Origin of the sequence: Alishewanella tabrizica (assembly GCF_014652375.1) — a bacterium.
Classification (GTDB): Bacteria; Pseudomonadota; Gammaproteobacteria; order Enterobacterales; family Alteromonadaceae; genus Alishewanella; species Alishewanella tabrizica.
This window is the reverse complement of sequence record NZ_BMYR01000004.1, coordinates 230686-316630: the sequence shown is the minus strand read 5'-3', so window position 1 is coordinate 316630 and position 85945 is coordinate 230686. Positions and strand designations below refer to the sequence as shown.

Here is an 85945-nt window from a genome sequence, read left to right as displayed (position 1 = left end):
GGCATGGATGTTATTAACTGATCGGCTTGAATGTTATAGAGTGATCGCCATGCGTGAAAATATGCACATATCTCGGCGCCCTTGCTTAAGTCTATTGCGCGAATAGCTGGTTTGAAATCTCTGGTAGTTACCGGACGAGTCGTTGGAGATAGTGAATTTCGAGAACTAGAATCCTTAGGGCCAGTAGTTAAGGTGATCGTTAACTAGGTATAAAAGGTTGCTCTTTAAAATTGAGGTTGAAACTGGAGAGGAACAATAGCGGTTTGACGAAAAATCAATCTTTCTGGATTGTATAAGTAAAATATTGGGGATGTTGATTGGAAATCTAAATATGAGCAAGGCAATAATAAAAAACCGTCAAAAAATAAATTTTTCTTGAAATTGACCTCTATAAGTGCTAATTAATTAACGTAATATATACATTTTTAGCTAGATGGATACATGTCATGACAATGAGGTCCTTTGCTGGCTTGTTATGCAAACAGTAACTCATCATTATCTAACCTGAAAAACCATGAAATTCTCAAAAGGATTACGCAGTTATATTTGTATTGGCGCTACTTATTGCTGCAATTTTAAATTATTTTAAAGTTCAATATGTGACCGTCACTATTCAGTTCCTTTTGAGTCACTTATCAGGTAAAGGAGGGGCTTTGAGGTATTTTGTATTATTTTTGGTAACATTTTTTAGCAAGGTGCTTTACCCTCAACCCTGTACCGTTGAAATGAAACAGGCTATGTCTGATTTGACATTCGCTCAAATAATTGAGTTGGTGGAGCAAGAGGGAGAAGCCTATGCTCAATTTGCTCAAATGTTACATGCTATCAACCCCCATCTTGATTTCAAGCAAGATCGTCAGTTTTATCTTCAACATAGCCAGTTTAAACGAAGAACGGTCCATTTTAATGGCGATGCCTTAAAGGGGGTATTTTTCGGTCTGTACTTTAGTGGCGGGAGTGGCGGGTTAAGTTCTGATACTGGGTTTGGACTATTTATTGGGTTAGACAGTAAAAATTGTCAGCTTAGATCGATATCTTATGATGTACCATTCTGAATTTATGCGAGAAGATTACCTTTCCACTAGATAAAAGCCCCATTATTATTAATGCTTACTATGCTAGTTCCGAAATGCTAGTTCGAAATGCTAGTTTGAAATGCTAGTTCTAAATGATAGTGCCGAATTACCACATAAATTAACGACACACATTACGTCGTGTTTGCTGGAGTCTCGATGCAAGAGCGTAATCTCAGAAATTTTTATATTCCTGAAGAGCAATCGATATATTTATTGAACACTAATGATGCCAAGAAGCTTAAAGATTGGGTAGCACTGTGTATCGACGAATTGCAAAAGTTGGGTTATCACGACATCAGTTTGATAGGCAAGGGTGCTTATGGTTTCGCTTTTGCGGGATATGGCATAGATGAGCAATGTTATGTCTTTAAGTTTTCTCGGATCAATTTACCACAGCATATTCAAGAACGATTAGCTGACGAAGCCTTTATGTTGTCGCAAGTACAGCATTCGGCCGTGCCGCCTTATGTAACGTATCAAGTGATCAAAAAACAAGGGATCTTGATGATGGGGCGGGCGCCCGGTATTGATCTTGAGCAATACAGTTTGCGCCATGGTCGGTTATCGGTAAAGTTATTGATTGATATCGCAGCGCAATTGGCAGAGTTGTTATGGCATTTACGCCATTATCGTAAAGACGGCGTCGCCATGCCTATTGTGCATGGTGATATCAAACCTTCAAATTTAGTGTTTGATGATGCGACTGGGAAAATTAGTCTTATTGATTGGGGTTCGTCGGTGTTTGCGCAGCTTGATCAGGATGGACATTATTTATCTAACAATGTGATGCAATTAATGTCGTCTGATCTGCAGCATTCTAATGCGCGCATGGGAGATATTTACTTTATTGGCCCCGAGCAGCGTGCTGGGCATTTATCGAGTCCACGCTTTGATGAGCAAGGTGTAGCCAGTACCCTGTATGCGCTCGCCTCAGGCCAGCCTTGTCGATTTGGCCGCAAGGCGATACCTGCCAGAAGTTTAGGTTTGCCTTTAGAGTTTGCCACTTTGCTTGATAGTATGCTGTCGGATGATTTGACATTGCGTCATCAGGCAGGGGATTACTTTTTACAGCATATGTCGCGTATAAAACGCTTAGTGTTACCTGAGCTCACGTTATTTAATGATTTGCCCCAGTTACCGGTGTGGGTGAGTCCTGAAAAGCGCGAGTTAGACACTGTGGTGTATTCGTCTCGAAAATCATTTCTACGTGAACATAACGAAGAGATGGATATTGCGTATGTCGATGATGTGCAGTTAGAACGTTACTACAAAAACTATCTTGAGGGGATGGGCGAAACAGAAAAAGCTTTTATTGCTGCGGTTAGCCGATTGGCACGTTATCCGGTTGTTGGGGGCTTAGCGATCCATTGGCAAGCTCAGGGCGTGTATATAGATTCAAGTTTAAATTTGTATGATACCGAGCTACAACGTGCCTTTGCGTTGGCGGTGAACAATGTGGTTACACTGGCGCGAGCGATCAGCAAAGTGGGGACATTTAAAGCGTGTTTGTTTAATGCGAGAAATACCTTGCACATCAGTCGCGACAGTGAAGATGTGCCGTTTGTGGTGCCGTTGGAAAGTCACATTCCCTATCAATTAGCCCCGGTAGTCAGTGAAGAAGATGCCAGTAAACAACACTCCTATTTTGAAGATGGTAAAGATCCTGATGAGCAATTAGTACTACCCGATGCCATTATGGATGATATTGCTAAACTTAATCTAATTCGGCACACCGGCTGTATTATTTTTGAAGTAACACCGCTTTATATGAAAATCCATAGCTATTACCGCTTGTTGGATCCCACTGCTGAGGAGCAATTTGCCTTTTTATTACGCAGTATTTTGACAAAGGTGCCCTTAATTTGCGGTGAAGGCGTGGGTGGCTTTATGAAACTACCGTACAAAGATACCCGAAAATTTAGCCAACAGGCGCAAGCGCCACAATTTCTTTATCCGGCTAATCCGATGCGTTTTAAGGTGTAAACAAGCTAACTTGCTTAATTTAACAGCAAACCCATTGTTTCTGGTGATGGCTGCGATAGGCAGGCATTGCTTTACGCTAAAAAAGGTTTAAATTGCCACGTAAAACAAGTAATGTAGGGTCTTTGTGATAACTTTTAATTTGATTGATACCATGTCTAGCGAGAAAAACGCCACTTACCGTTTGTTACTTGAACAAGGCCGCGCCTTGTTCGAGCATGAAACCGATATGATTGCCAATATGGCAAATTTTAGTGCCTTACTCTTTAATACTTTACCTGATCTTAATTGGGCTGGTTTTTATATCATGCGCGCTGGAGAATTGGTGCTGGGTCCATTCCAAGGCCAAGTAGCGTGTGTGCGCATTCCAGTGGGCAAGGGCGTTTGTGGCACCTGTGTTGCTACAGGGCTTATCCAACGGGTTGCCGATGTGCATGAATTCCCTGGCCATATTGCTTGCGATGCAGCCAGTAATTCAGAAATTGTTTTGCCAATCCGTTATAACGATGAGGTTATTGCGGTACTGGACATTGATAGCCCGATACTTGATCGGTTTGATGATGAAGATGAAGCGGGTTTAGCGCAATTAGTTGCATTGTTTGAGAAACACTTGGTTTTAAGCCAATGAAAGATTTGTTATCGGTACAAGATTATTTACTGCAGGTGTCTGATGTAGGCGACTGGGACGGTGAAGAAGAACTGGTTGCCGACAAATTAAATACCATTATCCATGTTGTTTGGGATGCCTTACCTGATAATTTAACCTCGAAAGAAATCAGTTTTTTAATGCCGCAAATCTGGGATCAACTGCGTGGAGATACGGTATTAGTAGATGTAGATGAAGACGAGTTAATCGGTTGGGCAATAACCTATATTCAACAACAAATTGATGAAGGCATGACAGACATGCCTGCTGAAGACGACGAAGAAGAGTGAACCCTGAATGACAATTTCGATTGCTGAAACGGCTGAAACCATTGATACACCAGTTTTACCTACTACGGAAACTGCAAAACCTGCTAATGTGAAGGAGGTTTTAGCCTTTTTAGTTAGCCAATATCCCCTGTGTTTTGCCCAAGATGAGCATATTAAGCCGCTAAAAGTGGGTATCTTTCAAGATATTGCCCAACGTTTAGGTGATGACAGTCAAATCAGCAAGACACAATTGCGCCAAGCGTTAAGGGTGTATACATCAAGTTGGCGCTATTTAGATGCAACCAAAGAAGGGGTTAGCCGCGTAGATATAGATGGGCAGCCTGCTGAAGTGATCGATGCGCAACAAGCTGAACATGCAGCCAAACTATTGGCTGAGAGTAAGCAAAAGGCAGCAGAGAAACGTAAAGCGCGTATGCAAGAGCAACGTGCAAAGCAGCCTGTTAAGGCACCCGTAGCACCCAGTGATAAAAAAAGACCGAACAAAACGTTGGTAAAGGGTTCTAAACCTGTAAAAGCTGCGCCTAAGGCGGTTGTTCCTGCCGCCAAAGAAACCATTGCAACGGTTGCGCCTGCCTTACTAACGTTAGAACCCGCAATGTTGGCGGTGGGTAACAAGGTGTTGGTGAAATTAGGTCAAACGCCGATGCCTGCCACGATTCAAGAAGTTAGCCTTCCTGATGTGACAGTGCAATTGGGGTCTGGTATGGTCATCAAAACACGTCAGGATAGCCTGTATCAGGCCTGACGAATATTGAGAGTGTTATGAAGAAATTTTCCCTGATAGCTGTTGGTATATTTTTAGCGTTAAGTGTTACTGCTGAAACCGTTTCGCAACCTGACATAGGCGCTTTGCCGGTGGTTAGCCAATCACCTCAGCATGCGACGGCCAGTAAACGGGTTGCGGCTACGTTTACGCGCTCACATTACTTGCCGGTACAGCTTAATGATGAGTTGTCAGGGCGAATTTTTGATTTGTATTTGAAAAATTTAGATTTTAGCCGCAATCACTTATTGGCGGCTGATATCGCAAAATTTGAAGAATACCGTTTTCGTTTTGATGATGGTATTAACCGCGGCAATTTAGATTTTGCGTTTGACATGTTTAACGTTGCGCAACAACGTCGTTTCGAGCGTTTTAATTTTGCCATTAGTTTACTTGAAAAAGAGTATGACTTTGAGGTGGCCGATCAGTATGTTTACGATCGTGAAGACGCTGCGTGGCCAGAAGATCAACAAGCGTTAGATGAGTTATGGCGTCAGCGCGTTAAGTTCGATATTTTGAATTTAAAATTAACGGGCAAAACGCAAGAAGAAGCGAAAGAAATCTTGTTAAAGCGTTATCGCAATACGCAAAAACGCTTGATTCAAACCGAAAGCGAAGATGTATTTCAGGTATTGATGAATTCTTTTGGTCGTGCGGTAGAGGCACATACTTCGTATTTGTCACCACGCAACGCTGAGCGTTTTCAGCAAGAGATGAATTTACAGCTTGAAGGCATTGGTGCAGTCTTACGTGCCGACGAAGATTACACGGTGATTCAAAGCTTAGTTCCAGGTGGCCCTGCTGATTTAACGCAAAAATTAAAACCGAAAGATCGGATTGTGGGTGTAGCGCAAGATGCCAAAGAATTTGTCGACGTGGTGGGATGGCGCTTAGATGATGTGGTTGATCTGATTAAAGGCCCCAAAGGCAGTACTGTTCGTTTGCAAGTGTTGGGCGGTAGCGATGTAAATAGCCAAACACAGGTTGTTGAAATTGTTCGTGATAAAATCAGATTAGAAGATCGCGCAGCCAAGTTTGAAATTGTTGAACCCAAACTAGGCGTGTTAGAAAACAAAGTTGGCGTGATTAATATTCCAGGGTTTTACAATAACCTGTCAGAAGACGTTAAAAAATTGCTGGCAGACGCTAATGAGCAAAAAATTGAGGCCTTAATCATTGATTTGCGTGGTAATGGTGGCGGCTCTTTACAAGAAGCCACGTTACTTACTGGCTTATTTATTGACAGCGGCCCAGTTGTACAGATCCGCTCAGGCGATGGTCGAATTGGGTTAAATGGCGATAACGATGGCGTCTCCTTTTATGATGGCCCGCTGACGGTATTAGTGGATCGTTATAGTGCATCGGCGTCAGAAATTTTTGCTGCGGCGTTACAGGATTATGGCAGAGCGCTGATTATTGGTGAACAAACCTTTGGTAAAGGTACGGTACAACAGCATCGTGGTATAGGCCGAATTTATGACATGTTTGAGCAGCAATTAGGCAGTGTGCAGTACACCATGGCCAAGTTTTATCGGATAAATGGTGGCAGTACGCAACACAAAGGCGTGATCCCCGATATTAGTTTTCCTTCAGCCATCGATCCAGCTGAATGGGGCGAGAGTAAAGAAGATTATGCGTTACCTTGGGATGCTATAGCGCCTGCGCAGTATCAAGCGTTACAAGACATTGCGCAGCAATTACCTGCTTTACAGGCGAAACATGCCCAACGTATTGCCAAGGAAACTGAGTTTCAGTATCTACTAACCGATATTGCCGAGTATCAACTGCAAAAAGACGAGAAAAGTATTTCGTTAAATAAAGCCGAGCGCATTGCGAAGCGTGAAGCGGATAAAGCGCTCGCGTTAACACGCACGAATGCCCGTTTAAAGCGCTTGGGATTACCTGAAGTCACATCTATCGATGATGCGCCTGAGTTGCTAACGAAACTGGATCCGTTTTTAGAAGAAGCAGCGCATATTACAGTTGATTGGTTGCAATTAAACCGCGTAGCGAAAAAGTAGCTAGGTAACCATAAAAAAGGCGGTATTTACCGCCTTTTTTAAATAATTTGCTGTCGTTGTCGTAGCAGGTCATCTTAATCATAGTTCGATCTCCGCTCGGCCACAGCTGAACCACAGTACAACATAATAATTATAAAGGTCTCTTATGTCGGGAACTCGTCAATCGGTCCATGGCTTTTGGTCAAGCCGTTTAGCCTTCATTCTTGCCGCTACTGGTGCCGCTGTTGGTCTTGGTAATATTTGGAAGTTTCCCTATATTATGGGCCAAAATGGCGGTGGCGCCTTTGTGTTAGTGTATTTGTTTTGTATTTTATTAATTGGTATCCCGGTGATGATGTCTGAGGTATTGATTGGTCGCCGGGGCCGTCAGAGTCCTGGGCATTCCGTTAAAACCTTGGCCTTAGAGGCAAATGCCAGCACGCGTTGGCAATTAGCGGGCTGGAGCGGTTTAGCGGCCAGTTATCTTATTCTGTCTTTTTATGCAGTTATTGCAGGCTGGGCGTTATATTACGTATTTAAAACGGCAAGCGGCACTTTTGTGGATATGCCTGCAGCGGAAGTCGGTGCCCAATTTTCGAGTTTTATTGCGAATCCTATCGCCTTAATGAGTTGGTCTGCGGTTATTTTGTTTTTTACGGTGTATGTAGTTGGCAAAGGGGTACACAAAGGCTTAGAAAAAACCGTTAATTATTTGATGCCATCTTTATTTGTTTTGCTGTTGGTTATGGCGATTTACTCTGGTTTAAACGGCGCTTTCTCTGAAGCATTTGATTTTATGTTCAAACCGGATTTTTCTAAGTTAACCATGAATGGGGTGCTGTTAGCGTTAGGGCATGCCTTTTTTAGTTTAAGTTTAGCCTCGGGTGCCATGATTATTTATGGGGCGTATTTGCCTTCCAATGTGTCTATTGCCAAAACCTCTATGTTAATTGCGCTGTGTGATACTGCTGTGGCGTTATTGGCCGGATTAGCTATTTTCCCATTAGTCTTTGGATATGGTTTGCAGCCGGGCGAGGGTCCGGGTTTGATTTTTGTTACCTTACCTATCGCTTTTGGCAGCATGCCGTTTGGTACGTTATTTGGCACGTTATTTTTTGTGATGTTGGTGTTTGCTGCGTTTACCTCTGCCATTGCGATGATTGAGTCTACTGTTGCGTGGTTGGTCGAAACACGTGGTGTTAAGCGCCGCAATGCCACTATTTATACTGGATTGTCACTGTGGCTATTGGGATTACTTACAGTCTATTCTTTTGCTGGCGCGTCGTGGGCTACCTTTGAATGGACATTCCTTGGTAAACCCATTGGCAGTTTCTTTGAATTAAAAGACTATTTGACTTCTGCCATTATGTTACCGATTGGTGGGTTATTTATTGCCATTTTTGTTGGCTGGGTGATGTCTGAAAAGGTTACCACGGAAGAGTTAGCCACCAGCAAGCGTGCTTACGCCATTTGGCGTTTAGCGATCCGTTGGATCACCCCCGTGGCGGTTATTGTGGTGTTTTTGAATTTGATCGGCGTGCTCGATCTGTTTAGTGCCATTGTTGGCGAATAGTAGGAGCACATCATGTCTCGTTCAGAAGTAAAAGCCCCCAGTTTAGTTGATGCACTGATACCGATGGTGGTGTTAATTGTCTTGCTTGCGGCCTCAGTGGTGCTGTTCAAAGATGATTCGTCTTATGGTCCGAATCAGATCGCGTTGTTTTTAGCCGCGGCTGTGGCGGTAGTCATTGGTCTTAAAAATGGCCATAGCTGGCAAAGTATTGAAAAGGCAATGGTTAAAGGGATCTCATTGTCATTAGCCGCAGTATTGATTTTATTAGCCGTTGGCGCCTTAATTGGCACGTGGTTGCTCTCTGGTACCGTTCCCACATTAATTTACTATGGTTTACAAATATTAAGCCCGAGCTGGTTTTACGCCGCGAGCTGTTTACTCTGTGCCATTGTTGCTATGAGTATTGGTAGCAGTTGGACCACGGCCGCAACCATAGGTGTGGCGTTAATTGGTGTGGCTACTGGCTTGGGTTTATCACCCGCTATTACAGCAGGGGCCATTGTTTCGGGCGCTTATTTTGGTGATAAAATTTCACCTTTAAGCGAGACGACCAATCTAGCACCCGCTGTAGCGGGTGCTGATTTATTTGAACACATTAGACATATGTTATGGACGACGGTGCCCAGTATCATTTTAGCCTTGTTGGCATTTTTGCTGATCGGGTTTAATAGCCAAGTCAGTGCTGATTTGCTGCATATTAATGAGATAAGTTCGGTTTTAAAGCAGCAATTTAATATTAGCGTAGTGACGTTGGTGCCATTGGTTGTACTTTTAGTAATGGCGATTAAAAAAGTCCCTGCTTTCCCCACCGTGTTTATTGGTGCTTTATTAGGGGGGTTATGGGCAGTGCTGTTTCAGGCCGATTTGATCAACCAGATCGCCGATAAAAATTTACCCGCCGCGGTAGCTGTTTTTAAATTGGTATGGAGTACCTTGTTTGCCGGTTTTAGTATCAGCACAGGTAATGAGGATATGGATAGTCTGCTAAGCGGTGGCGGTATGGCCAGTATGCTGAATACCATCTGGTTAATTTTTTCGGCAATGATGTTTGGTGCTGTGGTAGAACATATTGGTTTACTGCGCAAATTTGTAGAATCGATTCTGGCTTTTGCGCGCAGTACCGGTTCACTGATTACCAGTACCATGGCCACTTGTTTAGCCACCAACATTTTAACTGCCGATCAGTATATGTCTATTGTAATGCCTGGACGAATGTACAAAGAAGAATATAAACGTCGTAATCTAGCGCCTGTTAATTTATCTCGCGCGTTAGAAGATGGTGGTACTATAACCAGCCCATTGATCCCGTGGAATACCTGTGGCGCCTATATGCATGGGGTTCTGAATGTGAACCCACTTGATTATGCTGTGTACGCTTTCTTTAATTTAATAAATCCCATATTAGCCGTGATCTATGCTTATTTGGGGATTAAAATTTTGAAATTAACACCACCTGATTCGGTAGCCGCCTCGGTGCAGGCTAGCACAGGCCGATAATTTTTCGCGCCCAATTTTCTAATAAAGCCTGATGAACGTCAGGCTTTTGTTATTTAACCTGACACGCTGTTTATCTGACGTAAAGGAATCTGTTATGACCACTGCTCAAGTGCGCCAACCAAAACGTTTAGCCGATTATCAAGCACCGATTTTTTCTATTACTCATACGGATTTAGTGTTTGAACTGGATGCAACCGCCACTCGGGTAACGGCAACGTTAACTTTTAAACGCCAGCAACCTGGGCGTTTGCTGTTAGAGGGGCAGCAGCTAAAATTAGAACGCGTGCGTTTAAATGATCGCGTGTTAACGGCTGCAGAGTTTGCGCAGACAGCAGAATCGTTAGAGATTTTTGCCCCCGGCGATACTGGCGTGTTAGAAATTGTTACCTTGCTTAATCCAGAGCAAAACACCGCGTTAGAAGGGCTTTACTTGGCCGAGGGGGTCTATTGTACACAGTGCGAGGCCGAAGGTTTTCGGCGTATTACCTATTATCCCGATCGGCCCGATGTGTTGGCGGTATTTACCACAACAATAATCGCTAACCGTAACGAGTTACCGTTTTTACTCTCTAATGGTAATAAAGTACGTGAAAGCCGTTTACCTGATGGCCGTACTGAGGTGGTTTGGCACGATCCTTATCCGAAACCCTCGTATCTATTTGCTCTGGTAGCGGGCGATTTTGATCATTTACACGATACGTATGTAACGTCGACTGGGCGTGAGGTGTTACTCGAGTTTTTCGTGCAAAAGGGCGCTTTGGCACGAAGCCATTTTGCGATGGCTGCATTGAAACGTGCTATGCGTTGGGATGAACAGCGCTTTGGTCTGGCGTACGATTTAGATCGTTATATGGTTGTAGCGGTAGATTTCTTCAATATGGGCGCGATGGAGAATAAGGGCCTTAATGTATTTAACAGTAAATTTGTACTGGCCGATGATACCTCTGCCACTGATACGGATTATTTTAATATTGAATCGATTATAGGCCATGAATATTTCCATAATTGGACAGGCAATCGAGTAACGTGCCGTGATTGGTTTCAATTAAGCCTTAAAGAAGGGTTAACGGTATTTCGTGATCAAGAGTTTAGTGCCGATATGGGCTCGCCGACATTAAATCGTATTGATGCGGTTAAAGTAATACGTACTGCGCAATTTGCTGAAGATGCAAGTCCGATGGCGCATCCTATTCGGCCCGAGCAAGTGTTAGAAATGAATAATTTCTATACAGTGACAGTATATGATAAAGGCGCTGAAGTGATCCGCATGTTGCAAACCCTGTTGGGCAAAGCAGGATTTAATGCTGGTTTAGCGTGTTATTTACAACGACATGATGGGCAAGCGGTTACGTGTGACGATTTTGTGCAGGCAATGCAAGATGCCACAGGCTATGATTTACAAGCGTTTCGTCGTTGGTATAGTCAATCAGGCACACCAGAGCTGAGCGTAAAAGAGCAATTCGATGCCGCAACGGGCAAATTGACGTTAACTTTAGCGCAGCAAACGCCAGCTACGGCAGATCAACAAGAGAAACTGCCATTAGTTATTCCGGTAAAAATTGAGTTGTTATTTCATGATGGCAGTGCTGCACAACAACATCTGTTAATCCTTGACTCTTCTGTGCAGCAATTTCAGTTTGACAATCTGCCTCAGGCGCCACTGGTTGTATGGTTAGAAGACTTCTCGGCGCCCGTGAAACTGAGTACGGATTACGATGTTGAGCAGTTACTGGCCATCGCAAGTCGCGCCAGTAATGGTTTTGCCCGTTGGGATGCGATGCAACAGTTTTGGCATAAAATTATTAAAGATGCGGTGCAGCAATCTGCTTTACCAGTATTACCAGAGGCATTGCTAACGGCTTTTCGACAGTGGTTAATTACACCATTGGCTGATCTGGCATTAACGGCCGAGCTACTCACATTACCTGATTTTGATACTTTAGCGGCGCATTATGCGCCTATTCCTGTTGATGCGTTACTTAATATCTTACAAGAAACCACCCAGCTACTGAGCAAAGCATTACTGCCTGAGCTGCTTGGATGTTATCAACAGTTAACCACACCGGCTTACCACTATTCTGAAGCGGATGTTGGCCTTCGTGCGCTAAAAAATCGTTGTTTACACTATTTGGCGTTTACTGCTGAGGGCGCAAAGAGGGTAACCGCGCACTATCAAGCCGCTAACAATATGACGGATATACTGGCTGCGCTTCACGCCGCTCAACACGCTAATATCGCACAAGCTGGTGAATTAATGGCCGATTTTGCCAAGCGTAATGAGGCAAATGTGCATGTCATGGACAAGTATTTTAATGTAGTGGCCGCTAATCCGCGCGACAGTGTGTTTGACGCGTTGGAAAAATTAACGGCTCATCCTGTGTTTAGTTGGAAAAACCCTAATCGGGTCAGGGCTGTTTATGGTGCATTTTCACAGCGCAATGCACCACAATTTCATCGTAAAGATGGTAAGGGCTATGCCTTGCTCGCTGAGGTGGTAACGAAAGTGGATGCGATAAACCCACAGCTCGCTGCACGTTTAATCACCCCCTTGTTGTCTTGGCAACGTTATGACGATGGCCGGCAGCAGCAATTAATCATGTTATTACGTGAATTAGCGAGTTTGCCTATGTTGTCTGACGATCTTTATGAAAAGGTTCATAAAAGTTTGCCATGAGTCGCAGCTATATTTTTAATGGCTTTTTATCACCTGAAAAATGCCAGCAATTTTATCGTGGTGAAGTGAAGTATGTCATTGTCACCGCCGACAGTGGTGAGCGAGTGCAATTGGCGCTGCGGCATTTTCAGCCGTTTATTAGTCATTTAGGCATTCGAGGGCGATTTCGCTTAACGCTTACCGATAATGGAGATTTTTTGCGGTTAGAGAAAATTAGTTAGAGTATATACTTTAAACGCAAGATTAAAATTTTAACTTGCGTTATTAGCTGGTTTGACCTTTAATTTCATTAAGTTAGCTTGGCGTGCTGCTGGTCTGTCCTGACAGGTTAAACTGTTAGCAGCTTAGTGAGTAGTAACAAAGCATTAAAATGGCAAAAAATGAATAAAAATCAACAGATTTACGCTAAAGCAAGCCTTGCTAACACTGACAAATGATGTAATTATTTTAATGCAAGAATCTGGTACGTCGTTGGTTGGCGGCCGGATCGATAACTAAAAGAACAGACAACTACCTGTTGGACAGGGGGGGAGACAACAACATGAATAAAAGGCCAAACCGCTTTGCGATAAGCCCGTTAGCTGCCGGTGTAACTGCCGCATTGCTGGCGCTGGCTTATGCACCTGCTCACGCTGCAACATTTAATTTTGGCGATGTAGAAGTCGTGTTCGACTCTACGTTTTCTTATGGCGCCAGTTGGCGAACTGAAGAACGCAATTGGGATACTATTGCTAAAGTAAACCATCCGCGTTTCAACTGGGCAGGCTATAACGCTGCGACTAATTTAATTTACCCCTCTGCTGATATTTGGGCACAACCTGGTGCTTACTCCAGTAACGGTGATGCCGGTAACCTGAACTTCGATCGTGGTGATATGTTCAGTAGCTTGTTTAAAGGGCTACATGAAGTGTCTATTAAAAAAGACAATATCGGTTTCTTTGGTCGGTTTGTGTATTTTTATGATAGCGCGTTAAGTGATGGCAAATTCCCGTACAGTAACCCACTGAGTGGAAATGCCGTTGATCCTTGCGAAGATAAGCGCTCTAGCGAACTTGCGTGTAAAGATTTACGCTTATTAGACGCTTACATCTACGGTAATTTTGCGTTTAATGATGGTAACAACCCGGTCACTGTGCGCTTAGGTAATCAGGTATTAAGTTGGGGTGAAAGTACCTTTATTCCGCATGGTATTAATATTACGCCAGTAGATGTCGGTATTTTACGTGCACCAGGTGCAGATCTTAAAGAAGCCTTTATTCCTACGGGTATGCTTACGTTGTCGGTTGGGTTAACTGAAAACTTGTCTACGGAATTGTTTTATCAATATTCATGGCAAGAAAGTTACTTACCCCCACCAGGCACCTATTTCTCTACCAATGACTTTGCCGGCCGTGGTGGTTATGCTCAAAACATCCAGCTTGGTTTTTCGGGTAACCCCGATATCGATTTAGCGTTTTTACTGCAAAATTTGAATAATTTAGGTGCAGCGGTAGGCGCGGGTCAAGTGACGCCAGCACAAGCGGCGCAAATTTATCTGGCGTATCCAACTAAAGTGGCGCTTCGTCCCTTTGGTGACGCGGGTGAACTAAAGCCTGATGATGGTGGTCAGTATGGTATTAAGTTTGAATACTTTGCGCCAAGCCTTGGTGATACTGAATTTGCTGTGTACTACATGAATTATCATAGTCGTGTACCGGTGATCTCGGGTGTTGCGTCGGATTTTCGCTCGCCAGCAGTTCAAGCTGATATTGGTTATTTAGTTCAAAACGCCGGTAATTTAACCAAAGAAAACGTGCAAAACTTACGGGCGTTTTCTAAGGGGTTATTAGAATACCCTGAAGACATTAAATTGTACGGCGCTAGCTTTAATACCAATTTAGGCACTACCTCAGTTGCCGGTGAGTTCTCTTTCCGCCAAGACGAGCCGCTACAAATTGATGACGTTGAAATTTTATACGCCGGTATGCCTGAGCAGTTAGCCATAGCAGGTATCCGCCCTGACTTAGCCGGTATTTCGCAATTGGGTCGGTTTATTGGAACCAAAGCAACACCTGGTAATTATGCCCAAGGCTATATTTTACGGAATACGGCACAAGCGCAAATGACCGTAACCCATTTATTTGGCCCTGTGTTAGGTGCTGATAACTTCACCATGTTAGGTGAAGTGGGTGGGGTAAGAATCAATAACATGCCTGCGCAAGACGTTTTACGTTTAAATGGTCCAAATACCGATCGTAGTGGTGCGCCTTTAGTTGGATCAAACGGTCCGTCACAAGGCTTACACACCGGTTTGTCTAATGGTGCAGAAACAAACCCGTTCCCAACGGCGTCTGCTTGGGGCTACCGGATTTTAGCCAAAGCTGATTACAATAACGTGTTTGCCGGTGTTAACTTATCGCAACGTATTGTTTTCTCACATGACGTGAATGGTATTACGCCTGATCCGCTGTTTATGTTTGTTAAAGATCGTAAATCTGCGGCGTATGCGGTGTCATTCGATTACCTAAACAAGTGGTCTGGTGAACTTAGTTACAACTGGTTCTGGGGTGGTGAAGGCACTACTAACAATACCGAAGATCGCGACTTTATTTCATTCAACATTAAATACTCTATTTAAGGGACGAGCACGAATTATGAAAAAACTCACCCTGTTAGCATCAGCTGTAGCGCTGGTGTTCAGTTGTCAAACGTTAGCTAAGTTACCAGCCGATCAGGTTGCGCGTTTAGGTCAAGACTTAACGCCAATTGGCGCTGAGCGGGCAGGTAATGCCGCTGGCACCATTCCTGAGTGGACCGGTGGTATCAAAGCCGCTCCTGCCGGTTACAAGCCTGGTGATCACCATCCAAACCCGTTTGCGGATGATAAGGTACTGTTCACGATTACCAAGGCTAACGTAGATCAATATCGGCAGTTTTTAAGTCCAGGCCAAATTGCTTTATTTGATTTGTATCCTGAAACGTTCAAAATGAACATCTATCCCACACGTCGCAGTGCATCGTTTCCACAATATTTTTACGATGCGACTAAGCAAATTGCTTCGCAAGCAGAACTAGTTGAAGGCGGCAATGGTTTACGTAATGCGGCCATTGGTATTCCATTCCCTATTCCTGCTAATGGCTTAGAGGCTATTTGGAACCATACGGTGCGTTACCGTGGTGTCGCGGCCAGCCGTAATGGTGGTCAAGCAGCGCCAACTGCGCAAGGGGCTTACACCATTATTGGTTTTGAAGAACAAATCATGTTTAAGTACTCGCATCCCGATGCGACAGCCACTGCGCTGGAAGCTGAAAACATTTTATTCCGCTTTAAACAAAGTGTAACGTCACCGGCACGTTTGGCCGGTACGGCATTGCTGGTACATGAAACCATGGATCAAGTCGCTACGCCGCGTCAAGCATGGACCTATAATACGGGTCAGCGCCGAGTTCGTCGTGCACCTAATGTGGCGTATGATGCACCCGGTACCGCATCTGATGGTTTGCGTACCACCGATGATTTCGATATGTTTAACGGCTCGCCAGATCGTTACAATTGGGAGCTTAAAGGTAAGCAAGAGATGTATATTGCTTACAACGATTATAAGTTACACAGCAATAGCTTAAAGTATGCTGATATTTTGATGCCGGGTCACATTAATCCTGAACATGTGCGTTATGAAAAGCACCGGGTTTGGGTAGTTGAAGCTACATTGAAAGATGGCACACGCCATGTATACGGTAAACGCGTATTCTTTATCGATGAAGACAGCTGGCAGATCCATGTTGCTGACTTATACGATAACCGCGGCGATTTATACCGTGTGGCGGTTGCGCATGGTCTGAACTACTACGAAGTTCCCACGCATTGGAGTACGTTAGAAGTGTATCATGACTTAAATTCGCGTCGGTATATTGCAATTGGTTTAGATAACGAAGATAAGATGTATGATTTCTCCGTTACGTTATCGGATAACGATTTCACGCCAGCGTCTTTACGCCGTGAAGGGACTCGGTAATTTCTAGCCTGAATAAAGGCTGGCGCTTGGCCAGCCTTTTTTTTAGACTTTTTTATGCTGCTAGTTATTGACCTTAATTTTTAACAGAGTGTTGCTTGCACATGTATAACAAACTTTATCTCTCCTGTTTTTCTGCGCTTTTTTTGCTGCAAAGTTCGGCTTTGTTAGCAGAAGATTTTGATGTTGACATGGCAAATGTTGAGCCCAAAGCTGCTGTGATGGCGCCGTTGGCAACCAAAGCCCTTTTTACTGATGTGGTTACTGTAGGGGAAAGAGGCTATGCTGCCGTTGGGGATCGTGGCCTTATTATGCTAAGTGCAGATGGACAACGGTGGCAACAGTCTGTGGTGCCGGTGCAAGCTTTGCTTACGTCGGTGTATTTTATTGATGCTGACTATGGTTGGGCGGTAGGTCATGATGCCACCATTTTGCATACGCAGGATGGGGGCGTAACGTGGCAGCTACAGCAGTTTTTACCTGAAACCGATAAGCCTTTGATGGATATTTATTTCTTCAACCGTCAACAAGGTATGGCAGTAGGTGCTTATGGGATGTTTTATACCACTGAAGATGGTGGTAAAAACTGGCAGGCCACCTTTCACTTATCGTTGGTGTCGGCAGATGATCAAGACTTTCTAGCCGAATTAGCCGAAACCGATCCAGAGGGCTACTTACTAGAACGTGAATCGGTTTTACCGCACTTTAACCGGGTTACGGTTCAAGGCGAGCAAATTCTTATGGTAGGAGAGGCAGGTTTTGTGGCGGTCAGTGATGATGCCGGGCAAAACTGGCGTCGCTTAGAGGAATTTTATAACGGCTCTTTGTTCGATATTCATCGCACAGCAACGGGTTCGTTACTGGTTGCTGGTTTACGCGGTAATGTCTTTAGAAGCTCTGATGATGGCGACAGCTGGCAAGAGATTGAACTGCCCGTGTCAGCCACCTTGCATAGTATTTTTGAAGACGATGCCGGGCATATTTATTTAACCGGTAATGCCGGCGCGTTATTACAAAGCCAAGATAATGGGCAGCGCTTTACTGATTTGTCGCAACCTGATGGTCGCGCTATTCTCAATGGTTTGCCTTTAGCCAAAAACCTTATTTTGGTAACGGAAACAGGCATTAAATTAACACCGATAGGTAAGTCTGAATAATATGAGCATTAATTGGCTGGTAAATAAAATTGAGTATAGCTTGTTCCGTCATCGGCTGGCTGTATTAGTTATTTTTTTGGTAGCAACCTTAGTGTTGTTATGGCGCGCGACAGATATAAAATTAGATGCGGCCTTTAGTAAAAATATTCCGCTTAAGCATGAGTATATGCAAACGTACTTAAAGCATGAAGCCGACTTTGGTGGTGCTAATAATATTTTGATCGCCATGTGTGATGCCAATGGCGATATTTTTAATGCGTCATTTTTTGATAGTTTTCGCAAAGCGCATGATGATGTGATTTATACCCCCGGGGTTGAACGGGTTTTAGTAAAATCGTTATTTAGCCCCAGTACCCGTTTTATTGAGGTGGTAGAAGATGGTTTTGCCGGCGGCCCAGTGATTCCGGCTGATTTTACTGCCGATGCCCAAGGTTTAGCGCGAGTGAAGGAAAACGCCGAAAAAGCGGGTGTGATCGGGCGCATGGTGTCTGACGATTACAGCTGCGCCATGATTACGGCATCGCTGCTAGAGCTTAACCCCGAAACGAATTTGCCCATCGATACCATTGCGTTTGCTGCTACGCTGGAAAGTGATATTCGCGCCAAATACCAAACAGAAGATTTAAGTGTACATATTATTGGCTTTGCCAAAATGGTGGGCGATGTTGCTGAGGGTGCCAAAGGCGTCGTGCTGTTTTTTGGTATCGCTATTGTTATCACCACCATTATGGTGTTTTTGTTTTCTGGCTCCATGATGCTAACCTTTTTGCCGATTGCTTGCTCGCTGATTGCCGTGATCTGGCAAATGGGCTTACTCACGGTATTGGGTTTTGGTATCGATCCAATGTCTATTTTAGTGCCGTTTTTAGTGTTTGCGATTGGTGTGAGTCATGGTGTACAAATGATTAACTCCACGGGCAAACGCGTCGCTGCAGGAATGGACGCTAAAACGGCGGCGCAAACCAGTTTCCGCAAATTGCTGGTGCCCGGTGGTGTGGCATTGTTATCCGATACAGTGGGCTTTTTAACGTTATTAATTATTGAGATTGGTGTGATCCGTGAATTGGCTATTACGGCCAGTTTGGGTGTAGCGGTCATTATTTTAACCAACCTTATTTTATTGCCTGTGCTGATGTCATATGTGAAGTTTAGTGATAAGTATAAACAACGGGTAGCACAGCCTAGCGTAAAAGCGGATAAAATATGGTTTGCATTATCGGCTTTTGCAACACCACGGTATGCGGCGGTTATTTTGATTGCTACTGCTGCGTTGTTTGGTTACGGCTACTTACAGAGTCAGCAATTAAAAATTGGCGATTTGCATCCCGGTGCTCCGGCGTTACATGAAGACTCGCGTTACAATCAGGATACCTTCTTAATTACAGATCGCTTTGCTATCTCGGTAGACTACATCAACGTTATGGTGGAGAGTATTCCTAATGCCTGTACCAGCCATGACATTATGGATCGGATTGATCAATTCCAATGGCAAATGGAAAATATCGCGGGTGTCCAATCGGCGGTGTCATTATCTTCGGTATCGAAGGTCATTAATGCCGCTTACAATGAAGGCAATCCGAAATGGCGTGTGTTACCTAGAAATACACAAAGTTTGGTACAAGCGTCTTCACGTGTTGAAACCAGCACGGGCTTACTAAATGCCGATTGCTCAGTGTTACCGGTCATGTTGTTTTTAGAGGATCACAAAGCGGAAACCATAGAGCGTGTGGTAGCTGCCGTGAAGAAATACGGTGCAGAATTAGGCGATGAGCAAACGCGCTTTGCTTTAGCCACTGGGCCTGCTGGCGTAATGGCCGCAACGAATGAGGCGGTTAGCGCGGCGCAACAACCGATGATGTGGTACGTTTACGCGGCGGTTATTGCCTTGTGTTTACTTAGCTTCCGTTCAGTTCGGGCCACCGCCGCCGTTGTTATCCCTTTGTATGTGGTATCGGTGCTGGCTACGGCGTTAATGACCAAACTTGAAATTGGTTTAACGGTATCTACGTTACCGGTTATCGCGCTGGGTGTAGGCATTGGTGTTGATTATGGTATTTATATTTTATCAACGATGAGCCAGCAATTACGTGATGGCATGCCTGTACGCCAAGCTTACTTTGAGGCGTTAAAAGAGCGTGGTAGTGCCGTTCTGTTCACGGGTATAACCTTGGCTATTGGTGTAAGTACCTGGGTGTTCTCGGCACTGAAGTTCCAAGTGGATATGGGCATATTGCTGACCTTTATGTTTATTGTGAACATGTTAGGTGCCATCGTGGTTTTACCTGCTTTGGCAAGTCTGTTTTGGCGCACGAAACAAAAATAATGCACGGTGATAGGCTAAAAATCGCTAAGATTTTTTTCCTCATAGTTATGCATTGAATTGACATGAAAATGGCCTTCGGGCCATTTTCTATTTACCGGACCTGAATATTCAGCCAAATCAAATATAAATGCACTGGTTTAACCAGTATAAAAGCCAGAAATATCGCTTCAAAAGCGCTACAATAGTTACTACACTGCGCAGCTGCAACATCCCCTAAAATTTGTGGATCCTGTGTTTTCGCAGTGATTGATAAAAGGATGCAATAATGACAAAGATAGATGGTCTACCCTCAGTTTTACTACAAAATGTCAGCAAGCTCATCAAGCAAAAAGTCAAAGAACAAATTCCCTTGGTTGAGAAGTTTGCCCATACCCTTTATGGCAATATGTCGAATGAAGATTTAGTCGGGCGCAATGATAGCGATCTGTATGGTGCTGCGTTGAGCTTATGGCAAACGTTTAATCAACATGCCGAGCCCGCTGCCCGTATACGTGTGTTTAACCCGGAAATTGCCCGCCATGGCTGGGAATCAAAGCACACGATTGTTGAGATCGTGGTGCAAGATATGCCTTTTTTGGTGGACTCAGTGCGTATGGCATTAAGCCGTCATACGATTACCGCGCATTTGCTACTGCATTACCCATTGCAAACAACGCGTGATACGAAAGGTGCCATTGTTGAGTTTGCTAAGTTAGGGCGGTTAACCGACGCGACGACTCAGCAAACTGTCTTTCATATCGAGATTGATCGGATGACCGATACGGCCGCCATTGACGCGTTAAAAGCAGAGCTGCATTCAGTGATGGAAGATGTGTCGTTGGCCGTGCAAGATTGGCAACCCGCCAGACAAAAACTGCAAGATGTTATCACCAACCTAGCGAAAAACGCAGGTAAAGCCAGCAAAGAAGACATTGCAGAGGTAACTGACTTTTTAAAATGGTTAGCGAAAGATAATTTTACGTTACTAGGTTATCGCAGTTACGACATTAATCCGGTGAAAGGTGATTATCAGATCGTTGGTCAAAAAGACAGTGCGCTAGGGTTAATGCGCCGCTCTGAACCGCGTGATTTAATGTTATCTGAATTACCAGAGCGTGGTCGTTTGCAAGCACTCAGCTCATCACTTTTGATTTTAACCAAAACCAACAATAAATCGCGGGTGCATCGCCCCGCGTATATTGATTATATTGGTATCAAACGTTTTGATAAAAACGGCAAAGTCGTTGGCGAAGATCGTTTTATTGGTTTGTATTCTGCAAGCTTGTACAACAACAGTGCGGCAGATATCCCGTTGTTAAAAAGCAAATTGCAACAGGTAATGGCTCGCTCTGAATTTGCGGTGGGGACACATGCCTATAAAGCTTTACTTAATATTTTAGAAACGTATCCACGTGATGAATTAATACAAGCGAATGTCGATGAGTTATTAGATGTCAGCTTGGGCGTGTTGCAGATGCAAGAGCGTGATATGACCCGCTTGTTTATTCGCGAAGATACGTTTGGCCGTTTTGTTACCGCCATGGTGTATGTGCCACGCGAACGTTACAACACGCAATTACGTAAAGATACTCAAGCACTGCTTGCGCAGTCGTTAGGTTCTACCGAACCTGTAGAGTTTACGACGTATTTTTCAGAATCTGTGTTGGCCCGTACGCATTACTTGGTACGAATCAACGATAGCCAAGTTGAGTATAACGTGAAAGATATTGAACGAAATCTGGTTGAAGCTGCCCGCACGTGGGAAGATAAACTTGAAAGCGCCTTAGTGGGCATTTATGGCGAAGCACGCGGCCGTGAGTTAAGTCGTAAATACATTAATGCGTTTCCACGCGCATACAAAGAAGAAATGTTGCCTAATGATGCGTTAGTAGATATCGGTAAGTTGGAATCGCTTAACGAAGAGCATAAGTTAGAAATGTTGTTTTACCGGCCGCAAGAAGAAGGTAAAGACAGCAAAGCCGTACGGTTAAATTTATTCCACAAAGATCACCCCATTCATTTATCTGACGTATTACCCATGTTGGAGAATTTTGGTTTACGCGTTATTGGTGAAACGCCTTACGCCGTAAAATGTCCTGATGGCGCAGTAAGTTGGATTTTAAACTTTGCCATGGAATTAACCGGCGAGGTACCAACAGATTTTGTGAGTGCCGCGCAGAGTTTCCAAGATTCACTGACGAAGGTGTGGTTAGGTCAATTAGAGGATGATGGATTTAACCGTCTTATTCTAGGGGCGGGTTTAAGTGGTCGCGAAGCGTCAATTTTACGCGCTTATGCCAAGTACAAACGTCAAATTGGCAGTACATTTAGCCAAAGCTATGTTGAAAATACCTTTGCCCGCTATGCGGCGTTAGCTGGGTTGTTGGTGCAATTGTTTACGATGAAATTTGCACCTAAGTCACGTGCTACCGCCAAGAGCATTGAAAAACTGGAAGAGCAAATTGCTGCACAGTTAGAAAATGTGGCTAACTTGGATGATGATCGGATCATCCGGCGTTTTGTGGATATGATTAATGCCACGTTGCGTACTAACTATTATCAAAAAGCCGCCGATGGAGCAGATAAGCCGTACATCTCTTTTAAAATTAAGCCAGACTTAATTCCAGAAATGCCGCTGCCGATGCCGATGTTTGAGATTTTTGTGTACTCACCGCGGGTAGAAGGGGTGCATTTACGGTTTGGTAAAGTGGCACGAGGCGGTTTACGTTGGTCTGATCGTCGTGAAGATTTCCGCACGGAAGTCCTCGGGTTAGTAAAAGCACAGCAAGTTAAAAATACCGTGATTGTTCCCTCGGGTGCGAAGGGCGGTTTTGTTTGTAAGAAGTTACCAGAAACCGGTGGTCGTGACGCCTTTATCAATGAAGGTAAAGCCTGTTATCGCACCTTCATTCGTGGCTTGTTAGACATTACCGACAATATCGTGCAAGGGGCCATCGTGCCACCTACCGATGTAGTGCGCTTAGATGAAGATGATCCGTATTTGGTGGTTGCAGCGGATAAAGGGACTGCTACGTTCTCGGACATTTCCAATGGCATTTCTGAAGAGTATCACTTCTGGTTAGGCGATGCTTTTGCCTCAGGTGGCTCCAATGGCTACGATCATAAGAAAATGGGCATCACTGCCCGTGGTGGCTGGGAATCGGTTAAACGCCATTTCCGCGAAGTTGGGATCGATTGTCAAACCAGTGATTTTACCTGTGTGGGCATCGGTGATATGGCAGGTGATGTGTTTGGTAATGGCATGTTGTTGTCTAAGCATATTCGGCTACAAGCCGCCTTTAACCATATGCATATTTTTATTGATCCTAACCCAGATGCGGCGAGCAGTTTCAAAGAGCGTGAGCGTTTGTTTAATTTACCCACCTCAACCTGGGATGATTATGATAAATCGCTGATCTCAGAAGGGGGCGGTATATTCGCGCGCAGTGCGAAGTCAATTAAATTGAGCCCACAGATGAAAGACATGCTGGGCACCACAAAAGCGTCGATGACACCGAATGAGTTGATCCGCGAGTGCATTATGATGCCGGTCGATTTGTTGTGGAACGGTGGTATTGGAACCTATGTTAAAGCCACTAACGAAACACATGCGGAAGTGGGTGATCGCGGTTCAGAGGCGTTGCGGGTGAATGGCCGTGAGCTAAGAGCAAAAATTTTTGGTGAAGGCGGTAACTTAGGTGCTACGCAACGCGGTCGGATTGAATATGCGGCTAACGGCGGGCGTTTAAATACCGATTTTGTTGACAACGTGGGCGGGGTAACTTGTTCGGATAACGAAGTTAACATCAAAATTTTATTGAATGCCTTAGTTAATGGCGGTGATTTAACCATTAAGCAGCGTAATAAACTGCTGAATGATATGACGGATGATGTGGCTGACATTGTTATCAAAGATTGTTATCGCCAAACACAAAGCATCAGTTTGTCGTCGTTATTGGGCTCTGAGCAGATTAAAGAATATACCCGTTTTATTCATGCGCTAGAAAAAGACGGCAAATTGAATCGTGAGTTAGAGTTTTTACCCTCTGATGATGAATTAGCGGATCGTATGGCGAAAAATATGGGCTTAACCCGTCCAGAATTAGCCATTTTAACTGCCTATGGCAAAATGGTATTAAAAGAGCGTTTGGTAACACCAGAGGTTTCTGATAATACCTATTTCCAACAGTTATTACACAGTGCATTCCCTGCGGTATTGCAGACGAAGTTTGCCAATGAAATTAGCCAGCATCCGCTAAAGGCAGAAATTATTGCCACCAAATTAGCTAATATGCTGGTTAACGAAATGGGGCCAAACTTTGTACAGCGCATGTTTGAGGAAACTGGCGCCAGTGCGGCTGAAGTGGCCATTTGTTATGCCATGGTGCGAGAATTATTTGATGTTGCGACATATTGGAAACAATTAGAGCAATTAGACAATAAAATTCCTGCGGCATTACAAAGTCGAGTATTGTTCCAGTTACGCCGCACGATCCGCCGTGCAACACGCTGGTTTGTTCGTCACCGTGATAAGACGCTGAATATCGAAAAGTCAGTTGCCTTCTTTAAACCGGCGTACACCGAAATTGTCCGTGATTTGCACAAGTATGTTGCTGAACGGGAAATGCAAGAGCTGTCTGAAAAGAGCAACACCTTGATTGAGCAAGGTATTCCGGAAAACGTCGCCCAGTACTTGAGTCAATTAAGCACGGTGTTCTCTGTAATGGATATTGCGCAAGTCGCTGATTTGCAACATACCCCGTTATCGATGGTCGCTGAAATTTACTTTAAGTTAGGTGATAAGCTGGAATTGCACTGGTTCTTAGAGCAAATTACACGTCAACCGGTAGCAAATCATTGGCAGGCGTTAGCTCGGGCATCTTACCGTGAAGAGCTTGATTGGCAACAACGTGGGTTAACCGCCGTTGTAGTGAAAAGCTGTGGTAATGTTTGTATTGCAGATGACATTATCAATAACTGGCTAGAGCAGCACACAAGCTTGGTAGAACGCTGGCGCTTAATGTTGGCTGAGTTTAAAACGACACAAAGCCATGAGTTTGCAAAGTTCTCTGTAGCGATGCGTGAACTGATGTTGTTGAGCCAATCTGTTTGATAACCTGATCAGTTTGATACTGTTGTTTTTAACATAAACTTATTACAATACCCCAGTTAACCGTTAATGGTTCTGGGGTATTTTTCTTTTAGGATCTGCCATGTTTTATTCTTTAGCAAAAAGTGTGTTATTTAATTTAGATGCAGAGCGTTCGCATGATTTTGCATTGGGAAGTTTAAAGCGTTTGGCACATACTCCAGCGGCTTTATTATGGCGCCAAACACTAGTACAAAAGCCCAAGATCATTGCGGGTATTCAATTTCCAAACCCCGTGGGGTTGGCGGCAGGATTGGATAAAAATGCCGACTGTATTGATGCTTTTGCACAGATGGGGTTTGGTTTTCTGGAAGTTGGTACGGTGACACCGCGTCCTCAGGCTGGCAATGATAAACCGCGAATGTTTAGATTGCCACAAGGTGAAGCCATTATTAATCGGATGGGTTTTAACAACAAAGGCGTTGATTATCTAGTTAATAATGTGCAGAAAAGCCGTTATCAGGGCGTGTTGGGTATTAATATCGGAAAAAATAAAGATACACCCAATGAACAAGGTAAAGATGATTACATTCATTGCATGCGCAAAGTGTATGCGTACGCCAATTATATTACCGTAAATATTTCTTCGCCTAATACGCCAGGCTTACGCGATTTGCAGTTTGGGGCAGCATTGCTTGATTTATTGCAAGCGGTGAAAAATGAACAATTAGATTTAGAAGCGCAGCATCACAAATATGTTCCAATTTTTGTGAAAATCGCGCCAGACATGGATCAGATTGCAGTAGAGCAGGTTGCTGATACCTTGCTACGCAGCAAAATGGATGGGGCTATTGCAACCAATACCACGTTAGATCGTTCGCACGTGATGGGGCAACGCTACGCAGAAGAAGCGGGTGGATTAAGCGGTGTGCCGGTGCAGCAAAAAAGTACCCAAATCATCACGCAATTACGCCAAGCTGTGGGGGCAACGTTCCCCATTATTGGGGTTGGCGGCATTAATAGTGAGCAGGCAGCGCAAGATAAATTGGCGGCAGGTGCCGACTTAGTTCAGCTGTATACCGGTTTTATTTATCATGGACCTCAATTAATAAAAACTATAGTAAATAGCTTGTAAGTCAAAGATTTTGCAGTAAATCATCTTTATAAATTTGATCGGCATGCTATAGTACTTATTACCTACTTTGTAATTAGTAACTTCTGGAGTAAAGGACGCAAGATGTTGACGCCGTCGGAGCTATGGACTTGGCAGTATTGCCCCAGTAAAGATCGTTTACTGCTTAATTTAGATAATGACACCCAGTTTGTAACCGAACTGACAGGTGCCGTACTGAATGAAAAGGTGAGCAGCAAAGCATTTTCTATTGCTGAAGCAGAAACGTTTTGGCGTTTACATGATGTGTTGCAAACTGTCGTCCTTGATGAAAACGAACGTTTTGATTGTTGTTTACATGCGCTAGCAAACCGTTTTAGGCAATTAACGGCACATAAAAGCTGGTATTTTGTGACGCAACGTATGCAAGACATTGGTGCCTATCAGTTAGTGCACTTACAAGGTAAAGACAACTTGCTTGCCGTGGTTGTGGCATCGGATCTTGAATGTATAGAATGTCTCCTTTTGGCGTCAGGTGAATCCTTAGCCGGAAAAACATTAACACGCCGTACCATCATTCGGGTATTACGTAATCGTGCCCAGTTAGTCGAGCAAGATATCAATTTGGCTCAAAGTGCTTAATACGTGGTATGAGGTAGTGGTATACCTCATACTTCGTCCTTGTTACACAAGCTGTCCTTGTCGGCTAATACCCTAAATGTTTCGAATAAAATCATTATTAGTAGAAGCCTTTTCAAAAGCACCGGTGAATTTTGCGGGTTGGGCAGTTAATCCCAGCAAAAAGCGCCGCGCGATCTTATTGTTATTAGCCGTATTTCATCTGTCTGGTTTGCTCTCTTCGCTTGATGCGTTAATGTCATCACGAACGGCACAAGGCAGTATTGCTTGGATCATTTCGTTAAATACCTTTCCGTATGTTGCTGTACCGGCGTATTGGATTTTTGGTCGAAGTCGCTTTCAAGGGTATATCATTTCTCGTCAGGAAACGGATCATGATTTGTTTACTAAGCACCAATTAAAAGCGTCGGGTGTCGAAAATTTTATTTTGCAAAGCGAGCGTGATCGCGGCAGTTTACAGGCAATAGAACGCTTGGCGAAAATGCCGTTTTTACAAGGAAACCATGCAGAATTATTGATTGATGGCACCGCCACCTTTGATAGTATTTTTGCGGGTATTGCCGCGGCGAAAGAGTATGTTTTAGTGCAGTTTTATATTGTACGAGATGATCATGTTGGCCGCGAATTACAACAACGGCTTATCGCTAAGGCCCGTGAGGGCGTAACGGTATTTTTTTTATATGATGAAATTGGGAGTTATCGTTTGCCGCATCGATATACCGCTGAGCTCAGTCAAGCAGGGGTAAATGTGCGGCCTTTTCACTCGACCAAAGGCCCTGGTAACCGTTTTCAATTGAATTTCCGTAATCATCGCAAAATTGTGGTTACGGATGGCCAGCATGGCTGGTTGGGTGGCTTTAATGTCGGCGATGAATATTTAGGTCAGAGTCCTCGCTTTGGGGCTTGGCGCGATACGCATTTAAAAATAACGGGGCCAGCGGTACTGGCTATGCAATTATCCTTTGTTGAGGATTGGTATTGGAGTGCTGAGGCAATTCCGAGCCTAAATTGGCAAGCGGTTGCTGCCGATCAGGGGAATTTACCCGTGTTAATCCTACCCTCAGGACCGGCTGATCGATTTGAAACGGCGAGTTTATTGATTCAGCATGCCTTACACAGTGCCAAACATCGCATCTGGATCGCCAGCCCTTATTTTGTGCCGGATGAAGGTACGATAGCAGCGCTAAAGCTTGCCGCGTTGCGCGGTGTTGATGTGCGGATATTAATACCTGAGCAAACAGACAATATACTGGTTACTCAAGCAGCTTATGCGTTTATCTGGCCTTTGCTCGATGCTGGTGTAAGTATTTATCGTTATCAAGAGGGGTTTTTACATGCTAAAAGCTTTTTGGTTGATGAGCAGTTAAGCGCGGTTGGCACGGTAAATTTAGATAATCGTTCTTTTAGACTAAATTTTGAAATTACAGCACTTATTTTAGATACACATTTTAATCAGCAGGTTGAACAACAATTTTTGATAGACTTTGCACATTCTCGCCAGATGAGTTTAACGGAAACGCAGACCCGATATTGGTGGCAGCGTGCTGTTTCGCGCGCTGCGCATTTAATGGCCCCAGTGCTATAACGCATTCAGTATTGCTTTTTTAATCATGTACGTTAAACCATTGCAGCTTAATATGACACTAACACAGCCGGATAAATAGGTTATGCCAACATCACATTCTCTCACTTCTACGGATACGCTTGCGTTAGAGCCAGCACAAGCTACGTGGCAACAATTTAGGGTGTTATTAGCGGATGCGGTAACGCAGCAACATTTGGTTAAACTAACACTGAGTAAATATCAAGGTAATGAGCCTGCATTGCAGCGAGTCGAGGTTAGTCCTGTGCTGTTAAAAGCTCAGTGGCAATTGCGCTGTGTGTATCATTATAAAACGCAACATGTGACGAAAAACCTTACTGCTGAAGACGCTGTGTCGGTTTTCATTGCGTTATTACAGCAAGGATTCAAACAAGCAAACTTACAAACCCGTAGCCAAGATTGTCAACTTAGCCAAAGTAAAAAAGGCAAATATCTGCTCCATTGTAAGGTGTTAGCAACGCAGGTAAGCACCCCTGAAGCGGCAGCTCATAATCGGCAAAAACAGCGCTTTGTTGAGCAAACGCGGCCTTTTTTAACAGCACTTGGGATCACCGATCAGCAGCAACAGCTGATTCCTGCTATGTCGAATAAATGGAAGCAAATTAATAAATTTATTGAAATTTTAGCTAATGCAGTAAAAGAGACTGGCATCATGCATCGTGAGCAATTGCATGTTGCCGATTTTGGCTCGGGTAAAGCCTATTTAACCTTTGCGATGCATGATTATTTTACGCAAACCCTTGGCGTAGCTGTGCAAGTGACTGGGGTAGAGCTTCGTCAGCATCTTGTTGATTTATGTAATGATACGGCAGCTAAACTGGCTTTAACGGGCTTACATTTTGAACAGGGTGATGTAAAGCATTTCAAAGCACGCGGCATTAATGTGATGGTGGCATTGCATGCTTGCGATACGGCGACCGATTATGCTTTACACATGGGGATCCGCACTGGGGCAGAGATCATTATGTGCTCGCCATGTTGTCATAAGCAAATTCGCCCGCAAGTACACTTGCCAGCGGTATTAGCGCCCATGCTAGTGCACGGTATTCACTTAGGGCAAGAAGCCGAGATGTTAACAGACAGTTTGCGAGCCTTATTGTTAGAAGCGCATGGCTACGAGACAAAGGTGTTTGAGTTTATTTCGTTGGAACACACCAGCAAAAACAAAATGATTTTGGCGACCAAACGTAAAACGGCGAAAGATAATCGTGCGATCTTGCAGCAGATCCAAGCATTAAAGCAATTTTATGGCATTACCGAACATTGCTTAGAACAACTGTTGGAGACTGCAGCCGAGTAAGGTGTGACGTTTCAATAGTGACTTTAAGAGTGTAATAACGACAGGTGTTTAACTTGCACGGCAAAATTGTAAGGTTATGCCGTGCAGTGGCGTAAAGCCTAACCGTTATTCAACAGTAAAGTTGCTTAACCGTTTAGGCGAACATCGATAGTGTCGATTGTCGCCAGTTACAGCGTCACAGTGCTTCGATCAGCTGGTTTACTGCTTGTAATTGTTTTCCCTCTTTGCTTAGGTAGTCTGCACCGCTATAGCCCCACCAATCCCAACAGCCCATAGGGTTAAACGCGCTTTTTTCTACTTGCGGATATAATATCACCAGTTGATTCGCATCGGCGTAAGCATTTAACCCTGTGCGCCGCACATACTGCTCACCGATTTGGCTAGCGTCTTGGCGACAACCATGAAAACTGACGTGTAACTCACAGGCTGCGCCTTGGGCACAAGCAGCAGGGATATAGGCGTAACCGTGTTCTGCTAATTGTGCTTTGCTGCTTGGCGCTAATTGATGTTGATTAATACGATAAAGCTGACCCGTTGGCGCGCTCGCGCGCGTTACAGGTTTATTAAGTAAATAGCTCAGAAGCTTACCGGCAGCATCATATTGGCAACTGCCAATAAAGGGGGCGACTGACTGATCGCAAGGGGTTAAATTTGCGGTATCCGTCGGGAAATGATGTGCAAAAGGCTGATCATTAATATAAGCCAATTGCTCTGCAGGTAACCACTGTGCATATTGTGCTGCTAAAGCGGCACTGACTTGGGGTAAAACCGTTTGATCGGCCGTGCCACTGAAAATCCACACCCGACTTTTCGTTATTGCGCTAAGCGGTGCGAGTAACCCTTTAGCCCTTAATGTTTCCAAAGCCTGTTCAATTGCCGCCAAATCAGGTTGAGCTTGAGGATTCGCCATACAGTGGCCAAGCGCTTGGCGAAGATCTCCTTGTGCACAATACACCGGACCTGCTGCAAGCATCGCTACACCGCTAACGTGCTCAGCAAACGCCTGATGGTATTGCCCCGCCATATAGGCACCCGAGGAGACACCCGATAAGGTAATGTGCTTGGCTAAGTTTAGGGCCGGTAACGCCGCGGTTTGGGTTTGTTCGGTTGATTCACTTGTTTGGCTTAGCGCCAGGCTGCTATGTATTAAACCAGAGAATAAGAGGGTGCTGAAAAAGGTGGCCGTTACCCATTGCGGCGCGTAGCTATGGGCGGCACGACGCTTTTTATGATTTTTGGGATAAGTTTGCGTATTGGATTGGATAGCCATAATTTACTCATGAAGATTCATTTTACGTTACTATGCGACGGGGGCTGTAGGCGCGCAATAGCGCTTTAGTACAGTCAGGCTTCCGTTTGCATCGGCTTTATCGAAACATGCCGAGAAAACCCCGTGATCAGAGCGTAGTGACGTCACGGGGGTATTCATTTTGACACCCCTTCACTTTACTGTTAAGGCCACACCGCGGCCGCGTGGATCGGTTGCTGGGATCGGATGCCCATTGTCGATTTTAATTAATTGCACATCCCCTAAATTCCAATTGGGATCGTGCAGATGATAGCCACGCTCACGGAGTTGTTGCTGAACGGCGCGGGCTAAATTGGCATAAGGTTCTATACGAATTTGATCTTGTGGCAAGAGTTGATGATGAAACCGTGGCGCACTTACCGCCTCTTGCGGCGACATGTTAAAGTCATATAAATTATTTAAAACCTGAAAAATACTGGTAAAAATGGTGGATCCCCCAGGCGTACCAATGACCAGTGCTAAGTGCTGATCTTTTAATAAAATGGTGGGGGTCATTGACGATAGCATCCGTTTTCCAGGTGCGATAGCGTTGGCGTCGCTGCCGATGACACCAAACGCATTGGGTACACCGGCTTTAGCAGAAAAGTCATCCATCTCGTTATTTAATAAAAAGCCCGCGCCGGTAACCACCACGCCACTGCCATAATCTAAGTTTAAGGTATAGGTATTTGATACTGCATTACCTGCTTTATCCACAATCGAAAAATGGGTGGTTTGCTCAGATTCTAGGCCCGGTTTTACATCAGCGGTGGTTGAAATGGCACTAGGATTAATTTCTTTGGCGCGTCGCTGTAAATACGCGGGATCAAGTAAGGCCTGCTCAGGTACGGCAGTAAAATCAGGATCGCCTAAGTAATCGGCGCGATCGGCAAAAACCCGCTTTTCAATTTCAGCAATTAAATGGACATATTGCGCCGAATTGTGCGGAATATCTTTAAAATAGTGTGCGTTGTGTTCTTTTAAGGCCAGTAACTGATTTAATGCAATGCCACCTGAACTAGGCGGTGCAACAGTGATAATTTGCATATCGCGCCAGCGGGTGATTAAGGGGTTACGCCAAACGGCACGATAATTACGTAAATCATCTGCACTGATTAAGCCGTTACCACGCTGCATTTCTGCTAATAATAGTTGCGCGGTTTCGCCTTGATAAAAATCAGTAGGTCCATGCGCAGCGATACGTTTTAAGGTCGCTGCTAATTCAGGTTGTTTAAAGCGTTCGCCGGCACGCATCTGGCCAAAATAGGTGGCAAAATTCGTTTTGTTGGCAAAGCGCTGCAGAACATTATTATCGTATAGATAAGCCTTATCAGGCACTTGGTAGCCATCAGCCGCTAAGGTTATCGCAGGTGCGATTAATTCTGCCCAAGGTTTGCTTCCAAATAATTGATGGGCCTGCCACAGCCCCATAACCGTTCCGGGGACACCTGAAGCGAGATGACCAATTAAACTCAAATCATCAATCACTTCGCCTTCATGATTTAAATACATATCACGATGAGCTTTGGCTGGCGCCATTTCACGATAATCTAAAAAATACGCTTTACCATTAAACCACAGCGTCATAAACCCGCCACCCCCAATATTGCCAGCCTCTGGATAGGTGACAGCAAGCGCGAACGCTGTCGCAATGGCTGCATCTACGGCGTTGCCACCTTGTTGCAATACGCTGGCGGCTACCTCGGCACCATAGCGATCTGGGCTAGCGACAGCGCCAGCATGCAATGGCGTTCGCGTTGTCGGCGTAGGGTGTGGCAGATTTTTCTTTATGTGATTATTTTCTGTGAGGGGAGTGCTTGTAGTCAGATTATTTGTGGTTAGATTATTTATGGCTAGATTATCTGTGGATAAACTATCAGCAAACAGAGAGGTGCTCAAAGGCAGCGCGAATAACATCATTACGGTTATAGCAGGTCGAGTTAAAGCGGGCATTACACATCTCCATTTTGTTGTTCGCACCGATGGGGTAAAACATAACATTGTGTTTGCGTAATTCCTATCAAAAGTAAGCCATGAGGGGATACGCGTTTTCAAAATGATGGAATGCTGGACGCAAGAAACCTACCACTGAGCCCAACGCCGTTAAATAGGCTTGCTTCATTACGCGGGCTAACGTAACAATACAATAAACATCGAAATAAACACGTTCCGCTATTTACTTTACCTCTGCAGGGAGTGAGTCATGAAACACAGATGTGCAATCCTATTACTCATGGCAATTAGCAGCAGTGCTATTGCTGTTCAAGACCATACCAAGACACCTGATAGGCCGCCGATTGGCATAGTTATCCATGGTGGTGCCGGTACCATCAATCAAGCGCAGATGAGCGCCAGTCAGCAGCAAGCTTATGAAGCGGCGTTAACCTTAGCCATTGAAACGGGTTATAAGGTATTGCAGCAAGGTGGAAGTAGTCTTGACGCGGTAACGCAAGCCGTCATCGTTCTTGAAGATTCGCCATTGTTTAATGCCGGCAAAGGTGCGGTGTATACCTTTGATGAAACGCATGAATTAGATGCCTCTATTATGCAAGGGCAAGATCGCAATGCGGGTGCTGTTGCAGGCGTAACGACCATTAAAAATCCTATTCTTTTGGCGCGGGCGGTGATGGAGCAATCTGAACATGTGATGTTAGCGGGTGCAGGTGCAGAGGCGTTTGCGGATACACTTAAGCTTGCTCGGGTAGATAATACCTATTTTAATACTCCCTTTCGTTATGACGCGTTAAAGCGGGCGAAACAAGCGTTAGCCCCGCAGCCGCATCAAGCCAAGATCCCTTTTGATCCGGTGTGGCGTATGGGCACCGTGGGCGCAGTGGCAATTGATCAGGCGGGCAATCTTGCTGCCGCGACCTCCACCGGGGGGATGACGGCAAAACGCTATGGGCGTATTGGTGATGCGCCGGTGATTGGTGCGGGTAATTTTGCCGACAATAGCAGTTGTGCGGTTTCGGCAACGGGGCATGGCGAGTATTTTATTCGTTATCAAGTGGCTAGCGACATTTGTGCCCGGGTAAAATACCAGGGGCAATCTGCTGCACAGGCGGCTGACGCGGTAATGAGCGAATTAGCGCAGGTAGGGGGAACGGGGGGCGTAATTGTGGTTGATGCAGCGGGTGCATTAAGTTGGGCCTTTAATACCGAAGGGATGTATCGCGCCATGTTGGGGGCAAACACCCCGCTTAAGGTAGAGATATTTGCTAGATAATGCTGTTATTTTATTTTGCTTTTTTAATGTAATGGTAAGCAGCAATTTTTTTCGACTAGGCTATGCTTAATATGATGACTTAGTGGAGAAAAAATATGGATTTACTCAAAGTTGCTGATTATATGAATCGCCATCCGGTAACCTTTGACGCGGATATGCCGGTGGAAATGGCGGTTGATCGTTTAATAAAAGGACGACAAACGGGCGGGCCGGTTATCGATGCTGAGCGTAAAATTATTGGGTTTCTTTCTGAACAAGATTGTTTAGCGCGGATGTTAATGTCGACCTATCATGATCAACAATCCGCTAGCGTGGCAGATGTGATGCGTCAAGAAGTCCTTACTGTTAAAGCGTATGATGGCATTATTGATTTGGCGCAAATCATGTTAGCGGCAAAGCCTAAGGTGTATCCGGTTGTGGATGATAATGGGTATTTAGTGGGAATTATCACCCGTACAGACGTGTTAGCAGCCATTGACAAAGAACTACACTCTCATTACGGCAAAGTAGGCTAACCCGCGCCGAATAACACTAGATTTAGACCAAGATTACTTGGTAGCATTGCGCCCTCTGAAAACCGAGGGCGTTATTTTGTCTGCTGCAGCACCTTTATCGTTAAACGAACTCTACAACACATTATCTGCTTGCTTGCTTCAGGATCAATTTCGGCTGCGCCGAAAACTGGCTAAAGTGAAAACACTGCAAGACGCCGTTCAAGTGGAACAATTACAACGCATAGCACTTGAGTTTGAGCGTTCGATAACGTTAAGGCAAACCCGACAGCAAGCGGTACCTCGCCTTAATTACCCGGCTGAGCTGCCGGTAGTGGCCAAAAAAGACGATATTAAAGCGGCTATAGCGGCCCACCAGGTGGTGATTATCGCGGGTGAAACCGGATCGGGTAAAACGACGCAAATTCCAAAAATTTGTTTAGAGTTAGGTCGCGGGGTGGCGGGCACTATTGGGCATACGCAACCGCGGCGTTTAGCCGCACGCAGTGTGTGCGCGCGATTAGCCGAAGAGTTAAATTGCCAAGTTGGGCAGCAAGTAGGTTATAAAATCCGCTTTGGCGATCATACGAACCAGCAGACGCTAGTAAAACTGATGACCGACGGCATTTTGCTGACCGAAATGCAGCAGGATAAGTTTTTAAATCAGTACGACACCTTGATTATTGATGAAGCGCACGAACGTAGCCTCAATATTGATTTCCTGTTGGGCTACTTAAAGCAGCTTTTGCCAAAACGACCCGATTTAAAAGTAATTATTACTTCAGCGACCATTGATCCTGAGCGTTTTTCAAAACACTTTTTTGATGCGCCCATTGTGGAAGTGTCTGGGCGTACGTTTCCGGTAGAAACCCGTTATCGTCCTTACAGCGAGTTAGACGATAAAGATAGCGATCAATTACAAGGTATTTTTGATGCGGTCGATGAGCTGTATCGCGAGCCACCAGGCGACATTTTAATTTTCTTAAATGGTGAGCGAGAAATCCGCGACACGGCCGATGCATTGGAGAAACTTAAACTACCTCATACAGAGGTACTACCATTGTATGCGCGATTAAGTGCCGCAGAACAAAACCGCATTTTCCAAAGTCATGCCGGACGACGCATAGTATTAGCAACGAATGTGGCCGAAACCTCGCTTACAGTGCCGGGTATTCGCTATGTAATTGATCCAGGGACGGCGCGTTTATCCCGGTATAGTTACCGCTCTAAGGTGCAGCAACTGCCGATTGAGGCAATTAGTCAAGCCAGTGCCAATCAACGTAAAGGACGTTGTGGCCGGGTGGCGGCGGGGATTTGTATTAGGCTCTACAGCGAGGAAGATTTTTTAGGCCGACCCGAGTTTACCGATCCTGAAATATTAAGAACCAACTTAGCCTCGGTTATTATGCAAATGTTGGCGCTGGGGTTGGGGGATATTGCGGCCTTTCCGTTCTTACAGAAACCCGATAGTCGCTTTGTTAATGATGGTATTAAACTATTAGAAGAATTGGGTGCGGTAGCACAGCTACGCGGTCAGCAAGCCTTACAATTAACGCCGTTGGGGCGTCAATTATCGCGGTTACCTATTGATCCGCGTTTAGCGCGGATGGTCATTGCGGCAAGTGACATGGGCGCGCTGAAAGAAGCGATAGTGATTGTTGCCGCGTTGTCTATTCAAGATCCACGGGAACGACCTTTAGATAAACAGCAAAAAGCCGATGAGTTGCATGCACGTTTTGCCGATCTGGATTCTGATTTTGCCAGTTGGTTAAAACTATGGGATTACTTACAGCAACAACAAGATGCATTAAGTAATAATCAGTTTAGACGCCTGTGCAAGTTAGAGTGCCTTAACTATTTACGCGTACGAGAATGGCAAGATTTAGTCGCACAACTGACGCAGTTAGCGCAAGAACAGCAATTGCGGATAAATCCACAGGCTGCCGGTTATCAAGCCTTACACAGTGCACTGTTAAGTGGTTTGTTGGGGCAAATAGGCTGTCGTGACAGTGACGCGGATTATCTAGGTCCACGACAAACTCGGTTTTATGCATTCCCTGGTAGCCATTTATTTAAGCGTAAACCCAAATGGGTAATGGCCGCTGAGTGGGTCGAAACCAGCCGTTTGTATGCGCGTACGCTTGCAAAAATAGAGCCTGAATGGATCGAGCCGCTGGCACAACATTTGGTGAACCGCAGTTATAGTGAGCCGCATTGGGAAAAGAAAAAAGGCGCCGTCGTCGCCTTTGAACAAGTCTCGTTATATGGTGTCATTATTGTGGGCAAACGGCCCGTGCTGTATAGCAAAATTGATGAAGCCGTTTCGCAGCATATTTTTATACGTGAAGCGTTAGTTAACGGCGAGCTTGGTCTTGATGAAGCCTTTTTAGCGCACAATCAACGATTAATTGCCCAAGTACAAGATCTTGAAGAAAAATCGCGACGCCGTGATATTTTAATTGATGATGACGCCCTTGCTGCTTTTTATGCCGAGCGTATACCGCTGTGGGCGAATAATCGTATCGATTTTAGTAAATGGTGGAAAAAACAACGTCAACACGATGCGTCTTTTTTAAATTTTGATCCTGAAGCCTTATATCAGCGTGATGCCTCAGATATCACTGCCGCTAAATTTCCGGAAACATGGCAACAAGGTAATTTAACCCTGCCGCTTGAATATCACTTTGCCCCAGGCGAGCCAGACGATGGCGTCAGTGTTGTGATCCCGCTCGCCTTGTTAAATCAGCTTAATGATCACGGTTTTGATTGGCAGATCCCAGCGCTGCGCCATGAATTATTAGTGGCACTGATTAAATCGTTACCCAAACAATATCGACGTAATTTTGTGCCAGCGCCCAATTATGCTGATGCCTTACTGCAAAGCTTGGTACCAAGCGATGACAGCTTATTGAGTGTTGTCAGCACGAAGTTAAAACGGATGTCGGGAGTGACTATCCCAGAAGATGCCTGGGACTTAACCAGTTTACCTGCACATTTGCGAATGAACTTTAAAATAGTGGATGCGCAAAAGCTCGTTGCGCAAGGACGTTCACTGGCATTATTGAAACAGCAGTTACAAGGGGAAGTACAACAAAGTTTGAGCGAAGTTGCTGAGCAGGGAATTGAACAGACTGCGTTAACGGAATGGACATTTGGGCCATTGCCGCAAGAATACATCAAGTTACAAGCGGGCTTTGAAATCAAAGCATTCCCGGCGTTAGTTGATGAAGGACAAAGTGTTGCCATCAGACTTTTGGACAATCCACAACGCGCAGCACACGCTCATATTAAGGGATTACGACGTTTACTCCTGTTAAATGTGCCTTCTCCGGTGAAGTATCTACAAGAATCTTTACCGAACAAAGCTAAACTTGGGTTGTACTTTAATCCTTTTGGCAAGGTATTGGATCTGATTGATGATTGTATCGCTGCTGCCACCGATGCCATTATTTATGCATACTTGCCGGTACAGGATGCGACGAAATTTAATCAGGTACGAGAGATACTCCGCGCAGACTTGGGTGAGCAGGTACGCCAAATAGCATTAAACGTAGAGCGTATTTTAACGCTATATCATGACATCCAAAAACGTTTAAAAGGTAAGGTAGACTTAGCCCATTTTCAAGCACAGGCCGATGTAAAGTCGCAGCTAGAGCAGCTTATTTTTAAAGGTTTTGTGAGTACGCATGGGGCGGATAAATTAGAGGATATTCAGCGTTACTTAGCCGCGATGCTAAAACGGTTAGAGAAATTACCGGTCGATCCCAATCGTGATCGATTGTTAATGCATGAATATGAGAAAGCGCAAACCGCCTATGCGCAGTTGTTAGGCAAGTTTGCAGGGCAACCATTACCCGATGCCGTAGTGGCCATTAGCTGGATGTTGCAAGAATTAAAAGTGTCGCAACATGCACAGCAATTGGGTACGCCTTATCCCATCTCATTAAAGCGAATTATTCATGCGGTACAGGAGTTGAAATAATCTTGTTGCAGCATTTGTAGACCTTGCTAAGATAGAGAAAAGGGCACTGAGGGTAAAACGATGTTAAACAGAAGTGATAATCGGCATTTTTATCGGATGATGGTCAATGCTGATGTAAAGTTAATGATTAATGATCCAGAAGCCGCGCGGGTTGTTGATGGTATCTGTCGTGATCTCAGTGCCTCGGGTATGGCGGTTGAGGTGGATGAGCCGCTAGAAATGGGTACGTTAATTCGTGTTCGACTGGAATCACCAAACGCCAGTGTTGCACCGCTTGACGCAACGGCGAAAGTAATGCGTTGTAGCCAAGAAAGTGAAGACGTTTATAACTTGGGTTTGGCGTTTATTGAATTAAATTAACACGCGGGTAAATAAACTCGCTAGCGTAATAAAAACCCCCACGTTAACGGTTATTAGCGTGGGGTTTTTAATGGTTTAAGCTTAGTAAATTTTACAAATTAATCCTTTAAGGTAATGGCCTTCCGGGAAAAAACTGGCAACAGGATGATCACTGTCTTGCTGTAAGCGTTCTATAAATAAACAATTCCGCTGTGCATCCAAAGCGGCATCTGCCACCACTTTGTGAAATAACCCTTCTTCCATTAATCCCGAACAAGAAAAGGTAAACAATAGGCCACCTGGTTTGACTAATTGCATGGCCAGTCGATTAATATCCTTATAGCCTCGACAGGCACTATTCAGCTGAGATCTGTTTTCGACAAATTTTGGTGGATCTAAAATGATGAGATCAAACATTTTGCCTTGTTCTTGATATTGACGAAGCAATTTAAACACATCAGCTTTGATATTGGTTATTTTGCTTAAATCTAGCTGGTTAAGCTCAGCGTTGCGCGTAGCGGTGGCAAGCGCAAGTTCTGACATATCTACGTTGGTGACATGTTTGGCGCCTCCCGCTAGGGCTGCCACGGCAAAGGTACCGGTATAGCTAAAACAATTTAATATCTCAGCATCTTGCGCAAAACGCCTTACGGCGGCACGACTGGCGCGTTGATCAAGATAAAAGCCGGTTTTATGCCCTTGTATTACATCGACCAGTAATTGCATGCCATGTTCTTTAATAAAGACTTCTCCGTGCGTTTGCGCTGCGTACAGCCAGCCAGTCACTAAGGGAAGTCCTTCTTTTTTACGGACATCAACATCTGAACGTTCAAAAATACTGTGCTCAGGAAAAACGTGTTGTAATGCCTTAACAATCAGCGTCCGTTTTGCATCAGCACCTGCAGAGAGCAATTGTACTACTAATACGGTCTGATATTTATCGATGGTGATCCCAGGAAGATCGTCTGACTCTGCCGCAATAACACGTAGGCCATCGGTTTGACTGGGATTAAATAAACTTAACCGTAATTGCCAAGCCCGCTCAATTTTACGAATAAAAAACGCTAAATCGATTTGCTCGGCCTGATCATAGGTCCAAATACGCGCACGGATCTGCGAGCTCGGTGAGTAGGCGGCGCGGGCAAGCCATTGCCCTTTACTGCTTAACACCTCAACCGTATCGCCACGATTAGGCGTGTTTAATACCTTATCAATAGCATTTGAAAACAGCCAAGGATGGCGGCGATTTAAGGCTTTTTCACGCCCTTCTTGTAAAATGATGGCAGGGAGAGTAATGCTTTTGTTCATGTTATGAAATACGCTGTGCTAGACTAAAGTCCGCATTTTAGAGAAGAGCCCGACAAAGCTAAAGTAAATTCGTTAGAAAGTCGGTGTGGAGCCGTATGAATTTTACAATTCCAGATGTGATGCAAGCTGTTCAGGTCATTAATCCTGGTAAAAGTAGCCAATTAGCTTGGCAAACTGTACCTGTTCCAAAACCTGCCCCTGGTCAATTATTATTAAAGACGGCAGCAGCGGGCATTAATCGCGCCGATTTAATGCAGCGCCAAGGACGCTATCCCGCACCTAAAGGCGATAGTGATATTTTAGGCCTTGAAGCGTCCGGTATTGTGGTTGCGGTGGGGGATGCCTCCTTGGCAGAACACCTTGGCCAAGCAAAATTTGGCTTAGTAAATGGCGGTGGTTACGCAGAGTATGTCATTCTACCGGCATCACAAGCGATAAATGTGCCAAGTGGATGGTCAATGGCTCAGGCTGCGGCAACGGCAGAAACGTTTTTAACGGCCTATCAATTACTGTTTACGATAGGACAAGCCAGTGCTGGGCAACGCGTACTGTTACACGCTGGCGCCAGTGGCGTGGGTACCTCAGCAATTATGCTGGCTAAAGCCAAAGGCTTACAGGTTGCTGTCACCGTGGGATCTGACGTTAAAGCTGCTGCATGTTTAGCATTAGGCGCAGATATTGCGATTAATTATCGTGAAGACGATTTTGCAGCGCAATTGCATCAACATTGGCCAACAGGGTGTGATCTGATCTTAGATCCGGTAGCAGGCAGTTATTTAGTAGCAAATACCCGTTTACTGGCATTGGATGGAAAAATAATTGTGTACGCCATGATGGGTGGACGCATGATTAAAGAATTTGATTTAGCGGGGTTGTTTCAAAAACGTGGGCACCTTTTGTTTTCAACACTTCGTAACCGTGATCGAGCGTATAAACAACAGTTAACTGCCGATTTTATGCGTGATTTTTCCAGCGCACTGCAGGCCAAAACGCTACAGCCGGTGTTACATGCCACTTTTGCTGCCAGTGACGTCGAGGCTGCGCATGCGTTACTCAGCAGTAATAATACTATTGGTAAACTCGTGTTGTGTTTTTAGATCCAGATTTTCGTGGGGTAGGGGCTTTGACAATTACGCCATTCCTGACCACTTCTTGTCGTGTTAGTAACGGTTTTTAGACTGTTTTTGATAAAGGATATTAAACAGTATGGCATTAAGTTTCGGTAAAGCCGCTTATGCAAAAGTCATTCAACGTCTTATTGAACGTATTTATCATAACAGTCCTTTACAAGATTCACTGTATGAACAGGCGGTGCATTGGTTTGCTGGACTAGAGGAACGGCAACAGCAAAAAGCGGAGCTTGAGCAGCAAGTTTTTTTATTTGAGAACCGTCAGCAACAATCCAAAAAAAGCGAACAATCAGGGATCAGTCGCCATTTAAAGCAAGCGGAAACGCTGCATAAGAGCTTTGAAGACAAGATTGAAGAAGAGAAATACCAGCGTTACATGGACTTACAGCAGCTTTGCCGTGATATTTTATCGTTATGTCAAGGTGATAGTTTTGCTGAGACCAATACGTACTCGGCCAAAATGCTGGGAACCATTCAACTCATTTGTCCCACCCGTGGTAAACATATCACCAAAGAAAACCAAAAAGCCCGTCATTTGTACAAAGCTGTATTAAGTGTGCGTCTATTAGATCGACTGGTTATGGATGGGTTAGTCGATCATCCTTTTATTATGGCTCGTTACGAAGAAAGTAAGACGTTACCTTACAGTGATGAGACTCCATACCATCCATATCGTGATGATGTGCATGTACCGGTATTAATGGCGGCTATCTTGCAGGATATTGGCCGTTGCCATCCTATTTGCCAAGCTATTTTAAAAGGCCCTGAAGGCAATTTTGATGAGTTCCGTGAATTAGAGGCGGATGAACGTATCACGTTTTTGCAAACCAGCTACAGTGAGTCGATCAACTATGTGCAACAAGCCTTGGCTACCGGGCGGTATATGGGCCGCGATAAAGAAGAACGTGATCGGTTTTTACAATCTGAGCTAGAAAAACGTGAATTACTGTTATTATTGCTAAAACAGGCCGCTAAGCCGCAGCATGGTATCGGGAATGTCTTGAAAATCCCTCAAGTTTATACCGCCATGGTGCTTTCTACTAAGCATAATTATAATTATGAAGACTTACCCAAAGCGGCCTTAGCGCTTGAAAAAAGTGCCGAATTGGGGCGCCTAAGCCAGCAAAGTGTCGACGCTTTTTTAAAAATTGTGGGGATGTTTCCGCAGGGGTTTGGTATTCCTTATATTCCCAAAGATTCTGACGGCAACGATATGGAACGTTACGAGTACGCTATTGTGACCGGGTTATATCCGCCTGAATTTAAAAAAGCGCTCTGTCGTATCGTGACCTATAGCTTAACGTATCAAGCATCGGCCCGTGGCTGTGTTTTGAGTGTGGAGAATAATTTGTACTTTCCGCAGGCGCGCCGTAAATTAGAGATCGTACCCGAAGAGCGCTTATTAGAGATTTTACGAAAATTGGTTTATAACTTTGAAGAGCGAATGTCTTCGCCACTTATTCCCCGTTCTTGGCACCCCAACGATTATTTTTTAAATCAAAAAAATCAAAACTTATGGAATAAAGCAGTGACGCTGCAAAACTGATTTTACGTCGTAACTGGCTGTGTAGAGTGTTCAGTTCTTTTTACAGCCAGTGTCTAGTTCACCCAGTTTGCTAGCAATGCGCTAAGACGCTGAAAACCGGATTGCGGGTAAACAGGGCACAAGGGCGTTTAAGTCTGCTGACTTACTTAAGTGTGCTAACTTAACCGCCCTGTTTTTTTGGGTTGCTGTTATGGCTTTTTGTCTTGAAGCGAAATATCTGGCTCTACTGGCGCGTTCTCAGACGCGTTTTCTGCAGCGTGCTCCGTGGCGATATGATCAGGTACGGTTTCTTGGAGAGTGCCGGTAGATGATTCTGTTGTTGATGACGGCTCTGCACGGTGTTCCGTGTTGAATTCATTTCCGTATTTCGTATTAGGGCTTTGATAAGGTCCATCAGTGCTATCTGGCGAAGCGGTGTCCACAACCGGCTCATCACGCATTTGTTGTTGCACTAATTCCTCATCGACGCGTGGATCCAAGGCAGCCGCTAAAGGTGAAGACACTAAATCACCAGAGGCCAGCTGATAATCTGAGGAATGTTGTTGCGCCAATAATTTTTTTGCTGTTTTCTGGTTATAGTTTACACGAGTAAGTCGAACAAAGAGGATGAAGCAGCATACAGCCATATACAGATACAACATACTGTTACCAAGTAACTGCATCACAAGGGAGGCAATTAATGGGCCTATGGTCGCGCCTATGCCAAAGGTCAGTAAAATGGTTGCCGATAACGCGACACGCTCGGGTTGTTCAATATTTTGATTAGCCAGCGCGGTGGCGAGGGGGTAAAGCGTAAAGGCTAAAATGCCGAAGCAAAATGTGGCACCAATCAAAAGTGGACCCGCTAATGGCAATAAGGATATGGCCAATACCAACAAGCCCAGTAGCGCACTATTAATGCGTAGCAACCTGCTGCGTGGAATACGATCTGAGAGCTTACCCATAGGCCATTGTGCCAGTAAACCCGCTAAAATAGTTGTCGACATAAAGGTCGCAACTTCAGCATTGCTTAACCCCGTACCCGCGGCAAAGGCGGGCGCTAGGCCATAAAAAGAACCAGAGATACCGCCTGCAATTAAAATCGTGGTTAAAGACTGTGGCACTTTGCGCCAAAATGTGAGAATTTTTAACGGGGCAGGGTGTAACGGTTGCGGGTGAATACGGCGTGTTAAGGCGATCGGCACGATACACAATGCATAACAAATCCCTACCAGCAGTAAAGGTTGTAAGCCTAATTCTGGGAAAAATGAAAGTACGGTTTGACCACCGACCATCCCAAGATAGGACACAATCATATAGCCTGCAAATACAGTACCGCGCTGATTACTCTCAGCTTGTTCGTTTAGCCAACTTTCCAAAACCATATATTGGCACATCATGCCTGTGCCAACAACAACCCGCAAAAATAGCCAAAGTTCTAAACTCTCGGTCAATGCATGACACAACGCCGATGCGGTAACAATACCGGCGCTGGCCACAAAGGATCGAATATGGCCTACTCGGGCAATTAAACGGTGGCCGACTTTAGAGCCCACCACTAAGCCAAAATAGTAAGCGGACATCATGCCACCGATCCACAGTTGTTCTACGCCATCTCTGGCCAATGACAAGGCCAGATAGGTGGTGAGTAAGCCGGCGCCTAACACCATAATTAAGGTGGTAGAAAACAGCGACGAAAAACTACGAAATGGTGAAGACATCCTTTTACCTCTTAACAATAATCTATTTTACACGCATACCCGGCAACGCACCCTCGTCTGGGCTTAGTAGGAAAATATCGCTACCGCCTGGGCCAGCAGCTAATACCATTCCTTCAGAAAGACCAAAGCGCATTTTTCGTGGCGCGAGGTTGGCAACCATCACGGTTTGCCGTCCAACTAACTGCTCAGGACTGTAAGCGGCTTTGATCCCTGCGAACACCTGACGTGTCTCACCAGCGCCAATATCTAAGGTTAATTGCACAAGCTTATCTGCCCCGTCAACGGACGCAGCGGCCACAATACGTGCAATGCGTAAATCGATTTTGGCAAAATCGTCTATGCTGATGGTCTCACTAATCGGCTCCCGCTCTGCTATGGTGGATGCTGTTGGGGGAATCACCGCGGCTGAAGTGGAAGGGATTTGCGCCGTTGGCTGCAAATTCTCGGTAGAGGCGACCACCATATTTTGTACTTTTACCGGATCAACTCGCTGCATTAGCGCTTTAAAGGGGTTTATGGCATGTGCCAATAGCGGTGTTTGATAGTTACTCCAAAGCAGTTCGGTATTTAAAAAGGCTTCAGTATCGGCCGCCATTTTTGGCAATACGGGTTTTAAATAATGCATTAAAACGCGGAATAGATTTAATCCCATGGAGCACACGGCATGCGCTTCCTGTTGTGTCGACGCCTCTTTTACCAGCACCCAAGGTGCTTTGGCATCAATGTATTGATTGGCTTTGTCGGCTAACGCCATGATGTCGCGAATGGCTTTGGCAAACTCGCGATGCTCGTAACTTTGTGCAATGCTCTCACCAGCACTAATAAAGTCGGCAAACAATGCTGGCTCCGCTAAGGTGGCAGCGAGTTGACCATCGTAACGTTTAGTAATAAAGCCGGCACAACGGCTGGCAATATTAACCACTTTCCCGACTAAGTCGGCATTCACTTTTTGCGTGAAATCATCCAGATTGAGATCTAAGTCGGTAATGCTGCTACTTAGCTTCGATGCAAAATAATAGCGTAGGTATTCTGGATCTAAGTTATCTAAATAGGTACGGGCTTTAATAAAGGTACCGCGCGATTTTGACATTTTAGCGCCATTAACCGTGACAAAACCGTGGGCGAAAATGGCACTAGGTTTACGATAACCTGCGCCTTCAAGCATGGCTGGCCAGAACAAGCTGTGAAAGTAAATGATATCTTTACCGATAAAATGATAGACCTCGGCATCGGCATCAACGGCCCAATAACTGTCGAAATCAAGCCCAATTTTATCGCACAGATGTTTAAAGCTTGCTAAATATCCAATTGGCGCATCTAACCAAACATAGAAGAATTTACCGGGAGCGCCGGGTATTTCAAATCCAAAATAAGGGGCATCGCGACTGATATCCCACATTTGTAGGCCATCTTTAAACCATTCTTGCAGCTTATTCGCCATTTCATCTTGCAAGGCACCGCTGCGGGTCCACTGTTGCAGCATGTCGGCAAAAGCGGGTAAATCAAAGAAATAGTGTTCACTGTCTTTTAATACAGGGGTAGCGCCCGACACCACCGAACGTGGATTTTTCACTTCGGTTGGGCTGTAGGTTGCACCACACACATCACAACTGTCACCATTTTGATCTAAGGCACCGCATTTGGGGCAATCGCCTTTTACAAAACGATCCGGTAAAAACATTTCTTTTTGGGGATCATATAACTGACTAATGGTTTTACGCTTAATGTGGCCAGCCGCATGTAAACGTTGATAAATTTGATTGGCAAAAAATTGATTTTCTTCACTATGAGTCGAGTGATAATGATCAAAGGCAATGGCAAAGTCAGCGAAATCAGCCATGTGTTCAACTTTGGTTTTGGCGATCATCTCTTCTGGCGTAATACCCTGTTGCTGCGCTTTTAACATAATAGGCGTGCCATGAGCATCATCAGCACAGACATAAAAACACTCATGTCCACGGGCTTTCTGAAAACGAGACCAAATGTCGGTTTGGATATACTCCAGTAAATGACCAAGATGGATAGGGCCATTGGCATAGGGTAACGCGCTGGTGATCAGAATTTTCCGTGTTGACATGGGTAATTGCTCTTGCATAAATAACTGAAAATATGTGAGGTAATGATACTATAGCCACCATAAAATCGCATCCGGCAAAGCGTGATTGCTGGGAAAAATGCCTGTTTTTCTGAGTTTTGGAGTAATAATGTTCAATTGGTTGAAAAAATCAGCAGCGACAATCGCCCAGCGGGATAAGGTATTGCAGCAGGCGCCATCGGCTGCCCATACCGAACTCTCGGCCATTACCTCATCAGCATTTGGCGAACCTGTCGCTGGCGGAGCTTCTGTTGAAAAGCAGACAGTTTTAGACAGTATTACCGCTTGCTGTGAAAATATTCGACTGAAGCCGCCGGCCTTTAAAAGTATACAGTGTGTTGTGTTGATCGCGTCGGGTAAAGGCGGGGTGGGAAAATCAACCACAGCAGCAAATTTGGCGATGGCGTTGGCGGCAAAAGGTGTGCGAACAGGGTTATTGGATGCCGATATTTATGGCCCCTCGGTTCCCACACTCTTTGGCTTGCAAGGACACAAAGTGACATCACCAGATAATAAGCTCATGCTCCCATTACGACAGCATCGCGTTGTGTTGCAATCTATAGGCTTTTTAGTTGATCCTGAACAGGCCTCAGTATGGCGGGGACCAATGGCCAGCCAAGCGCTACTGCAATTGATTAATGAAACAGTGTGGCCTGACTTGGATGTATTATTGATTGATATGCCACCAGGTACTGGGGATATTCAATTAACCTTGTCGCAAAAACTACCGGTTACTGGTGCTATTGTGGTGACTACCCCACAAGATTTGGCTCTAGCAGATGCAAAAAAAGCCATCACCATGTTTCAACAGGTCAATATTCCGCTGCTTGGCCTTGTTGAAAATATGAGTTTTTATGTATGCCCTAGTTGTGGTGCTCAAGACGATGTTTTTGGTACCGCTGGGGGCTTGCATTTAGCTGAGCGTTATCACGTGCCGGTATTGGGGCAATTACCCTTACAAAGTGCGATACGCTTACAAGCCGATTCGGGCGTAGCGCTTGATAAAGGTGACGAAGCCATGAATACTTTATATCAAACGATTAGCTTGGCGTTGTTACAACGATTAAGTGGTGATGTACCGGAGCACACTTCGGTTGAAATAATGATAACGGATGACTAAAGATGAGATTATGTGACCGCGATATTGAACGTTACATGGCAGAAAATAAAATTCGGATTAGCCCCTTGCCAGATGCCGATATGATTAGCGGGGTCAGTGTTGATATTCGCTTAGGGAATAAGTTTCGCGTTTTTCAGGCGCATGCTGCCCCGTTTATCGATTTAAGCGGGCCACGCGCGCAAGTTGATGCCGCACTTAATTCGGTAATGAGTGATGAGATTGTGTTAGCCGAGGATGGCGTATTTATTTTGCATCCAGCCGAGTTGGCCTTGGGGGTGACATTAGAATCGGTCACCTTACCAGATGATATTGTGGGCTGGCTAGATGGACGTTCATCCTTGGCACGTTTAGGCTTGATGGTGCATGTTACTGCGCACCGGATTGATCCAGGTTGGTCAGGGAATATTGTTTTAGAGTTTTATAACAGCGGTAAATTGCCATTAGCGCTGCGTCCAAACATGAAAATTGGCGCGTTAAACTTTGAATTAATGACAGGTCCTGCGGATCGGCCCTATAACAAACGAACAGATGCCAAATACCAACAACAAACAGGGGCAGTGGCAAGCCGCATTAGCCATGATGACAAAGGAACATAACCCTTTTGAGCATGGCTAAGTACGCTGTTTTTTATACTTCAGTGCGTTTAAGTGTGGCAGATTGTGCGCAGCCACTTAAATTAAAAAGCCCACGCAAGGCGTGGGCAGAAAAGCTTATAAAGCAAAAATGAAGCGTTATTATTATGCAGTAAAACTGCATAGCTTGGCAATAAAGCCTCCGCAAATTTAGATGTATTTTTAACTCAGATGCAATAAGGATAATGATGAAACTCTATGGCTCACAAACTTCACCTTATGTTCGTCGTATACGCTTACTATTAGCTGAACAACCTTATCACTATGAAAATATGCAGATTTTTGCAGAAGAAGATCGTCAGAAACTACTAGATCTTAATCCAACACTGAAAATACCAATGTTAGAAGATAACCAACAGGTTATTTTCGATTCGGGCGTGATTTATCGTTATATAGCCGCACAGATGGCATTACCTCCTTTAAGTTGGTATCAAGAAAATCAATTAACCTTAATCAATGCGGTGAATGATTCTTTGGTTTCATTATTTCTATGTCAGCGCAGCGGCTTGGATACGAATGAAGATCGTCTATTTTTTAATGCGCAAAAAGAGCGTATTGCTGCCTCTATGTTTGTTTTAGAGCAACAGGCGGCCAATCATGAATTTGACCAATGGCATTATCCTACTATGGCCTTATTCAGTTTAATGGATTGGGTTATCTACAGAGAATTGCTTGAAGTGGATGCATATCCTGCTTTGCTGGCCTGTGTAAACATGCATCAACACCATTTCGGCGTTGCTGAAAGCGATCCGCGCCTCGCCTAGCCATTTATGGTTGCTCTAGAGCAGCGCCCTGTGAGATCTACAGGGCGTTTTTATGTAAGGGGTTAAGCGCTATCAGCAGTGCTATTTAAAGTTAAAGCGCTAACTAAAACGCTATTCCGAGTAAAGCTGTAAATTGTATTAGCTTCCCTGTTTTAAAATTTGCGGCTCAATTAATACACTTTGATTTGCATCTGAAAGCCATATCTGGCCTTCACTGATATTACATTGTAATTGCATATTACGATTCACTAACGTCGCCATCGCCGCTACGGCCGTGTCTGGAATATCGATAACGGTTAAGTTATCGTAACGCGCTAGGGCTGCACTATTGGTTTTCCACCACACAGGTACGACACGGCCGCCATAACAAAATAAAATGACTTGCTTGGCCTTATGGCAGGCTTTTCGTAACCATTTTTCGTCAGATTGACCAAATTCAATCCACAAGTTAATGGTGCCTTCTAAGGCCAAATCCCATAATTCCGCTTGTTCTGTTTCGCCGCTCAACCCTTTGGTAAAATGCAATGACTCGCTGGCATTAAGTGCGAACGCCAATAAACGTACCATCATGCGCTCATCGTTTTCTGAAGGATGCTGAGCTAGGGTTAAATTATGATCAGCATAATAATGCCGATCCATATCGGCAATTTGCAGTTGCACTTTAAATACCGTGGCTTTCTGTGCCATGCGCGTTTCCAACTATAAAAAGCCGCAGTGTACAAAGCACTGCGGCCTTTGGCAATTAACCTTTCGCTGTGCGATGGTTTACATTAGCGTTGTGCTTGCTCAAATAACTGATTCACTTTATTCCAATTTACCAGTTGCCACCAAGCTTGACTGTAATCACCACGACGGTTTTGATAATTAAGATAATAGGCATGTTCCCAGACATCCAATGCTAAGATTGGCTTACCACGCTCTGTCACCACATCCATCAGCGGGTTATCTTGATTTGCAGTTGAGGTTATTTGTAATTTACCGTCTTGGTTTACCACAACCCATGCCCAACCCGAACCAAAGCGGGTAGCCGCAGCTTGATTGAAGGCGGTTTTCATTGCATCTAATGAGCCGAAATCACGTTCAATGGCGGCTTTTAATGCGGATGAAGGCGCTCCGCCTTGGCCGTTAGGGGCCATTAATTCCCAAAATAATTGATGATTATAATGCCCACCGCCGTTGTTACGCACAGCAGCATTGAATGTCGACATTTTTTCCATTATTTGCTCGAGATTTAACGTAGCTAATTCAGGAAAGGTTTCAACTTGGGCATTCAAATTATTAATGTAGGCTAAATGATGACGGCCATAATGAATTTCCATCGTTTTAGCATCAATTGCTGGTTCCAGCGCGTTAGCGGCATAAGGTAAGGGCGCTTGAGTGAACGGGGTGGCAAAGGCGTTTAGCGACATCAAAAGTAAGGTGGCTGCGCTTAATGAGGTCAACAGTTTCTGAACGAACATTAATACTATCCTCTTTGATTAGGTTTCTAAATCTGAAACAGACTAGCACAGAATACGTAGCAACTGTGATGATTGGATTAAATCTAAAACACAATGCAACTTTAGAAAGATGATTTAAGTGAGATGTTGCTGCATCACTTGCCAAGAAAGAGAATAAAAAATAAAAACAAAAACCATGAAAGAAGGGAAAATTTTGCATAAAAAAAGCCTGCATAAAGCAGGCTTTTAGGAGAATTTAATGGTCGGTACGAGAGGATTCGAACCTCCGACCCCTTCACCCCCAGCGAAGTGCGCTACCAAGCTGCGCTACGTACCGACGTGGTGCGTATAATAATGATTCTTTAACTAATTGCAATGCGCTTTTATGCAACTGCAGCTTTTTTCTACAAATTTTCATGATTAATCTAAAATATCTCTGCGATTATTTTGTTGTCGGCAAAATACGCCAGTCACTCTGGTTTAATCTGGCTGAACGGGTAGAATATACCAATGTATTTTTTAAGGTGTTTAAACAAGCGTGACCGACGTTAATACTGATCCTTATGCCGATATTCGGCCTTATCATGATGATGAAGTGCAAGCCGCCATCAGCCGTCTAATTGCTGATCAAGAGTTTATTGATGCCATTTTGCATTATCGCTTCCCCCATTTAGCCGGAAAATTTGGTTGGCTATTGTCGGCGGGCGTAAAGTTTTTTTTGAAACGGAAATGGTCAAAACTTCGTACCGTAAATCAAGTGCAATTGCAGGTTGCTACCTTTATGGAGCAAATGATTGCCAAGTCTACCGTGCAAGTATCATGTAGCGGTATTGAACAGCTTGATCCGAGCAAACCCTATCTTTTTATTTCTAATCATCGCGATATTGCTATGGACCCAGCACTGGTCAATTGGAGTTTACATCAGCAAGGATTAGATACGTTACGTATCGCAATTGGCGATAACTTATTACGAAAAGCGTGCGCTACTGAGCTGATGAAGCTGAATAAAAGTTTTATCGTGAAACGTGGTGCTAAAGGGCCGCGGGAAATGCTTAAAAACCTCTCGCAATTATCAGGGTATATTAAACATTCGCTAGATGAAGGTCAGTCTATTTGGATCGCACAAAAGGAAGGGCGCGCCAAAGATGGCAATGATGAGACCGATCCGGCCATTTTAAAAATGTTTTATATGGAAGGGAAAAAACGCGGTGAGCGTTTTAGTGAATATCTGAGCGGATTAAATATTGTGCCAGTCTGTTTATCCTATGAATTTGATCCTTGCGATAAAGACAAGGTAAATGAGCTATGGCAAAAACAACAGCATGGACATTATCAAAAAGGTGAACTTGAGGATATCGATACGATAATTAAAGGCATTGTGGGATTTAAAGGGCGGGTGCATGTGGCCTTTGGAAAACCCTTAAATGCCATACCCGATGATGCCGATGCGCTAGCCGCTCTTATTGATCAACAGATTTGGCAACAATATCGTTTATTTCCAATTAACTATTTAGCGGCGGGAGTTGGCACTCAAGTCGTTGACGAAACGCATCGACAAGTTTGGCATGATAAACTCTCAAGCCTACCAGAGGATGCGCGGCCTCTTTTGGTTAATATGTATGCAGCGCCAGTAGAAAAACAGGCGAAAATTGCTTAATGCGTTATTTAGTTGGCGTGACGCTGTTATGGGCTTTTTCATTTAGTTTGATTGGCGAGTATTTAGCCGGGCAAGTAGATGCTTATTTTGCTGTTGTAACACGTGTTGCGCTGGCTTTATTGGTGTTTTTGCCGTTTTTACTTCGCTATCGGGGGAACACTGGATATGCCATTACGCTAATGCTACTCGGCGCTGTGCAATTAGGTGTGATGTATTTGTTTTATTATCACTCCTTTTTATTCCTCAGCGTGCCGCAAGTATTGGTGTTTACTATTTTTACCCCAATTTATATAACGTTGTTATATGATTTACTCAGTGGTCGATTTAACGCACGTTTTTTGTTAGCGGCCTTATGCGCTGTGGCGGCAGCGGCCGTTATGCGAGAGGGGATCCCCGCGCCAGATTATTGGTTGGGATTTATGATTGTTCAAGGCGCTAACCTGTGTTTTGCCGCAGGGCAAGTCGGGTACAAAAAATTGCTGATGGCGCAGCCAAGTCAGCGGGATCAGCATTTGGCTTTTGGCTGGTTTTATGTCGGTGCTTTACTGATTGCATTACCCGCGTGGTGGTTTTTTGGTGCAGCACAGTATCCGCAAACTCTGACACAATGGGCCGTACTCCTTTGGTTGGGCTTGGTGGCATCGGGTTTGGGATATTATGCATGGAACAAAGGGGCAGCGCAGGTGTCCAGTGGCGCGCTAGCGGTGATGAATAATGCCCTTATTCCAGCTGGGTTGCTGGTGAATCTTTTGTTATGGAATCGTACTGCTGATTTATCTTCGCTAAGTATTGGTTTCATTCTTTTACTCTTTTCGCTATGGCTGTGTCGTGATTCGGCTAAGCCTCATAGGAGCATTAAGCTTGGCTAGACAAGTGAGTTATACCTACAAAGGTAAAAAAAAGGTAATTGCGTTTAGTTATGATCGTTTTTACGATCTATACGAAGCCGTGGCCGCTGCAGAAGGTATCGATTTAACGGCCTTTTTGGCAATGGAAAAACAGTTACACCACACTGCGAAAGATAAAGCGGCTGTAAAAAACTACCGTCAGCAAACGTTCAGTAAAATGGGATTTGCAGATATCGCCTTTGTGCGAGAAAATCCTGAAATATAACACCTCTTCGCGTGTCGGCTACCTGCTTTGAAAGATAACCTAGCAAGGTATGCGATGTTCGGGAAATTTATACCTTAAAGAGAATAATATGAAAATTACTAGTAATTTTGACAGTGGTAACATTGAGGTTATTGCTGCCACTGATCCACAAAATATTCAATTGGCTATCCGTAAAGACCATCAATCAGATTTTTATCAATGGTTTCACTTTCGATTGAATACGCCACATGCGCAGGTACATAAACTGCACATTGTGAATGCCGGAGGTTCTGCCTATCCAGATGGTTGGAAAGATTATCAAGCTGTTGCGTCTTATGATCGACAAACGTGGTTTCGCGTAGAAAGCGAATTTGATGGCAAAACGTTTACCATTACGCATTATCCAGAAGCTGAATCGGTATACTTTGCTTATTTTGCGCCTTATAGCTACGAGCGCCACCAAGACTTATTGCATCAAGCGCAAAATGATTACAACTGTCAATTAGTTGAGCTGGGTGAAACCTTAGATGGTCGTGATATGAACATGCTGGTAGTCGGGGAGCCTGACGACAGCAAGAAAAAGGTTTGGATAATTGCGCGACAGCATCCTGGCGAAACCATGGCAGAATGGTTTGTTGAAGGGTTTTTAGATCGTTTATTAGATGAAGACGACGGTGTTGCTCGCGCCTTGTTAGCTAAAGCGGTATTTTATATTGTGCCAAATATGAACCCAGATGGCAGCGTGCGTGGACATTTACGTACGAATGCGGCGGGCGTTAACTTAAACCGTGAGTGGCAAAATCCTTCTATGGCGCAAAGCCCTGAAGTATTTTTAGTGCGTGAGAAAATGTTAGCGCTGGGTGTCGATATGTTGCTAGATGTGCATGGCGATGAAAATCTGCCATACAATTTTGTCGCTGGTGCTGAGGGTGTACCCAGCTATTCGGGTAAAATGCAGCAGTTAGAAGAGGCGTTTAAAGCCGCCATGGTAATGGTTACCCCAGAATTTCAAACAGAATTTGGCTATGGTAAAGATGAGCCAGGTAAAGCTAATCTAACTGTCGCATCTAATTGGGTTGCTGAACAATTTTCATGTTTAGCCTATACCTTAGAGATGCCATTTAAAGATAATGCGAATTTACCTGATGAAGCTTTTGGTTGGTCAGATATTCGTTCTATGAAGCTTGGCCAAGATTCCCTTACTGCAATTTTGGCTGTTGTTGATGATTTACGTTAGGATCTGACATGGCCATTATTTCTTGTCCGGTATGCGAACATCGCATATCTAATAAAGCAACTGAATGTCCAAAATGCAAAACATTGTTAAGTGGCGCCACACCTGAAAAATTGGCGGCACAGCATCGGGAAAAAATATTGCGACAATCGCAATCGTTAATGAATCAATCGATGCTAGCGTTATTGTTGTTTTTGGCTGGTTTTGGCATTCTTTATTGGTGGCAACCGGAAAACGGTAGTTACAACGAATATGTTTCTACGGCAGCGATTGCGCTAGGTTTTCTTTGGTATGTGGTGTGTCGTGCCCGCATTATTTGGTTAAAGCGAAAAAAATAGTATGGACTTTAGTTCACTTGTAAGCGCTATGGCGCCTGAAACCTATGAGAAGCTCTCTGACGCTGTTGCAACTGGCCGTTGGGCTGATGGATCCTTATTAACCGAGGATCAAAAGGCTCAAACATTGCAATTGGTGATGGCGTACCAATCTAAAGTTTTAAAATCTCAAGATATTTTCACTGTGGGCCCAGACGGGCAGATAGTACACAAATCTAAGGCTGAGCTGAAAAAACAATTTTCAGATCCTGCCGCTATAGCAAGGTTCACGCACGATGATCTTTAAACGCTGGTTTAAACCGAAATGGCAGCATGCAGATGCAGCAATTCGTCTACAAGCTTTACCTACGTTGCAGGCAAGCGACAATGACCATAAAAAAATACTGCATGAGTTGGCGTTTAACGATGGTGCTGAAGCCGTTCGTAAAGCCGCTTTACATCAGTTAAATGACTTTGCTTTGTGGTGGCAAGCCAGTAAACATGATGCGTCTGAGCGGCTAAAACAGTATGCTGAGCAGCAATTGATTAATCAATTATTGCAAGGCGATGTTGAAAATAATCTGAAACATAAATTTATTACTCAGTGCAACCGTAGTTCCGTGTTAGAGCAGTTAGCCCTAAAAGAGCAAGATCCTCAGCTGCGCTTTACCTTATTACAACGCCTAGAGCGTGCTGATCTCATTCAGCAAAGTTTGCTTGATAGCCATTTTCCTGATGTGTTTAAGCGGCAATTGTTAGCCGACATTACCGATGAAAAACAGTTAGAAAAACTCAGTAAGCAGCTAAATGCGACCTTGGCCGCGGAATTAACCTTGCGCTTAGCCGAGTTAGCAGAGCAAAAATTAAAACCCGTAAAGTTACGCAAAGAGCTAACGTTACTATTGGCTAAGTTAAATGCGTTACGCGAGCGCAGTAACATTGCTGAGATCCCCGAGTTACAGCAACAATTAGCCTTACAATGGCAGAGTTTAGCGACAGAGTTAGCCTGTTTACCACATGATGAAGCGCAGCAATTTAGCGCTAAATACGCGCAACTTGATGCGCGTTTAACCGATTGGTTAGCGCCTAAACTTTCCGAGTTAGCGCAAATTCAAGCCGCTGTTGAAGCCAAAGCGCGCGCAGTGGCCCGTTACCAGCAATTAGAGCATGCCATAGAGGCGCTTGAGCAGCAGTTGGTAGTGCAGATCCAGCAAGGCGAGAGCGAGTTTGCTATTATAAGCCGTGCGGTAGAGGCGCTACAGGAAGACGCTACACAAGCTGCGTTACCGCAGGCCGAACTGCACACGTTACAAACGCGCTTAGCACGGTTGCAACAGCAATGTCAGCAATTGCCTCAGCAAAGCAAGGCATTAGCGGCATTAACGCAACTGGTCAGAGAGTTTCAAGTTCATCCTTTGCCGCAGTCATTTGAGCAACTTGACGGCGCAGAAGTGCAATTAACGGCGTTTTTGCAAGCGTGGCGTAGTCATAGTAAAGGCTTATCATTACGTTTATCGGCAGAGTTAGATACACAATTTCAGCAGGTTAAACAGCATTGGCAAGCCGCAATAGCCGACATTAAACAGCAACAGCAAAAAGGCACTAAACAACTGCGTAGCAAGTGTGCCGAGTTTAAACGCTTGCATGCTGCGGGACGCTATAATGTTTTATTTGGTTTGTTTAAAGGTATTAGTGACGATTACGCACAACTTTCTGATCATGCGAAGGTACAACTTGAAAAAGAGTACCTTGATATCAGTGCGTTACATAATGCGTTAGAATCGTTACAGCATTATATCGCAACACCGCGGAAACAGGCTTTATTAGCAGAGGTGCAACAGCTTGCTGCCACCCCAGTGACGGATGCGAAAGCCCGTGCTGACGAGGTAAAATTAGCGCGTGCCAACTGGAATTCATTTGGTAAGGCCGATCCCGAGCAGGAAGATGTGTTAAATCAGGCGTTTGATCAAGCGTGTGAAGCGGCCTTTGAACCTTGCCGAGCGATATTCGCGCAGCTTGATGCGGAACGTGCAGTACATTTACAGCAACGCCAAAGTGTGATCATGGAATTAACCGCATTGGCGGAAAGCGCGTTAGATGTTAAAACACTAGATCAACGTTTTCGGCAAATTAATCAGCGCTGGCGAGAGGCCGGCGCAGTGAATCGCCGTGATTACCAAGTTTTACAGCAGCAATATCAGCAATTATCAGAGGTGATTCGTGGCAAAGTTGTTTCTGCGCAACAATCCCATGAAGCTGCAAAACGGGCCTTGATTGCAGAGGCGGAATCCGCGCTATCGTTAAGTGATGGTGCCCAAACTGCGATTGTTCTGAAAGATTTGCAACAGCGTTGGAAAACCTTAGGGTTTGCTGGGCCAAAACACGATCAAGCGTTGTGGTTACAGTTTAGAGCATTATGTGATGCGTTTTTTGCAAAACGCCATGATGAGTTTAAATCGACACAACACGCTGAGCAGATGGCTTGGCAGGCCGTGAGTGCGGAGCTTAATCAACTCGCCGAACGTATTGGGGCAGCACAAACGCAAAGTGAACTCAACGCGTTACAGCAGCAATTACGGCAGTTAGTGTTACCGGATTTAGCGGATGCGCGTCAGCGGTATGAGCAAGTGAGTGAATTATTGAGCCAGCAGTTGCAGCAACAGCTGCAGCAGCAACAACGTCAGGATTTGCATAGTCTGTTTACGGCACTTTCTACCGGCGAGTTAAAGGCAGAACAATGGCCTGCAGCTTATCGCGATGCGCTGAGTATCAAGGCTCCGGCCTTGAGTCGCCCTGAGTTAACATTGGCGCTGGAGCTGGTTAGTGGCAAAGACAGTGGGCTAAGTAATACGGCTGAAAAACAGCAGGTACAGTTAGCACTGCTGACGTTGAAGCACAATGCTGGTCAACAACTTTCAGCAGAGCAATTGTTACACCATTGGCTGGCGCATGGGGCAGTGGCAGAGCAGGAGCAACCGTTGTTGAAACGGGTTGTAGCCTTGTTTTAGTAAGCGAGGTTTTTTAGCCGCTTAAACGCTGTTTGGTCGTTAGTACATGCGTTTTCTGTAATATCTTTACGTAATTAAAAAGGCCTTTCATAATGAAAGGCCTTTTTCTTGCTGGGCTTTTTTAGCGTAGAAGGGATCAACACAATAGGGGACTATCGTGTTAATTCGCCTCGTAAATCCTGCTGCATTTGTTGGCGGATCTGTTCTGCATTTAATGGCTGACTTAATAAATAGTGAAGTTTCGTTAACGTGGCTTCAAGTGTCATATCATAACCACTAATCACTCCACTTGCGCGCAATGCATTGCCTGTTGCATACCCCTCCATATTTACTTTCCCTTTAAAGCACTGCGTACAATTAACGACGATTTGACCTCGTGCTGACGCGGCTTGCAAGACAGATAACAGCTCTGGACGCTGTGGTGCATTGCCAACGCCAAAGGATTTAATAATTAATGCTCTTACCGGATCTGCTAACATATTGCTGATGACATCGGTGGTAATGCCGGGATACAGCGTGACAACGCTAATGGGTTGCGGCGTTATCTCAGCAACGATGAGAGGAAGCGGCTGAGTGCTTTGATGGAGTTTGCCACTATTGAGATTGATATGAATGCCAGCCTCAAGCAGTGGCGGTAAATTGGGTGAGGCAAAGGCATTAAAGCCATCGGCATCAGCTTTGGTAGCACGATTGCCTCGGAACAGTTGATTATTAAAAAACAACGAAACTTCAGCAATGGGGTAATTTGCTGCCAGATATAGGGCATTTAATAGGTTAACCTGACCATCGGAACGTAATTGTGCTAAGGGGATCTGAGAGCCGGTAATGATCACCGGTTTTTCTAGATTCTCAAGCATAAATGACAGTGCTGAAGCGGTGTAAGCCATAGTATCTGTACCATGTAGCACCACAAAACCATCATAGTCCGAGTAGTTTGCTTGGATATCTTTCGCGATACCAAGCCAGTGTCCCGGTGTCATATCTGAGGAGTCAATAACGGGATGGTATTCATGAATATCAAATATCGGCATTTCTGGGCGATAAAACTCTGGCATGCGTTTTACCGTATCGGTTAAAAACCCTGGTACGGGAATAAAACCGCGGGTAGATTGCTGCATACCAATGGTACCGCCGGTGTAGGCAACATAGATTCGTTTTCTTTGCATAACATCCCCAAATTACTGCGTAAAAAAATGCCCGGTCATAGCCGGGCATTGTAATCAGATTTTGCGTGACTGTCAGTTAATCTGGCACGCTATGCAGTAGGAGTATACGCCATTAGGATCGTTAAACTGATTCATCATAATAAAATCTTGTTTAACCTGCTGCGTGAGCTGACGCAGCGCACGGTTTTGTGGTTGCTCAGACACTTCAGGTAACCAACCGCGCGCTTTTGCACTGCCAAAAATATCGGCAATCATTTGTTCGGTTGGGCTCAGTTCATGTTGCACAACAGTAACATCAAACTGGCTTAGTCCGGCTAACTCAGCGGCACGTGCAATAGCATCGTCAAAAGTGCCCAGTTTATCAACTAAACCAAGTTCCAATGCTTTACTGCCGGTCCATACGCGACCTTGCGCTACCTTATCAACATCGGCCAGAGCCATATTACGATGCTTACCAACCATTGTTAAAAACTCGGTATAACCGCGTTCAATCAGGAGCTGCATTAAATCTTTAGTGGGTTCAGTTAAACCTTTAAATACCGGTACACCGGCTGAAAAACCAGCTAATTCAGTTGTGCCTACGCCATCAACATTTAAGCCAACAGTTTGCATTACGTTCTCAAAAGTATGCAGTAAACCGAATATGCCGATAGAGCCGGTAATCGTACTCGGCGCAGCCCAAATTTCATTTGCTGGTGCGGCAATCCAATAGCCACCTGAGGCCGCGACAGCGCCCATTGACGCAATAACCGGTTTACCAGCTTCACGCAGTAAGGTAATTTCTTGGCCAATCACTTCTGAGGCGAAAGCGCTACCACCACCACTGTCAATACGCAGTACAACGGCTTTCACTTTGTCATCATTACGCGCACGGCGTAATAAAGCAGCAGTAGAGTCACCACCAATCGTGCCGGCTTTCGCGGTACCATCAACAATCATCCCACGTGCCACAATAACAGCGACTTTCTCAGACATCGGATTATCAAATTGTTTGGCCGGGATCACAGACTTAGCATAATCAGCAAAGGTGACATGATTATAAGTATGTTTATTATTCTTACCCACAACAGCAATTAAGCTACGACGGAACTCTTCACGTGTTTGGATCGCATCGACTAACTTGCTATTTACCGCGTATTGGCTTAAATCACCGTCGGCCGCTTTCACTTTTTCGTAGAGTGCCGTGAAGGTTTCGTCAAAGTTATCTACCGCAAAGTTACGACGCGCTGCCACTTGCTGTTTGTAATCGTCCCACAGGGCATTTAACCATTCGCCATTCGCCTCTTTGGCTTCTGCCGACATGTCATCACGGGTAAACGGCTCTACCGCAGACTTGTAGGTGCCCACACGGAATACATGGGTGCTAACTTTGAGTTTCTCCAAGGCACTTTTGTAGAACATGGGGTAGCTACCATAACCTTCTAGCAACACCGCGCCCATCGGTTCTAAGCTGATTTGATCGGCATAGCTGGCTAAAAAATATTGGTTTTGGGCAAAATAAGCACCATAAGCAAACACTTTTTTACCGCTGGCTTTAAAGGTTTCAATCGCTTTACCCACCGCTTGCAATTTATCAAGCGAGGCACCACCCATACCAGATAAATCCATTACCATGGCTTGAATGCGGTTATCTGTTGCCGCATGATTAATCACTTTAACGATGTCTGACACCAGGACTTCAGGTTGTTCTTGCTGGCCACCAACACTTTCGTTTAATGCAGCAGAAATGGGATCAACAAAACGTTTTTCTTCCACTAAATCGCCGCGTAAATTGAGATAGAGTGCAGAGGTGTCTGCAATCTCAACCTTGTCGCCACCGCTGAATACAGCGCTACCGATAAGGATCACGAAAAGAATGAAGATGATGTTAAGGACGGTAGCACGAAACCCTCTATACACGCTCCAAATGGCCCCAAACAAGCGCCGAATTAACCCTTTCTTTTTCTCTGTCATATAAACATCCTATTATTCAACTACGCGCAAAAAATTTTACTTATATGCATGCTAACGAATTTTACGATAAAGGCTAATCGGAATTTGTAAGAAAATGTATATTGCTTGCGTAAAAAGGGCAAAGCAGCTACATTCAACCTATTTAACAGGTAAGACCAGAGAGGATAGACGTGGCCTATCAACAATTATTACAACCACTGGACTTGGGGTTTACGCAATTAAAGAACCGCGTGATCATGGGTTCCATGCACACTGGGTTAGAAGAAGAAAAAAACGGCTTTACTAAGCTCGCCGCGTTTTATGCTGAACGGGCAAAAGGCGGTGTCGGGCTGATTATTACAGGGGGGATCAGCCCCAATTTTCGTGGTAATTTAGTGCCTTTTGGCAGTCAGTTAAGTTTTTGGTGGCAGGTTAATAAGCATCGGCAAATTACCGAAGCTGTGCATCAACATGGTGCGAAAATTTGTGTGCAGCTGTTGCATGCTGGTCGCTATGGCTATCACCCGTTTAATGTTGCGCCGAGTAACATTAAATCTCCTATTACGCCATTTAAGCCAGCTGCGCTTTCTGATAGGCAAATTCGCAGTACAATTAAAGATTTTGCCCATGCAGCGAGTTTGGCGAAAAAAGCGGGCTATGATGGCGTTGAAATCATGGGATCAGAAGGGTATCTAATTAATCAGTTTATTTGTCAGCGTACCAATCATCGTACGGATAGTTGGGGGGGGAGTTTTGAAAATCGTAGTCGATTTGCGCTAGAGACGGTAAAAGCGGTTCGTGAAAAATGTGGTAAGGACTTTATTATCATTTACCGGTTATCGATGCTAGATCTGGTAGAAGATTGCAATACCTTTGAGGAAGTAGTGGCTTTAGGGAAAGGTGTTGCTAAGTTAGGGGCTACGTTAATTAACACTGGCATTGGTTGGCATGAGGCTCGGATCCCGACGATTACCACGCGGGTGCCGCGCGCTGCATTTAGCTGGATCACTGAGCGGGTGCGCCAAGAACTATCAATACCGGTAATTGCGACTAATCGTATTAATGATCCTCAAGTCGCTGAAGATATTTTGGCCAATGGCCAGGCTGATCTTATTTGTATGGCGCGCCCATTCTTAGCTGATGCCGAGTTTGTTAATAAAGCGGCAGCCAATCAAGCGGATACCATAAATACCTGTATTGCCTGTAATCAAGCGTGTTTAGATCATGTTTTTTCGCAGAAGCGTGCCAGTTGCTTAGTGAATCCTCGGGCCTGTTATGAAACCGAGTTAAATTTTACTGCCGCGCCAACCCGAAAAAAACTTGCCGTGGTGGGGGCCGGACCGGCAGGCCTAGCATTTAGCGTATATGCTGCTGAGCGGGGCCATGAAGTGCATTTATTTGATAAATCACATCAAATTGGTGGTCAGTTTAACTACGCCAAACAAATACCAGGTAAAGAAGAGTTTCATGAAACGTTACGTTATTTTGGTCGTATGCTGGAGTTACATGCTATTAATCTTCATCTTAATAGCGAACAAACAGCAGAGAGCTTAGTGGCGGGTGGCTTTGATGAGATTATTTTAGCAACAGGCATCGTGCCAAGAGATATTGGTTTAGCCGGGCAAGATCATCCTAAAGTGTTAAGTTATCTAGATGTGTTGCGCGATCACAAAGCAGTAGGTAAACAGGTAGCCATAATTGGTGCCGGCGGTATTGGCTTTGATATGGCGGAGTTTTTAACCGAAGCCCATTCATTAACATTACAACCTGATGCCTGGCTGGCTGAGTGGGGAGTGGATAAAACCTATCAAGCACGGGGCGCTTTACTCGCTACGCAAGCGCCACAACCTGCACAGCGTAAGGTTTACTTGTTGCAGCGCAAAGCAAGCAAAGTGGGATCGGGTCTAGGCAAAACATCAGGTTGGGCTCATCGAGCGTCGTTACAGAAAAAAGGCGTTGAAATGTTAGGCGGCGTAAATTATCTGCGCGTGGATGATGATGGCTTGTGGATAAGTGTTAATGAACAAGAACGCTGTTTACCTGTAGATAATGTTGTTATCTGTGCGGGTCAGGTGCCATTACGCGCCTTACAACACGCATTACTGACGCAAGGACAAAAGGTGCATTTAATTGGTGGTGCTGATGTTGCAGCCGAGTTAGACGCCAAGCGCGCTATTAGACAAGGCGCTGAATTGGCGGCACAGATGTAATCTTTGTTTGCTGTTTAGTGTGTTTTACATAACGCGGCCGCTCCTAAAAAGAGCGGCCGCGTTATTTTATGGCATGCAACGCACTACTTTAAAGCAATATTTGATGCTATGGTATTAATAGGCGGCACAAAATGTTCGGGTGTTAAGCTGTTTTACCCCTTTTAATCCAGTCAACGTATAGGGATTTTGTGGTATTGGTTTTGCATTGTTGTTTTGCATAATTAAAGTACATTCAATTTTTTAATCAAAAAAAGCTACCCGTAGTGGCTATCGTAATAATTGGGGAGAGTGTATGTCTGGCGTGTTAACAATGATTCTGGCAGGCGGCGAAGGAACACGATTGTCACCTTTAACATCGCTTCGTGCGAAACCGGCTGTTCCGTTTGGTGGTAATTATCGCATAATTGATTTTGTACTAAATAATTTCGTTAACTCTGATTTACTTCAAATTTTTGTGATTACGCAGTTTAAATCACATTCTTTAATGAAGCATCTGAGTCGCGCTTGGCGTGTTGGTGGCGTAACTAATCGCTTTATTGATCCCATTCCAGCGCAAATGCAAACTGGTAAACATTGGTATTTGGGTACCGCTGATGCCATTTACCAAAATTTACATCTTATTGAAGGCTTAGATCCCGAGCATGTTTGTGTGTTCGGTGGCGATCACATTTATAAAATGGATGTGCGCCATATGTTAGATTTCCATCGTAACAATCAGGCAAAATTAACTGTTGCAGCGATCCCCGTGCCGGTTGAGCAAGCCCACGAATTTGGTATCATCGAAGTGGATGAAACCGGCAAAATGATTGGTTTCCAAGAGAAACCCAAAAGCAATCCAAAAACGATACCCGGTCAGCCAAATATGGTGCTAGCCTCGATGGGTAATTATATTTTTGAAGCAAATTGCTTAGTCGATGTGTTAAACGAAGATGCGAAACAAGCCGATTCAAAACACGATTTTGGGCATAATATTATCCCAACACTTTTCCCGCAGGGAGAGGTGTATGTTTATGATTTTTCAACGAATAAAATTCGTGGTGAATCAGAAAGCAGTGCCGGTTACTGGCGTGATGTGGGTACCATAGATTCGTACTATGAAGCCAACATGGATTTAATTTCTATTGATCCGCCGTTTGACGTATATAACCGGTATTGGCCATTACGCAGTTACAACCCACCGATGCCACCCGCTAAATTTGTGCACGATCAAACAAATCGTACCGGACAAGCTATTAGCTCTATGGTGGCTGCAGGCTGTATTGTCAGCGGTTCAATCGTCTATCAATCTATCTTAGGGTATAACGTGCATGTACACAGCCATAGTTATATCGAAAAATGTGTTTTGATGGGAAATAATGATATTGGTCGAGGTTGCCGTATCCGTAAAGCCATTATTGATAAAGACGTTAAGATTGCGCCGGGTACTGTGATCGGTGAAGACATTGAGGCTGATCGTAAACGCTTCCATATCTCTGCCGGTGGCGTTGTAGTGATCCCTAAAGGGGCAAAAGTGGGTTTTGATGACGAGTAAGGGCACTATTAGCCTTAAAGGATACAGCAGTGCGGATTTTGTTGTTATGTAGTGAGTTTGAAGGCTTAGTTAAAACGGGCGGCTTAGCAGATGCCTGTAAGGGTATTGCCAGCCATTTAGTTGCGGCGGGGCATCACGTTACCGTGTTATTGCCACGTTATAGTGCGTTATATAGCCGCCCTACAGGTGAATGGCAATCGGTTTTCTTTACCCTCGGCGGGCATGACTTTGGTTGTGCGGTGCGTCGATTAACCTATGCTGGGCTTGATATACGCGTGTTAGAACACGATGATTTTTTTCATCGTGAGCGGCCTTATGATGATGGCTACGCTGGCTACGCCGACAATCCATTACGATTTGGTTTTTTTTGTAAAGCCGCCTTGGAGTGGTGCCGCCACTATTTACCTGATGTCGATGTGATACATGGACATGATTGGCAAACTGCGGTATCTGCGGCGTATCTAAAACAACATTATGCGGCTGATCCGGTTTTAGCAAAGGTTCCTTTTGTGTTTACCGTTCATAATGGTGCATACCAGTTGACCTGTGATCACAGTTGGTTTGCTAGACTGGATTTAGCGCCACATAACGATCATTTTTTAAATATGCTGGAGCAAGGTATCCGTTATGCGGATAAAATTAGTACGGTAAGCCAGGGCTATCGTGATGAATTACTCAGCGAGCCAGCAGCAAACGGCTTAGCCATGCTATACCAACACCGTGCTGCAGATTTTGTCGGTATTTTAAATGGTTGCGATTATCAGCAATGGGATCCTGCAACTGATTTAGCGCTTGTACAGAATTATCATCAACAGGATCTGAGGGGTAAAGCGGCGTGTAAAGCCTATATACGTCATCGTTTTAACTTACCTGAGCAGGATGTGCCATTATTTGTTGCGGTAAGCCGTATCACTGGACAAAAAGGCTATGATTATTTGATCCCGGCCTTACGCCACTGGTTGATGCAAAGCCCTGCTCAGGTTTTCATGGTTGGCAGTGGTGAATTACACTACTGCCGACAGCTATACCAATTGCAAGAGGATTACCCAACAAAGTTTCGTTTTTTTGAAGGGTTTGATGAATCATTAGCGCACCAAGCGGAAGCCGCTGGCGATTTTTTCTTAATGCCTTCTCTGTTTGAGCCGTGCGGCTTAAATCAGTTATACAGTTTAAAATATGGCACGGTCCCGCTGGTGAGATTAACGGGAGGCTTACGTGATACGGTGATCCCTTGGCCAGCTGCAGAGGCAACAGGTATTGGTTTTCACGAGGTAAGTGTTGATGCATTACTTATCGCCTTACAACAGGCTGAGCAGTTATACTGGCACGGTGAAGCGTATCAAGCTGTTCAGCAACGCGGGATGCAACAAAGTTTTAGTTGGGCTCAAGCTGTAACCGAGTACCTACGCTTGTATCAACAGGCGTTAAACTAGGCAGCTTGTTGAGTAAGTATGCAATTGAGTCTGCTTAAAAAAAATTGCCGTGAGTCACGCGTGATTTTTTGATAGCCTGCGCAAAAATGATATTGATAGGTTGAATATATGGATGCATTAACGCTACTAACTACCCGCTATTCTTCGCCGCGTTTAACAGAACCTGCGCCAGGTGGTGAAGCGTTGGAACTGATTAAACGTGCTGCTTTACAGGTGCCAGATCATGGTGCCTTGCGCCCTTGGCGGTTTGTTATTGCCGAAGGACGCGAAGCGTTAAGCCGTTTAGGTGATATTTTTGCGGAAGCAGCTATCGAAGAAGATCCGAGCATCTCGGTAGAATTACATGAACGCGCTAGGCAGCTACCGCTGCGCGCGCCTATGGTTATTACGTGTATTGCTAAAGTAACCGAGCATCCTAAAGTGCCCATTGCAGAGCAAGTTCAGTCGGCAGCTTGTGCGGTAATGGCCATGCAGCAGATGGCCTTTGCCTTGGGGTTTGGTGGCGTATGGCGAACCGGAGCCTATGCACAACAAGACTATGTTAAACAGGCATTTAATTTAGCCGCTGATGACGAAATCGTTGGTTTTCTATACCTTGGGACCAGCAGCAGTACTCCTTCGCAAAAAGCCGCATTAGATCCGAGTCTTTATTTTAGCCAGTTCTAAATGGCGTAATCACCGAAAAGTATTTAGTGTTAGTTAAGTGTTATAAACAGCAACCCCGCCAATGGCGGGGTTGCTGTTTAGGCTAAACTTGTCGACGCGTTAACGACTGCGTTTAGAATTCGGCATTACCCGGTGTACGTGGGAAGGCAATAACATCGCGTACGTTACCGACACCAGTAACATAAGAGACTAAACGTTCAAAGCCTAAACCAAAGCCAGAATGCGGCACTGTGCCGTAGCGGCGTAAATCACGGTACCAACCGTAATCTTCTTTGCTTAACCCCATTTCCTCTAACCGGCGATCAAAGTGCTCTAAACGCTCTTCACGCTGGCTACCACCAATAATTTCGCCGATGCCAGGAGCAAGTACATCCATCGCAGCAACAGTTTTACCATCATCGTTTAAACGCATATAAAAGGCTTTTATGTCTTTCGGGTAGTTTTGCATAATAATTGGACCACCAATATGCTCTTCTGCCAGATAGCGTTCATGTTCAGATTGTAAATCTACGCCCCATTCCACAGGGTATTCAAATTTTTTGCCACAGGTTTTTAGAATTTGAATGGCATCGGTGTAATCCATCCGAACAAAGCTGGAATTAACGACCTGCTCCAGTCGCTCAATGGCTTTAGGATCGATGCGCTCGGCAAAAAAGGCCATATCATCGGCACGTTCAGTTAATACCGCTTTTAGCACGTACTTTAATAAGTCTTCTGCCAGTTGTGCGACATCTTTTAATTCAGCAAATGCGACTTCCGGCTCTATCATCCAAAACTCTGCTAAGTGGCGGCTCGTGTTGGAGTTTTCAGCACGGAAGGTCGGGCCAAAGGTATAAATTTTTGACATGGCACAGGCGTATGTTTCGCCGTTAAGCTGGCCTGACACCGTAAGATAGGTTTCTTTACCAAAAAAATCTTGGCTAAAATCAATAGCGCCTTTGTCATCACGTGGCAGATTATGCAAATCTAGGGTGCTAACCCGGAACATTTCGCCGGCCCCTTCTGTATCTGAGCCGGTGATAATGGGGGTGCTGATCCAGTAATAGCCTTGCTCATGGAAGAAACGGTGGATAGCTTGCGCTAAACAATGACGGACACGGGTTACTGCACCCATAATATTGGTGCGAGCACGTAAATGCGCATGTTCACGTAAGTATTCCATGCTATGGCGTTTTGGTGCCATAGGATAGGTATCCGGATTTTCAACCCAGCCAATAACAGCAACATGATCGGCTTGAATTTCAAATGCTTGACCTTGACCTTCAGAGCGCGCAATAACACCTGACACAATGACCGAGCAGGAGGTTGTTAACCGCTTAATCTCGCTGTCATAATTACTTAATTCTGCAGGTGCCACGGCTTGAATAGCATCAAAACAGCTACCATCATGTACAGCTAAAAACGAAATTCCGGCTTTGGAGTCACGGCGGGTGCGGATCCAACCTTTAACGGTGACTTTCTCGCCAATCGCATAGCGACCAGCTAATACATCTTTTATCACGGCATGCGTCATGCAAACAACTCCCGAGAGTGCAATGGGGCGAGGGAAGCCCTCTGATTCTAAAAGCAGTAATGATACTTTGCCAGTGGCTGAACACAAGCAAAAAATGGTGTCGTGCTTGAAAAAAGCCGCCCTGATGGCGAGGGATGGCTTAAGGGCTCTGTGCCAGTTGCACCGTAACGGTTTCCAAGGTCGGAAGATACACTAAGGTCCTAAAATCGTCGCGCACGATAACACTGTTATCAGCACGCCAATGTCGACTATGTTGCCGGTGGGCATCGATAACATAGGCTTGTAAATTATGGCTCAGTATTAACCGTTTACCATCGGCTAAAATGTTGATTACACTGAGCCTGTAACCGTTATTCGGTTCAATGTCACCGCTTTTATGTTTGGCCGTAAATTGAAAGCCATTGAGGTACAGTGTGTTATTGCCCGTGGTCAGGTTTTTGCCAGTGATCAGTACAGTATTACCAGCGAAGCCTAGTTGGGTGATGTTGGTCTGCCAGGTGCTGCCGTCAGCCAATGTTAAGACATTACGCTGTAAGGATGTCAGCTCAGACAGCAAAAATTGGATGGGTTCACCCAATGCGGCTGGGGGAGATGCTGGTGCTACTTCAGCCAGAGGATTATTAAGAGCTGCCGTCAGGGAGGGGGCAGTATCTTGAGCCAAGGCATTAAAACTAGCAATTAGCCCCAAGCAAACCGCTACTATGGGGTAGCGGTATACTCGCGCCATAGGCAAGGTGAGGCTAATGCTACTGTGCGTGACATTGGGCTTAAACCATAACCCAGCGCAAAGCTTAGACCAGAGTTTAAGCCATTGTGCGCTCAGGTATAGCATGCCAGTATTACTCCTTACGCCTCGGTAGCCTGATACAAGGTTTTAATCCAGCGCTCTTCAGTAATAAAATTCCAGTGCCAAGCTTGCCACTGTGTTCCTAATCCTTTATCAATGATTTGCTGCTCGCTTAATCCTTGAGCGCGCATTTGTTGCACCAGCGCCAAGGTTTGCTCTAACATGGCTAGCTCTGCAGCTAAACCAGCTTTATTCGTTAGTTCGCCATGGCCTGGGATCACCTTAGTATTGTCATCAATCCGCGATAATACATAACGGGTGTTTTCAATGTACTGCTGTACGTTGCCGCCATTGTTGGTGTCAATAAACGGGAAGCGTCCTTGAAAAAGTAAATCGCCCATATGCACAATATTTTGCTCTGGAAACCACACTAATAAATCACCATCGGTATGACTTGCCGGCATCGGTTCAAGCACTAATTCAATTAAACCGTGCTGTAATGGGGTAGTTTGCTCGATATTTGTTTTAGGCAAGCCGGCTTTATCAAAATTAGCATTACTCATTAACCTTGGGCGCACATTTTTATGTGCAACAATATTCGCGTTAGCGGCCAAGGCAGCATTACCGCCAACATGATCCCCATGCATATGTGTATTGATTAAGGTGGTTAAGGGGGCTGGACTCAATGTTGTTAACGTTGCGCGAATTTTATCGGCAAGTTCAGCGTACTGACTATCAATCAGCAATACCCCTTCAGGGTTAGCAACTGCAGCCATGTTGCCACCAGAACCCGTTAGCATAAAGATATTATCAGATAGGGGCGTCGCGGTTATTTCGATATCTTTGAAGCGATCGGCATAGGCAAATTGACTGCCGAGTAATAACGCAGTGGCACTGAGTAATGTCATTAATGAACGGGTCGCGCGCATGGTAATGTTCCTTGTTTGTTATAGTATTGTTTTAGCTTAGCAGCATTACGTAGCAGCACCTATTCTGGTTTAATCTTCGTTAGGCACTCACTTGAACCATCGCTTGAGTAAGTTGTGAAAGCTCTTTTGCACTTATTGTAAATGGCGGCATGATATAAATCAGATTGTTAAAGGGGCGGATCCACACACCTTGCGCTACAAAAGCGGCTTGCAGCGCAGCTACATTAACAGGTTCTTGCATTTCTAACACGCCAATCGCCCCTAATACTCGAACGTCTTTAACTTTAGCAAACTGCTTACAAGGTGCAAGTTCCCGTTTAAGTTGTTGTTCGATATTTGCAACCTGTTGCTGCCACGCGCCTGTCGCAATTAAGCCTAAACTGGCCAGCGCCACTGCACATGCTAGCGGATTCGCCATAAAGGTTGGGCCATGCATTAAGCCTCCCGCTGCACTCTGGCTGATGCCTCGTGCCACCTCATCCGTGCATAAGGTCGCGGCAAGCGTTAAATAGCCACCACTGAGGGCTTTGCCCAAACACATGATATCAGGTGCGATGTTGGCGTGCTCGCAGGCAAACAATTTACCTGTACGACCAAAACCCGTCGCAATTTCATCGGCAATTAACAAAATACCATATTTATCGCAAAGCGCGCGTACTGCCGATAAGTAATGCGGGTGATAAAAGCGCATACCCCCATAGCCTTGTACAATAGGTTCTAGTATCAGTGCGGCAATATCCTGATGATGAGCCGACAATAATTGAGCCAGTGGTTCAACAGATCTAGGCGTAAAGGGTGAATCAAAAGGGCAATCGGGCGCAGGTAAAAAAAAGTGTTGTGGCAGTAACTCTTTAAACATGCCGTGCATGCTGTCGATAGGATCGCATACTGCCATCGCTGCAAATGTATCACCGTGATAGCCTTTACGAAGACTGATCAATTTTGTTTTTTGCGGGTTAATTGCTTGCCAATATTGCAAGGCCATTTTGATTGCTACTTCTACAGCAATAGAGCCGCTGTCGGCAAAAAAAACTTTAGTTAGCGTCGAGGGGACCATTTGCAGCAGTTGTTTTGCCAATTGAATGGCCGGTTCATGGGTGATACCCCCAAACATAACATGTGCCATCTGCGAAAGTTGCGTGGTCAACGCCGCATTTAACACGGGGTGATTATAGCCATGCACTGCAGACCACCATGAGGCCGTGCCATCAACTAAACGTCGCCCATCTTCGAGCACTAATTCACACCCTGCGGCGGCAACAATAGGGTATACCGGCAAGGGCGTTAACATGGAGGTATAAGGATGCCAAATATGTTCGCGATCAAAAGCGAGATCAATACTCATAAAAGCTCACCAAAAAGCAGCTGATTTGCGCAATAAATAACCATTGGTAAAGTTTTGCGGGTGGTCAGCGTTGACAACTAAAAGCATGGCGCTAGACTAGCGGAAAAAGACCATGATCTCAAACGGCTGTAGCACAAACCAATACACTATTTTGCGTGTGTGCTACTTTGCGTATGTGCTACGCCAAGCCGGGATTGATACCCAAAGCTTGCTGGTTTGATTGGTCATACATTAACGAACCACTACAGGGATTTCTATGCAGGCTTCTTCCAACGTAAGCGCTTCTTCTCATACGCCTACTGCAGCGATTGCTGCGGTACGTCATAACTGGACGTTGGCGCAAGTTAATGCGCTTTTTGCGTTGCCCTTTAACGATTTGCTATTTCAAGCGCAGACCGTACACCGGCAACATTTTCGCCCGAACGAAGTACAAATTAGCACCTTACTGTCGATAAAAACGGGCGCCTGTGCTGAAGATTGCAAATATTGCCCCCAAAGCGGTCATTACAATACGGGGCTAGAGCGTGAGCGTTTGCTAGAAGTCGAAAAAGTATTAACCCAAGCAAAAGCAGCGAAAGAAAAAGGGGCGAGTCGGTTTTGTATGGGGGCGGCTTGGAGCAATCCCAAACAACGTGATATGCCCTATATCATCGAAATGGTTCGTGGTGTAAAAGCCATGGGGTTGGAAACCTGTATGACACTGGGCATGTTAGAGCCAGAACAAGCTAAAAGTTTAGCCAGCGCGGGATTAGATTATTACAATCACAATTTGGACACCTCGCCAGAGTTTTATGGTGAAATTATCACAACGCGTACTTATCAGGATCGGTTGGACACCTTAAGCCATGTGCGTGAGGCGGGAATGAAAGTCTGCTGTGGGGGCATTGTCGGCATGGGCGAAAGCGCAAATGATCGCTCAGCCTTGTTAATGCAGTTGGCAAATTTGCCGGAGCATCCGCAAAGCGTGCCAATAAACATGTTAGTAAAAGTAAAAGGGACGCCGCTAGAAAATGTGGACGATCTTGATGCTTTTGAGTTTATTCGCACCATTGCCGTGGCACGAATTATGTTACCAGAAAGTCACGTGCGTTTATCTGCTGGCCGCTCTCGGATGAATGAGCAAATGCAGGCGTTGTGTTTTTTTGCGGGTGCTAACTCGATTTTTTATGGTGATAAGTTACTAACCACTGAAAATCCTGAAGCCGATGCCGATCAGCTTTTATTTAAAAAGTTAGGGATTAATCCCGAGCAACGGCATGACGTTTCAGACGAAGCACATGAAATGGCGTTGGCTGAGGCCATTAAAGATCAGCATACCGCGCCGTTATATCATGCTGCAGGTTAATTGATGTATCTGTCGCGTTTGCAACACGCGCTCGTTGCCCGGCAACACGCTGGGCTTTTTCGGCAAAGCCATACAATCACGCAGTATCAGGGGCGACATATCACGGTAAATGATCGTCGGTACCTTAATTTTTCTGCGAATGATTATTTGGGGTTAGCGCAAGATCCGATGATTCAAATGGCACTGGCCGAAGGGGCACAGCGTTTTGGCGTTGGCAGTACCGGCTCCCCGCTCGTGACAGGTTACCATGATGCACATCAGCGTTTATCGGAGCAAATAGCAGACTGGCTTGGATTTGAGCGTGTGTTGTTGTTTAGCTCAGGGTTTGCCGCCAACCTTACTATGCTACAAACCTTGGCAGCTGATAATGATTTTTTGTTGTTAGATAAGCTCAGCCATGCGTCATTAATTGATGCAGCTCGCCAACATAAAGGGCGTTTTAAACGCTTCACACATAACGATTTAGCCGCGTTAGCACGACTTCTGCCTGAACTACCGACAGATGATTGCCACAGCCTGGTGGTAACAGAGGGGGTATTTAGTATGGATGGCGACAGTCCTGATTTACTCGGTATGTCTGCGTTATGTCAAGCGCGACAAGCGGCCTTATTATTAGACGATGCCCACGGCTTGGGCGTATTGGGTGAACAGGGACGAGGCAGTTGGTTTGCGCAAGGTTTAGCGGCACCAGATATCTATTGTTACATGGCAAACTTTGGTAAAGCTCTGGGTGTTGGTGGCGCCTTTTTAGCGGCGAGTAAAACGGTGATCGAATATATTGAGCAATTTGGCCGGCATTATATTTACAGCACCGCCTTATCGCCCGCATTGTGTGCCGCTGTTAGCAAAAGTATCGAACTGGTAAAACGCGATCAGTGGCGTCGAGATAAACTGGCCGATAATATTGGACATTTTTCGCGCTTAGCAACAGCAGCGGGCATTCCTTGCTTAACGTCAACAAGCGCAATTCAAGCCGTTATGTTAGGCGATAGCGATCGGGCGATGGCAGTTAGTCAACGATTGCGCGACGAGGGGATCTGGTTAACGGCCATTCGACCGCCAACGGTTCCCCCGGACAGTGCTAGGTTACGCGTAACCTTGAGTGCTTCGCATGAACCTCAAGATATTAAAAACTTAATCAATACGTTAGAGCAGATTTTGTTATGTTAGCCAAACACTTGGGGCCTATAAGTTCGCCGTTTACCTCAGCCTTGGCCACGTACGATGAACCGGGTTCTGGCACATCTATTGCGCAATGTTTTGGTAAAGCCGCAAGTACTTATGTCGGTGCAGCCCGTCTACAACGGCAAGTGGCTTATGCTGCATTAACAACATTATTGCAGACTAAGGCCTCTACTCAGTCTATGAATGTGACGTTGCCTGAGCAACACATATCCACTGCGTTATCGCCTGCGATACTCGGGGATGTCGTCGATTTAGGCTGTGGTCCAGGCTGGTTGCATGCTGAATTATTACCTCTTTCACAGCAACTTACCGCTATCGATCTGAGTGTTGCTATGCTGCTGCAGGCGGCTGAGCAAGGATTGGCAATTCACTATGTCCAGGCCGACGCCGCGGCATTACCGCTACCAAGCCAGAGTGTTGATAGCGTTTTTTCTAGTTTAATGCTGCAATGGTGTCCAGCTCCCGCGCGCGTGTTGTCTGAAGTATGTAGAATACTCAAACCGGGTGGACGGGCGGTGATGACTACGTTAATTGCCGGTACCTTAGCCGAATTAGCACAGGCTTTTACCGCGGTTGATGATAAGCCGCATATTCACGCTTTTTTACAACTAAGCGACTTACAAACAGCCATTATGCAAACTGAGCAATTGCATGGTGTGACATGGCATCTGCAGACACAGTGTTATTCGCTACCTTATACAGACATTTTTGCGTTGGCCAGAGAATTAAAAGCGCTGGGGGCGAATCATTTAGCACAGCGAGCACAACGGGGTTTAACAGGGAAAGGGTATTGGCAAAAGGTGGCCTCTGCCTATCCCAAAACGGATGCAACAGGCACACTGCAGGCAAGTTATCAGGTCGTTCAATTAGTGGCCTGTAAACAAGATTAAGTGTTAACAAGATTAAGTGTTAACAAAGTTAAGTCTTAACCTTTGCTTAGGGAAGTAGGATGACACACGCATTTTTTGTGACGGGCACGGATACCGATGCCGGTAAAACCTATGTCAGCACGTTAATTCTGCAAGGTGCTGCCGAATTAGGGATCACCGCTATAGGCGCCAAGCCTATTGCTGCGGGGGCTGAATTAAGTGCCGCCGGAACCCTTGAAAACAGTGACGCGTTACTGCTGCAGCAGCATTCTGGTATCGCGTTACCTTATGTGGCGTTAAATCCTATCTGTTTAGCTAAACCGGCCGCACCGCATTTGGTGGCGGCAGAGCTTGGACTAAGTCTTGATGAACAGATATTGAGCTCGCAGCTTGCCGCACTTAGGCAGTATCAGGCGCAGCTTCTGTTGCTCGAAGGTGCTGGGGGATGGTTATTGCCATTAAGTGCAGAGCGCTATTTGGCGGACTGGGTTGCTGATCAGCAATTGCCGGTGCTCTTAGTCGTGGGCGTAAAGCTAGGCTGCTTGAATCATGCCATGCTGAGTGTGCAAGAAATTGCGCGCCGCGGTTGTCGTTTAGTCGGTTGGATTGCCAATATCACCGCGCCAGAAATGCTGTTTTTATCCGAAAACCTCGCGGATTTACAGCGGCGTATTTCGGCACCGCTACTTGGTACGGTGCCCTATCAACCCGATGAAGCGTTGCGCCACTCGTTGGCTGTAAGCTTAGCAACCGCGGTGCAACAGGCTTTAATCGATTCATCACGTAGCTAGCCAACCAACAGACTGCTTGGCCTCACGGTGAGGTAAGCAATGCCTGATAATCCTGTGGCAGTAAGGCGTTGCCGGTTAAGGGCGTTTTCTGACCGGCTAAAAACCAAAACGCGCCAGCAGCACCCAATACCGTGATCTGTTTATTAATATACTGTAATGCGGTGCCTTCAGGTAGGCCAATAATCGGCATTTGCGGCTGCAGTGTCATAAATTCAGCTAAGCGCATATCACGTGTTTCGCCATGAAAGTCGGCTGGCACAAAATCGGTATAATGTGGATTTAGTTGCAGATTAAGGCACTGCAGGGCACGAAATGACGGTGGTTCAATAATCGGCATATCATTGGTTGTACTGATACTGGCACCGGCAATGTTTGCCCCAGCGCTCCACCCAATGTAGGGTAATCCTGAGCAGACACGTTGACGTAATGTGGTCAACACGTCTAACTGATATAGCTTGTGCAATAAGGCAAAGGTGTTTCCACCGCCAACCATAACAGCTTGCGCTTCTGTGATAGCCGTTTTAGCACAGCTGAATTGGTGCAGGCCGTTTACCGTTAACGGCAAAGAGGCTAAGGCCTGCTGCACTTTGTTGACATAGCCATCATAATTGCCGCTCACATCGGCGTAGGGGATAAAGACTACGTTATTAATGCCCTGCAAGTGTTGCGCTATCCAGGCTAAGTTTGGTGCCATGTAAGCACTATTTTGGGCACGAGAACTACTGAGAAGTAACAGCTTCATGGAAAGAATCGCTTTGTGTTAATTGATCTTACTGTCTAGTGTACCGGAAACATGACACGTTTTCTTACAACTTTTCATCTGCCGTTAATGAAACTGCCAATTGATTTTATGGTCTTTGCCCATATAGTAAGGGTAGATAAATTTATGAGGTAAGCAGTATGAAACGTGTGTTGTTGTTTTTAGCCACCAATTTGGCTGTTATTGTGGTGTTAAGTATTGTCTTGAATGTGGTATTCAGCCTCTTTGGGATCAGTACCGACAGTATCGGTGGATTGCTTGTGTTTGCGGCCATCTTTGGCTTTGGTGGTTCGTTTATTTCATTGCTAATGTCTAAATGGATGGCTAAGCGCTCAACTGGGGCGGTGGTGATCACGCAGCCACGCAATGCAACTGAGCATTGGTTAATGAATACCGTGGCAAAGCAAGCCAAAGCTGCCGGTATTGGCATGCCCGAGGTTGCTGTATACGACTCACCAGAAATGAATGCGTTTGCCACAGGTGCCAATCGTAACAATGCATTAGTCGCCGTTTCGACCGGTTTAATGCGTAATATGAGTGAAGACGAAGTAGAAGCGGTGTTAGCGCACGAAGTATCGCACATTGCTAACGGTGATATGGTCACGCTAACCTTGATTCAAGGTGTAGTAAATACCTTTGTGATCTTCTTAGCGCGAGTGATTGCAGGAGCAATTCGTAACAATAATCAACAACTTGGGCAGTTTGCTTATTTTGGCATCGTGATAGCGTTAGAAATACTGTTTGGTATTTTAGCCAGTATTATTGTGATGTGGTTTTCACGGCAACGGGAATACCGTGCAGATGCGGGCGCGGCGCGTTTAGCGGGTGCCGGTAAAATGGTCAAAGCGCTTGAGCGTTTAAAGTATAATCATGAAAGCCGCTTAGAAGGCAGTATGATGGCTTTTGGTATTTCAGGCAAAAAAGCCAAGTCTGAGCTGTTTTTAAGCCATCCGCCATTAGAAAAACGCATTGCGGCACTGCAAAATCGCCGGGAATTTTAACAAGAAACGCCACAATACTTTGCTGAAGCAAAAAGGATATTGATGGCATATTTCTGGTGTTCTTCGCATTGCTAAATGGATTGCTAAGTGGATTGCTAAATTAGCTATTATTTCAAAAAGGTTACTTTCACAGTAACCTTTTTTATTCGCGTTGATGCTGTGGTATATTTTCTTGACGTTACGTTTTAGTTAAGGAGTCATTATGATCCCCGCACCTGTGATCGCGGCATTTCATCCGCCGCGCCGAACGCTACTTGGCCCAGGCCCCTCCGATGTATCCCCTCAAGTGTTAGCCGCGCAAAGTAAACCAATCATCGGCCATTTAGATCCGCTGTTTGTCGGCATGATGGACGAGGTAAAAGCGCTATTGCAATATGCTTTTCAAACCCGTAACGAGATGACCTTGGCCATATCTGCTCCCGGTTCTGCTGGCATGGAGGCGTGTTTTGTAAATTTGGTGGAGCCTGGTGAGAAGGTGATTGTGTGTCGCAACGGGGTCTTTGGTGATCGCATGCGTCAAAATGTGGAGCGTTGTGGTGGTATCGCTGTAACGGTTGATCATGCTTGGGGTGAGCCGGTTGATCCTGCTGCTGTTGCGGCAGCCCTAGCTGCCCACCCCGATGCGCGTTTTTTGGCATTTGTTCATGCCGAAACCTCTACAGGGGCGTTAAGCGATGCGAAAGCGTTGTGTGCCTTAGCGAAACAACACCAATGTTTAAGTATTGTTGATGCGGTTACCTCACTGGGTGGCGTGGAATTGCGGGTAGATGAATGGGGCATCGATGCGATTTATTCCGGTAGTCAAAAATGCCTTTCGTGTGTACCCGGCCTTGCGCCGGTGTCGTTCTCTGCTGCCGCGGTAGCAAAAATCAAGCAACGCAAAACGCCTGTACAAAGCTGGTTTTTAGATCAAAGCTTAGTGATGTCGTATTGGAGTGGTGGCGCGAAGCGGGCTTATCACCATACTGCACCGGTCAACGCCTTGTATGCCCTGCATGAAGCTTTGCGGATGTTAGCTAACGAAGGTTTAGAGCAGGCGTGGGCAAGGCATAAGGCGATGCACCTTTTACTGCGTAATGGATTGGACGCCCTAGGTGTGCAGTTTGTCGTTGCCGAGCCTTATCGTTTACCCCAACTTAATACTGTTTATATTCCGCCAGGCATTGATGATGTTGCAGTGCGTAGTCGCTTGCTACAGCAATATAATTTGGAAATTGGTGCGGGATTAGGTGATTTTGCGGGTAAAGCGTGGCGCATTGGTTTAATGGGTTACGGTGCACGGCAAGAAAATATCGCGCTTTGCTTACACGCACTGCAACAAGAATTGTCTGTCGTTATTTAAAGGCTACTTATCTTAACCTCGACAAGCACGTCTGGTTGTTCGCCTCTTGTTCTGCTAGTTTGATCGCCAAATTCGCAAAACAAGAGGTTACACTATGGGATCAACTGTTAACGTCTTCTCTTTTATGGTTGCGGCTGGGGTCGCGGCCTTGTTCAGCAGCAGCCTTGCTGCTAGCCAAGGCTATTATCGTTTTCCTTCGTTACAACAGCAGCAATTGGTGTTTACCGCCGAAGGCGATATTTGGCTTGCTGGCTTGGATAAGCCCAATGCGCAACGGCTAACCACCCATCCTGCCTTAGAAAGTCAGCCCATTCTTGCCGCTGATGGCCAGCATGTCATTTTTGTGGCGAATTATGAGGGGGTTGATGAGATTTATCAGATGCCCTTGTCGGGAGGTCAAGCCACGCGTTTAACCTTTGAAAATAGCCGAGTAAGGCTGCAACAACGTTTGACTGATGGCCGTATTTTATATGCAACCGATCAGGCAAGTGGTCCCACAAATTACTGGGTTTTACGTTTATTGGATCCCGCTACGGGGCAAAGCCACACATTGCCTTTAGCCGATGCAGCCAGTGGTTATATAGACGAAACGACCAATACACTTTTTTTTACCCGCTTTGGCTTACAATTAACGGGTGATAACGCCAAGGTGTATCGTGGCGGTGCTATGGGGGAATTATGGCGCTGGCCTTTAGACAGTCAACAAGAAGCGGTGCGATTATTAACCGATCATCAGGGCGCGATTAGCCAACCTCAGCATTATCAAGGCCGTGTCTATTTTATCAGCGATCTTGATGGTAACAGCAATATTTGGTCAGTTGCTGATAATGGCACCGAGTTAACCCAACATAGCCAACATCAAGATTGGCGTATTGGTCGTTTTAGTCTTAGCGCGGGTAAAGCGGTTTATCAATTAGGTGCCGATCTGGTACAAATGGATTTAAGCACGCAACAAAGCCGTATTTTACCTATTACCTTACCCTCCGACTTTGTACAGCAACGGGAGCGTTGGATAACCCAACCCTTAGCCTATTTAACCGATGCCCAAGCCCATAGCGCGACCAAACAGGTGGTGCTAACAGCTCGAAGCCAAATTGCTGTTGCCAGCCCAGGTACACGACGCTTAGTTACTATTCAGACTCCTGAGGGAAGCCGCTCGCGCAGTGCCTTGCTAAGTCATGATGCAAAATGGGTGTATGCCATAAATGATGCCAGCGGCGAAAATGAAATTTGGCGTTTTGCTGCAGATGGATCAGATAACACTGAGCCTCTTACAAAAGATGGAAAGGTGTTTCGTTGGGGCTTAAATTTGTCACCAAATGGACGTTATCTTGCACATGATGATAAAAACGGCGATCTCTGGTTATACGATTTAGAAAAACGCCAAAATACTAAAATCTATGAGCAAGGTTGGGGGCACTCAGCGTATGCCGACGTGGTGTGGTCGGCTGACAGCCAATTACTCAGTTTTACCTTAAATCATCAACAGCGCCCCCGCAGTCAAGTGGTGTTATACAGCCTGAACGAGCAGCGCAGTGCCATTATCACCTCGGAAAAATATGAATCCTACAGCCCAGCATTTAGTCCAGATGGTTTATGGTTGTATTTTTTGTCTGATCGGCAGTTTACGGCTACGCCGGGGAGTCCGTGGGGTGATCGTAATCTAGGCCCTATGTTTGATAAGCGTACCGAAGTTTTTGCGGTAAGCCTGAAGCAACACGCCTGTTTTGCGTTTGCTCCAGTACAGGAAATCTCGCTCTGTGATGATAAAGCAGCCCTAGAGAGCATGCAGGGGCGTTCAGGTCAGCGGGTTGATTGGGCTCAGCTGCAGCAGCGTTTATGGCAGGTCCCTTTAGCCGCGGGAAATTACAGTAAGTTGCAAATCAATGATGAGCGTCTTTATTTGTTAAGCTCAGAGGCAAACGGACGAAGCCACACATTACAACAGGCGAGTATTACGCGTACCGGGGCAACACTTAGCACGGTTACCGACGATATCGCGCAATATCAGTTGGATGCTACGGGTAAAACGTTGTTTATCCGTAAAGCAGGACAAGAAGGCAAGGGGGATATGCTATTGGTTCCCGCCAACGCAACCTTACCAACAGATTTACGTGAAGCACGTATCAATACACAGCAATGGCAATTGGCCATTCAGCCTCAGCAAGAATGGCGTCAAATGTTTCGTGATGCTTGGCTGATGCATCGTGATTTTTTATTCGATAAGAATATGCGAGGGTTAGATTGGCATGCCACACGCCAAAAATATGAACCCTTATTAGCGCGGATCACAGATCGTCACGAATTAGATGATCTTTTGGCGCAGATGATGGGGGAGCTTAATGCGCTTCATTCTCAGGTTCGTGGTGGTGAATACCGTGACAGTACCCCTGCAGTTACAGCCGCAAGTTTAGGGGCGCAATTAGCCAACGTGCAGGGTGGTGTTAAGATTGTCCATATCTATCAAACGGATCCCGAGTTACCTAGCCAAGCCGCGCCGCTGGCTAAACCTGGGATCCCGATGCAAGTGGGTGATGTTATTACCCACATTAATGGGCATGTGATCACAGACTTAGCCACGTTAACCAAAGCATTACGTAATCAAGCGGGCAAACAAATCTTGCTGCAAGCGTTACGGGGTAAACAGGTACTTAACGCGGTGGTAGAGCCCATTTCTGTCATGCAAGAAAGCACGCTAAGATACCAAGATTGGGTAATGAACAATCAACAAAAAGTGCATAACGCCAGTGCTGGAAAACTGGGTTACTTACATCTTTACGCTATGGGAGCGGGTGATATAGCCAGTTTCGCCCGAGAGTTTTATGCACAATATCAAAAGGAAGGCTTAATTATTGATGTGCGCCGTAATCGAGGTGGCAATATTGATAGTTGGATAATTGAAAAGTTGCTGCGTCGTGCGTGGTCTTTTTGGCAACCTACGCATGGTGCACCTTACACCAATATGCAACAGGCCTTTCGTGGCCACTTGGTAGTGCTGGCTGATCCTCTCACCTATTCTGATGGTGAAACCTTTGCCGCAGGTGTGCGTGCCTTGGGCTTAGGCCCTGTAATTGGGCAACGAACTGCCGGTGCAGGGGTATGGTTATCAGGTCGCAATCAATTAGCGGATCGGGGAGTAGCACGTGTTGCCGAAACGCCACAGTTCGCAATTGATGGTCGCTATATTATCGAGGGGATAGGTGTAGAGCCTGATATCGAAGTTAGTAATTTGCCTTATGCCAGTTTTAAGGGTGAAGACGCTCAACTCAGCCGAGCCATTGCGCATTTGCAACAGCAACTGCAAACACAGCCGATTACACCATTACAGGCAGAGCCGTTAACATCGGGGCCAGCCTCCGACATTATTGCTAAGTAACACAGTGTTATTATGAAACCTACTCAAAAACATTGGGTAGGTTTATTTAAGCGCTCATGAAAACTCTGCTTGCTTTTCTGGGATTAAAAGCTAAGGTGTTAAAAACAACAATAAAGGATTGAGCTATGCAGTTTACAACTGAATTAATTGAAGAAATGCGGGTTATGGCGTTGTTTAATCTTGATAGCATAAACTCAGGGATTAAGGCGCATAAGGTAGCAGAGCCTCAGGTTATTGCTGCCATCAGCCGTTTGTATGCAAAAGGTTTAATTAGTCAACCTGACGGCGGATATCTTACCGATCTGGGGATCCATTGTGCAGAACAGTTACAGACTGCATTGCGCATTTTAGGCACTTCCACCTCATCGTCATAGGTTTGAATGCTCGCAGTAAGACCATGCCCTTGCTTAACACCTAAAGGGTGCATGGTCTTGTTCCATTAAGGTTGTAGCGCCTCCACAAGGCTACTCTCATTTGCTTACGTAAATATGCTTACGTAATAGCCGACGATGCTGCTGTAGTTTTTGCAGTAATTGTTGTTCGGCAAGAGCATCAGATGCAAAAACACTGCGTTCATACAAATCATTAATCTCCAGTAATAATGGCGCATATTCAGTATTATGCTGCGCAATTTGGTGTAGCCACATAGCTACTGTCATGCCTAAAGGAGGCTGATGATTAAATGCGCGACTGAGTTTACCCCTAAGCACATTCGCCTTTGTCTTTGATCTTAAGCTGCGACGCCAGCGCCAATACATCCCTGCCAGTATGAGGGAAGCGACGGAGATAGAGGTGATAACCCAGTGCCAATAAGGCCAATTAAGCAATCGCTGCCAGAACTGCTGTTGATCCTGTTGATTAAAGCCTAAAACCCATACCGACCATAGATAATCAAGGTGCGACCATTGCAGCGCCAATTGACCGAGCCAATTATTTTGCCACCCACTGAGTAAGGCTTGTTCTTCTATCGATAACGTTTGCTCTAACCCAGACAAAATCCGTTCAGGTGCAATAGCGGCAGTAGGATCAAATCGATGCCATTCATCGTGAAGTAAATATTCTACCCAGGCGTGTGCCTCACGTTGTCTTACCAATAAATACTGCTGATTCTGTTGCCATTCGCCGCCTTGATAACCGCCAACGACTCTGGCAGGGATCCCTGCAGCGCGTAACACCACGGCAGTAGCTGATGCGTAATGACTACAAAAACCAACACGACTTTCAAATAAAAATTGATCAATCGCATCGCGCCCGAGACGGGGCGGCGTTAAGCTATAAAAAAAGGCTTGCTGCTGAAAATAGGCCGTTAGCGCTGTCACAATTTTTGCCGCGTCGTACTGATGGGCTTGAGCCAATTCAGCACCCCATTGTCGCGTGCGCGGATTGGCGTTTTGCTGTTGTAGATTTAATTGTCGCTCTGTGGCTGATTCCAGCGGCAATGGGCTAAGCGCACTGATCACGCTATAACTGATCCGTTGGGTTAACGGCAATGGATTAGCAAGTAAACTTGCAGGCTGCATGCTTAACGATGTTGAGCCTGATAAAGGGAGACCTAAGCTAAAGAGATCGCGCTGATAGCTTGGCTCTGCGAGGATCTGATACTGCACGTGTTCTCGAGACGCGGGTAAGGATTGAGACATCGTTTGCAAGGCATTTCGTGAAAGTGTGTCAAGTTGTCTTGATGTAAAGCGGGCATTGCGTTGCCAACGACGACCATCAAAGTCTTCATAGACTTTGGCTCGCCAATACCATTCTTCCCGCGGCGGCTTTTCTGTAGTAAAGCTCACCCTGAAGGCAAGGGCGTCGCTTTGAACTAACTGTTCGATGCTCCCTGGATCCAAAGTATCACTAAGCCCGGTACTTGCCATGTTTTGATTAGGTATTTGCCATAATGGCGGCAAGCGCGGGAAGACTAAAAATAATCCAAGCCAAATAGGTAAGGTGATCATCCCAAGCAACAGCGTGCGTTTAGGAGCGATCTTGGCGTTAGCTGGCGCAAATAAACGATGCTGCAAATAGCCATTCAGTAGTAACAATCCAAAAATAGCCAAGGCCATCGCCATTTGTTGGTAAAAAATAAAGCAACACACTAGCGCAAAGTATTGCACCCAAATCAATTGAATGGCATCTGCGCGCTGTTGTAATGTAAAACCCCGACCTACCGCAGCGAGCAACAGTATATGCAACATGGCATTGAGCACACCCAGTTGAGAAATTTGTGCTAGCAGTAACAATAGCAAGGGTGCCATAAGCCAATTGAGGTGTTTTTTGCTCAGCGCTGGTTGGTCTTTGTATAAACGCCATCCTTGCCAACTCAGCAGCCCTAAAAAAGCGAGAGTATTCCATAACGGTAATGCCGGTTGATACAAGGCCAACAACGCGAGGTGTAACACCAGTGTTTGGCAAGCAAATGCGTTAGGTAAGCGTAATTGTCCAACTAGCATAAGGCTAACTCTTGCAGGCAGCGCGTTAAATGTAACTGGCCAGATGCAGGGGCAATTTGTGCGGTTGCCGTTTGTAAACCGTAATGGCGACCCTGTGCTTCAAGGTCAAGTAATTGCTGACAAGCGTGGCTGAGCGCGTGTTCTAATGCCGGGCCTTGTAACAGCGGTACATGCACCCATTCAGGCAATGATTGCAGAGGAGCACCGCGTTGGCGAACAACAGGCTGTTGCGGAGCGGCAGGCAGTCTTTTCCATAGAATGTGTTTGGGACTATCGCCCTGTTGATAGGCCCTCAACAAGGTTGGATCGGTTGGTTGCAGTTCGTTCTGTGTCGTTGGGGGCGTGTTTGTAGCCTGCGGTAAGGTCTGTTCTGTATCAGTGTATTTAGCCACAGGTTCTGGATAAACCCAGATCTGAGTTTGCAGTGCTGGATAACTCCACGTGGTAAATAAACCCAGTGGATAATCGCTTTTTAGCACCAATCGCGGCAAGCTATAACAGCCTCTGTCCAGCGCGGGGATCATTAAGGTGAAAGCGTCAGTCCCCGCGACATACTCAAGCAATTGTACATGGCGTTGACCTTTGAGACGAATTTGCAACATCTGACACAGGTTTGCTGTTATTTTTAAGGTAAGGGCTGCGGGGAGTGGCGCATAGGTTACCGCATCGTCTGTCACAGTTAACCGTAGCCGATGAACATTCAAAAAGGCCAACACCATAGTGCTTAATAGCACACTCATTAATACAAAGCTTGCCAACAAAATTAAATTATTTTGGTAGTTGGTCCCTAATAAATACAGCAAAATAATTAAAAAACTAAACCACCAACCAAAACGACTTGGCAAAATATAAATTACGCCCTGTGTTAACGCTAAGGAGGGGGTTGCTGGCTGACGTTTGTCTAGCCAGTCAATAAAACGCTGTTGCGCCCTTTGTTTAAGTTTAGCGTAGCTCATAACTCGCAAGGCGTAGTGTTAAGCAGCTGCTGGCTAAATACGTGTTCACCTGCCACGCTTTGTGGATTAAGCCGATGCTCAGCAACGTAGGGAAACACCCTTTGCACATCGTCGGCAGTTACATAGGTGCGCCCATCAATAAAGGCCATGGCCTTTGCCGCCCGAACCAAGGCTTTTGCGGCGCGTGGCGATAACGCTAGATGCGCTTTCGTGTAGCGACTGGCATGAACTAGGGCTAAAATGTAATCTAGTACCGGCTCAGCTACCGCAATCTTGGGAACTTGTTGCTGTAAATAGCGCAGCTGTT

Annotated in this window: 64 protein-coding genes and 1 tRNA gene (1 of these 65 cut by a window edge); 47 read left to right on the top strand and 18 right to left on the bottom strand. The window is 45.3% G+C overall.

What is annotated here, in order from left to right; translation table 11 throughout:
* Window positions 1–551 precede the first annotated feature (551 nt).
* The 19 genes from IE070_RS06770 (at window position 552) to IE070_RS06680 (ending at window position 29692) form a co-directional block, all read left to right on the top strand.
* A complete protein-coding gene (locus IE070_RS06770; RefSeq protein ID WP_229796960.1) occupies window positions 552–1055 on the top strand; it encodes a hypothetical protein in 504 nt (167 codons plus the stop codon).
* Window positions 1056–1232: 177 nt separating this feature from the next.
* A complete protein-coding gene (locus tag IE070_RS06765) occupies window positions 1233–3059 on the top strand; it encodes a protein kinase domain-containing protein (protein WP_189481750.1) in 1827 nt (608 codons plus the stop codon).
* A 151-nt stretch (window positions 3060–3210) separates the two neighbouring features.
* Window positions 3211–3684, top strand: coding sequence for a free L-methionine (R)-S-oxide reductase MsrC (gene msrC, locus IE070_RS06760; RefSeq protein WP_189481781.1), 474 nt, complete (start codon window positions 3211–3213; stop codon window positions 3682–3684).
* Entirely contained in the window at window positions 3681–3992 is a 312-nt protein-coding gene (locus IE070_RS06755; RefSeq protein ID WP_189481748.1) for a hypothetical protein, read from the top strand. The genes msrC and IE070_RS06755 overlap by 4 nt, the downstream gene beginning before the upstream one ends.
* Window positions 3993–3999: 7 nt before the next feature.
* Complete coding sequence (gene proQ, locus IE070_RS06750; RefSeq protein WP_189481746.1) at window positions 4000–4737, top strand: RNA chaperone ProQ; 738 nt, start codon at window positions 4000–4002, stop codon at window positions 4735–4737.
* Window positions 4738–4754: 17 nt separating this feature from the next.
* Window positions 4755–6776 carry a carboxy terminal-processing peptidase gene (gene prc / locus IE070_RS06745; protein WP_189481744.1) on the top strand — a complete coding sequence of 674 codons (2022 nt, stop codon included), beginning with the start codon at window positions 4755–4757 and terminating at the stop codon, window positions 6774–6776.
* Between the two features lie 145 nt (window positions 6777–6921).
* Window positions 6922–8328, top strand: coding sequence for a sodium-dependent transporter (locus IE070_RS06740; protein WP_189481742.1), 1407 nt, complete (start codon window positions 6922–6924; stop codon window positions 8326–8328).
* 12 nt (window positions 8329–8340) lie between these two features.
* Window positions 8341–9825 carry a Na+/H+ antiporter NhaC gene (gene nhaC, locus IE070_RS06735; protein ID WP_189481740.1) on the top strand — a complete coding sequence of 495 codons (1485 nt, stop codon included), beginning with the start codon at window positions 8341–8343 and terminating at the stop codon, window positions 9823–9825.
* Between the two features lie 94 nt (window positions 9826–9919).
* Complete coding sequence (gene pepN, locus IE070_RS06730; protein ID WP_189481738.1) at window positions 9920–12499, top strand: aminopeptidase N; 2580 nt, start codon at window positions 9920–9922, stop codon at window positions 12497–12499.
* Window positions 12496–12720 (top strand): DUF2835 family protein, encoded by a 225-nt coding sequence (locus IE070_RS06725; RefSeq protein ID WP_189481736.1) that lies wholly within the window; start codon window positions 12496–12498, stop codon window positions 12718–12720. Before pepN ends, IE070_RS06725 begins: the two co-directional genes overlap by 4 nt.
* 320 nt (window positions 12721–13040) lie before the next feature.
* Window positions 13041–15116: a DUF1302 domain-containing protein gene (locus IE070_RS06720; protein WP_189481735.1), complete on the top strand. Its 2076-nt coding sequence runs from the start codon at window positions 13041–13043 to the stop codon at window positions 15114–15116.
* Window positions 15117–15129: 13 nt separating this feature from the next.
* On the top strand, window positions 15130–16494 hold the full coding sequence (locus IE070_RS06715) for a DUF1329 domain-containing protein (RefSeq protein ID WP_229796966.1): 1365 nt from the start codon (window positions 15130–15132) through the stop codon (window positions 16492–16494).
* 161 nt (window positions 16495–16655) lie between these two features.
* Window positions 16656–17648, top strand: a complete 993-nt coding sequence (locus tag IE070_RS06710) for a WD40/YVTN/BNR-like repeat-containing protein (RefSeq protein WP_229796959.1) — start codon at window positions 16656–16658, stop codon at window positions 17646–17648.
* 1 nt (window position 17649) lies between these two features.
* On the top strand, window positions 17650–19971 hold the full coding sequence (locus IE070_RS06705) for an efflux RND transporter permease subunit (RefSeq protein WP_189481729.1): 2322 nt from the start codon (window positions 17650–17652) through the stop codon (window positions 19969–19971).
* 265 nt (window positions 19972–20236) lie between these two features.
* Window positions 20237–25063, top strand: a complete 4827-nt coding sequence (locus tag IE070_RS06700) for an NAD-glutamate dehydrogenase (RefSeq protein WP_189481727.1) — start codon at window positions 20237–20239, stop codon at window positions 25061–25063.
* A 100-nt stretch (window positions 25064–25163) separates the two neighbouring features.
* On the top strand, window positions 25164–26174 hold the full coding sequence (pyrD, locus tag IE070_RS06695) for a quinone-dependent dihydroorotate dehydrogenase (RefSeq protein WP_189481725.1): 1011 nt from the start codon (window positions 25164–25166) through the stop codon (window positions 26172–26174).
* A gap of 102 nt (window positions 26175–26276) precedes the next feature.
* Window positions 26277–26792, top strand: a complete 516-nt coding sequence (locus IE070_RS06690; RefSeq protein ID WP_189481723.1) for a cell division protein ZapC domain-containing protein — start codon at window positions 26277–26279, stop codon at window positions 26790–26792.
* Between the two features lie 76 nt (window positions 26793–26868).
* Window positions 26869–28374, top strand: a complete 1506-nt coding sequence (gene cls, locus IE070_RS06685; protein ID WP_189481721.1) for a cardiolipin synthase — start codon at window positions 26869–26871, stop codon at window positions 28372–28374.
* Between the two features lie 82 nt (window positions 28375–28456).
* On the top strand, window positions 28457–29692 hold the full coding sequence (locus IE070_RS06680; RefSeq protein ID WP_189481720.1) for a class I SAM-dependent methyltransferase: 1236 nt from the start codon (window positions 28457–28459) through the stop codon (window positions 29690–29692).
* 175 nt (window positions 29693–29867) lie between these two features.
* Here IE070_RS06680 and IE070_RS06675 read toward each other — a convergent pair whose 3' ends face one another.
* Both IE070_RS06675 and ggt read right to left on the bottom strand, forming a co-directional pair.
* Window positions 29868–30962 (bottom strand): extracellular catalytic domain type 2 short-chain-length polyhydroxyalkanoate depolymerase, encoded by a 1095-nt coding sequence (locus IE070_RS06675; protein WP_189481718.1) that lies wholly within the window; start codon window positions 30960–30962, stop codon window positions 29868–29870.
* A gap of 171 nt (window positions 30963–31133) precedes the next feature.
* Window positions 31134–32933: a gamma-glutamyltransferase gene (gene ggt, locus IE070_RS06670; RefSeq protein ID WP_229796958.1), complete on the bottom strand. Its 1800-nt coding sequence runs from the start codon at window positions 32931–32933 to the stop codon at window positions 31134–31136.
* Window positions 32934–33213: 280 nt separating this feature from the next.
* Between ggt and IE070_RS06665 the strand changes: the two genes are divergently transcribed.
* The 4 genes from IE070_RS06665 to IE070_RS06650 all read left to right on the top strand — a co-directional run bounded on the left by IE070_RS06665 (window position 33214) and on the right by IE070_RS06650 (window position 39039).
* Complete coding sequence (locus tag IE070_RS06665) at window positions 33214–34206, top strand: isoaspartyl peptidase/L-asparaginase family protein (RefSeq protein ID WP_373296932.1); 993 nt, start codon at window positions 33214–33216, stop codon at window positions 34204–34206.
* 95 nt (window positions 34207–34301) lie between these two features.
* Window positions 34302–34721, top strand: a complete 420-nt coding sequence (locus IE070_RS06660) for a CBS domain-containing protein (protein ID WP_189481714.1) — start codon at window positions 34302–34304, stop codon at window positions 34719–34721.
* A gap of 76 nt (window positions 34722–34797) precedes the next feature.
* Window positions 34798–38679 (top strand): ATP-dependent RNA helicase HrpA, encoded by a 3882-nt coding sequence (hrpA, locus tag IE070_RS06655; protein ID WP_189481712.1) that lies wholly within the window; start codon window positions 34798–34800, stop codon window positions 38677–38679.
* Between the two features lie 60 nt (window positions 38680–38739).
* Complete coding sequence (locus IE070_RS06650) at window positions 38740–39039, top strand: PilZ domain-containing protein (RefSeq protein WP_189481710.1); 300 nt, start codon at window positions 38740–38742, stop codon at window positions 39037–39039.
* Window positions 39040–39120: 81 nt separating this feature from the next.
* Here the strand turns inward: IE070_RS06650 and IE070_RS06645 are convergent, their stop codons facing one another.
* Window positions 39121–40326 (bottom strand): class I SAM-dependent methyltransferase, encoded by a 1206-nt coding sequence (locus IE070_RS06645; protein ID WP_189481708.1) that lies wholly within the window; start codon window positions 40324–40326, stop codon window positions 39121–39123.
* A 95-nt stretch (window positions 40327–40421) separates the two neighbouring features.
* On the opposite strand from IE070_RS06645, the gene IE070_RS06640 reads away from it, so the two are divergent.
* Window positions 40422–41423, top strand: coding sequence for an NAD(P)H-quinone oxidoreductase (locus IE070_RS06640; RefSeq protein ID WP_189481706.1), 1002 nt, complete (start codon window positions 40422–40424; stop codon window positions 41421–41423).
* Between the two features lie 109 nt (window positions 41424–41532).
* Entirely contained in the window at window positions 41533–43002 is a 1470-nt protein-coding gene (locus IE070_RS06635; protein ID WP_189481704.1) for a hypothetical protein, read from the top strand.
* Window positions 43003–43190: 188 nt separating this feature from the next.
* Here the strand turns inward: IE070_RS06635 and IE070_RS06630 are convergent, their stop codons facing one another.
* Complete coding sequence (locus tag IE070_RS06630; RefSeq protein WP_189481703.1) at window positions 43191–44702, bottom strand: MFS transporter; 1512 nt, start codon at window positions 44700–44702, stop codon at window positions 43191–43193.
* A 22-nt stretch (window positions 44703–44724) separates the two neighbouring features.
* Entirely contained in the window at window positions 44725–46779 is a 2055-nt protein-coding gene (metG, locus tag IE070_RS06625) for a methionine--tRNA ligase (RefSeq protein WP_189481701.1), read from the bottom strand.
* Between the two features lie 127 nt (window positions 46780–46906).
* On the opposite strand from metG, the gene apbC reads away from it, so the two are divergent.
* The 3 genes from apbC to IE070_RS06610 all read left to right on the top strand — a co-directional run bounded on the left by apbC (window position 46907) and on the right by IE070_RS06610 (window position 49313).
* Entirely contained in the window at window positions 46907–47917 is a 1011-nt protein-coding gene (gene apbC / locus IE070_RS06620; RefSeq protein ID WP_229796957.1) for an iron-sulfur cluster carrier protein ApbC, read from the top strand.
* 2 nt (window positions 47918–47919) lie between these two features.
* Window positions 47920–48513, top strand: a complete 594-nt coding sequence (gene dcd / locus IE070_RS06615) for a dCTP deaminase (RefSeq protein WP_189481697.1) — start codon at window positions 47920–47922, stop codon at window positions 48511–48513.
* Between the two features lie 221 nt (window positions 48514–48734).
* Window positions 48735–49313 (top strand): glutathione S-transferase family protein, encoded by a 579-nt coding sequence (locus IE070_RS06610; protein ID WP_229796956.1) that lies wholly within the window; start codon window positions 48735–48737, stop codon window positions 49311–49313.
* 138 nt (window positions 49314–49451) lie between these two features.
* On the opposite strand, the gene IE070_RS06605 is transcribed toward IE070_RS06610, so the two are convergent.
* The 3 genes from IE070_RS06605 to IE070_RS06595 form a co-directional block, all read right to left on the bottom strand.
* Window positions 49452–50000: a YaeQ family protein gene (locus IE070_RS06605; protein ID WP_189481694.1), complete on the bottom strand. Its 549-nt coding sequence runs from the start codon at window positions 49998–50000 to the stop codon at window positions 49452–49454.
* Between the two features lie 83 nt (window positions 50001–50083).
* Window positions 50084–50773: a superoxide dismutase gene (locus IE070_RS06600; protein WP_189481692.1), complete on the bottom strand. Its 690-nt coding sequence runs from the start codon at window positions 50771–50773 to the stop codon at window positions 50084–50086.
* Between the two features lie 239 nt (window positions 50774–51012).
* Window positions 51013–51089: transfer RNA gene (locus IE070_RS06595), tRNA-Pro, on the bottom strand.
* Between the two features lie 201 nt (window positions 51090–51290).
* On the opposite strand from IE070_RS06595, the gene IE070_RS06590 reads away from it, so the two are divergent.
* From IE070_RS06590 to IE070_RS06560, 7 genes are all read left to right on the top strand, one after another.
* Entirely contained in the window at window positions 51291–52409 is a 1119-nt protein-coding gene (locus IE070_RS06590) for a 1-acyl-sn-glycerol-3-phosphate acyltransferase (protein ID WP_189481690.1), read from the top strand.
* Window positions 52409–53278: an EamA/DMT transporter family protein gene (locus IE070_RS06585; RefSeq protein ID WP_189481688.1), complete on the top strand. Its 870-nt coding sequence runs from the start codon at window positions 52409–52411 to the stop codon at window positions 53276–53278. Before IE070_RS06590 ends, IE070_RS06585 begins: the two co-directional genes overlap by 1 nt.
* The gene (locus IE070_RS06580; protein WP_189481686.1) at window positions 53271–53522 is read left to right on the top strand and encodes a DUF2960 domain-containing protein; all 252 of its coding nucleotides are present in this window, start codon (window positions 53271–53273) and stop codon (window positions 53520–53522) included. Before IE070_RS06585 ends, IE070_RS06580 begins: the two co-directional genes overlap by 8 nt.
* 88 nt (window positions 53523–53610) lie before the next feature.
* The gene (locus IE070_RS06575; protein ID WP_189481684.1) at window positions 53611–54738 is read left to right on the top strand and encodes a M14 family metallopeptidase; all 1128 of its coding nucleotides are present in this window, start codon (window positions 53611–53613) and stop codon (window positions 54736–54738) included.
* 8 nt (window positions 54739–54746) lie between these two features.
* Window positions 54747–55073, top strand: coding sequence for a zinc ribbon domain-containing protein (locus tag IE070_RS06570; protein ID WP_189481681.1), 327 nt, complete (start codon window positions 54747–54749; stop codon window positions 55071–55073).
* A gap of 1 nt (window position 55074) precedes the next feature.
* A complete protein-coding gene (locus tag IE070_RS06565; RefSeq protein WP_189481679.1) occupies window positions 55075–55356 on the top strand; it encodes a YeaC family protein in 282 nt (93 codons plus the stop codon).
* Window positions 55346–58057 carry a DUF349 domain-containing protein gene (locus tag IE070_RS06560; protein WP_189481677.1) on the top strand — a complete coding sequence of 904 codons (2712 nt, stop codon included), beginning with the start codon at window positions 55346–55348 and terminating at the stop codon, window positions 58055–58057. The genes IE070_RS06565 and IE070_RS06560 overlap by 11 nt, the downstream gene beginning before the upstream one ends.
* Before the next feature lie 152 nt (window positions 58058–58209).
* On the opposite strand, the gene ansA is transcribed toward IE070_RS06560, so the two are convergent.
* Together ansA and sppA are read right to left on the bottom strand one after the other, a co-directional pair.
* Complete coding sequence (ansA, locus tag IE070_RS06555; RefSeq protein ID WP_189481675.1) at window positions 58210–59223, bottom strand: asparaginase; 1014 nt, start codon at window positions 59221–59223, stop codon at window positions 58210–58212.
* Window positions 59224–59295: 72 nt separating this feature from the next.
* Window positions 59296–61176, bottom strand: coding sequence for a signal peptide peptidase SppA (sppA, locus tag IE070_RS06550; RefSeq protein ID WP_189481673.1), 1881 nt, complete (start codon window positions 61174–61176; stop codon window positions 59296–59298).
* Between the two features lie 170 nt (window positions 61177–61346).
* On the opposite strand from sppA, the gene IE070_RS06545 reads away from it, so the two are divergent.
* From IE070_RS06545 to IE070_RS06530, 4 genes are all read left to right on the top strand, one after another.
* Window positions 61347–63365 (top strand): NADPH-dependent 2,4-dienoyl-CoA reductase, encoded by a 2019-nt coding sequence (locus tag IE070_RS06545; RefSeq protein WP_189481671.1) that lies wholly within the window; start codon window positions 61347–61349, stop codon window positions 63363–63365.
* A gap of 292 nt (window positions 63366–63657) precedes the next feature.
* Entirely contained in the window at window positions 63658–64896 is a 1239-nt protein-coding gene (gene glgC / locus IE070_RS06540; protein ID WP_189481670.1) for a glucose-1-phosphate adenylyltransferase, read from the top strand.
* A gap of 29 nt (window positions 64897–64925) precedes the next feature.
* Complete coding sequence (locus IE070_RS06535) at window positions 64926–66329, top strand: glycogen synthase (RefSeq protein ID WP_189481668.1); 1404 nt, start codon at window positions 64926–64928, stop codon at window positions 66327–66329.
* A 108-nt stretch (window positions 66330–66437) separates the two neighbouring features.
* On the top strand, window positions 66438–66995 hold the full coding sequence (locus IE070_RS06530) for an NAD(P)H nitroreductase (RefSeq protein WP_189481666.1): 558 nt from the start codon (window positions 66438–66440) through the stop codon (window positions 66993–66995).
* 112 nt (window positions 66996–67107) lie between these two features.
* Here the strand turns inward: IE070_RS06530 and asnS are convergent, their stop codons facing one another.
* The 4 genes from asnS to bioA all read right to left on the bottom strand — a co-directional run bounded on the left by asnS (window position 67108) and on the right by bioA (window position 71569).
* Window positions 67108–68508: an asparagine--tRNA ligase gene (gene asnS / locus IE070_RS06525; protein ID WP_189481665.1), complete on the bottom strand. Its 1401-nt coding sequence runs from the start codon at window positions 68506–68508 to the stop codon at window positions 67108–67110.
* Window positions 68509–68647: 139 nt separating this feature from the next.
* The gene (locus IE070_RS06520) at window positions 68648–69340 is read right to left on the bottom strand and encodes a hypothetical protein (RefSeq protein ID WP_189481663.1); all 693 of its coding nucleotides are present in this window, start codon (window positions 69338–69340) and stop codon (window positions 68648–68650) included.
* Between the two features lie 14 nt (window positions 69341–69354).
* The gene (locus IE070_RS06515) at window positions 69355–70224 is read right to left on the bottom strand and encodes an MBL fold metallo-hydrolase (RefSeq protein WP_189481661.1); all 870 of its coding nucleotides are present in this window, start codon (window positions 70222–70224) and stop codon (window positions 69355–69357) included.
* 79 nt (window positions 70225–70303) lie between these two features.
* Window positions 70304–71569 carry an adenosylmethionine--8-amino-7-oxononanoate transaminase gene (gene bioA / locus IE070_RS06510; protein ID WP_189481659.1) on the bottom strand — a complete coding sequence of 422 codons (1266 nt, stop codon included), beginning with the start codon at window positions 71567–71569 and terminating at the stop codon, window positions 70304–70306.
* 256 nt (window positions 71570–71825) lie between these two features.
* On the opposite strand from bioA, the gene bioB reads away from it, so the two are divergent.
* From bioB to bioD, 4 genes are read left to right on the top strand one after another with little or no spacing between them, the layout of a single operon-like run.
* Window positions 71826–72914 (top strand): biotin synthase BioB, encoded by a 1089-nt coding sequence (gene bioB / locus IE070_RS06505; RefSeq protein WP_189481657.1) that lies wholly within the window; start codon window positions 71826–71828, stop codon window positions 72912–72914.
* Window positions 72915–72917: 3 nt separating this feature from the next.
* Entirely contained in the window at window positions 72918–74084 is a 1167-nt protein-coding gene (locus tag IE070_RS06500; RefSeq protein ID WP_189481655.1) for an aminotransferase class I/II-fold pyridoxal phosphate-dependent enzyme, read from the top strand.
* A complete protein-coding gene (locus tag IE070_RS06495) occupies window positions 74078–74989 on the top strand; it encodes a methyltransferase domain-containing protein (RefSeq protein ID WP_189481653.1) in 912 nt (303 codons plus the stop codon). The genes IE070_RS06500 and IE070_RS06495 overlap by 7 nt, the downstream gene beginning before the upstream one ends.
* 59 nt (window positions 74990–75048) lie before the next feature.
* Window positions 75049–75759, top strand: a complete 711-nt coding sequence (bioD, locus tag IE070_RS06490; RefSeq protein ID WP_189481651.1) for a dethiobiotin synthase — start codon at window positions 75049–75051, stop codon at window positions 75757–75759.
* A 22-nt stretch (window positions 75760–75781) separates the two neighbouring features.
* Here bioD and pepE read toward each other — a convergent pair whose 3' ends face one another.
* Window positions 75782–76501, bottom strand: a complete 720-nt coding sequence (gene pepE / locus IE070_RS06485) for a dipeptidase PepE (RefSeq protein ID WP_189481649.1) — start codon at window positions 76499–76501, stop codon at window positions 75782–75784.
* A 158-nt stretch (window positions 76502–76659) separates the two neighbouring features.
* On the opposite strand from pepE, the gene htpX reads away from it, so the two are divergent.
* The 4 genes from htpX (at window position 76660) to IE070_RS06465 (ending at window position 82612) form a co-directional block, all read left to right on the top strand.
* On the top strand, window positions 76660–77520 hold the full coding sequence (htpX, locus tag IE070_RS06480) for a protease HtpX (protein WP_189481647.1): 861 nt from the start codon (window positions 76660–76662) through the stop codon (window positions 77518–77520).
* Window positions 77521–77722: 202 nt separating this feature from the next.
* Window positions 77723–78862 (top strand): pyridoxal-phosphate-dependent aminotransferase family protein, encoded by a 1140-nt coding sequence (locus IE070_RS06475; protein ID WP_189481645.1) that lies wholly within the window; start codon window positions 77723–77725, stop codon window positions 78860–78862.
* Window positions 78863–78986: 124 nt separating this feature from the next.
* Window positions 78987–82238, top strand: coding sequence for a S41 family peptidase (locus IE070_RS06470; protein WP_373296931.1), 3252 nt, complete (start codon window positions 78987–78989; stop codon window positions 82236–82238).
* Window positions 82239–82363: 125 nt separating this feature from the next.
* Complete coding sequence (locus tag IE070_RS06465; RefSeq protein ID WP_189481641.1) at window positions 82364–82612, top strand: TIGR02647 family protein; 249 nt, start codon at window positions 82364–82366, stop codon at window positions 82610–82612.
* A 96-nt stretch (window positions 82613–82708) separates the two neighbouring features.
* Here IE070_RS06465 and IE070_RS06460 read toward each other — a convergent pair whose 3' ends face one another.
* The 3 genes in view from IE070_RS06460 to IE070_RS06450 are tightly spaced (each overlapping or abutting the next) and all read right to left on the bottom strand, a layout consistent with a single transcriptional unit that may run on beyond the window.
* The gene (locus IE070_RS06460) at window positions 82709–84682 is read right to left on the bottom strand and encodes a transglutaminase TgpA family protein (RefSeq protein WP_189481640.1); all 1974 of its coding nucleotides are present in this window, start codon (window positions 84680–84682) and stop codon (window positions 82709–82711) included.
* A complete protein-coding gene (locus IE070_RS06455; protein ID WP_189481638.1) occupies window positions 84676–85638 on the bottom strand; it encodes a DUF58 domain-containing protein in 963 nt (320 codons plus the stop codon). Before IE070_RS06455 ends, IE070_RS06460 begins: the two co-directional genes overlap by 7 nt.
* A protein-coding gene (locus tag IE070_RS06450) for an AAA family ATPase (protein ID WP_189481636.1) crosses the window boundary here: on the bottom strand, window positions 85635–85945 show its final stretch. 598 nt of this gene lie beyond the right edge of the window; 311 of the gene's 909 nt are visible here — the last part of the coding sequence; its start codon lies off the right edge, out of view — the gene reads right to left on this strand; the stop codon is at window positions 85635–85637. The genes IE070_RS06455 and IE070_RS06450 overlap by 4 nt, the downstream gene beginning before the upstream one ends.

Excerpts from the sequence above, each read along its gene's own strand:
- IE070_RS06665 (WP_373296932.1), top strand. The coding sequence starts at position 33,214 with ATGGCAATTAGCAGCAGTGCTATTGCTGTTCAAGACCATACCAAGACA.
- IE070_RS06640 (WP_189481706.1), top strand. The coding sequence starts at position 40,422 with ATGAATTTTACAATTCCAGATGTGATGCAAGCTGTTCAGGTCATTAAT.
- nhaC (WP_189481740.1), top strand. The coding sequence starts at position 8,341 with ATGTCTCGTTCAGAAGTAAAAGCCCCCAGTTTAGTTGATGCACTGATA.
- prc (WP_189481744.1), top strand. The coding sequence starts at position 4,755 with ATGAAGAAATTTTCCCTGATAGCTGTTGGTATATTTTTAGCGTTAAGT.
- bioB (WP_189481657.1), top strand. The coding sequence starts at position 71,826 with ATGCAGGCTTCTTCCAACGTAAGCGCTTCTTCTCATACGCCTACTGCA.
- ggt (WP_229796958.1), bottom strand. The coding sequence starts at position 32,933 with ATGCCCGCTTTAACTCGACCTGCTATAACCGTAATGATGTTATTCGCG.
- IE070_RS06700 (WP_189481727.1), top strand. The coding sequence starts at position 20,237 with ATGACAAAGATAGATGGTCTACCCTCAGTTTTACTACAAAATGTCAGC.
- pyrD (WP_189481725.1), top strand. The coding sequence starts at position 25,164 with ATGTTTTATTCTTTAGCAAAAAGTGTGTTATTTAATTTAGATGCAGAG.
- msrC (WP_189481781.1), top strand. The coding sequence starts at position 3,211 with ATGTCTAGCGAGAAAAACGCCACTTACCGTTTGTTACTTGAACAAGGC.
- bioD (WP_189481651.1), top strand. The coding sequence starts at position 75,049 with ATGACACACGCATTTTTTGTGACGGGCACGGATACCGATGCCGGTAAA.
- IE070_RS06495 (WP_189481653.1), top strand. The coding sequence starts at position 74,078 with ATGTTAGCCAAACACTTGGGGCCTATAAGTTCGCCGTTTACCTCAGCC.
- IE070_RS06660 (WP_189481714.1), top strand. The coding sequence starts at position 34,302 with ATGGATTTACTCAAAGTTGCTGATTATATGAATCGCCATCCGGTAACC.
- IE070_RS06575 (WP_189481684.1), top strand. The coding sequence starts at position 53,611 with ATGAAAATTACTAGTAATTTTGACAGTGGTAACATTGAGGTTATTGCT.
- IE070_RS06680 (WP_189481720.1), top strand. The coding sequence starts at position 28,457 with ATGCCAACATCACATTCTCTCACTTCTACGGATACGCTTGCGTTAGAG.
- IE070_RS06585 (WP_189481688.1), top strand. The coding sequence starts at position 52,409 with ATGCGTTATTTAGTTGGCGTGACGCTGTTATGGGCTTTTTCATTTAGT.
- ansA (WP_189481675.1), bottom strand. The coding sequence starts at position 59,223 with ATGCAAAGAAAACGAATCTATGTTGCCTACACCGGCGGTACCATTGGT.
- IE070_RS06560 (WP_189481677.1), top strand. The coding sequence starts at position 55,346 with ATGATCTTTAAACGCTGGTTTAAACCGAAATGGCAGCATGCAGATGCA.
- IE070_RS06570 (WP_189481681.1), top strand. The coding sequence starts at position 54,747 with ATGGCCATTATTTCTTGTCCGGTATGCGAACATCGCATATCTAATAAA.
- IE070_RS06630 (WP_189481703.1), bottom strand. The coding sequence starts at position 44,702 with ATGTCTTCACCATTTCGTAGTTTTTCGTCGCTGTTTTCTACCACCTTA.
- dcd (WP_189481697.1), top strand. The coding sequence starts at position 47,920 with ATGAGATTATGTGACCGCGATATTGAACGTTACATGGCAGAAAATAAA.
- htpX (WP_189481647.1), top strand. The coding sequence starts at position 76,660 with ATGAAACGTGTGTTGTTGTTTTTAGCCACCAATTTGGCTGTTATTGTG.
- IE070_RS06690 (WP_189481723.1), top strand. The coding sequence starts at position 26,277 with ATGTTGACGCCGTCGGAGCTATGGACTTGGCAGTATTGCCCCAGTAAA.
- proQ (WP_189481746.1), top strand. The coding sequence starts at position 4,000 with ATGACAATTTCGATTGCTGAAACGGCTGAAACCATTGATACACCAGTT.
- IE070_RS06470 (WP_373296931.1), top strand. The coding sequence starts at position 78,987 with ATGGTTGCGGCTGGGGTCGCGGCCTTGTTCAGCAGCAGCCTTGCTGCT.
- IE070_RS06520 (WP_189481663.1), bottom strand. The coding sequence starts at position 69,340 with ATGCTATACCTGAGCGCACAATGGCTTAAACTCTGGTCTAAGCTTTGC.
- IE070_RS06600 (WP_189481692.1), bottom strand. The coding sequence starts at position 50,773 with ATGTTCGTTCAGAAACTGTTGACCTCATTAAGCGCAGCCACCTTACTT.
- pepE (WP_189481649.1), bottom strand. The coding sequence starts at position 76,501 with ATGAAGCTGTTACTTCTCAGTAGTTCTCGTGCCCAAAATAGTGCTTAC.
- IE070_RS06565 (WP_189481679.1), top strand. The coding sequence starts at position 55,075 with ATGGACTTTAGTTCACTTGTAAGCGCTATGGCGCCTGAAACCTATGAG.
- asnS (WP_189481665.1), bottom strand. The coding sequence starts at position 68,508 with ATGACGCATGCCGTGATAAAAGATGTATTAGCTGGTCGCTATGCGATT.
- sppA (WP_189481673.1), bottom strand. The coding sequence starts at position 61,176 with ATGACAGAGAAAAAGAAAGGGTTAATTCGGCGCTTGTTTGGGGCCATT.
- IE070_RS06725 (WP_189481736.1), top strand. The coding sequence starts at position 12,496 with ATGAGTCGCAGCTATATTTTTAATGGCTTTTTATCACCTGAAAAATGC.
- IE070_RS06465 (WP_189481641.1), top strand. The coding sequence starts at position 82,364 with ATGCAGTTTACAACTGAATTAATTGAAGAAATGCGGGTTATGGCGTTG.
- IE070_RS06530 (WP_189481666.1), top strand. The coding sequence starts at position 66,438 with ATGGATGCATTAACGCTACTAACTACCCGCTATTCTTCGCCGCGTTTA.
- IE070_RS06645 (WP_189481708.1), bottom strand. The coding sequence starts at position 40,326 with ATGAACAAAAGCATTACTCTCCCTGCCATCATTTTACAAGAAGGGCGT.
- pepN (WP_189481738.1), top strand. The coding sequence starts at position 9,920 with ATGACCACTGCTCAAGTGCGCCAACCAAAACGTTTAGCCGATTATCAA.
- IE070_RS06515 (WP_189481661.1), bottom strand. The coding sequence starts at position 70,224 with ATGCGCGCGACCCGTTCATTAATGACATTACTCAGTGCCACTGCGTTA.
- IE070_RS06635 (WP_189481704.1), top strand. The coding sequence starts at position 41,533 with ATGGCATTAAGTTTCGGTAAAGCCGCTTATGCAAAAGTCATTCAACGT.
- IE070_RS06605 (WP_189481694.1), bottom strand. The coding sequence starts at position 50,000 with ATGGCACAGAAAGCCACGGTATTTAAAGTGCAACTGCAAATTGCCGAT.
- IE070_RS06455 (WP_189481638.1), bottom strand. The coding sequence starts at position 85,638 with ATGAGCTACGCTAAACTTAAACAAAGGGCGCAACAGCGTTTTATTGAC.
- IE070_RS06610 (WP_229796956.1), top strand. The coding sequence starts at position 48,735 with ATGATGAAACTCTATGGCTCACAAACTTCACCTTATGTTCGTCGTATA.
- IE070_RS06705 (WP_189481729.1), top strand. The coding sequence starts at position 17,650 with ATGAGCATTAATTGGCTGGTAAATAAAATTGAGTATAGCTTGTTCCGT.
- IE070_RS06675 (WP_189481718.1), bottom strand. The coding sequence starts at position 30,962 with ATGGCTATCCAATCCAATACGCAAACTTATCCCAAAAATCATAAAAAG.
- metG (WP_189481701.1), bottom strand. The coding sequence starts at position 46,779 with ATGTCAACACGGAAAATTCTGATCACCAGCGCGTTACCCTATGCCAAT.
- IE070_RS06500 (WP_189481655.1), top strand. The coding sequence starts at position 72,918 with ATGTATCTGTCGCGTTTGCAACACGCGCTCGTTGCCCGGCAACACGCT.
- IE070_RS06740 (WP_189481742.1), top strand. The coding sequence starts at position 6,922 with ATGTCGGGAACTCGTCAATCGGTCCATGGCTTTTGGTCAAGCCGTTTA.
- IE070_RS06755 (WP_189481748.1), top strand. The coding sequence starts at position 3,681 with ATGAAAGATTTGTTATCGGTACAAGATTATTTACTGCAGGTGTCTGAT.
- glgC (WP_189481670.1), top strand. The coding sequence starts at position 63,658 with ATGTCTGGCGTGTTAACAATGATTCTGGCAGGCGGCGAAGGAACACGA.
- cls (WP_189481721.1), top strand. The coding sequence starts at position 26,869 with ATGTTTCGAATAAAATCATTATTAGTAGAAGCCTTTTCAAAAGCACCG.
- IE070_RS06460 (WP_189481640.1), bottom strand. The coding sequence starts at position 84,682 with ATGCTAGTTGGACAATTACGCTTACCTAACGCATTTGCTTGCCAAACA.
- apbC (WP_229796957.1), top strand. The coding sequence starts at position 46,907 with ATGTTCAATTGGTTGAAAAAATCAGCAGCGACAATCGCCCAGCGGGAT.
- bioA (WP_189481659.1), bottom strand. The coding sequence starts at position 71,569 with ATGAGTATTGATCTCGCTTTTGATCGCGAACATATTTGGCATCCTTAT.
- IE070_RS06720 (WP_189481735.1), top strand. The coding sequence starts at position 13,041 with ATGAATAAAAGGCCAAACCGCTTTGCGATAAGCCCGTTAGCTGCCGGT.
- IE070_RS06475 (WP_189481645.1), top strand. The coding sequence starts at position 77,723 with ATGATCCCCGCACCTGTGATCGCGGCATTTCATCCGCCGCGCCGAACG.
- IE070_RS06765 (WP_189481750.1), top strand. The coding sequence starts at position 1,233 with ATGCAAGAGCGTAATCTCAGAAATTTTTATATTCCTGAAGAGCAATCG.
- IE070_RS06650 (WP_189481710.1), top strand. The coding sequence starts at position 38,740 with ATGTTAAACAGAAGTGATAATCGGCATTTTTATCGGATGATGGTCAAT.